This is a genomic window from Myxococcus eversor, from assembly GCF_010894455.1.
GTDB lineage: Bacteria > Myxococcota > Myxococcia > Myxococcales > Myxococcaceae > Myxococcus > Myxococcus eversor.
The window spans coordinates 171,353-269,901 of the sequence record NZ_JAAIXY010000018.1 but is presented as its reverse complement, the minus strand read 5'-3'; the positions used below and the strand labels follow the sequence as shown (position 1 = coordinate 269,901).

85 protein-coding genes (1 of these 85 cut by a window edge) are annotated in these 98,549 nt (G+C 68.7%); 40 read left to right on the top strand and 45 right to left on the bottom strand.

Going from position 1 to position 98,549, the window contains the following annotated elements:
• Positions 1–22 precede the first annotated feature (22 nt).
• The 4 genes from G4D83_RS32310 to G4D83_RS32295 form a co-directional block, all read right to left on the bottom strand.
• A complete protein-coding gene (locus tag G4D83_RS32310) occupies positions 23–175 on the bottom strand; it encodes a hypothetical protein (protein ID WP_163868702.1) in 153 nt (50 codons plus the stop codon).
• Between the two features lie 148 nt (positions 176–323).
• Positions 324–2,537, bottom strand: coding sequence for an SH3 domain-containing protein (locus G4D83_RS32305; protein WP_163868701.1), 2,214 nt, complete (start codon positions 2,535–2,537; stop codon positions 324–326).
• 229 nt (positions 2,538–2,766) lie between these two features.
• The gene (locus G4D83_RS32300; RefSeq protein ID WP_163868700.1) at positions 2,767–3,543 is read right to left on the bottom strand and encodes a PP2C family serine/threonine-protein phosphatase; all 777 of its coding nucleotides are present in this window, start codon (positions 3,541–3,543) and stop codon (positions 2,767–2,769) included.
• 9 nt (positions 3,544–3,552) lie between these two features.
• Positions 3,553–4,224, bottom strand: coding sequence for a vWA domain-containing protein (locus tag G4D83_RS32295; RefSeq protein ID WP_163868699.1), 672 nt, complete (start codon positions 4,222–4,224; stop codon positions 3,553–3,555).
• An 897-nt stretch (positions 4,225–5,121) separates the two neighbouring features.
• On the opposite strand from G4D83_RS32295, the gene G4D83_RS32290 reads away from it, so the two are divergent.
• Positions 5,122–5,424 carry a hypothetical protein gene (locus G4D83_RS32290; protein WP_205522764.1) on the top strand — a complete coding sequence of 101 codons (303 nt, stop codon included), beginning with the start codon at positions 5,122–5,124 and terminating at the stop codon, positions 5,422–5,424.
• A 127-nt stretch (positions 5,425–5,551) separates the two neighbouring features.
• On the opposite strand, the gene G4D83_RS32285 is transcribed toward G4D83_RS32290, so the two are convergent.
• The 6 genes from G4D83_RS32285 to G4D83_RS32260 all read right to left on the bottom strand — a co-directional run bounded on the left by G4D83_RS32285 (position 5,552) and on the right by G4D83_RS32260 (position 12,513).
• Positions 5,552–6,796: a beta-barrel domain-containing protein gene (locus G4D83_RS32285; protein ID WP_163868697.1), complete on the bottom strand. Its 1,245-nt coding sequence runs from the start codon at positions 6,794–6,796 to the stop codon at positions 5,552–5,554.
• Positions 6,783–9,887 (bottom strand): cysteine peptidase family C39 domain-containing protein, encoded by a 3,105-nt coding sequence (locus tag G4D83_RS32280; protein WP_163868696.1) that lies wholly within the window; start codon positions 9,885–9,887, stop codon positions 6,783–6,785. Before G4D83_RS32280 ends, G4D83_RS32285 begins: the two co-directional genes overlap by 14 nt.
• Before the next feature lie 130 nt (positions 9,888–10,017).
• Positions 10,018–11,079 (bottom strand): hypothetical protein, encoded by a 1,062-nt coding sequence (locus tag G4D83_RS32275; protein ID WP_163868695.1) that lies wholly within the window; start codon positions 11,077–11,079, stop codon positions 10,018–10,020.
• Positions 11,072–11,389, bottom strand: coding sequence for a PqqD family peptide modification chaperone (locus G4D83_RS32270; RefSeq protein ID WP_163868694.1), 318 nt, complete (start codon positions 11,387–11,389; stop codon positions 11,072–11,074). Before G4D83_RS32270 ends, G4D83_RS32275 begins: the two co-directional genes overlap by 8 nt.
• A 5-nt stretch (positions 11,390–11,394) precedes the next feature.
• On the bottom strand, positions 11,395–12,216 hold the full coding sequence (locus tag G4D83_RS32265) for a nucleotidyltransferase domain-containing protein (RefSeq protein WP_163868693.1): 822 nt from the start codon (positions 12,214–12,216) through the stop codon (positions 11,395–11,397).
• Between the two features lie 114 nt (positions 12,217–12,330).
• Positions 12,331–12,513 (bottom strand): hypothetical protein, encoded by a 183-nt coding sequence (locus tag G4D83_RS32260; protein ID WP_163868692.1) that lies wholly within the window; start codon positions 12,511–12,513, stop codon positions 12,331–12,333.
• A 165-nt stretch (positions 12,514–12,678) separates the two neighbouring features.
• Here G4D83_RS32260 and G4D83_RS32255 point away from each other — a divergent pair, with 165 nt between their 5' ends.
• Complete coding sequence (locus G4D83_RS32255) at positions 12,679–13,431, top strand: pyridoxine 5'-phosphate synthase (protein WP_163868691.1); 753 nt, start codon at positions 12,679–12,681, stop codon at positions 13,429–13,431.
• Positions 13,432–13,541: 110 nt separating this feature from the next.
• On the opposite strand, the gene G4D83_RS32250 is transcribed toward G4D83_RS32255, so the two are convergent.
• The 6 genes from G4D83_RS32250 to G4D83_RS32225 all read right to left on the bottom strand — a co-directional run bounded on the left by G4D83_RS32250 (position 13,542) and on the right by G4D83_RS32225 (position 19,527).
• Positions 13,542–14,594 (bottom strand): phosphotransferase, encoded by a 1,053-nt coding sequence (locus G4D83_RS32250; RefSeq protein ID WP_163868690.1) that lies wholly within the window; start codon positions 14,592–14,594, stop codon positions 13,542–13,544.
• The gene (locus tag G4D83_RS32245) at positions 14,591–15,466 is read right to left on the bottom strand and encodes an SDR family oxidoreductase (protein ID WP_163868689.1); all 876 of its coding nucleotides are present in this window, start codon (positions 15,464–15,466) and stop codon (positions 14,591–14,593) included. The genes G4D83_RS32250 and G4D83_RS32245 overlap by 4 nt, the downstream gene beginning before the upstream one ends.
• A gap of 28 nt (positions 15,467–15,494) precedes the next feature.
• Entirely contained in the window at positions 15,495–16,412 is a 918-nt protein-coding gene (locus tag G4D83_RS32240; RefSeq protein ID WP_163868688.1) for a carbohydrate kinase family protein, read from the bottom strand.
• A 74-nt stretch (positions 16,413–16,486) separates the two neighbouring features.
• Positions 16,487–17,131 carry a hypothetical protein gene (locus G4D83_RS32235; RefSeq protein WP_163868687.1) on the bottom strand — a complete coding sequence of 215 codons (645 nt, stop codon included), beginning with the start codon at positions 17,129–17,131 and terminating at the stop codon, positions 16,487–16,489.
• A 21-nt stretch (positions 17,132–17,152) separates the two neighbouring features.
• Positions 17,153–18,190 (bottom strand): zinc-dependent alcohol dehydrogenase, encoded by a 1,038-nt coding sequence (locus G4D83_RS32230; RefSeq protein ID WP_163868686.1) that lies wholly within the window; start codon positions 18,188–18,190, stop codon positions 17,153–17,155.
• A 23-nt stretch (positions 18,191–18,213) separates the two neighbouring features.
• Positions 18,214–19,527 (bottom strand): aspartate aminotransferase family protein, encoded by a 1,314-nt coding sequence (locus G4D83_RS32225; RefSeq protein ID WP_205522763.1) that lies wholly within the window; start codon positions 19,525–19,527, stop codon positions 18,214–18,216.
• A gap of 144 nt (positions 19,528–19,671) precedes the next feature.
• On the opposite strand from G4D83_RS32225, the gene G4D83_RS32220 reads away from it, so the two are divergent.
• On the top strand, positions 19,672–20,448 hold the full coding sequence (locus G4D83_RS32220; protein WP_163868685.1) for an HAD family hydrolase: 777 nt from the start codon (positions 19,672–19,674) through the stop codon (positions 20,446–20,448).
• A 115-nt stretch (positions 20,449–20,563) separates the two neighbouring features.
• Positions 20,564–21,658, top strand: a complete 1,095-nt coding sequence (fba, locus tag G4D83_RS32215) for a class II fructose-bisphosphate aldolase (protein ID WP_163868684.1) — start codon at positions 20,564–20,566, stop codon at positions 21,656–21,658.
• Positions 21,659–21,741: 83 nt separating this feature from the next.
• On the opposite strand, the gene G4D83_RS32210 is transcribed toward fba, so the two are convergent.
• Positions 21,742–22,224: a hypothetical protein gene (locus G4D83_RS32210; protein WP_163868683.1), complete on the bottom strand. Its 483-nt coding sequence runs from the start codon at positions 22,222–22,224 to the stop codon at positions 21,742–21,744.
• A gap of 291 nt (positions 22,225–22,515) precedes the next feature.
• Between G4D83_RS32210 and G4D83_RS32205 the strand changes: the two genes are divergently transcribed.
• Both G4D83_RS32205 and G4D83_RS32200 read left to right on the top strand, forming a co-directional pair.
• Positions 22,516–23,499, top strand: a complete 984-nt coding sequence (locus G4D83_RS32205) for an NYN domain-containing protein (protein WP_163868682.1) — start codon at positions 22,516–22,518, stop codon at positions 23,497–23,499.
• A gap of 442 nt (positions 23,500–23,941) precedes the next feature.
• Positions 23,942–26,887 carry a M36 family metallopeptidase gene (locus G4D83_RS32200; protein WP_240356821.1) on the top strand — a complete coding sequence of 982 codons (2,946 nt, stop codon included), beginning with the start codon at positions 23,942–23,944 and terminating at the stop codon, positions 26,885–26,887.
• Positions 26,888–27,022: 135 nt separating this feature from the next.
• Here the strand turns inward: G4D83_RS32200 and G4D83_RS32195 are convergent, their stop codons facing one another.
• Together G4D83_RS32195 and G4D83_RS32190 are read right to left on the bottom strand one after the other, a co-directional pair.
• On the bottom strand, positions 27,023–29,071 hold the full coding sequence (locus G4D83_RS32195) for a PilZ domain-containing protein (protein ID WP_163868681.1): 2,049 nt from the start codon (positions 29,069–29,071) through the stop codon (positions 27,023–27,025).
• 182 nt (positions 29,072–29,253) lie between these two features.
• Positions 29,254–30,819: a Kelch repeat-containing protein gene (locus G4D83_RS32190; RefSeq protein WP_163868680.1), complete on the bottom strand. Its 1,566-nt coding sequence runs from the start codon at positions 30,817–30,819 to the stop codon at positions 29,254–29,256.
• A gap of 311 nt (positions 30,820–31,130) precedes the next feature.
• Between G4D83_RS32190 and G4D83_RS32185 the strand changes: the two genes are divergently transcribed.
• Complete coding sequence (locus G4D83_RS32185; RefSeq protein WP_163868679.1) at positions 31,131–31,625, top strand: YkgJ family cysteine cluster protein; 495 nt, start codon at positions 31,131–31,133, stop codon at positions 31,623–31,625.
• An 86-nt stretch (positions 31,626–31,711) separates the two neighbouring features.
• On the top strand, positions 31,712–32,446 hold the full coding sequence (locus G4D83_RS32180) for a hypothetical protein (protein ID WP_163868678.1): 735 nt from the start codon (positions 31,712–31,714) through the stop codon (positions 32,444–32,446).
• A 6-nt stretch (positions 32,447–32,452) separates the two neighbouring features.
• On the opposite strand, the gene G4D83_RS32175 is transcribed toward G4D83_RS32180, so the two are convergent.
• Complete coding sequence (locus G4D83_RS32175; protein WP_163868677.1) at positions 32,453–34,351, bottom strand: ribonuclease R family protein; 1,899 nt, start codon at positions 34,349–34,351, stop codon at positions 32,453–32,455.
• Positions 34,352–34,662: 311 nt separating this feature from the next.
• On the opposite strand from G4D83_RS32175, the gene G4D83_RS32170 reads away from it, so the two are divergent.
• The 6 genes from G4D83_RS32170 (at position 34,663) to G4D83_RS32145 (ending at position 43,571) form a co-directional block, all read left to right on the top strand.
• Positions 34,663–35,061 carry a helix-turn-helix transcriptional regulator gene (locus G4D83_RS32170; RefSeq protein WP_163868676.1) on the top strand — a complete coding sequence of 133 codons (399 nt, stop codon included), beginning with the start codon at positions 34,663–34,665 and terminating at the stop codon, positions 35,059–35,061.
• Between the two features lie 105 nt (positions 35,062–35,166).
• A complete protein-coding gene (locus G4D83_RS32165) occupies positions 35,167–37,797 on the top strand; it encodes a serine/threonine-protein kinase (protein WP_163868675.1) in 2,631 nt (876 codons plus the stop codon).
• A 90-nt stretch (positions 37,798–37,887) separates the two neighbouring features.
• Positions 37,888–38,607, top strand: coding sequence for a head GIN domain-containing protein (locus G4D83_RS32160; protein ID WP_163868674.1), 720 nt, complete (start codon positions 37,888–37,890; stop codon positions 38,605–38,607).
• Positions 38,608–38,756: 149 nt separating this feature from the next.
• On the top strand, positions 38,757–40,211 hold the full coding sequence (locus G4D83_RS32155) for a tetratricopeptide repeat protein (protein ID WP_163868673.1): 1,455 nt from the start codon (positions 38,757–38,759) through the stop codon (positions 40,209–40,211).
• 556 nt (positions 40,212–40,767) lie between these two features.
• On the top strand, positions 40,768–41,919 hold the full coding sequence (locus G4D83_RS32150) for an SRPBCC family protein (RefSeq protein WP_163868672.1): 1,152 nt from the start codon (positions 40,768–40,770) through the stop codon (positions 41,917–41,919).
• Positions 41,916–43,571 (top strand): DUF4166 domain-containing protein, encoded by a 1,656-nt coding sequence (locus tag G4D83_RS32145; RefSeq protein ID WP_163868671.1) that lies wholly within the window; start codon positions 41,916–41,918, stop codon positions 43,569–43,571. Before G4D83_RS32150 ends, G4D83_RS32145 begins: the two co-directional genes overlap by 4 nt.
• Here the strand turns inward: G4D83_RS32145 and G4D83_RS32140 are convergent.
• Both G4D83_RS32140 and G4D83_RS32135 read right to left on the bottom strand, forming a co-directional pair.
• Entirely contained in the window at positions 43,556–44,014 is a 459-nt protein-coding gene (locus G4D83_RS32140; protein WP_163868670.1) for a VOC family protein, read from the bottom strand. The two genes, G4D83_RS32145 and G4D83_RS32140, sit on opposite strands and share 16 nt — an antisense overlap.
• Before the next feature lie 126 nt (positions 44,015–44,140).
• Positions 44,141–46,330 carry a tenascin-X gene (locus G4D83_RS32135; RefSeq protein ID WP_163868669.1) on the bottom strand — a complete coding sequence of 730 codons (2,190 nt, stop codon included), beginning with the start codon at positions 46,328–46,330 and terminating at the stop codon, positions 44,141–44,143.
• A 181-nt stretch (positions 46,331–46,511) separates the two neighbouring features.
• Here G4D83_RS32135 and G4D83_RS32130 point away from each other — a divergent pair, with 181 nt between their 5' ends.
• From G4D83_RS32130 to G4D83_RS32120, 3 genes are all read left to right on the top strand, one after another.
• On the top strand, positions 46,512–47,420 hold the full coding sequence (locus tag G4D83_RS32130; RefSeq protein WP_163868668.1) for a hypothetical protein: 909 nt from the start codon (positions 46,512–46,514) through the stop codon (positions 47,418–47,420).
• Between the two features lie 282 nt (positions 47,421–47,702).
• On the top strand, positions 47,703–47,996 hold the full coding sequence (locus G4D83_RS32125) for a hypothetical protein (RefSeq protein ID WP_163868667.1): 294 nt from the start codon (positions 47,703–47,705) through the stop codon (positions 47,994–47,996).
• A 22-nt stretch (positions 47,997–48,018) separates the two neighbouring features.
• Positions 48,019–48,315: a hypothetical protein gene (locus G4D83_RS32120; protein ID WP_163868666.1), complete on the top strand. Its 297-nt coding sequence runs from the start codon at positions 48,019–48,021 to the stop codon at positions 48,313–48,315.
• Positions 48,316–48,328: 13 nt separating this feature from the next.
• On the opposite strand, the gene G4D83_RS32115 is transcribed toward G4D83_RS32120, so the two are convergent.
• Both G4D83_RS32115 and G4D83_RS32110 read right to left on the bottom strand, forming a co-directional pair.
• Positions 48,329–49,216, bottom strand: coding sequence for a hypothetical protein (locus G4D83_RS32115; RefSeq protein ID WP_163868665.1), 888 nt, complete (start codon positions 49,214–49,216; stop codon positions 48,329–48,331).
• Positions 49,217–49,348: 132 nt separating this feature from the next.
• The gene (locus G4D83_RS32110) at positions 49,349–50,170 is read right to left on the bottom strand and encodes a hypothetical protein (RefSeq protein ID WP_163868664.1); all 822 of its coding nucleotides are present in this window, start codon (positions 50,168–50,170) and stop codon (positions 49,349–49,351) included.
• Positions 50,171–50,640: 470 nt separating this feature from the next.
• Between G4D83_RS32110 and G4D83_RS32105 the strand changes: the two genes are divergently transcribed.
• The 3 genes from G4D83_RS32105 to G4D83_RS32095 all read left to right on the top strand — a co-directional run bounded on the left by G4D83_RS32105 (position 50,641) and on the right by G4D83_RS32095 (position 55,483).
• Positions 50,641–52,263: a protein kinase domain-containing protein gene (locus G4D83_RS32105; protein WP_163868724.1), complete on the top strand. Its 1,623-nt coding sequence runs from the start codon at positions 50,641–50,643 to the stop codon at positions 52,261–52,263.
• Between the two features lie 78 nt (positions 52,264–52,341).
• Entirely contained in the window at positions 52,342–53,307 is a 966-nt protein-coding gene (gshB, locus tag G4D83_RS32100; protein WP_163868663.1) for a glutathione synthase, read from the top strand.
• Between the two features lie 292 nt (positions 53,308–53,599).
• Entirely contained in the window at positions 53,600–55,483 is a 1,884-nt protein-coding gene (locus G4D83_RS32095) for an extracellular catalytic domain type 1 short-chain-length polyhydroxyalkanoate depolymerase (protein WP_163868662.1), read from the top strand.
• 178 nt (positions 55,484–55,661) lie between these two features.
• Here the strand turns inward: G4D83_RS32095 and G4D83_RS32090 are convergent, their stop codons facing one another.
• Together G4D83_RS32090 and G4D83_RS32085 are read right to left on the bottom strand one after the other, a co-directional pair.
• A complete protein-coding gene (locus G4D83_RS32090) occupies positions 55,662–56,969 on the bottom strand; it encodes a hypothetical protein (RefSeq protein WP_163868661.1) in 1,308 nt (435 codons plus the stop codon).
• Entirely contained in the window at positions 56,966–57,430 is a 465-nt protein-coding gene (locus G4D83_RS32085) for a DUF4150 domain-containing protein (protein WP_163868660.1), read from the bottom strand. Before G4D83_RS32085 ends, G4D83_RS32090 begins: the two co-directional genes overlap by 4 nt.
• A gap of 143 nt (positions 57,431–57,573) precedes the next feature.
• Between G4D83_RS32085 and G4D83_RS32080 the strand changes: the two genes are divergently transcribed.
• The gene (locus tag G4D83_RS32080; protein ID WP_163868659.1) at positions 57,574–58,680 is read left to right on the top strand and encodes a hypothetical protein; all 1,107 of its coding nucleotides are present in this window, start codon (positions 57,574–57,576) and stop codon (positions 58,678–58,680) included.
• A 15-nt stretch (positions 58,681–58,695) separates the two neighbouring features.
• Here G4D83_RS32080 and G4D83_RS32075 read toward each other — a convergent pair whose 3' ends face one another.
• From G4D83_RS32075 to G4D83_RS32055, 5 genes are read right to left on the bottom strand one after another with little or no spacing between them, the layout of a single operon-like run.
• Positions 58,696–59,280, bottom strand: a complete 585-nt coding sequence (locus G4D83_RS32075) for an imm11 family protein (RefSeq protein WP_163868658.1) — start codon at positions 59,278–59,280, stop codon at positions 58,696–58,698.
• Positions 59,281–59,305: 25 nt separating this feature from the next.
• Entirely contained in the window at positions 59,306–59,653 is a 348-nt protein-coding gene (locus G4D83_RS32070; RefSeq protein ID WP_163868657.1) for a hypothetical protein, read from the bottom strand.
• Positions 59,654–59,660: 7 nt separating this feature from the next.
• Positions 59,661–60,245 carry an imm11 family protein gene (locus G4D83_RS32065; protein ID WP_163868656.1) on the bottom strand — a complete coding sequence of 195 codons (585 nt, stop codon included), beginning with the start codon at positions 60,243–60,245 and terminating at the stop codon, positions 59,661–59,663.
• 29 nt (positions 60,246–60,274) lie between these two features.
• Positions 60,275–60,859 (bottom strand): imm11 family protein, encoded by a 585-nt coding sequence (locus G4D83_RS32060; protein WP_163868655.1) that lies wholly within the window; start codon positions 60,857–60,859, stop codon positions 60,275–60,277.
• Positions 60,860–60,877: 18 nt separating this feature from the next.
• Complete coding sequence (locus G4D83_RS32055) at positions 60,878–61,750, bottom strand: MXAN_0050 family toxin nuclease (protein WP_205522762.1); 873 nt, start codon at positions 61,748–61,750, stop codon at positions 60,878–60,880.
• Between the two features lie 103 nt (positions 61,751–61,853).
• Between G4D83_RS32055 and G4D83_RS32050 the strand changes: the two genes are divergently transcribed.
• Entirely contained in the window at positions 61,854–62,648 is a 795-nt protein-coding gene (locus tag G4D83_RS32050) for a hypothetical protein (RefSeq protein ID WP_163868654.1), read from the top strand.
• A gap of 6 nt (positions 62,649–62,654) precedes the next feature.
• On the opposite strand, the gene G4D83_RS32045 is transcribed toward G4D83_RS32050, so the two are convergent.
• Positions 62,655–63,719: a DUF2169 family type VI secretion system accessory protein gene (locus G4D83_RS32045; protein WP_163868653.1), complete on the bottom strand. Its 1,065-nt coding sequence runs from the start codon at positions 63,717–63,719 to the stop codon at positions 62,655–62,657.
• 98 nt (positions 63,720–63,817) lie between these two features.
• Between G4D83_RS32045 and G4D83_RS32040 the strand changes: the two genes are divergently transcribed.
• Positions 63,818–64,618, top strand: a complete 801-nt coding sequence (locus tag G4D83_RS32040; protein WP_163868652.1) for a tRNA1(Val) (adenine(37)-N6)-methyltransferase — start codon at positions 63,818–63,820, stop codon at positions 64,616–64,618.
• A gap of 84 nt (positions 64,619–64,702) precedes the next feature.
• Here G4D83_RS32040 and G4D83_RS32035 read toward each other — a convergent pair whose 3' ends face one another.
• Positions 64,703–65,662, bottom strand: coding sequence for a hypothetical protein (locus tag G4D83_RS32035; protein WP_205522761.1), 960 nt, complete (start codon positions 65,660–65,662; stop codon positions 64,703–64,705).
• Positions 65,663–65,867: 205 nt separating this feature from the next.
• On the opposite strand from G4D83_RS32035, the gene G4D83_RS32030 reads away from it, so the two are divergent.
• The 6 genes from G4D83_RS32030 (at position 65,868) to G4D83_RS32005 (ending at position 73,287) form a co-directional block, all read left to right on the top strand.
• A complete protein-coding gene (locus G4D83_RS32030) occupies positions 65,868–66,374 on the top strand; it encodes a DoxX family protein (RefSeq protein WP_163868650.1) in 507 nt (168 codons plus the stop codon).
• A gap of 146 nt (positions 66,375–66,520) precedes the next feature.
• On the top strand, positions 66,521–68,308 hold the full coding sequence (locus G4D83_RS32025; protein ID WP_163868649.1) for a CapA family protein: 1,788 nt from the start codon (positions 66,521–66,523) through the stop codon (positions 68,306–68,308).
• A 269-nt stretch (positions 68,309–68,577) separates the two neighbouring features.
• Entirely contained in the window at positions 68,578–69,813 is a 1,236-nt protein-coding gene (locus G4D83_RS32020) for an MFS transporter (protein ID WP_163868648.1), read from the top strand.
• Between the two features lie 153 nt (positions 69,814–69,966).
• Positions 69,967–70,971 (top strand): alpha/beta fold hydrolase, encoded by a 1,005-nt coding sequence (locus G4D83_RS32015; RefSeq protein ID WP_163868647.1) that lies wholly within the window; start codon positions 69,967–69,969, stop codon positions 70,969–70,971.
• A gap of 147 nt (positions 70,972–71,118) precedes the next feature.
• On the top strand, positions 71,119–72,849 hold the full coding sequence (locus G4D83_RS32010; protein ID WP_163868646.1) for an alkaline phosphatase D family protein: 1,731 nt from the start codon (positions 71,119–71,121) through the stop codon (positions 72,847–72,849).
• A 117-nt stretch (positions 72,850–72,966) separates the two neighbouring features.
• Positions 72,967–73,287, top strand: a complete 321-nt coding sequence (locus G4D83_RS32005; protein ID WP_420826674.1) for a hypothetical protein — start codon at positions 72,967–72,969, stop codon at positions 73,285–73,287.
• A 202-nt stretch (positions 73,288–73,489) separates the two neighbouring features.
• Here the strand turns inward: G4D83_RS32005 and G4D83_RS32000 are convergent, their stop codons facing one another.
• Positions 73,490–75,007 (bottom strand): insulinase family protein, encoded by a 1,518-nt coding sequence (locus G4D83_RS32000; protein ID WP_163868645.1) that lies wholly within the window; start codon positions 75,005–75,007, stop codon positions 73,490–73,492.
• Positions 75,007–76,413, bottom strand: a complete 1,407-nt coding sequence (locus G4D83_RS31995) for a M16 family metallopeptidase (RefSeq protein WP_163868644.1) — start codon at positions 76,411–76,413, stop codon at positions 75,007–75,009. The genes G4D83_RS32000 and G4D83_RS31995 overlap by 1 nt, the downstream gene beginning before the upstream one ends.
• 195 nt (positions 76,414–76,608) lie before the next feature.
• On the opposite strand from G4D83_RS31995, the gene G4D83_RS31990 reads away from it, so the two are divergent.
• Both G4D83_RS31990 and G4D83_RS31985 read left to right on the top strand, forming a co-directional pair.
• The gene (locus G4D83_RS31990; RefSeq protein WP_163868643.1) at positions 76,609–77,397 is read left to right on the top strand and encodes a DUF4190 domain-containing protein; all 789 of its coding nucleotides are present in this window, start codon (positions 76,609–76,611) and stop codon (positions 77,395–77,397) included.
• 86 nt (positions 77,398–77,483) lie between these two features.
• Positions 77,484–77,969 (top strand): DUF2267 domain-containing protein, encoded by a 486-nt coding sequence (locus G4D83_RS31985; RefSeq protein WP_163868642.1) that lies wholly within the window; start codon positions 77,484–77,486, stop codon positions 77,967–77,969.
• Between the two features lie 12 nt (positions 77,970–77,981).
• On the opposite strand, the gene G4D83_RS31980 is transcribed toward G4D83_RS31985, so the two are convergent.
• From G4D83_RS31980 to G4D83_RS31955, 6 genes are all read right to left on the bottom strand, one after another.
• Complete coding sequence (locus G4D83_RS31980; RefSeq protein WP_163868641.1) at positions 77,982–79,895, bottom strand: HEAT repeat domain-containing protein; 1,914 nt, start codon at positions 79,893–79,895, stop codon at positions 77,982–77,984.
• A gap of 94 nt (positions 79,896–79,989) precedes the next feature.
• Positions 79,990–81,342, bottom strand: coding sequence for a chromosomal replication initiator protein DnaA (gene dnaA / locus G4D83_RS31975; protein ID WP_163868640.1), 1,353 nt, complete (start codon positions 81,340–81,342; stop codon positions 79,990–79,992).
• 258 nt (positions 81,343–81,600) lie between these two features.
• A complete protein-coding gene (locus G4D83_RS31970; RefSeq protein ID WP_163868639.1) occupies positions 81,601–81,894 on the bottom strand; it encodes a hypothetical protein in 294 nt (97 codons plus the stop codon).
• A gap of 3 nt (positions 81,895–81,897) precedes the next feature.
• Positions 81,898–82,302, bottom strand: coding sequence for a hypothetical protein (locus G4D83_RS31965; RefSeq protein ID WP_163868638.1), 405 nt, complete (start codon positions 82,300–82,302; stop codon positions 81,898–81,900).
• 15 nt (positions 82,303–82,317) lie between these two features.
• A complete protein-coding gene (locus G4D83_RS31960) occupies positions 82,318–85,614 on the bottom strand; it encodes a DUF3626 domain-containing protein (protein WP_163868637.1) in 3,297 nt (1,098 codons plus the stop codon).
• 36 nt (positions 85,615–85,650) lie between these two features.
• Positions 85,651–86,316 carry a hypothetical protein gene (locus G4D83_RS31955; RefSeq protein ID WP_163868636.1) on the bottom strand — a complete coding sequence of 222 codons (666 nt, stop codon included), beginning with the start codon at positions 86,314–86,316 and terminating at the stop codon, positions 85,651–85,653.
• Between the two features lie 315 nt (positions 86,317–86,631).
• Between G4D83_RS31955 and rpmH the strand changes: the two genes are divergently transcribed.
• From rpmH to G4D83_RS31915, 8 genes are all read left to right on the top strand, one after another.
• A complete protein-coding gene (gene rpmH, locus G4D83_RS31950; protein ID WP_141648952.1) occupies positions 86,632–86,784 on the top strand; it encodes a 50S ribosomal protein L34 in 153 nt (50 codons plus the stop codon).
• A gap of 12 nt (positions 86,785–86,796) precedes the next feature.
• Entirely contained in the window at positions 86,797–87,219 is a 423-nt protein-coding gene (rnpA, locus tag G4D83_RS31945; protein WP_163868635.1) for a ribonuclease P protein component, read from the top strand.
• Positions 87,216–87,434, top strand: a complete 219-nt coding sequence (gene yidD, locus G4D83_RS31940) for a membrane protein insertion efficiency factor YidD (protein WP_141648954.1) — start codon at positions 87,216–87,218, stop codon at positions 87,432–87,434. Before rnpA ends, yidD begins: the two co-directional genes overlap by 4 nt.
• 48 nt (positions 87,435–87,482) lie before the next feature.
• The gene (gene yidC, locus G4D83_RS31935; RefSeq protein WP_163868634.1) at positions 87,483–89,303 is read left to right on the top strand and encodes a membrane protein insertase YidC; all 1,821 of its coding nucleotides are present in this window, start codon (positions 87,483–87,485) and stop codon (positions 89,301–89,303) included.
• Positions 89,300–90,133 (top strand): hypothetical protein, encoded by an 834-nt coding sequence (locus G4D83_RS31930; RefSeq protein ID WP_420826673.1) that lies wholly within the window; start codon positions 89,300–89,302, stop codon positions 90,131–90,133. The genes yidC and G4D83_RS31930 overlap by 4 nt, the downstream gene beginning before the upstream one ends.
• Before the next feature lie 11 nt (positions 90,134–90,144).
• Positions 90,145–90,372 (top strand): hypothetical protein, encoded by a 228-nt coding sequence (locus G4D83_RS31925; RefSeq protein ID WP_141648817.1) that lies wholly within the window; start codon positions 90,145–90,147, stop codon positions 90,370–90,372.
• A gap of 41 nt (positions 90,373–90,413) precedes the next feature.
• On the top strand, positions 90,414–91,832 hold the full coding sequence (locus tag G4D83_RS31920) for a tRNA modification GTPase (RefSeq protein ID WP_163868633.1): 1,419 nt from the start codon (positions 90,414–90,416) through the stop codon (positions 91,830–91,832).
• Positions 91,833–91,910: 78 nt separating this feature from the next.
• A complete protein-coding gene (locus G4D83_RS31915) occupies positions 91,911–92,522 on the top strand; it encodes a Uma2 family endonuclease (protein ID WP_176437682.1) in 612 nt (203 codons plus the stop codon).
• A 15-nt stretch (positions 92,523–92,537) separates the two neighbouring features.
• Here G4D83_RS31915 and G4D83_RS31910 read toward each other — a convergent pair whose 3' ends face one another.
• From G4D83_RS31910 to G4D83_RS31895, 4 genes are all read right to left on the bottom strand, one after another.
• Positions 92,538–93,575 carry a GspE/PulE/PilB domain-containing protein gene (locus G4D83_RS31910; protein WP_163868632.1) on the bottom strand — a complete coding sequence of 346 codons (1,038 nt, stop codon included), beginning with the start codon at positions 93,573–93,575 and terminating at the stop codon, positions 92,538–92,540.
• A gap of 338 nt (positions 93,576–93,913) precedes the next feature.
• On the bottom strand, positions 93,914–95,704 hold the full coding sequence (gene sppA / locus G4D83_RS31905; RefSeq protein WP_163868631.1) for a signal peptide peptidase SppA: 1,791 nt from the start codon (positions 95,702–95,704) through the stop codon (positions 93,914–93,916).
• 208 nt (positions 95,705–95,912) lie between these two features.
• On the bottom strand, positions 95,913–96,566 hold the full coding sequence (locus G4D83_RS31900) for a metallophosphatase domain-containing protein (RefSeq protein ID WP_163868630.1): 654 nt from the start codon (positions 96,564–96,566) through the stop codon (positions 95,913–95,915).
• 122 nt (positions 96,567–96,688) lie between these two features.
• Complete coding sequence (locus G4D83_RS31895; protein WP_163868629.1) at positions 96,689–97,411, bottom strand: hypothetical protein; 723 nt, start codon at positions 97,409–97,411, stop codon at positions 96,689–96,691.
• A 280-nt stretch (positions 97,412–97,691) separates the two neighbouring features.
• On the opposite strand from G4D83_RS31895, the gene G4D83_RS31890 reads away from it, so the two are divergent.
• Positions 97,692–98,549: the 5' end (the start) of a M16 family metallopeptidase gene (locus tag G4D83_RS31890; protein ID WP_163868628.1), read on the top strand. It continues 1,977 nt past the right edge of the window; only the first 858 of its 2,835 coding nucleotides appear in the window; it begins with the start codon at positions 97,692–97,694; the stop codon falls past the right edge of the window.

The window sequence follows — 98,549 nt, the reverse complement described above, 5'->3', positions numbered from 1 at the left end:
TGCTCGACACCGACTCCGCCAATCAGTAGGCCGCTCCCATCTCCGAGCGCGCTCGCTCACGCTCGCGCTCGGTGATGCCCATCAACCAGGCGGATTGCTCGTCCATCAACCAGCTCGCCTCGCAACAGCTGGTGCCGTCAATGTCGGTGCAGGCCCGGAAAATACGGCGAGCCAAGCTTGGAAACAAAGGTCACGTCGCGCGCAACACCCGCCCAGGCGGGAACGATGCCCGCGCGCCTCACTCACCCGCCTTGATGCGTTCTGACCCGGCGTTGGCGCGCTCGTGAGACAGAGGCGGGGTTTGGATGGGCGCGAACATCAATTCAGAGGCAGGTGCCGATGGTTTCGCCTTCGGGTGGGAGGCTGCACTGGCTGCGTGCACAGTCCTCGTCCCTCACACAGTTCCCTCCTGTCGACACGAGTGGGGTCCAGCAGCGAGGACCTGTCCAGCCCTGTTGGCCTCCCGGAAAGGTGACTTTCCTCCAGCCGTTCTGGCGCGCTGACACAGAAAGCGGGGTGTTGGCGACAACCCTTCCCAAGTCAGAGGCGTTCACGGAAGGGGCCGACCTGATGGTGCAATCGCGCGGAATGAGCAGCCGGGGCAGCGGGGTGCTGGTGGCTGGCTCCGGAGTAGCATGTGCGGTCGCCGTCGCCGGCGGCTCTGGATACGATCCTGTTGCTTCGAGAGCCTCACGGTCTCCACCGCGAAGTAGAGCACAGAGCATGATGGCCGAAAGCGCTGTCCAGTAGCTTCGTCCTCCCCAAAAGGAGGCGACTGTTCCGGGGCGGTTACCCGGCGCGACTGCAGAAAGGTCCGCGTCTGCCTGAGCAGCAGCCGTGAGGCAAATCGTGAAGCGTCCATAGACCGACGTCACTTGGCTCGCAGTGGCATTCGTGCGTGCGCGTAGCTCCACCAGAACCTTCGCGATGGTGCTCTTCAGCTGGGCTTGGCGCTGCAGGTATTTTATGACGAGTGCGCGCCGCTCCTGCTCGCTGACTCCCTTCTTCGCGTCGAAGCGAAACTGGCCTTCAATCGAGCGTGCCCATTCATTCAGGGCGTCGGCTAACGCGGGCCCAAATCCGGGAACCACTCCTTGGATACGCCGAGTTAGCACATCAAGGGCCGTTTCCACGTGGTAGCTGCGGAGCATGGCCTTCCGGCCATCCCCAATGTTCTTGATGGTGTGGCTCCGGATAGCTGCGTTGCGGAGGAAGTCGCGCCGTTGAGACGCCTCTCGATCCTTCAGCAGCCGGCCGCTCTCCGCTTCGAACCCTGGCTGTAGCGCAAAGTAGTCGCGCCTCAGTGATTCAAGTTGTGCGTGCTGTCCCTGGATCAACTCAATGGCGGGCGTGAGCCCCTCCCACTCCACCTGGGCACTCGCCAGCGCCGCCTGCGCCATTGCCCGTGCTGATTGGCGCTCGCGAAGTGCCACGCCCACGACGGACCCACGACTCAGTCGCCACCACTGCGCGCCACTAAGCAGTAGGAGAAGCCCCGCCGGAAGCCCAATGAAGAGGCTCGGGGGTAGGGCTGCAACCGCTCCGACCAGGGCCGCCACGGCGGCTAGGGCCCCCGCCATGGCACAGAGTGAGCGCAAGAATTTGATTTGTTCCAGCGCCTTCGCTGCGTCAACGGCCAAGGGAGAGGCGACTGGCGCCTGTGGCGCGGCGGGTCTTGCCGGCAGATTGGGAACCTGAAGGCGGGACACCTCAGCCCAGAAAGGAGTGAGGTCTTCGGCACGGGCAATGAATGTGAGCTGGCCGACAACGTTGAAGCCAAGGAAGAAGGCCGGCCCCCCATCGGCGACCATCTGGCACCAAGCGCAATTGTGCAGATGGCTAGGGTACCGGTGACTCGCATCAGTGGGGCAAGTGCGTAGCTGCTTGAGGAGCCCCAGCAACTGCTGCCTCCACTCTCCGGCAGAGGGCCGCCCAGTCCTTTCCGCGTGAGGCGAAAAAGCCCTCTCGAACAAGTCGCTCATCGTAGGTGGGAGAAAACTGAGCGGCAGCGCAAAAGGAGGCGGAGCCATCTGCAGGGCAGTCGCATTGCGTCCGAAGGCGAAGCGGTGCTCGCCTATGGCGCGCTCAGGGGCCATCTCCCCGCCACCCAAATACCTACCGGAGAAAGGATGCCGGCCTAGGAAGAGGAGGTGGAAGAGCAGAACGGCAAGCCCGAACTGGTCATGCGACACGCCGCGGGTAACCTGTTTGAAGTTTTTCCCCAGCAACTCGGGAGGAGTGAAGAGCGGGGAGCCCACATCACACAGGAACACCCGGTTGCCGGCCACCAACTGGAAGGAGTCGCAATCGATAAGCCGGACGGTGGCGTCCTTAGGAGAGACAAGCAGATTGCCCTCGTTGACGTCACCGACGAGATGGCCACGTGCGTGGAGCGCTTCGAAGGCGGCTGCGCAGTTGGCTGCAGCTGCCAAAAGGAAGGCCCAGTCTGCCTTGGGGAAGGATTGGCGGCGGCTCTGCACTCCGTAGAGGACGTGGATCTCCTTGAAGCCCTCGATGCGAGGCATGATGAAGCCCATGGCCGGTCCACCGCTACGCTCGTGCAACGTAGCGACAGGCCAAGCGGCGAGCCTCGACAGCTCAGCCGACCGGTTGGAAGTCATCCACGCCAGCTTGGCAACTTTCTCGGAAGAGGGTGTGCGCAGGAATACCTTGGCAACAGAGCCGGGAAGGCCGGCCACTTCAAAAATGATTCCCTCTCCACCTCGGCGCAGTTCGGGCCCCAGTTGGACTACCTGGCCAGTACTGTCAACGAGACGTGGGGGAGGCATCACTGTATAATCGGGTGGCGAGGATCAGCGTCTTGTCGTCGTCGGTCCTCGCATTGACGCTTGGCGAATCAAGAAACTGCCTGAATGGAACGATGAGTTCCTCATGAGCAGATGTTTGACGTAGTAGCTCGAACATGGGGGCGAAGAAGGGGCGGTGGACCGTCTTGGCCCCGAAGTTGAGCGCGAGCATCTGTAGCCCGTCTGTCAGCAGGGAGACCTCGTCCACACGCCCACGGCGCTCGCACTGGAACGCGTCCTCGAAGGAGGCATCGGTCACGAAATGGGTCGTGTTCACGTACTCACCCGATTGTGGCCAGAACACTGCGCGGTACTCGTCGTCCTCCCGGATGACGATAACGCCATCGCCCACCTGGGCGAAGACAGCACTGTGCTCACCGACAACGGCCACCAGGAGCGTACAGGCGAGCTGACGGGGCACAATCTCACGCCGCTGGGCCTCCCGCAGAAGGGCCTCATGGACCTCGCGAAACCAGCCCAGCAGAGTGGCCTCATCCAGGTCAGCCATGCTGACACCTGCTTGGAGTTGCTCGCATGCGAGAGCCACAAAGCGCTCACAGGCCAGGGCTGACCCTAGTTGACTAAAGTCGGCGCTCCCGGCGCCGTCCGCACAAGCCAGTATGAGAACCTCCTCTGCCTGCGGCCAGGTCGAACGCGCTTCACTGCTGTCCTGACAGGGTGCACCCGTGTGCCGGTGTGATGTGCCCGCAACGGAGTCTTTGAGTACCTTCCACAAGTGCGCCTCTCAGACTGAGGCCCAACCGCCCGGCACCATCGGATTGGACAGCGCAACCTCATCGCTAGTGCGCGAACGGGACACGGCCTGCTGCGAGTTGGAGAGCCACTTGAATAGGTCACGAAAACGCAGCCCGTTGAGCCGGAGCGGCTCGCGGACGCTGATCTGCTTGAGGATGCCCATGTCGGCGCCCTCGACTCCCACGGCGAAGAAGGAGAATGCCTTGGAAGCCTCGCCCTGCTTTACCCTCTCCGATGCTGCCTGCCAGTCGTCAGACGGACGTCCGTCAGTGATGAGGAAAATCCACGGGCGGTAGAAGAGGACGCCGTTCTGCCGGTAGGTCTCTTTGCGTTTTTGGAGCATCTCCGTCGCACGCAGGATGGCTTGGCCCATCGGTGTCTCGCCGCCGGCCTCAAGTTGGGGCGACACGAAGCCTGGAGCCGTTGAGAATTCGGAGACGACCTGCACTTGGCCGCCGAACGTGACGACGGCCACATCCACCCGCTTGGAGGCAATGCCATCCGCAGAGAGCTCGTCGCGGTACTGCGCGAGACCAGCGTTAAGTTCGGCAATTGGCGCTCCCCCCATCGAGCCAGAGGTATCCAAGAGGAGGACGCAGGGGCAGCGTGGATCCGGGTTTTCTGCGAAGGTCACAGCATCGAAAGGCACCTGCTCACTCATGTCATCCCCTCTCTATTGGGTGAGCCTCTGCGCACAAGGCCCGCCTTTGCGGAACGTCTGAGTTCCCTTTGTACCAGGGTAAGATTCGTTTGCCACGGCTAGCACTACTTGAGCAGAGCCGAAACGGTCTGAGAAGAGGAGGAAGGGAGGTGATTTGACGTAGGTAAAAGAGGCAAAAGCCTGTTTGCTGCAACGGAAAGCATACCCCTGCGAGTTCTCCTCGGTGCTTTGGGATGCCTAGCGTCATCTGTGCGGGCGAGTCGCCGTCTATGAGGGTAAGCGACGAAGGTGCAGGAGGCAGACCGGCCACGGCCGCCTTGTGGCACGCACCGACTAACGCCTACGTCGGCATGTCTATTCGAGGTGAAATAAACCCCACAGGGTCGCTCGTCACCCCTCTCGCAGTTCCACTGCCATTGCCATGACTGTGATCGCTCGCGCATGCGGGGTAAGCTATCCGCAAAAACTGCTAGGAGAGTCGTGAAGCTGCTCACCTTTCTCTCCCCAACTCTCCTGCTGATTTTCGCCTGTGACAAGACTCCGGCGAATGTCACTCACTAAGTCCCTGGTTATATCTTCTCCGGGACCGAGGTCGGTCGTCAGACGTATGTGACGACGAAAGGTGGCGATCCTCTATCTGGGGTACGTCCCACCTATATTCAATTTCGCCGACGGACCTCGCCATCGTCACAGTCTCTCCTGGGCTGCGTTGCCTTAAGAGCCTATTTCGGTAGAGCCCCATTGCTGGTGGCAGCCTGTTCTACGAGCGAAAAATCTTAGAGCGCCCTCCTCATAATGGCTTTTAGACTTCCCCTGTAGGAGAGCCCGGCGGGGAGCAAGTGGGCGTCTCTGTTGCGGGCATCTTACTGGAGGAGTGCATTGGAATACACAGAGGAGATGAAGAGTGTGCTGACGAACTTGAAACTGGCGATGGACGAATCAGCGGAAACGAAGAGTGATGCCCCGTGGGCTGTGGCTGCGCGAAATGCTGGTCTGCGCATGCAGCCGGATACAGGGGATTCGGAGATCAACGACACCACCTTCAGCGGAAACTTCGGTACCCTGGTCGTGACGCTGAATCATCGGTGGCGCGACACAAGCAGAACATTCCAGCCAGGTCCGGACAGGATCACCCTGAGGCTTGAGGTGCGACAGGGCAATTCGCTCCTCGACAGCTACACGACCGGGTACGACAGCTAAGGGCCTGTCCAGTCCCACTCCTGGCAGCCTGCTCCTCCGGCGAGGAACTTTTAGCGCCCCACCGAAACTGGCTCTTACGCCATCGATGTCACCGGGTGGCGCATCCTCTCCGTGCAGCGGTAGCGGCTCAGTGCCCCAGGCTGTCCACTCCGCGCAGTGGGCGCATCAGCGCGGAGATGAGCCGCTCTCGGCGCACCACGAACTCGGCGGTGCCCGTCATTCCCGGACGCAGCCGCACGGGCACTCCCGCCGTGGAACGCGGCTCACCGGGGACCCTCACGTCGACACGGTATGGCGCGGCGCCCAGCGTGTCCTCCTGCCGCCGCGTCGTGTCCCCCGCGATTCGTGACAACTCCCCCAACAGAACGCCGAAGTCCTGGAAGGGATACGCGTCCAGTTTGATTCGGACCGGCTGCCCGTCTCGCAGGAACGCGATGCCCTCCGAGGCCACCGCCGCGCGCAGGACGAGCGCGTCCTCCGACGGCACCACCAGCGCGAGCACACTCCCCGCCTGCACCACGTCCCCCCGGTCGAACACCGTCAGCCCCTGCACCGTGCCCGCTCGCGGCGCCACCACCTCCAGCCTCGCCGCCTCCAATCGCGTCTCCTCCAGCTCTCCCGTGTAGCGCTCCAACTCCACCTTCGCCGCCGACAGGGCCGCTCCATCCGAGAGCGAGGCCACGCGCGAGTCTCCCTCCAGCCCCCGCTGCTCCAGCTCCAGTCGCCCCAGGCTCGCTTCCAGCTCACGCACCGAGGCCTGTGCCGCCACCACCTGCGAGCGCGCCACCTCCGCCTGCACGGACGCGTTCTCCGCCTCCACCGAGGCGACGAACTCCTTCTCCCGAAGATGCTCCGCGTTCCGCGCATCCCGTGATCGTGCTTCCGCCTCACGCTCCTTCGCGTGGATGAGCGCTCGCGCCGCTTCCAGGCGGGCCGCTGTCTCCAACGCCGTCGCCTTGCGCACGCGGACCTGCATTCCGTACGACTCCGTCCGCGACGCCACCAGCGCCTCCAACATCGTCACTCGCGAGCGCGCCTCCACCACCTGCTGCTCCAGCAACCTCACCCGCGAACGCACCTGCGCATCGTCCAGGCGCAGCAGGACCGCCCCCTGCTCCACCTGCTGTCCCTCATGCACCGCGATTTCCAGCACCACACCGGAGCGAGGCGCCTGCACTCTCGCGGTCTCTCCCTGCGGAGACACCACCGCCTGGGCACGCACCACCACATCCATCTCGACGAAGAACAGCGCGCCGAACCCCAGCAGCGCCAACCCCGCGCACACCGCGTACAGCCCACGCAGCACGCTTCGCGTCCGAGGAAAGTCGAGGACCGGCAACAACTCCCGATACGTGTCCTCAGTCACCGCCATGAGCACCCTCCACTCCATGGCGCTTCCAGTTCGGCGTCGCCTGCGCGAGCGCGCTGTACAACTTCCCCTGCGCGGACATGAGCGACTCGTGCGTCCCCATCTGGGAAATCCGTCCCTCGTTCATCACCACGATGCGGTCCGCGTGCTGCAACGTCTGGAGCCGATGACTGATGATGAGCGTGGTCCGCCCTCGGACGATGTCGCGCAGCCGGTCGTGAATCGCCTGCTCCGCCAACGGGTCCAGCGCCGCCGTCGCTTCATCGAAGATGAGGATGCGCGGGTCCGTCACCAGCGCTCGCGCGATGATGACCCGCTGGCGCTGTCCTCCCGACAACGTCAACCCGCGCTCCCCCACCAGCGTCTGGAAGCCATACGGCAGCTCCGTCACGAAGTCGTACGCCCCCGCGAGTCGCGCCGCCCGCACCACCGCCTCCTCCGTCACCGGACGCCCACAGGCGATGTTGTCGAACACCGTCCCGGAGAAGAGCTGCGTCTCCTGCGTCACCATCCCTATCTGCCCGCGCACCGACTCCGGCGTCACGTCCCGCAGGTTGTACCCATCAATCGACACCGTCCCCTCCCCCGGGTCATGCAACCGCAACAGCAGCCGCACCAACGTGCTCTTCCCACACCCCGACGGCCCCACCAGCGCCACCACCTCCCCGGGCGCGAACTCCAAATCCAGCCGCTCCAACGTGTTGGACTCGCGGCCCGTTCCATAGCGGAAGCTCACGCCCCGGAACCGGATGTGTCCCTTCACCCGCGGCAGCTCCAGCACCGCCGACGCCCGCTTGTCTCCCTCCCCCGCCACGTCCTGCACCGCCCCCACCCGCTCCAGATGCGCCTGCACGCGCTGGTAGTCCCGCCACTGGGTCGCCAGCCTCACCACCGGCCCGCTCATCTGCCGAGCGAACAGCGTCGCCGCGATGAGCGCTCCCACCGTCAGCTCCCCTCGCAACACCGCTCGCGAGCCCACCCACAACACCAACGCACTGCCCACCAGGTCCAACGTCTGCGACACACTCGCGCCAATCGCTCCGTGCATCGACGCCTTGAAGCCGTGCTGCAGCGACGGCGCCAGCAAGCGCTGCATCGTGCGCAGGAACGGCAGCTCCAGCGCGTGCGCCTTGAGCGACTCGAACCCCTTGAACGAGTCCATCAGGTGCGTCTGGTACAGGTCATGCTGTGACAGGTACGCCACCGTGTGGTTCCGCACCCAGCGACCCACCACCGCGGACACCAACAGGTGCAACGGCATCAGCGCCAGCGCGAGCACCGCCAGCGTGGACGAATACATCGTCAACACCGCCGCCGTGCTCAACACCAGCGCCACGTCGATGGTGATGGCAATGGCGTTGTCCACGATGAAGCCTCGAATCAGCCCCACCTCCATGAAGCGATTCAGGATGTCGCTCGTCGTGAAGCGCTGGAACAACCCCGACGCCCCGTCCAGCACCCGCCGGTAGAGCGTCTCCACCACGTCTCGCTCGATGCGCGTGGACACCTCCAGCACCAGGTAGCTCCGCGCGAAGGCCAGCACCCCCGACAGCAGCGCGGTGACCACCAACCCCACCAACAACACGTCCAACAACTGCGCATCCGCGCGCATCAACACCCGGTCGATGACCACCTGACTTCCCAACGGGAAGGCCAGCGCCAGCACCTGCAACAACAACGACAGCCCCACCAGCTCCGCGATGACCAGGCGATACGGACGCACCAACACGGAGAAGCGCGCGAGCGCGGACTGCTCCTTCTGCTTCGGAGGAAGCGCCGCCACCGCCGTCGACATCCGGTCCGACGGCTTGAGCAGCAGCAGCACCCCTCGCCAGGAGCGCAGGAACTCCTCGCGGGGAATGAAGCGCGTGGAGAATGACGGGTCACCCACCACGACACCCTTGCGAGTGACTCGCCACACCACGACGAAGTGGTGTCGGTCCTGGAGGTGCGCGATGGCCGGCAGGTCCACCGAGCGCAACAGCTCCCAGTCCGCCTGGATGCCCGTGGTGATGAACCCGAGCTGCTCCCCCGTGCGCGACAAGTCCAGCAGGCTGGTGCCATACCGGCTCACGCCCGCGAGCTTCATCAACGACGGGTAGTCCAGCTCGTGCCCGTAGTACCGCGCCACCATCCGCAGGCACGCGGCCCCACAGTCCATGTGCTCCTGCTGTCGGTAGAACGGCACCGGCTTCCACGGCGACGCGGAAGAAGGCCGCTCCGGCAGCTCCATCGAGCCCTCTTCTTCCGGAGGTGCCTCGGGAGGCGCACTCACATCCGTGAGGACCACATGCGGCCAGCGATTGAACTGCGCACTGCTCCTCGCCACGCGTCGCCCCAGGGCGCGACGCACGCCCGGGAAGCGCAGCAGCACCTCGGCCGTCGCGCCTCTCGGAGCGGACAGCAGGGTGCTGGTCTCCAGCGCCGTCGCCGCGGCGAAGACCGGCGCGTCCAGGAGCAGCGCATCCAACGCGAAGTCCTCACCCGGCCCCAGCGCCCGCTCGCCGTAGCGCACCGAGCCCTGTCTCAACACCCACCACTCCGCCGCTGTCGCACCCGCGGGCATCAGCACCGTGCCCTCAGGCACCGTGCCCTCCCGGAAGCACGCGGCGAGCCGCAGCACACCCTCCGGCTCCACATCGTCCGCGAACAAGTCGAGCAGCGCACGGCGCAACGCGGGGCACAGCAGCGCCGTCAGCCCACCCGTCTCATCCAGCGCCAGCGCCTCCCGGAAGTCCGCGCCGGATACCTCCAGCACGCGCACCCCTCCACCCGCCACGACGTCGAAGCCGTGCATCGCTCCGTCGTCACGCGCGTGCGCGCCATACAGCTCGCCCGCCGCCACATGCGTCACCCGGAGGAAGGCCCCGTGGTTCGCCCCCAGGCGCCCCATCACCAACATGCCTTCCAACACCAGGCGCACCGTGTCGCAGGGCTGACCCCGAGTCGCGACCAATTCCTGGGGCACGTACTCGCGCACGCGCCCCGTCCGCTCCAACTGTCGACGAACCTCCTCCGGCAGGACGCGCAGCACTCCAGACACGCGACGCGCGTCCAGCGGAGAGACCTCGACGGAGTCCGCGAGCACACTCATGAGGAAGCGCTCGACCCTCGTGCCCTTGAGGGCACGTTTCGCGAAGCGAGCACCGTCCTGTCCAGCGCTTCCACTCGAACCTCCTCCTGCGACGGACTCGATGACACCGCTGCTCGATGATTGAGCCGAATCAGTCCTCCACGGAGAAGACCGTGGGCCCCTGCTCCGGTCCGTAGAAGTCGAGCAGCTCGCGGTGGTACGCCATCGTCAGCCGGCAGAAGGTGATGAGCCGGCGACGGATGCGCGCCTGGTCCGCCGCGGTGAGCGGGCCCGCGTCCGCGAAGGGCTCGCGACCGAACTGGTCATGGTCGTCGCTGCAATCACCGATGTCATGGTCCCGGAAGGGCCCGAAGGCCTCCACCGGCAGCACCCCGTGCTCGGTGAAGCGCTCCCAGAACTTCCCCACCGTGGCCAGCGCCGTCGGGTCTCCCTCGCCCACTCCGATGCAGGCCGAGTACGACAGCGGGTCCGCCATCCCCAACCAGCGCAGGTGATTGATGAGCGCCTGCATCGAGATGAGCGGCGACGCCTGCTCCAGGTCCGCCTCCGTCAGCCCCGCCGCCACCAACCCGCGCTTCAGCCACGCGTGGTGCCAGTACTCGAAGGACAGGTGCTCGCTCAGGATGGTCTTCAGTCGCTCCGTCGGCTGCGATGCCACCGCCGCGCTCTGGTGCGACGAGGCCGCCGCCGCGAAGTGGTAGTTCTCCAGCAGGTAGCCCACCGCCAGTCGACGAGACACCGGCCCCGTCCAGAACCGACGCAGCATCGACGACGGCCCCCAGCGCTGCTGCGCGATTCCCGCCAGCGAGCGCAGGTGCTCGTAATACGTCAGCGCATCCACCTCCAACCCGCTCGTCTGCACCAACACCGCGCGGTGATACAGGTCCTGTGCCACCGACGACACCAGCGCCAGGTCCAGCCGCGTCTCCTTCGCGATGTCCGACAGCGTCCGCTTGCCGTCGAGCAGGTGAATCACCCGCCACGCCTGCTCGGCGCTCTCGCTGTCGATGGTCATCACCTCCCAGGGCTCGCCCTCCGCCGCGCCGAGCACCAGCTCGCGTCTCGCCAGTCCGTCCGGCCTCACCCAGTTCGCCAGCGCGAGCCGCGTCGCGGGCAACAGCGGCCCCGGCTCACGGGTGGAGGGATGCCAGGCACGTCCGATGATGGGAAGGTGGCCGTTGTTTTCACTCATGGGTTTCACCGCCTGCGGATGGGTTGCGTGTGGAAGTCGGGGCGACGAGCGAGACGAGCTCCTGCTCGGCGAAGGCCCTCAGCGTTTCGCGAGTGACGGACCGGGCCAGCTCCAACGCCCAGCCCCGCTCGCGGTGCAGCGCCTCCGCCACCTCGGCCACCGTCCTCACGCCGTCACAGGCGCGCCAGACGGCGTCGGTGCCTTCGTCCAAATCAAAGTAGTAGTTGTCGAGGATGAGGTGCACCTGCCCCTCGGCTCGACGGCGCCGCACTCGCAGGTGCGTGACGGGAATGAGCGCGTCCAGGTCCATGGCGCTCATTCCTGGATGATATCCGTGAGCTGGTTGCACACCCGGATGCACGTCTCCAGATAGGCCTTGAGCTCCTCGGGGTGCTGGGACAGCCGCGCGCCGTCCGGGAACTGGAGCTGCCAGAAGCGCTCCTCGAAATCGCGCGCCTCGTCGTCCCTGCCCTCCGCGAGCTTCCCCAGAATCCGCGTGCGCCACTTGCGACGGATGTTCGTGTTGCCCCGGAAGTGGCAGAAGGCATCGCAGGTGGAGTTGAGCAGCTCCCGTGCGCGCATCAGCGCGACGTCCGGCTGCTCCATCATCCCGTAGAGGTCCTCGAGCGCGTCGTCGACCTCGCGAATCTTCACCTCCATCAACCACCACGACAGGCGACGGAAGTCGAAGCGCGAGCGCAACTTGTCCAGCCGGTCGCCGTGAATCAGCGCCACCCCCGTGCGCACGCGGTGCAGGAAGACGATTTCGTCCTCCGTCATCCGCCGCTCCATCATCACGTTGTCCCGGCCCCCCTCCACCAGGTCCAACGCGGCGAGCTTCGCGGCGAGCGCCTCCACCGACGCCTCGCTCCAGTACTCGAAGTCCACGCGCCGCTTGCCGAGCATGTGCACGGAGAAGAGCGCGTCTCCGGCCTTGTGCAGGCTGGTGCCCGTCGGCTCGCCCCGACCGACGACGAACACGTCGATGTCGGAGAAGGCATTGCCCATCCCCTCCACCAGGGAGCCAGACAGGAACACGGCGGCCTCGACCGCGGGCGTCAAAGACTCGAGCGCCAGCAACTGGTCAAGGTCCACGCCCACCAGGTTCATCAGTTCGTCACGCGAGGGTTGGGTCATGAGGGCAAAGACACCAGAAGCGGATAGAGGAAGGAAGGCGCGAGCCGGGTTGAGCGGCCCGCGCCTCCCCTGCATGAACCTCAACGGCTCACGCGGTCAGCCTTCACTGACGAATCACAGCACCGGGAAGACGCGGCCCGGGCCCACGATGATGGGTCCCGTGACGATGGGACCGGGCAGGGTGGGCAGCGGCTGGGTGATGACCGGGCCGGTGGGCAGGGTGGAGATGGAACCACCGACGACGCACTTCATGGTGTCGGCGGACAGCTTGATGGCAACGCTACGAGGCTTGTTCATGGTGATGCTCCTTGATGGGTCTTCGTTCACTGCGTGCTGCGTGCTGCACCTGGCGCGGCCATGCGCGGGGCCGCTGAATTCGGAAGGAGACGCTCACGCCACGCGGCGCATGTCGCGACCCGGCGGCCATGCGAGGATGGGCGCCTGGAACCGGGAGGTCCGTCGATGCGTGCCGCTGTGCCGACACCCCTGCTGCGCGTGGGACTCAACAAGGTCGCCCTGCTGCGCTCGTCGCGCGGCGGCGCCGTGCCGGATTTGACGGAGGCGGCGCGCACGCTCATCGAAGGCGGCTGCCGCGCGCTGATGGTCCACCAGTGGTCCGACCACCGGCACGTGAAGCCCCACGACGTCACCGCGCTCGCCGCGTTGGACGCCGTGCGCGAGGGCCACGCCACGCTGCATGTCGGCGGAGACCTGCGCGAGGACCTCGGCGCGCTGCTGGAGCGCACCCCCGGCGTCGGCTGCTGGGTGGTGACGCCCTTCGAGGCCCACCACCTCACCACGCAGCGCGGCTGGCACCCCGGGGATGACCAGCTCAGGCTCTCTCACTGGGCACGAACGCTGAGCGGACGCACGCGCCTCTCCGTGTTCGTGGACCCGGAGCCGGAGGCCGTGGACCTGGTCGCCCGAGCTGGTGTCGCCGCCGTCGAGCTGAACTGCCGTGACTACGTGGAGGGCTTCGGTACACCCGCGCAGGAGGGTGCGCTGGAGGCACTCGTGCGCGCGGCGGACCGGGCCCGCGAGCACGGCCTGGACGTCAATGCCGCGCACGACCTGGACAAGCGTCATCTGCCTCCACTGATTCGCGCCGTGCGCCCCACGCTCGTGTCCGTGGGACATGCCTTCGTGGCCGCCGCCGTCATCGCGGGCCTGCGGGCGGTGCTGCCCGGCTTCCTCCACGCCGCTTCGGAGGACTGAGCAATTTCGCGCCTCGCGCGTCATGACATCGGCTCGGAGGGCTGAAGGGTTCCTCGCCCCGCGCCTCATGACGCCGCCTCGGAGGACCGCGCGCTTCCGCGTGGCGCGCGTCATGGCCGCACCTCCGCGCTCCGCGTGCCGTGACGCTCCAGCGCCTCCGCCAGCAGCCGCACGCCCGTGGCATGCAGCACCAATGCGATGTCCTCGGTGCGAGGATTCACCGGCGCCAGTTGGAACGGGGCATTGGCCAGGAGCAGCAGCGGCGTGACGAAGTCCCACCGCACGCGCCAGTCGGTGTCACCTCGGGCCAGCGCTCGCGCGGGCAGCTCCTCGCTCAGCCACGCATCCAGCGCGGCGAAGCGCTCCAACGCGGGCTTCGCCCACAAGGCCCACTCCCAGGACAGGCCATCGATGCCCTCGGTCACCCGCGCCGCGCCCGCGCGCACCAAATCGTAGAGACCCCTCGTACAGGTGCGCAGCTTGGCCAGGTCCTCCAGGTAGTCGCTGTCCGCATCCCCCGTGACAGTCGAGCCGCGCGGGTCCAACAGCAGGAAACGATTCGTCGCCGGCTCCAAGAGGACGTTGTCGAACTTGAAGTCGCCGTGGAACCGTCCCACCCGAGGCGGGTTCAGTCGCGCGAGCAACTCCGTGTCCCGCTCCAGCGCGCGCACCAGCTCGGCCGCGCTCCGATGAAGCCGGCCGTTGATTTCCAGGCTCCCCGCCGCGCACAGCCGGTCAAAGCGCGCCGACAGGCCCCGGCCCGCGCTGGCCCTTCTCCAGAACTTGTCCACATAGCTGGCGTGGAAGAAGCCCTCGGGCGCGGGACGGTGGTGGTCCGCGTAGAGCACGTCGAAGGCGAAGGCCACGATGCTCCGCGTGCCGCCCACCGCCTCGCCCACCGTCAGCGTGCCGTCCACCAGCACCCGCGACAGCTCCGGCCATGGACAGAAGTCCATGTCGTACTCGGCCCAGTCCGCGCCGGTGCGCACCTCCAGCACCCGGGGGAAGCGCTCCGCCGCGCGTGGAGGCAGCGCCTTCAGCCACGCGACTTCACGCAACAGCTTGTCGCGCCCGTGCGTGGCCCGCTTGGTGACGCGGCTGCCCGACACGCGCACATCGCGCATCACTCCGCGCCAGTCACCCTCGGCTCGCGCGATGCTCATACGCCCGCCCCCCTCTGGTAACGGAGGACATCCATTCCCTCCGAGAGGGAGAACGGCGCCTTCAGTCCCAGCGCCGACAGCCGCGTTGACTCCAGCCGGTTGTCCCGGGGACGCACCGCGAGCGACGACTCCTTGCGCGTGCGCACCAACGACACATCCAGGTTGAAGGCATGCGCCAGCCGCCGCGCCCACGAATACTTCGTGGTGGCCTCGCCGCCGCTGAAATGCAGCACGCCCCGCACGCCGCCCCCCGCGAGCCGCGCCAGCAGGCCCGCCACCTCGTCCACCAGCACCGGGTAGCGCACCTGCTCGCCATCCACATACACGGGCTGGCCCGTGGCCAGTTGCTCCAGCATGGACGTGACGAAGGTCGCCTTCTCGTCCGGCCCCGTGAGGCCGTAGAGCAACGGCACGCGCAGCACCAACGCGTCCTCCAGCGTCAGCGCCAGCAGCTCGCCCTCTCGCTTGGTGACGCCGTAGTGCTGGAGCGGCCGGGGCTCGTCCGTCTCCACGTACGTGCGCGCGGGGGCGCCATCGAAGACATGGTCCGTGGACACGTAGAGCAGCCGCGTGCGCGTGCGTCGGCACGCCTCCACCACGTTGCCCGTGCCTCCCACGTTGATGTTCGTCGCGGCGGACCGGTGACGCTCGCAGTCGTCCAGGTTGCAACGCGCCGCCGCGTGGATGCACACGTCGAAGCGGCCCTCCGTGAAGGCGGTGTCCACCGCGCGCGCATCGGTGATGTCCAGGCGCATCAGCCCCTGGCGCGGCGTCGCGCTCCAGGTGCCCTGGGCCTGGACTCCCTCCATCCGCAGCGCGCGCATCACCCTGCGCCCCAGAAATCCGCTGGCCCCCGTGACGATGACCTTCATGGCTCGGTCCCCCGTGTCCCCATCGCCGCTAGAGCAGCGAGAGAGACGCGCCCCCGCTCGCGCCCAGTCCCACGCCCAGCAGCGCCAGCCGGTCCACGCCCGCGCGCGGCCCCGGGACTCCGCACTTCACCGCCGCCACCTTCGTCGCGAAGCGCAGCGCCTCGCCGAAGCCCTGCCCCGCCTGCACCGCCGCGATGTAGCCCGCATGGAACGCGTCTCCCGCGCCCGTGGTGTCCACCACCTCGCAGCGCTCCGCCGCGACGCGGTGGTGCTCGCCTTGCGCCGTCCACCCCTCGCAGCCCTCCGCGCCCAGCGTGCCCACCACCACGCGCAGTCCCCCAGCCAGCAGCGTCCGCGCGGCGACAGACAGCTCGCGCTCCCCCGTCAGCTCGCGCAGCACCTTGCCCGGCGCCACCAGGCTGGTGAGGTACGGCAACAGCGGCCGCGCCTCCTCCGCTACCTCCGCGTCCGCCAGCACTGGCAGACCCAAGGCTCTCGCGCGCTTCGCCAGCGCCAGCGAGAAGGCGGGCTCGTGCCCGTCCAGGTACACCAGGCCGCACTGGTCCAACGGCGCGGCCTCGGCCGGAATGCCATCCATGCGCAGCCGCGCGTCCTTGTGCATCACGAGCGAGCGCGTGCCGCGCGTGGTGTCCACGACGATGGCCGCCGAGTGCTGCGGACAGTCCGCCACCGTGAGGCTTCCCTCCACCACCACGCCGGACTCCACCAGCGAGCCCCGCGCCAGCCGTCCGAAGTCCCCGCCACCAAAGACGCCGAAGTAGCGCGTGCTCACGCCCAGCGCGCCCAGCATCGCCGCCACGTTGGCGCCCTGCCCGCCGCCGAAGAAGCGCAGCCCATCCGCCTGCACCTTGCCGTCCGTCACCAGCGCCTCGCGCGTGGAGAAGACGATGTCCACCGTGTTGTTTCCGATGACGAGCACTTCCATGGCGCCCTCCCGTGCCTGAATGGCTTCACCCTTCCCGGTGCTCCGCCTGCCACCCACCGAGCCCGCCGAGCCCACTAGCGAGCCACCGCCGGCCGCACCTGCGCCGGGGCCTCCGCATGCAGTCGACGCAGCACGTCCGTGGCGATGCGCTCGGCCACCTGCTCCGGCCGCAGCTCGCTGGTGTCCACCACCGTCCAGCGCTCCTCCGAGGGCAGCAGCGACACGAGGAACTCGTCGTAGGCCTGGTGCCGCTCCGGGTTGTCGCGCAGGTACGTGTCCCGCACCGACTTGGAGGGACGCAGCAGCGCCCGCTCCCGCTTCGCCTTCGGCGTGGACGTCAGGTAGTAGTTGAACGCGAACGGCAGGTGCTCATCCCAGATGAGCTGACTGGGCAGTCCCGCGACGTCCGGATGGAAGAAGCGGTTGCGCCCCACCTGGCTGAGCCAATGTCTGTCCTGGACGAGGAAACCCGACGGCAACCCTCGATGACAGCGCGCCAGGTCCAACAGGATGTTCGCCGAGTAGAACCAGTCAATCTGGAGCAGGTCCGGCGTGCGCTTCGCCTCGGCCAGGAAGTGGTCGAGGATGGGCATGTCGAACACGTAGCAATGCCCCAGCCGCGCCGGCAGCCCCGCCGCCGTCAGGTGCGCGCCCAACAGCTTGCATACCGTCGTCTTGCCCGCGTAGTCCGTGCCTTCAATCAGCAGTCCATGAATCATCGTGAGTGCCTCGCTCGGACTTCAGGGTTGGAGGACGACCTTCAGCGCGGCCGCGGGAGCGCCCTGACGCCGGGCCCCCACGTCGCAGCCCACCAGCGCCAGTCCCTCGCGGAACGACGCCAACGGCAGCCGGTGCGAAACGAGTCGACGCGCGGGCACCACGCCCGAGCTGATGAGGTGCAGCGCGGTGGCGAAGCTGCTGTCCAGCGAGTCGATGGAGCCCTGCACGGACAGGCTGCGGTCCGCGATGGCCCCCACGTCCAGCGCCACCTCGTGACGCTTGAGGCCCACCAGCAACAACTGCCCGCCGCGCGACAGCTTCGTCAGCGCTTCACCGGCCAGTCGCCCCGTGGTGTCCACCACCACGTCCAGCGGCGCCGCATCCGAGGAGTAGCGCGCGCAGACCTCGTCCAGTGACTCGGCCACCGTCCAGCGCCGGTCCACGACTTCGCGACACAGCTCACGCCGCGCGGGAGAGCGCTCCACCAGCGTCCCCGTCAACCCCAGGCCCGCCAGCACCCACGCATACAACACACCCATGGGCCCACCGCCGAGCACCACCGTGCGCAGCGAAGGACGCAAGCGCAGTTGGTTCGCGCCCGTGACGGCGCAGCTCAGGGGCTCGGTGAGGCTGGCCTCCTCGAAGTTCACGTGCGCGGGCAGCGTGTAGAGGAAGCGCTCCGTCGTCTTGTGCAGCGGCGCCATGGTGCCGTCGGCGCTGACGCCCGTCTCCGTCTCGCCCTTGCGCAGACAGTGGTTCTGCCGCCCCGTGCGACACAGCCGGCACTGGCCACAGAAGAAGGTCGGGTCGATGACGACGCGGTCCCCCACCTGCACATGGCGCACGGCGGGGCCCACGGCCACGACTTCGCCCGAGGACTCGTGGCCCAGCACCACCCCGGGCTTCGCCGCGTACTCACCGCCGATGATGCCCAGGTCCGTGCCGCAGATGCCGGTGGCGCGCACGCGCACCATCACCTCGTCATGCACGGGCGCGGACGGCTCGGCGCGCTCGCGCAGCTCCAGCTCCCAGGCTGTCGTGTACACCACTGCCCTCATGTGCTCCCCCTCGAGTCCCCGACTCAGCCCACGTCCGCGAGCGCGCGAGACAACCGCGCGACGATTTCTTCCAGGTCGTCCTGCGTCGCGATGAGCGGAGGCCGCACCTTCACCACGTTGCCGAAGCTGTAGCGGGAGCCGCGCAGCACCAGTTGGTGCCGCTCCCCCGCGACACGGATGAGCGCCAGCGTCTTCTCCACGTCGGGCGAGCCATCCGCGCGCACAATCTCCAGGCCCCACATGTACCCGAGGCCCCGCACGTCACCGATGCACGGGAACTTCGTGGCGAGCTGGTTCAGCAGCTCTCCCAACACGATTCCGTTGCGTCGCACGGTGGCCAGCAGGTGGCCGGACGTCATCGCCTTCAACGTCGCGGACGCCGCGGTGAGCGCCAGTGGATTGCACCCCGAGGTGAAGGAGTGCTCGTGGCTCTCCATCACATCCAGCGCGCCTTCGAACAACACCGCCGCCACGGGGATGCCGATGCCGCCCAGGCCCTTGGCCAGCGTGACGATGTTCGGCTTGAAGCCGAGCGCCTCCGAGGCGAACAGGTGCCCGGTGCGCCCCATGCCCGTCTGCACCTCGTCCGCGATGAGGAGGATGCCCTTCTCCTCACACAGCTTGTTGAGCGCCTGGAAGTAGCCGGGGGGAGGCACGACGTTGCCGCCGTTGCCCAGCACGGGCTCCACCAGCATGCACGCCACCGAGCCGCTGCTCGCGTACTCGACGAAGTCGCTGATGCGCTCCACGCACAGCATCCCGCAGCCGGGGTACTTCGCCTTGTAGAAGCAGCGGTAGCAGTACGGCGCCGGCACCTTCACCGAGTGCGGTGACACCGACTCCGGGAAGCCCTTGCGACGAAACGCATTGCCCGAAATCGCCGTGGTGAACTGCGTCTGTCCATGGTGCGAGAGGAAGAGGCTGAGGATGTCTGTCTTCCCCGTGGCCTTCTGCGCCACCTGCACCGCGCACTCGTTGGCGGTGGAGCCGGTGATGTCTCGCATCCACCCGGCCGTCAGGTGCGCGGGCGCATGCGCGAGCAGCTCCGAGAGCACCCGCTTCGCCTGCCCCGCCATCAGCGAGGAGCTGGCGTGCGCCATGCGCCGCAGTTGCTCCATTACCGCGTCCGTCACCTCCGGGTGGTCATACCCGAGCGGGACGTTGAAGGTGCCGGAGGCCGCGTCGAGGAAGGCCGTGCCATCCTCGCGGATCAACCGGATGCCCCGCCCCCGCACGAACTCCTCGGACGAGCGAGTCCCCGCCGACGCGACTTCGGACGCACCCTCTCGTACATCCGGCCCTTCCCCAGAAAGGACCTTCAGGTTGAGATTGGACAAGCGTGTTCCCCCAACGGCGTGAAACGTCCCCCCTTGGACGCTTCAATTCCCCGTGCTGCTGGAGAGTGAACGGAGGCTCGAAAATTCCTTCGGTGAATCATCGGGGGTTGGCCGCGCGAGGCCATCCGGCCAGGATGTCCCGCCATGAAGATGGAGCACGTGGAGCAGACGCTGGAGCGCATCGCTCGCGAGGCGCAGGCCGCGCCGGGGGGCCTCCTGGCGTTCGACGGAGACGGCACCCTGTGGAGCGGTGACGTCGGTGACGACCTGTTCATGGCAGTGACGGGACGCGACGCCGTGCGCGACGAGGCCCGCCCCCGGATGGAGCAGGTGGCCGCGGCCCACGGCCTGGAACTCGAAGGTAGCAACAGCACGCTGGCCCGCAGGCTGTTCACCGCCTTCCAGGCCGGCCGCATCGCCGAGCGCGACATCTGCGAGATGGCGACGTGGCTGTTCGCCGGCTGGCCGGTGGAGGAGCTGCGCGCGTTCGCTCGCGGCGTGGTGGAGTCACACGGCGTGGCCGAGCGCGTCCACCCGGAGGTGCGCCTGGTGGTGGACTGGGCCCGCGAGCAGGACATCCCCTGCTACGTGGTGAGCGCCTCGCCGCTCGCCGTCGTGGAGGCCGCCGCGCGCGTGGTGGGCATCTCCTCCGAGCACGTCATCGCCAGCACCCCCCAGTCCGCGGGCGGCACGGTGCTGCCGGACGTGGTGGCCCCCATCCCCTACGGCCCCGGGAAGGTGACGTGTCTGAGAGCGCGCACCGAGCGGCCCCTGTATGCCGCCTTCGGGGACAACGTGTTCGATTTGGAGCTGCTCACCGAGTCCCGGGTGCCAGTCGCGGTGCGTCCCAAGCCCCGCCTGCTGGAGCGCGCGGACCGCCTGCCCCCGCTGGTCCAATTGCACCCGGTGCCCACCCGCTGACAGCGTCGGGTGGGGAACGCGTCCGGAGAGCTTTTGGCGGCGCCCTCGGGCGCGTCCGTGCTAACTCAGGCGCCTGTACTTCCCTTCTTCAAATCCGCCACGGAGAGACACAGTCATGCCGCTCATCGCCCTGCGTCCCCTGCTCGACTACGCCGCCGCCAACAACTTCGGGGTCGCCGCGCTCAACGTCAACAACATGGAGCAGATCCAGGCCATCATGGAGGCCGCTCGCGCCACCCAGAGCCCGGCCATCATCCAGGCGTCGCGCGGGGCGCGGAAGTACACCAATGACTTGTTCCTGCGGAACCTGATGCAGGCCGCGGTGGAGCTCTACCCGGAGATTCCGGTGGTCATGCACCAGGACCACGGCAACTCGCCGGAGACCTGCATCAGCGCCATCCGCATGGGCTTCACCAGCGTGATGATGGACGGCTCGCTGGAAGAGGACGGCAAGTCGCCCTCCACCTACGAGTACAACGTCGCCGTCACGCGCGAAGTCGTCAACGTGGCCCACCGCTTCGGCGTGTCGGTGGAGGGTGAGCTGGGCGTGCTGGGCTCGCTGGAGAGCGGCATGGGCGAGAAGGAGGACGGCCACGGCGCCGAGGGCAAGCTCACGCTGGAGCAGCTCCTCACGGACCCGGACCAGGCGGTGGACTTCGTCAACCGCACGGGCATCGACGCGCTCGCCGTCGCCATGGGCACCAGCCACGGCGCCTACAAGTTCTCCCGCAAGCCCAGCGGCGACGTGCTCGCCATGAGCCGCATCGAGGAGATCCACAAGAAGATTCCCAACTGCCACCTGGTGATGCACGGCTCCAGCTCCGTCCCCAAGGAGCTGTGCGACATCATCAACGCCAACGGCGGTCGCATCAAGGAGACCTACGGCGTGCCGGTGGAGGAGATTCAGCGCGGAATCCGCGCGGGCGTGCGCAAAATCAACGTCGACACCGACAACCGGCTCGCCATCACCGGCGCCATCCGCAAGGCCTTCATGGCCAAGCCGGAGGAGTTCGACCCGCGCTACTACCTGACGCCCGCGCGCGCGGCCATGCAGGCCATCTGCGAGGAGCGCATGAAGCAGTTCGGTCAGGCGGGCCACGCGAAGAAGGTGCCGCACGTCACGCTGGAGCAGATGGCGCGCGACTACACCGCCGGCAAGTTCGGTGAGAACGCGCGCCCCGACACCGTCGTCGGCGCCAAGAAGAAGTAGCTCATTCGCGGCTTGGAGGTTCGGGGGAGGACCGCCAAGGCGTGGCGGCGCTCCCCCGAGTCATTTCGTGAGGGGGCCCTGGCTCACTTCTCTCCGGCCAGCGCGGTCGCCACGTTCTGCGTCTCGTTCTCCACCTGGTAGTCGGCCATCACCCGCCGGCCCTCCTTGGGAGTCTGCTTGAGCCTGAGCGCCTCCAGGCTCAGGGGAACCACCGCGCCCCCGTCGGGCTGGACGTAGAGCACGCTGCCCTTCAGCGCCACCACGTCACCCTCAATCTGACGGGTGCGCTTGGGGTCGGGTTGCAGCTCCACATCGGGCCCCTGGACGATGCGGGTCATGCCCTGGGTGGGCGTGACATCGGCGCCAATCATGCCGCCCAGGTTCAGCGGGGGCACGTTGCCGGCGAGGTTGCCCGTCGTGTCCAATTGGGGCTCAAGGCTCGTCTGCTCCGTGGCGGTCCCAGTGGGGGGCTCCGCCAGGCCGACGGTGGGAACCAGCAGCGCGGCCAGCGCCGGGGCCACCCAGGCGATTCGCTTCCATCGGCTGGACATCATTCCTCGTGTCATGACTCGTACTCCGGCTGGGGGTCCTTGGACCCGTCTCCCGCGAAGGTAGGCCACGACGCGACGCTCACGCCTGGACCGTGCCCTGGCCACCTCCCGGAAGGACAGGCCACCGCCTCCCACCGAGTGTTCAGCCGACGAACGCCAACGCCCCAGGGCGTCGGGAACAGGCTAGGGTGCACCCGCAGGGCCCGGCGGGCGCCCTCCGAACGGAGGAAAAGCGCCGGGGCTCCATCCGCGCCGCGCATCGGCGCCCATCGCGCCGTACACCGGCGCCTATCGCAGAGGCCGCACGTGAACGGTCGCACCAACGAACACCGCATCGCCCTTTTCCTCGACTTCGAGAACCTCGTCACCAACACCGGCATCAGCGCCTCCAACTTCGACCTCCAGCCCTCGCTCGACCGGCTGCTGGAGAAGGGGAAGGTCGTCTTCCGCCGCGCCTACTGTGACTGGTCCCGCTTCAACGAGGCGAAGATGGGCCTCCACCGCTTCGGCGTGGAGCTCATCGACGTGCCCCCCTCCACGCGCGCGGGGAAGAACGGCGCGGACATGCGCCTGGTCATCGACTCGCTGGAGCTGTGCTACGCGCGGGAGAGCATCGACACCTTCGTCATCGCCTCCGGCGACAGCGACTTCTGTCCGCTCGCCTACAAGCTGCGTGAGAACGGCCGCACCGTCATCGGGCTGGCGGTGAAGGAGTCCACCTCTCCCCTCTTCGTCAACGCGTGCGACGAGTTCATCTACCTGCGCACCACGCGCCAGCGCTCGGAGAAGGGCGACAAGGACAAGGGGCGCCACGCCACCGAGGAAGTGGGGCACGGCAAGCGGGGCCGCCATGGCCGCGACGCGCCGGGCAAGGCCGGCAAGGCCGAGGCGAAGGAGGCCGCGCCCTCGGGTGGCAAGCGCGACTCCAAGACGGAGGTTCCGGAGATTGCCCGCGAGGTGGTGCAGAACCTGATTGCCCGCGCCACCGGCCCGGTCAATCCCTCGCTCATCAAGGAGACCATCGTCCGCAAGGAGCCGGACTTCGACGAGCGCGAGCACGGCTTCCCCACGTTCGCCAAGCTGCTCGCCGCGCTGGAGACGGAAGGCGTGCTGCGCCGCATCCAGCAGGGCCGTCAGTGGTACGTCGTCGGCCCTGACGCGGACCTCGCGGGCGGCAGCGAGGCCAAGAGCGAAGGCAAGGGCAAGAAGCAGGGCCGGGGCCGCAACACCGAGGAGTCTGAGGACGAGCTCGAGTCCTACCCGGACCCCGAAGAGGATGACGGGCTGTAGTCAGTCGTCGCGAGTCCGCTCCCGCTTTCGCCTCCCCTGAGTCAAACCTCGGGGAGGCGAGAGCCAGTGACGGGCGCTCGGAACGTATCGCGATAAAAAACACATGGGCTGACGGCGTCTGGGTATGGCCCGAGGTCCTCGCTCACCCTGTTTTGAAACACGGTGTCTCGTTCGCCCCGTGCTCACACCGGAGCCGTTGATTTCAGCCACGGAGGAGTTCTTCACGGACATGAAGAATTCCATGAGCTTACGGCGACGTTCCTGACGTTCGCTGTGACTCGCGCTGCTACACGCTTCCCGCCGTTGTGACGGCGGGCGCTACAGTTTTTCCAAGCCTTGCCTGAAAGGCTTCGAGGACTCAGTTGGCACGTCCACTGCTCTGTGCGGGGTAGCCGGTTCTTCATCCCCGCCGGCTTGTTTCATCCCCAGAGCAGGAGTCTACATGTCACAGGGTCATTTCCGCCGCCGCCTCACCCAGGCGCTGGTGCTGATGGGAGCCTTGAGCGCTCCCACCGCCCTCGCGGCCACGCAGGACACGAGCGTCGCGCGCAACCACGACGCCCGCATCTCCCTCAACCTCGGCCTGAAGAAGGGCGTGAGCGCGCTGCAGAAGGACAAGGAGGCGGCGCTGCGCCGCAGCGTGCCCGAGCTCCGCCTGGAGCACGACGCCTCCACGGGCCTGGTCCGCTCCATCGTCAACCCGGTGGGCGCGCTGTCCGGCCGCAGCAGCGGTGACGCCCTCGCCGTGGGCCTCTCCTTCGTCCAGGCGCAGCGGGAGCTGCTCGGCCTGGAGCTGACGGACCTGGCGAACCTGGAGGTCACCGACCGCGTCTATTCGCGGCAGAGCGGTGTCACCCACCTGTACCTGCGCCAGACGCACCAGGGGCTGCCGCTCTACAACGGCCAGCTCCAAATCAACGTGGACAGCGAAGGCCGCGTGCTCAGCGTGCACAGTGACTTCCTGCCCGCGCTGGCCCGCGCCGTCACCAGCACCCAGCCCCGCCTGGGCGCCGCCGCCGCCGTCTCCGGGGCCGCGCGCCACCTGGGCCTGAAGTCGCTCACCGCGCCCCGCGAGTTGGAGAAGGAGTCCGGTCCCCGCCAGCGCACCCGCGTGGAGCAGTCCGGCATCTCCACCGCGCCCATCGACGCGCAGCTCGCGCTGCTCCCCGTCAACCAGGGCGACGCCCGGCTGGTGTGGAACTTCCAGGTCCACACGCCGGACCAGGAGCACGTCTATGACATGACGGTGGACGCGACGACGGGCGAGGTATGGACGCGCTTCGACTGGGTCGCCTCGGATGCCTACTCCGTGTATCCGCGCCCCGTGGAGAGCCCCAACCACGGCCTGCGGGTGAGCGTGCTCAACCCCGCCAACCTGACGGCCTCTCCCTTCGGCTGGCATGACACGGACGGCGTCACCGGCCCCGAGTTCACCATCCACCGCGGCAACAACGTCCACGCCTACGATGACGCGGACGCCAACAACCTGCCGCCCACCACCCCGGAGCCGGACTGCGGCCCGTCCCTCCTCTGCAGCTTCCCGCTGAACCTGGCCAACGCGCCCGGCACGTACATCCCGGCCGCCGTCACCAACCTGTTCTACTGGAACAACATCATCCACGACATCCAGTACCAGTACGGCTTCGACGAGGCCGGCGGCAACTTCCAGGTCAACACCTACGGCAACGGCGGCGTGGGCAACGACGACGTGCGCGCCGAGGCGCAGGACGGCACCAGCACCAACAACGCCAACTTCCTCACGCCGCCGGACGGCCAGCGTCCGCGCATGCAGATGTACCGGTGGACCACCACGGTGCCCAACCGCGACGGTGATTTGGACAGCGGCATCATCGTCCACGAGGCCGGCCACGGCATCTCCAACCGCCTGGTCGGCGGCCCCGCCAACGTCTCCTGCCTCAACAACAACCAGGCGCCGGGCGAGGGCATCAGCGACTTCCTGTCGCTCATGTACACCGCGCGCGCCACGGACACCGGCCCCCAGGGTCGCGGCATGGGCACGTACGCGCTCGGCCAGCCGACGACGGGCCTGGGCATCCGCGGGCAGCGCTACAGCACCAGCCAGACGGTCAACACGTGGACGTACGCCAGCATCAACGGCATGGCCATTCCCCACGGCGTGGGCTCCGTGTTCGCCCAGGCGGGGTGGGAGGCGTACTGGGCGCTGGTGGACCGCTGGGGGTTCGACGCCAACCTCTACAACGCCGCGGGCAGCGCCGGTAACCAGCGCATGATGCTGTACCTGACCGAGGGCCTGAAGAACACGCCCTGCAGCCCCACCTTCACCCAGGTGCGCGACGGCATCATCGCCGCGGCGACGACGCTGCACAGCGGTGAGGACGTCTGCCGGCTGTGGACGGCGTTCGCCGCCTTCGGCCTGGGCACCGACGCGGTGTCCGGCACCTCCAACAGCACCAACCCCACCAACGGCTTCGCGGTTCCCACCGCCTGCCGCACGGACGTGTGGGGCAAGGACAAGCCGTGGGACACCGGCAACGAGCCGGACGCGGCCACCGCGGGCAACGGCATGTGGGAGAGCGAGGACATCTGGGTCCGCAACTCGCCCACCCCCGGTCCGCACGAGAACCCCGAGTTCGGCCAGCCGAACTACGTGCACGTGAAGGTTCGCAACCGCAGCACGGTGGACGCGCACAACGTGGTGGTGAAGCTGTACGGCACCAACGCGGCGACCAGCACCTCGTGGCCGGCCGGCTGGACGGAGATTGGCCAGACGACGCTGGTGTACCTGGCGGGCGGCGCGGATGACGAAATCGTCGTGCAGTGGAACCCGCCCTTCCAGGGCCACTACTGCCTGCTCGCGCGCCTGGTGACGCCGGCGGACCCGATGACGACGGTGGAGATTGGCAACCCGGACTACAACACCCGCCAGAACAACAACATCATCTGGCGCAACACCAACGTGGTGAACATGGTGCCGTTCGGCTTCTCCAACGCCACGTTCATCCTGCGCAACACGCTGCGCGAGGACCGCATGTTCAACGTGCGCTTCCGTGAGCTGACGACGGACGCGAAGCGCCCGTTCATCGCGCGCGGCACCATCGTCGTGGACCTGGGCCAGCAGCTGACGGCGCTGTGGCAGGCCGCTGGCGGCAAGTCGGAGGGCATCGAGCGCGTGGGCGAGACGCAGTTCCGCGTCGCCGACCCGACCCGCGCGATGTTCCAGATTCCCCTCAAGCCGCTGCAGGAGTTCAACATCGGCCTGGAGTTCAAGGACAACGAGTTCACCGGCAAGCAGACGGAGGCCTTCGAGCAGTTCGACTTCGCGGCCGTGCTGGAGGACCCGTCCGCCCAGGGGAAGACCCGCGATATCGGCGGCGTGACGTACTACCTGCGCGTGGCGAAGCAGTAAGCCCCTCGCCAGTCGCCTGAAATGAATGAGGCCGGGTGGAGCCACTGGGGCCACCCGGCCTTTTCATGTCCGCTGGCCGTGGTCACCGGGTTCGTCGGCCCGAGGCTTCCGAAGCCCGGAGGCTCGGAGCCCCGCTCAGGACGCCGCGCGGGGCGTGGTCGCCTCGCACAGGTGTTCGAGGAACTCCGGCAGCAGCGCGGAGGAGATGATCCACAGCTTGCCCTCGCCCAGGTCGGCCAGGGCGGCGCGCTCGACGTACTCCACGCAGGTGGACTCCACGTAGTGGACGAAGACGCGGCGACCGCGCGGGCGGTACCACTCCGCCGCGTGCGCCAGCAGCGCCAGCATGGCCCGCTGCGCTTCCGGGAGCGCGTCATCCACCAGCGGGAACAGACGCACGCCATCCAGCACGTTGAAGAGGTTGAGGCCCGGCTGCGCCGACTCCATCACCGCCAGCGCCACCGCGCGGCCGTCGACGCGGGCCACGCGCAGCTCGCGCTCGCGGCCCAGGCCCGCCTCGCCCCACTTCGTCCTCGCGCGCGACAGGTCGAAGCGCTCCTCCACCAAATCGAGCGCCTCGCGGTAGGCGACGGGGCGGGTGCGCTCCACTTCCTGGAAGAAGCGCGCGCGCTCGGCCTCGGTGGGCACCCCGACTTCGACTTCCACGGGCACCTCCCACTCGCGGTCGACCTCCGCCTCCATCAGCCGGAAGGGCGTGAGGGACGCCTGGCCGGTGTGCTCGTACCAGTTGGCGAAGTCGAACTTGGTGAAGCGCACCCAGCGCACGTTCGCCTCGCAGAAGGCGATGAACCACTTCACGTCCGGGTCCACCTGCGTGGGCTCGTAGCCGCGCAGGTAGATGTCACGCAGCGCCTCGCGCGCAGAGGAGCGCTGACCGGGCACCGCCTGACGCGCCAGTTGGTGCGCCATCCACGTGTTCTCGTACGGCTTCACCACGGACAGCGTGGCCTCCAGCGAGTCACCCGACGGGCGCACCACCCGGTAGCCCAGCCGCGTGCGGCCCTCCAGCCGCTCCTGCGTGGCGTCGAACCAGGGACGCTCCTCCGTGAAGTCCTCCTGCGACTTGCCCGGCAGACCGAAGTAGCCGGAGCCCTGGAAGAGCTTCCACGTCGCGTCGCCCCAGTCACCCTCCACGCGGGTGGACGGGTGCATCTGCGCCTCCACCAGCGCGCGCCACGCCCGGGCACCCTCCGCGTCGAGCGGTCGCACGGACATGCCGCACCGACGCCCCGCCGCCATGCTGGAGATGTTGCGCACCTCCGCGCGCAGCCGCACCGGCGCCAGGCCCTCCATGGCGACTTCGAGCACCGGCTGACGCAGGCCCGGGTACAGGAGGTCCTCGCCCGGCTCGGTCATGAAGGCCAGGCCCTCATAGGACAAGTCCAACACGGGCCGCTTCACGTGCACCTGCGGCCACATGGGGTGGTTGAAGGACAGCGTGCACGCGCTGCTCGGCGGCGCGCGACGCAGCCAGCGGTGGCGGTAGCGCACCAGCTCCGAGGGCACCGGCATCACCACCCAGCCGTCCTCCTCGCGCGCCTCCGTCACCTCCAGGTGCACCACGCTGCTGTAGCCGAAGGCCTCCACCACGAAGGGGCCGCGAGGCATGGGCCCGTCGAAGCGCCAGCCCATGCGGCCCTGGAGCGCGTCGAAGGAGACCGCCGTCACGGCGACCTTCTGGCCATCCGGCGTGCGCGCCATGCCGCGCGCCTGACGACCCGCGAGCGCTTCACAGATGCGCGCGACGCGGTCCTTGCGGTCGATGCGCTCCTTCCAGACGGGCCGCGTCTCCGGCGGCAGCAACAGGCCGTTGTCGCGCAGCGCCTCCAGCACCGTGACGATGCGACGGCCCGCGTCCAGCGGCGGCGACACGAAGCGGAGGCTGACCTCCGGCTTTCCGCCGCGCACCTCCATGACCTCCGCGTCCAGCGACGTCGCCCAGCGCTCGCCCTGGCCCAGCACCACCGAGGCGGCCTGTCCCGGACGCGGCATCGCGTTCGAGTCCAGGCTCAGCGTCAGGTGCTCCAGCGAGAGTTGGATGAGCCGGCCCGCCGTGTCGCTGTTGCCGTTGCCGAACGAAGCCACCGCGGTCAGCTCTGTCCCCACCCGGTAGCCGAGCACCGACTCCCGGCCGCGCGTCCCGTCCCGTGTGTCCGCCTGCATGCCAGCTCCGTTGTGTGAATGGAGACGATTGTACGACTTCGGGCGAAAGGAAGCAGTCCCCCGGTATGCGTACCACCAGGGTGAACCGGGGTTCATATAGCCTGGGCACTCTCAAGAGTCTGGAAACTTGTTCCCGAGTACAGGCGTGGCGGAACGACATCGGCGTGTTCCGCCCCTGGGATTCAAGGGCAACGCGGCTCTATGAACAATGACAGTCCGTCGGAACCGGCGTCGGGTCTGCTTCCACCCACGACATAAACCCGTCCGTCGACACCGCCCACCAGGGCATGTCCACGTCGAGGTGTCGACAGAGAGGCGGCGGGAGTGAAGCGCTCCGAGGCCGGGTCGAACCATGCGGCAGCCGCCCCTTCCCTGTCCTCGACGTACACCCAACCGTTGCCCGCTCGAACCGCGCGCGGCGCGCCACGCGGTGCGTCCATGGACGTCAGCTCCCGCACCCGCACCACCCCGGCATTCCGCTCCAGGAGGAATGCGCGTGAGGAGGGGACGATGCCGGCCTCTCGTCCGCCGAGAATCAGCGCCCGTCCCGACTTCAGCTCCACCACCGCGGGCGAGGTCAGCGAGGTGGGTAGGAGCGGCCCCGAGCCGAGCAATCCCGGGGGCGCCACGACGTCCGTGCGCTCGGAGGACGGGACACTCGCGCAGCCTCCCGCGAGCACGAAGGCGTCTCCCAGCACCGCGCCTCCCGAGGGACATCTCAAGGACAGCCGGCCCAGCAGCTCCCACGAGCCCGCGTCCTCACCGCGCAGCGTCATGCGGAGCGCCGTGTCCGTGGCGGGCCGGGTGACGCCCATGGAGATGAGTCCTCCGGCGATCACCCCGTCTGCTTGGAGCCGACCCGCGAGCGAGCCACGCAGGCCCAGCGGTGGAGTGAAGGGGATGCGGGTGGTGCCGCCGTCGGAGTCGAGCCACTCGGCGCTCGACTCGAACGTGTCTTCCTCGCGCACGCCGCCGAGCACCACCACCTGGCCATCATCCAGCACGAGCGCGGAGGCCTCGGCGCGGGGGACTGTGAGGTCGCTCTCCAGGAAGCGGCCGGTGGCGGGGAAGAAGATCTCCACGGTGGAGACGGGTTTGCCCGAGTCATCTCGGCCGCCCACCATCACCAGCGCTCCGGCATGGGGGCCGGTGGAGGGCGCGACGACCAGGGGGTCCGAGCGACGCGCGAAGCCCGGGCGCTCGGAGATGACGCCGGTGATTCCACCGGGGCAGGCGCAGACGCTGTTCGCGCAGACGAGTCCTCCGGGCTGACAACTGGCGCCGACACAGTCCGGGTCCGCGCAGTCGCCGAGCCCGTCACCGTCGTCATCCACGCCGTTGTCGCAGGACTCCACGACAGGGCCCGCGTCCGGCTGCTCGGGGATGGCGGGCAGGGTGAGGGACAGCCTGGCGCCGGAGCCCGCGGTGAGGGCGGCTTCTCCAGAGGCGGTGGACTGGATGATGCCGGCGCGCTCGGCGGTGGCGCGCACGGAGACGCGAGTGCCCTCGGGTGTGGCGGGGCCGGACTCGAAGTTGAAGGTGGCGGGGAGGCGGAGCTCCTCGCCCTCCAGCGTGGACGCGGCGAGCGGAGTGCCGTCGGGGAGGGAGGCGATGACGGACAGCCGGTCGAAGTCCACACCGGGCGTCAGCGGCCCGTTCACCACCACGTGGACGCCACCGGGCGTCTTCTCGCACGCGAGCAGCGTCGACAGCAGAGCGAGCGTCAGGACTCGAAACGCGGCACGCATGGGACGCAGTGTAGTTCAGCCCGGCGCACGAGCGAGGGCCCCCTCGCGAGAAGCGTGTCCCTCGGACTGGCACAGAGCCTCGTGCGAGTGCGCCTGACTCCCAAGTCCCCTCGCGGGGCCTCTCGCGAGTGGCCCTCGTCCTCTAGCTATGAGACCCCAAGAGGGTGTCATCCTCCCAGACGCTCGCACGGAGCCTCTCGACGTGGGGCGCCTCGCGGGCAAGGAGGCGTGCGTGCCTTCCCCGCCTCGCCGCGATGGAACACCGTCGCTGGGCGGGTTAGTGGAGGGATTCCTTCCCGTTCCGAGGCCCCATGCCCCTGTCCACCCTTTGCCTGCGCTGCGGCATGTGCTGCGACGGAACCCTCTTCACCCACGTCTCGCTCCAGCCCGAGGAAGCCCAGGCCCTGGAGAAGCGTGGCGTGCCCGTCGACCGGCGCGAGGACGGCGTGCCCGCACTCGCTCAGCACTGCTCCGCGTTGGATGGGCGCACGTGCACCGTCTACTCGGACCGCCCCGCGAGCTGCCGCCGCTACCACTGCCAGCTCTTCGCCGCGCTGTCGGAGAAGGAAGTCACCCTCGACGAGGCGCTCGGCATCGTGGACCAGGCCCACGCGTGGGTGGACGCCATCGCCAGCGAGCTGCCTCCCCCGACTCCGGGCGAGCCTCGCTCGGTGATGCAGCGCGCCCGCCGTGCCGCGAAGGCCCACCCCGAACAACCCCTGTCCTCCAAGGCCCAGGACGCGTACGCGAGCGCCGAGTACTACCTCGACAAACACTTCCGAGGACGCTTCGGACGACGCGGCTGACGTCCGTGGGAATCCAGGTGCCTCGCGGGTCCGCGTGGCTACGATGGGACCTCCGCCCGCTTCCGCGCCTCACGAGGTCTCCTTCCATGAAGACGCAGCTCCCCGCCCTCGCCTTGACGACCTTCGCGCTGCTGGGCGCTCCGCTGGCCCTGGCTGGTGACGAGCTCCCCACGCAGTCCGCCTCCGCCGACCTGAACGGCGACGGCAAGCCGGAGGCCATCGCGGTGAAGTGGAAGGAGGGCGACGAGGAGTTCATCCTCACCGCCGGCCCCGCCACGCTGCGAGGCAAGACGGACTCGGAGGTCCACGGCCTCTCCATCATCGACATCGACAGCACAGACAAGCGCAAGGAGGTCGCCGTGCACATGGGCATGACGGACAGCGACCGGCTCACCCTCGTCTATGCCTTCGATGGAAAGAGCCTGAAGGAGCTGGGCCGTGTCCACGCCCTCACCGAGGTGAAGGGCAACGGCATCATCCTCTCCGACACCTGGGAGACGTTCTGGAACCGGCGCGACAAGTTCGCGTTGGATTCCAAGGCCGGCAAGCTCGGCCCGGTGCCGCAGGAGCTGTTCTACGTGGGCCAGGAAGCCACCGTGCGCGAGAGCTTCCCAGTCACATACTCCCGCACCGACAAGAAGCCCGTCGCCACCCTCGCCGCCGCGTCGAAGATTCTCGTGCTCGCCGCCGCGCCCGTCCCCGTGCAGGGCGGACGCTTCACGTCCTACGTCTACCTCGTGAAGTCCTCCACCGGGCTGCTCGGCTGGGTGAGCCAGGACACGCTGCTGGCCAAGACAGAGGGCCTCACGGTCGCCGGGTAGTCGCGCCTATTCGACGAGGGCCAGCTCCACCCGGCCCAACTGCTCGTCCGTGGAGGCCACCTTCACCTTCACCGGCATGCCCACGGTGAAGGTCCGCTCCTTGCCCACGAGCGACAGCTCGCGCGCGTCCGGACGGAAGGGTCCTCCACCCGGCAGTCCCTCCGCCGGCAACATCCCCTCCACCAGCATGCCGTCCAACTGCGCCACCAGGCCGAAGGGCCGCACCCGGACGATGCGCGCGGAGAACTGCTTGCCCACGTGGCCCGCCAGCCACCGCGCCTCCAGCACGTGGTGCCGGTCCGCCTCGGCGCGAGTCGCCGCGCGGGCCCGCGCGTTGATGTGCACCGCCAGCGTCTCCACCGCCGGGTCCTCATCCAGGTAGTCGCGGCGGCCCTGCAGGTAGCCCTTCAACGTGCGGTGCACCGCCAGGTCCGCGTACCGACGGATGGGCGACGTGAAGTGCAGGTACAGCGGCGCCGCCAGTCCGAAGTGCGGCCCCGGCTTCACCGTGTAGCGCGACGGGCCCAACGAGCGCCGCAACACCGAGCGCAGCGCGGGCTCCGCCGCCGCGCCCACGATTTGCCGGTCGAACGCCGACAACGCCAGCGGCGTCAGCTCACGCCCGAAGCCCGCCGCGAAGCCCGAGTGCTCCGCGAAGGCATTCAGGTCCGCCACGCGCAGCGGGTCCGGCTGCTCGTGCACGCGGAACACGCCCGGCAGGCCGCGCACCAGCATCCACGTGGCGATGGCCTCGTTCGCCGCCACCATGAAGCGCTCAATCATCCCGTGCGCGGACGTGGGCTGCTCGCTCACCAGGCCGGAGACTTCGCCCGTCGCCGCGTCGAAGGTGAACCGCGCTTCATCTCGCGCGAACTCCATGCCGCCGCGAGCGCCACGCGCCACCGCCAGTCGCGCCGCCGCCAGCCGGAACCACGGCATGACGTCCCGCACCGGCTCCATGGGCGCGGACACCTCGCCCTTGTCCAGGAAGGCCGCGACTTCGTCGTAGTTCAGCCGCGCCCAGGAGCGGATGACGCTCTCGTACACGTCCGCCGCCGTCACCCGTCCCTGCGGGTCGATGCGCAGCTCCACCGTGAGGCAGCGGCGCTCCTTGCCCGGCACCAGGCTCAGCCAGTCCGAGGACAGCGCCTCCGGCAACATGGGCAGCACGCGCCCCGCCATGTACACACTGGTGGCTCGCTCACGCGCCTGCGCATCCAGCGCGGTGCCCTCCTTCACGAACTCGCTCACGTCGGCGATGGACACCAGGAGCCGCAGCGCTCCATCCGGCCCCGCGGGCAGCACGGAAATCGCGTCGTCGATGTCTCGCGTGGACGGCGCATCCACCGTCACCGTGGGCACCTCGCGCAAGTCACGCCGCGCGCCCACCTCGTGCGGCACCTCGCGGGCGACTCGCGCGTCCTCCAGCGCCTCGGGGGAGAAGTCCTTGTTCAGCGCATGCCGGGCGATGATGCGCTCCAGCGAGCGGTCCTCCCCGGGCTCCACCTTGTAGAGCAGCGTGAGCTTGCCCTCGTGGATGCTCGCCACCACGGCGTCACCTTGCTGGACGCGCGTGGTGCCGGCGTCCAGCGCCCAGTCCGCGTTGCCCACCTCGCGGTCGATGCGCAGGAAGAACGCTCCCTTGCGGGCGACGACTTCGCCGTAGACGCGGGTGCGCGGCCGCTCCACCAGCGTCAGCGCGCTGGCCGTCCAGCGCCCGTCCGCGGCCGCCGTCACGGTGCCGGTGACGATGTCGCCAGCCAGCAACGGGTTGAGGTCCGGGGGAGGGATGAAGGCGGACAGCACCTCTTGGGTGCCGGGCGCCTGCACGGTGAGGAAGCCGAAGCCCCGGGGGTGGACGTCGATACGGCCGGTGACAGCGCGGGGAGAAACAGAAGTGTCCATGGAACCTTGGGAGCGCGTCTTAGCCCAGGTCCACGGAGGGACGGGCGGGAGGGACGCGCGGATTGTGAAGTGAAAGGGGGCAGTCCCGGGGCCGACTCGAGTGAGTGGCCTGTGCTCGCCAGGGACCGCGTGAAGTCAGCGAACGCCCCGCTGGACGCAGCGCCCGCAGGGCTCCTGACGCCCCGGCCCGCATCCACGGCGTCACAGGTACACCTCCGTCACACATGCGTCACACGAGACGCTCTTCACGGAGGGTGCGTCCCGAGAGCAGCGCGGAGTAGGGTGCCCCTTTTTTTCCCGACGGGCACCGAATGAAGACCGAGCTTGGAGTCCACCTGGGCATGTCCGCGCGCACGGCCCGAAGGAGTCTGGGACTGACCCAGGCCGCCGTCGCCCAGCGACTCGGCGTGGCCCGCGAGGTGTACGCCCGCCTGGAGCGCGGCCACATGCTCCCGAGCATCCACACCCTGCGTGGCCTGTGCACCGTGCTCCACGTGCCACCCCACGCGCTGCTCGCCCTGGACGCCACCATCGAGACGCCTCCTGGTCGCAAGCGTCCGCCCCAGCCGACCCGCACCGAGCCCCCCGCCCTCGTCGACCTCCAGAAGAACCTGCGCGGCCTGTCCCGCTCCGACCTGCGCCTCCTCAACGCCCTCGCCGTCACCCTCCCCGCTTCCCCCGCACGGCGACGCTCTTCTCCCGAGGAGTGAGAATGTGAATTCACAGAAAAGTCAGAGATGTCGATATTCGTGGACTTTTCTTAGGGCCTGACTTTCGCGTCCGTCCAGGTGCGGGTGTAGATTGAGCACCTTCCGATGAGTGGGACGACGCTGCCGCTCGCGCCGGATGCCTCCAAGGGCCGGTCGCTGGGCAAGTATGAGGTTCTCAGCCGCCTATCCACGGGCGGGATGGCGGAGATCTTCCTAGCGTCCCAGCGGGGCCTCGCTGGATTCCGCAAGTTGGTGGTTCTCAAGCAGATTCTGCCGGACATCCGAGGCGAGGAAGAGTTCATCCGGATGTTCCTGGACGAGGCCAAGGTGACGGCCGCGTTCAACCACCCGCACATCGCCCAGGTGTTCGACCTGGACATCGCGGAGGGCGAGCTGTTCCTGGCCATGGAGTTCGTGCCGGGAGCCACGCTGGTGGAGGTGGCGCGCGCGTGTCGGCAGGCCAGCCACCCCATCCCCATGGGCTTCAGTTTGATGGCGGTGCGGGACACCGCCGTGGCGCTGCACTACGCGCACACCTTCACGGACCCGCTCGGCCACCCTTCGCCCGTCATCCACCGTGACGTGGCGGAGAAGAACATCATGGTGACGTACGAGGGCGTCACCAAGCTGTTGGACTTCGGCATCGCCAAGAGCCTGGCGCGCGCCAGCCGCACCGCGGTGGGCATGGTGAAGGGCACCAGCGGATACATGTCGCCCGAGCAGATCATGGGCGAGCCGCTGGACGCGCGCAGCGACTTGTTCAGCCTGGGCGTGGTGCTGCACGAGCTGCTCACCGGCATGCGGTTGTTCTACGCGAAGCAGGCCGAGGCGATGATGAACGCGGTGCTGAAGTGCGACGTCACGCCGCCTTCCCGCGCCAACAAGCAGATACCGCCGGAGCTGGACGCCATCGTCCTGCGCGCGCTGTCCAAGCGCCGCGAGGACCGCTACGCCTCCACGCTGGAGTTCGCCCGCGCCCTGGAGCGCGCGGTGGGCCCCCTCATCTGGCACCCCGAGCAGAGCAGCGAGGTGATGCGCCGCCTCTTCGCCGACCGCCGCGAGCAGACGCGCCAGTTGCTCATGGCCGGCCCCTCCGGTGACGTCACGGGCGAGACGAGCGTGGCGGCGATGCTCGCCATGGGTGGCTCGAACCCGGCCCCGGCCCCGGAGCTGCCCGAGCCGCTCACCATCAACACGACGTCCGGCCCTCCGGAGCCTCCGCCTCGCCGCGCCACGGGGACGCCGCCCGCCGCGAAGCAGCCCACCCCGCGTCGCGCCACCAGCATGCAGCCGGCGACGACGCCTCCCCCGCCTCCGCCTCCAGACTCGGAGCCGCGCAAGGCCGTGCTCCAGGCCCCGCCCCACAAGCGCCTGGCGGGGCGGGGTGCCGCCTCGGAGTCCGCGCGTCCTCCCCCGCCGCCTCCGTCGGAGTCCCCGCCGCCGCCTCTCCAGGATGCGCCGCACATGGCCCGCACCCAGCCGGGGCGGCCCGCGCTTCCACCCTCCGAGAACACCGTCCGCGCGCAGATGCCCTCCGCGCGCCCCGCGCCGGCGGCCGAGGAGCCCGCGCCCCGGAGCGAGGCCCGTCCCACTCGCAGCCGCACCACGGACACCCCGCGCCCCGTGACAGCCGCCCCGCAGCCGCCCCCTCGCAACGAGGAGACGGCCATGGTCCGCGTGCCCACGCTCTCCGCGGAGCCCGGAAGCCACGCGGGTGCCCCCTCCCGTCGCGGCGCACCGGCCCGACGCAGGCCGCAGCCTCAGCTCCCCGCCGCCTTCTCCGACAGCGACACCACCGCCAGGCCCTCTCGAGGAGGCTTCCCCGACGGCGACACCACCGCCAGGCCCTCCCGAGGAGGCTTCCCCGACGGCGACACCACCGCCAGGCCCTCCCGAGGAGGCTTCCCCGACGGCGAAGTCACCACCAAGCCTTCCCGGGGCTTCCAGGAGAACCGTCGTCCTCCCGAGCACCACGACGACGACGAGGACTCCCACGTCCACACCCTGCGGGGCGTCCCCGTCGTGCGCTCCAAGTCCCAGGGCTGGCTCAAGGTCCTCGCCGCGGTGCTCGTCCTCTTCGCGGTGGGCGCCGGAGCAGTCGGACTGGGACTCGATGGAGGCGTCGTGTCCGCCTGGGCCGCGCCCATGCTGGGGCTCGACAAGAAGGACCCGGAGGTGGCGCAGCCCACCCCGATTGCGCCCCCGAAGCAGCGCACCCCTCCTCCGTCGGAGCAGGCCAAGGCGCCTCCCGCCGACGACACGGGGACGGGCACCGGCACTCCCCCCGTCGTCGTGGAGAACAACGTCCCGCCCCAGGCTCCGGAGACGCCGGTGGTGGTCGACACGGTGGATGCCCTGCCGGAGCCGGAGCCGACCCCGTCCATCGACGAGGAGGAAAAGCCGGTGCGCAAGACGGCGCGCACCACCGTCAAGCGCTCCTCCAAGGAGTCGACCCGGACCAGCCGGCGCGTCACGCCCGATTCGAGCGAGGACAGCACAGCGGCCCCCACGGGAGAGCCGGGCTTCCTCACCCTCGTCACGGAGCCCTACGCCAAGGTGTATCTGGGGAGCCAGTCGCTGGGTGACACCCCGCTCTTCAAGGTGAGCCTGCCTTCGGGCAAGCACACGCTGAAGCTGGTGGACGGCGACGGCAAGGCACTCAAGCTGTCGGTCGACATCAAGCCCGGCGACATCACCGCCGTGCGAGTTCCGCTGGAGATGCTGTCCCGGCAGTAGTTTGTCCCGAGGGGCGGCAATCGCTCGGAGCGCCGTGCGTAGCCCGCCATGACGGGGCCTCTTCCAGGCCCCCTGCCTTGGGAGCGCGCCATGAAGACCGCCCGGATGTCCCTGCTCGTCCCCCTGCTGATGTTCGCGGGGGTGTCTTTCGCGGAGGACTCTCACGCGCAGAAGACCGAGACGCGCGAGGTCGATGACTTCGAGAGCCTGGCGGTGGGCCACGGCATCAAGGCCAAGGTGAAGGTCGGCCCCAAGTCCGTCCGCGTCGAGGGCCCCGCGGAGCTGCTCTCCCGCCTGCGACTCGTGGTGAAGGACGGACAGCTCACCACCGAGGTCGAACGCCAGGGCGTCTTCGGCAACAACTTCTCCGGCGGCAAGGTCCGCCTGTACGTCTCCAGCCCCCAGTTGGAGGGCGTGGAGGCCAGCGGCGGCAGTCACGTCGAGGCGGAGGTCGCCGCCTCGGACGAGTTCTCCGCCGAGGCCAGCGGCGGCGCGGCCCTCACCGTGCGCGGAATGGACACGGACAAGGTCGAGGTCGAGGCCAGCGGCGGCGCCGTGGTGAATCTGGAAGGCCGCGCCCGGGAGCTGAACGTGGAGGCCAGCGGCGGCGCCGTCGTCAAGGCCATGGAGCTCAAGGGCGTGAAGTCCCTCGACGTGGAGGCCAGCGGCGGAGTGCGCGTGGAGGCGGACCCCTCGGAGCGCCTGTCCGTGGACGCCACGGGCGGCACCACCGTCCAGTGCGTCTCCCGCCCGCCCCGCACCGAGGTGAAGGCGCGCGGCGGTACCCGCGTCGTCTACCTCAAGGACTGAGCCCGGCGTGACGTGTCCGGGACGTCCCGGACGGAGAGGGAGCCCCCCTGGGTAGGGAGTGACACTACCTTTGTCGGTTCGGGCGACCTTGCTCCGGTGAGCGGGGGCGATTGGAATGCGGCTCCCCCCACCGCCGGAGAAGCCACAACATGACGGTCCCGATTCCTCCTCCTCCCTCGCAGGGCGCATCGGGACGCAACAAGGCAGCGCTGTGGAGTGGCGTGGGGCTGGTGGTGGCCCTCGCCGCCGGCGGCACCCTCCTCTTCCGGGCGGGCCGCGCGACGAGCCATGACGGGCACGAAGCCGGGGAACACGCCCACCGCGACGAGCCCTCGAAAGCGCCGCGCGCCGCGAAGCCCGCCGCCCCCATGGAAGTGCTGCGCCACACGGACCGCGCCGCGCGCGCCGCCGCCACGGGGGATTTGAAGAAGGCCCGCGAGTCGCTCGGTGAGGCGCTGATGCTGGCCCCCCAGCACGCGCCCGCCCTGCTGGTGCACGCGTGTCTGGCGCTCGAGGAAGGCAACGACGCGGAAGTCACCACGGTGCTGGCGCAGCTCACGGCCGCGGCGCCGGGGAGCAGGGAGGTGAAGCTGTTGGAGACGCTGCGCGAGCTGCGACGCGCGCCGGGTGTCTCCTGGCAGCAGGGCTTCCGCCAGGCATGGGTGAAGCTGGGCCGCCCCGACTTCCGCAAGAGCGAGCTGTTGCCGGGCGCCACGCCCCTGCCTCCGGACCCCACGCTGGCGGACTGGGAGAAGGGCGCGTGGGAGAAGGCCACCTCGGACGACGTCAAGCTGCGGCTGGCGCTCTCCACGCGCAGGCTGGACGCGGACAAGGCCCTGTTCCTGCTGGCGCAGGTGCCCCGGCTGGAGAACCCGGACCTCTACCTGGCCGTGCGGGACGCGCTGCGGGGCGAGTCCCTGCCGGAGTCCGAGCACGAGCGGGCGCGCAAGACGTTCCGCGAGAAGCTGGAGGCGCTGGCCAAGGCGCACCCGAACGCGATGCAGCTCCAGTTGCTCCTGTTGCTGGGTGACACGGAGTCCGGCACCGAGCTGACCGCCGCGGAAATCGACGCGCTGGAGCGCGTGGCGGCGCTGCCCGCCTGGCGGGAGACGTCTTTTCGGGAGGGCTACGTGGCGACTCGCCAGCTCCTGAAGGAAGCAGGCGTGCCGGATGCCAGCGCGCTGTCGATGGCGGTGGCCCTGCGGGGTATCAACGAGCGTGGGACGTGGATTCTGCGCACCCGCAACGTGGCGACGCGAGGCTCGCTCTCCGAGGAGGGCCGCAAACGCCTGGGCCGCATCACCCGGGACATCGGCGCGAGCATGGTGAAGCAGACCACCGTGGTGGAGCGGATGACGGGCCTGCAGTTGGTGCGCGGCGGCAACACGGACATGGGGGACGAGGCGGGCCGGACGCTGACGCTGAATCAAATCCAGGCGCTGGAGCAGACCATCGGCCAGTTCCAGCAGACGGCGATGGAGCGCTGGCCGCTGAACTCGCTGACAGAAGAACTGATGGAAGAAAGCACCCAGGACGAGCTGGGTTACCTGCGGTCCTTCGCGGCGGCGGCGCCCACGGGCACGGCGGCCCGGGTGGGGCCGTAGTCAGCGGGCAGGTGACGAGGTGACTCGGGCCCCAGGGAACGCGCTTCCCCCCGGGGCCCGAGCGGGCCCCCCACGATGCAACGGAGCCGCCGCACGCCGGACCTCCAAGGTCGTCCGGGCAACCGCACTCCTTCCACTCAAGCGCCGGGACCAAGGGGGTGCATCCCGGACAGGCCTCGCGTGGGCAATGTGGAACACGTCTACGTCTTTCAACGCAACGATGGCCGAAGAATATCGGGTACGCGGTGCATGTCCACCCGCAGGGTAAGTGCCACCGGGTGTGCCGTGTCAGGCCGGGTTTCCGAGGGTCGCATTCACCGCCGGCCCTGGAAATCTTTCCGGAAAAATTCGAGCAGGAACGATTGACAGCGCGCCCGGGCTGGCTTTGGCCCGCGCCTGACGCACTCGTGGAGCACGAGCAGGCGTCAACGCGGGTTGTCAGGGCTGTCCACGGCGTTGACGGGGACTTGCGTCAAATCCGCTGAATCCCTGGCGCTTCAAAGGCTTGCATCGCTGGGAGGCGCTGGCCGTGGCGTTGCACTGAGGCCCGTGCATCATGCACGTCGCCTTCTACCTGTTGCTCGCCATCGGCCTCTTGGGGACCTTCGACGTCCTCTACTTCCACCTCTGGCGCGGCCGGCTCCAGGAGCGTCCCGAGTGTCAGCGCGAGGTGCTCTGGCACACCGCGCGTCACCTCATCTACGCGCTCCAATTCCTCTGGGTGTCGCACGTGCGCTTCCAGGGGTGGGCGCTCGGGTTGCTCGCGGTGCTGTACGCCGCGGACATCTTCGTCGCGCTCGGCGACGTCTGGGAGGAGCGCGACAGCCGGGCGTTCCAGGGCGGTGTCCCCCGGGGTGAGTACTTCATGCACGTGGTGCTGAGCGTGCTGGTGGGGCTGTACCTCATGGCCACCTTCCAGACGGTATGGGGAGACTGGCTCCTTCCCACGGGCCTGCGCGTGGACCCGCCCGATGTACCGGTGGCGCTGCGCACGCTGATGACGGTGATGGGGGTGACGGCGCTGGTCGTCTTCGTGAAGGACCTGGCGCGGTGGCTCGCCTTCCGTCGGCGGCCCGTGGCCGCTCCATCGCGACAACCTTTACTCCAAAGGATTGTCGTGGAGGTGCTCATCCCCGCGCCCGTCGAGATGGTGTGGGAGCGCACGCAAGAGCCAGAGCTGCACACGGCGTGGGACGTGCGCTTCACGTCCATCCGCTACCTGCCGGAGGCCGATGAGCGGGGGTTCCACCTGATGGACTACCGGACGCACCTGGGCTTCGGACTCGAAATCATCGGGTGGGGTCGCTACCTGGCGAACACGCCGCACGTGCGCTCGACGTTCGAGTTCGGCTCGGAGGACTGGCGGAGTCTCATCCTCCGCGGCCGTGGCGTGTGGCTCTACGAGCGCAGGCCCGAGGGGACGTTCTTCAAGACGGTGTTCGACTACCGCGCGCGGTACGGCGTGGTGGGGGAGGTGCTCGACGCGCTGCTGTTCCGTCCGGTGATGAGGCTGGGCACGGAGTGGGGCTTCGAGACGCTGCGGCAGTGGTGTGCGGGGGATGACCATGCTCCGGCACGAGGCCGCTCTCGCTGGCGCTTTGGATTGTTCGTCGTCGCGCGACTGCTTGGCAGGTCGCCGGCACCGGGCGCGGCGCGTTCGTCCCCCACGTCAAAACCCTGTGGAGAACTTGTGGAGGTGTCGTCATGAGCGACAGGGCCGTGGCGGTTCATCCCGGTCATCAGCGTCGGACTCGATTCGGCACGCACGTGGAGAGCACCGTGTCCCAGATGAACTCGACGACGGCGCTCCCACTCGGAGATGCACGACTGGAGGCCTTGCTCCGTTCGGAAGCTTCCCTGCTCGCGGATGCGCAACTGGAGGCCCTGCTTCATTCCGGAGAGCTCCACCCCGGGGACTCTCAATTGGAGGCCCTGCTCCAGGTGCACGCGCAGGCACGGCTCCATCCGGAGGAGCTCGATGAAGCGCGGACGGCCCTGCCCCATGCGTCGCTCGGAGCGCTGCGGAACTTCGCGCTCCGACACCGGGCCTGCCGACTCTCGCTGGGTCTGCTCTCGGACTTCTATCGCTCGCATCCGTGCCGCATGGCTCGGGTGCATGTGCTGGCGGCGAGCGCGGTGACACTCGGTCGCTTCTGGGGAGTGTCGGAACCCTTCGCGCGATTGGGCGCGGCCGTCATGCCCGTGGATGAGCGAGGCCTGCCCCGGACTCCAGAGTGGGCGTCCTATGCGCGCGCCTGCGAGGAGCACCTCCCGCTGGAGGTCCGTGACGAGCGCTGGATTGAAGCCCACATGCGGGACGTGGCCCGGGCTCGGGACGTGGGCCATGAGGCGGCCTTCCTCGAAGAAGCCCGCGCCCACGGACACGAGCCCCTGTGGCGTCTGCTGGTGCAGCACGTGGAGATGACGCTCGGCGCGCGCCTCTTCGACCAGCCCGCCCTCGCGGGGGCCGTCCCGGGTGAGACGGCGATTGCCCACGGACTGGCGCTGTCCCTGTCGCGCATGGTGAGCGCGAGCTGGAGCCTGCTGCGCCACTACGCCTTCTCCACCCTGCGCGCGCTGTGTCTGCCCCGCTGGCGTCATGCCCCGGGCCTCGTCGACGAACGGCGCACGGCGTGGTTGCTGCTCGCGAGCTTCTTCACCGCGTGGACGGCGGCCAGTGTCTACCGTCGCGGCGTGAAGGCCGTGCATCGAGGCCAGCGCGCGCGGCCCTCGGATGTCTGGCCCCTGCTCGCGGCGGTGCTGGGTCCGGACCTGGGCCGCGTGGACCCGCGCGTCATCCGCTTCTATGCCAACCCGGGCGCGTGGAGCGCGCGCGCCTCTGTCACCTTCTCCTCGTGCACGGCGCGGCTGTTCGCCTGGGTCGCCACCCGACTGTCCGGCCAGGGCCTCTCCGAGCACGGGGCACGTGCCTTCCCCGGACGCTTCCTCACCTTCCGCCGCGCGGATGGCTCCATGCACTTCGTCCGGGAGCTGTACTGCGACGGCGTGCTGCGACGATTCGACTCCGACTTCGTCCTGCGCGACGGCCGACTCCACGAGGTCTTCGTCGAGCACGGCCTGGACCTGGAGCTGGACGTGTCGGTCCTGGAGGACGGCGGCATCCGCTTGCGCGGCCAGACGCTGCGCTGGCGCGGCCTGGTGCTGCCGCCGTTCGGGCGCGGCGTGGAGTTCCGCATCCACCCCGCGTCGGACGCGACAGAGCGCGTGGACATCATCGGGACCTTCGGCGGCGGGGGGCCGGTGTCGCGACGGGCCCCCCTGGCCCGCATCCACTACGAGGCCTGGCGCCAGGGCGACGCCGTGCCTCCCGGGACGAGAGAACCTCAGTTGCCCGCGTAGGCGCGCTCCAGGGCGGCGATGTCGATTTTCTGCATCTTGAGCATCGCCTGCACCACCCGCCCGGCCTTCGCCGGGTCCTTGTCCCCCATCAACTGCATCAGCGTCCGGGGGATGATCTGCCAGGACACGCCGAAGCGGTCCTCCACCCAGCCGCACGGCTTGTGCTTTCCTCCACCGGCGGCGAGCTGCTCCCACAGCGCGTCCACCTCGGCCTGCGTCTCGCAGTCGACGAAGAGCGAAATCCCCTCGGAGAACTTGAAGTAGGGACCGCCGTTGAACGACAGGAAGGTCTCACCTTCCAGCTCGAAGGTGACGGACGTGGCCGCGCCGTCCGGGCCCCGGTTCACCGAGACCATCTTCGAGTTCTTGAACACCGACGTGTAGAGCTTCGCCGCCTCTTCCGCCTGGTTGTTGAACATCAGGAACGGGGTGATCTTCTTCATGGGGGCATCCTCGGTAGGGGGCGACACCAGGAGGGTGCCGACCTTTTGCCCTACGTCGAAGCCACTTCCGGTTCCTCGACATGCCCTTTTTATTTTCTTCGGATTTCGGGCCCGCCCCCTCTGACGTCAGTGGTCGGCCCCCTCGTGGTGGTCATGGCCCGGGCCGCCAAAAGTCCCCGGCCAGGGCTCCTTCGCGGGCAGCAGGCCCGGCATGGGGAAGCGCTGGAAGCGGGCCTGGCTGTAGGCAAAAGGTGGGTCACACTCGCCACAGGTGTTGGCCCCGTCCATCAGCACCAGGGCCCCGGGTGCCAGCTCCATCAACTGCGGAGTCGTCAGGGCCGAGTAGTCGAGCCGGCACTGGAAGGCCTCGGCGCCGTCCGACATGCCCACGCCCACCAGCAGTTGGTCGTTGTTGCCGTTGGTGGCCGTCGTGAGCACCAGCGTCCGGGGTGGCCGCCCCGGCGCATCCGGCCAGGACGCGAGCCGCAGCTCCTTCGTCGTGAGCTGCTGCCCCGAGCGCACCGAATACGTCCACACGGGGTTCAGCGAGGGCAGCTCGAAGCCCTTCAGCTGCGTGGCCATGGGCAGCGAGCCGCCGTCGTTCGGATTCACGGTGGTGCCCGGTGCGCTGGGCACCAGTCGCCCCCGAGTCGCCACCAGGCGGCCGAACTGCTGGGGAATGCTCGCCGCCACCGAGCCATCCGCCGTGAGCAGCGCCTGCGCCGCGCGCTCCTGGAACAGCAGCCCGTCCACCACCGCCAGCTCTCCGGCGCGGTGCGACTGTGACTTGCGCCAGCGCGGCACCCCGTCGGACGAGAAGGCCATCATCAGCGAGGGCGCGCCCGCCTGGAGTGGCGCCCCCACGTTCACCGTCTGCGAGAAGGAGACATACAAGTCCCCCAGCGCATCGGAGACGACACCGAAGGGGTGCGGGTGGTTGCACTCGGACAGCAGCGGGTCGCTCAGCTCCTGGGCGGACACCATCTGTCCGTATGCGTCCAGCACCACCAGGAAGTACATGCGACACAACGTCTCGCGGTTCAGCCCCGCGGGGTAGGCCTCGAACAGGGCCGCCAGCCGGTCCGGAGCCATCACCGCCAGCCGCGCGAGGAAGAGGCTGGTCGTGCGCTGCGCGATGTCTGGCCGTGCTCGCGACAAGTTGAAGGTCCACCGGGGCGCGCCCGTGTAGCGCTCCACCAGCGACACCGTGCCGTCCTCCGGCAGGTCCATGCACAGGAGCCGGTCATTCCACAGCATGCAGCGCCGGGCCGCGTCGCCGCTCAGCATGGGCACCGGGGCCGCGGCGTCGAGCAGCGCGGACGCGTAGAAGCCCGCCAGCGTCACGTCTCCTTCGGGCCCCACCAGCAGGTCATGCAGATTCACCCCCCGCACGGCCGCGTCGAGAATCCAGTCCGGCTCCAGCGACACCGCGGCGGGGCGCTCGCACACGGGCCCCCGGCAACGGCCCTCCGCCTGACACGGACTGGCCGCCGCGCAGACGAAGCCGTCCGGCAGGTTGCGCCGCGCGCACGCGCCTTCCACGCACACGTCGGCGGCGTCACAGCCGCGCTCCGTGCCACAGAAGGTGCCGTCCGGCGCATCGGCCAGGCCGCAACCGAGCTTCGAATCACACGTGCCCACCTGGCATGCCCCCGCTCCGGGACACGGCGGCGCGGGCACCGCGCGACACCCATCCAGCGCGTGGCACACGTCCGTGGTGCAGGCGTTGGCGTCGTCACACGGCCGCTCCAGGCCCCTGCACCGGCCCTGCTGACACGTGGCCATGGAGAGGCATGCATTGCCCGGGTCACACCCGGTGCCGTCCGGCAGCCGCGTCTCCACGCAGCGCTCGGACACGGGGTCGAACACCGCGCTGGCGCACACCACCGCCTGGCACTCCGGCGTCGGCCGGGCCTCGCCCGCGAGCACCAGCTCCGCGCGACCTCCGTCCGACGCGGTGCCGATGAGCCGGGCCTCGTACGTGCCCTGGGCCTGGGGGCTGAAGCGCAGCCGCACCGGCACCTCGCTCGCCCCCACGCGCGCGGGCAGCGCGTCCACCAGCGAGAAGGGCGCTTCCACCGAGGTCCAGGTGACGTCCAGCGGAGCACGCCCCGCGTTGAGCACCCGCACCTCCGCCTCGCGCACCCCGCCGGGATACGCGGGGGGGAAGTCCAGCCGGGACAGCGACAGCCGGAGCCGGCCCTCCGCGCCGACGAGGGGAGGGGGCTCGCGACATGCCGTCAGACAGGTACCGAGCACCGTCGCCCACAGGATGAATGCCCACCCCACCCCGCCTGCTCTCGTCGCGCGTGCCATGGGTGCCTCCCGTGTTCCTGCCCCCGCGTATAGTCCCGAGGCCCGGAGGATGCGAGGGGTCCGCCTGACGGCGCTGTCGGCCACCCGCCCTCCCACGGGCCCCGGGGAACGCGCCCGTTTCGGCTGCTGAACGCTCGCGCCTGTAGACTCCCTCGCGTCCGTCCTCCATCGGGAGTCCCCCATGTCCTCGCGTCCCACCCTCGTGCTCGTCCTGGCCCTGCTCGCGCCGTGGGCCCTTCCCGCCTTCGCGCAGGACGTGCCGCGCACGATGACCTTCCAGGGGCGCCTGGTGCGCGCGGACGGCACCCCGGAGAGCTCTCCGCAGGACCTCACCTTCACCCTCTACGCCTCACCCGTGGGCGGCGCCCCGCTGTGGCAGGAGAACCACCTGGCCGTGCCGGTGACGAATGGCTACTACGCGGTGGTGCTGGGCTCCTCGGTGGCGCTGGGGGATGACCTGGTGCGGCGCTCGGAGATGCACCTGGGCGTCGCGCTCGCCAGCCAGTCGGAGCTGACGCCGCGCTTCCGCATGGCCTCGGTGCCCTTCGCGTTGCGCTCCAGTGACAGCATCCGTCTGGAGGGCCGCGCCGCCAACACCTTCGCGCCCGTGAGCCACACCCACGCCAACGCCACCGCGACGACGGCGGGCTTCATGTCCGCCGCGGACAAGACGAAGCTGGACGCGCCCGCGCCCACGTATGGAGACGGCCTCATCGCCACCGGCACGCCCCTCGCCGTGCGCGTCAGCTTCCCGACGGCGGGCGGCACCAACGGCTCGGCCCGAGTCGCCGCGCGCTCCGACCACACGCACGCCAGGCCCGCGCTGTCATGCGGTTACAAGAGTGCCACCGGTAACGATTCGACGGACACCCGCGCCGCCATCGCCTGGTGCGCGACGGGCGAGACGCTGATGGGCGGCGGTTGCAGCGGACTCGAGGAAGCGCCCACTGGCGTCGCCTTCAACCCCACGGGCGTCACCTTGGAGAGCGGCGCCACGCAGACCCCGGGCGTGCCCGGCTACCGCTGCCGCAGCCACGCCGACAGCACCAGCGCTCCCACCGCCTACGCCATCTGCTGCCGCATTCCGTGAGCACCGGGACACCGCGTCGGATGCGTCACCCACGCTGACACTCGTGACTTCGTCCATCGCCAGGAGGTCGCAGCCTCACCGGAGAGCTGAACATCGAACGGAATGCTCGTCCCCTCGGGGAATGGAGGCGGGCGAGCCCACCAACGGCCCGCTTCCCCGCAGACACTTCAGCCAGCGGAACTCGAAACCCTGTGATTTTTTCAGATGGTCGTCTCTGACCCACTGCAACCGCGCGGAATAGTTGGATCACAGAAGGGTACGGTTCTAGCAGTCGGGGACGGCATGACCTCCGTCTCGGACACGGGCTCGCAATCCTCCCAGGCCTTCACCGTGCTCATCCCACGCGGGCTGCAAGGCAGCGTGGATGGCCTGCCTCAGGATGTGCGGCAGGCCCTGCTCTCGGAGCTGTTTCGCATGGCCTCGCTGGCACACCAGGAACGAAGCCTCCTGCTGCCCATGTCGGAGCCATATGCATTGAACCTGGACCTGGATGGCTGCCACGTCACCGTGGAGATGGACCCATCCCGCTCGCGGCTGACCCTGGCGGGGCTCACGCGCGCTCGAGCGCTGGGCTGAGCCCGGCGATACGTGAACGAAGATGTCTCGACGGGCCGGCTACGAAGAATCCTGGGACCTCACCTACCTGGTGGAGCAGTTGCGTGAGCTCATCAGCCGCGACCTGGAGCTGGATGACGCGCTCGCGGAGGAGCTCGAGGACACCCTGGCCCGGCTCGTCCTGCGCAACCAGCGCCTGCGCGGACTGCAGCGCATGGTGAACGCGGAGCGCGACGCGGAGGACCTGGAGGTGCTGCGCAACGCGCTGGAGCACACGGACCGCGAGCTGCTCGCCCACCTGCCCCGGCTCCTCGAGCGTCTGCGCGAAGTCCACTCCTGAGCCGCCCCGCTCCCTACGGCGTGGCCCCCGGATGCAGCGTGTGGGTGGGTCCGCTCGCCGGAGGCCCTCCCACGCCCAGGCCCACGGAACCGGGCCCGATGGGAAGTACCCCCGCCGCTGGCGCCAGGCTTCCAGACTCGGCGCGCACGGGGCCCTCGCACGCGCCCGAGCGGCAGCCCTCCAGGCCCTGACACGGCCTGCCCACGCCACACGCCACCGACTGACACGTGCCCGCGCGGCACACCTGGCCAGAGGCACATGGGCTCACGGCCGCGCACGCCTCCGTGGCGGACAGGCACGCACCGGCGCGGCACACCTCGCCCGGGCCACACTGCGCCACGGTGTTGCAGGACAGCGCCTGGCACGCGCCCTCGCGACACACCTGCTGCGCGGGGCAGCTCACCGCCGAGCAGCCCGCGTTCGACACACAGCGGCCGTCCGCGCCGCAGCGCTCGTCGGATGCGCAGGAGAAGTCCGCCGTGCACAACACGCCCCGGCACTGTCCGCCGGAGCGGCACACCGTGCCCTGGGGACAGGCGACGCCCAGGCAGCCATCCCTCACGCACTCCGAGCCGATGCAGCGCTCGGTGGGAAAACACGCCGTGTTCGCATCGCAGCCCACGCGACGGCACGTGCCTCCGCGGCACACCTCGCCGTCGGCGCATGCCGTCCCGAGGCACGAGGGCTCCACGCACGCGCCCAGCTCGCACACGCGTCCGGAGCCACAGGCCACGCCCTGGCACGTGGTGGCGAGACACCTGCCCTCCACGCACGCCTGAGCGTCCGGGCACACCACGCCCTGGCACAGGTCGGGCGGCACCAGCGCGGTGCTCTTGTCGCAGCCAGCCAGCGCCACGAGCGCCACCAGCAACAGCCCCTTGAGTGGCATCAGGGCCTTCATGGCAGCAGCCCCGTCAGCGGCATCCGAGCGCTCATGTAGACAGCCCTCAGCGGCATCCGGGTGCTCATGGCAGCAGCCCCGTCAGCGGCATCCGGGCGCTCATGTAGACAGCTCTCAGCGGCATCCGGATGCTCATGGCAGCCGCTCCGTGCGGTCCGCCGCCGGCAGCGCCAGCGACTCCGGCCGCGTCAGCACGACGCCCAGCACCACTCCCGCCGCCGCCGCCAGGCCCACCCCGCCCACGACATAGGGCCAGAGGGCGCGGCGAGGTGCCTCTTCCACCACCGTCTCCGCCGTGGGGAACGTCGCCGCGTCACGCGCCGAGGCCACCGCCGCCGGCAGGACCTCGGTGGCCTCCAGCCGCAGCGGCGCGCGCGGGCTGCCCTGCTCGAAGAGGACGAGGCCTCCGGCGTCCCGTGCCACCGCGTAGGCCTCCACGGCGCGCGCGGGAGGTGCCTTCACGGACACCGGCCCCGACGGCGAGCCCACCGCCGCGGAGAACCCCGCCGCGCCCGGCAGGCGCACCGCCACCATCACCTCCGTGGCCACCTTCCGGGGCTGCGCCAACACCGCCGACACCCGGCCATCCGGCAGCCGCGTCACGGTGAGTGTGGCCCGCTGGCCCTCCATGGCGGCCCGTGCCGCGCGGAACGGCACCTGGACCTTGGGCCCCAGCGAGTCCTTCACCTGCGCCGAGGGCTCCAGGAGGAGAAGAACCTCGAATGCCTCCTGGGCCTCCTGGCGCTGCCCCATGAAGGCGCGAGCCAGTGCCAGCCCCCGCCATGCCTGAAGGCGCTCCACGCGCGTCCCAGGGCCCTCCAGGGCCTCCAGGAAGGACGCGGCGGCGGCATCGAACTCCAGGGCATCGAACTGTTGCTCGGCGCGCCCCAACGGAGGTTCCGCGCCCCAGGCCTGGGTGGCGAACAGCCAGAACATGAAGGTCAACGCGCGCACGGCTCATCAGTCTACAACCGTGTTGCACCCGTCCACAGGCGTTGTCCCCAGCGGCCTGCTGCTTCTTCAAAAGCTTAATGTAGGTATTGATCAAATGGTGGAAGAAGTAGAGGGCTCGGATTTGGGGATAAGTCAGCAAGCTCGCGGGATGACTGACGAATTTGGCCGATGCTACATGTGGGTAAACTGACGGTTTCCCCCGGCCTTCCACAGGGGCTGATCCACGCCACCGTTTCTCCACAACCCCACCCCCACTATCCACAGGCCATCCACAGGTCTTCAGTGGACGAGGGGGCGACCGGGCGTGACGGTGGATACTCACCGCACGTCCGCGCCCTACAAGCCTGTTATCCTCTGTCGTGGTGCTGCTCCGGTGTCGGGGCGCTGTCGTGGAGGTTGCACCCATCGATTTTTATCGCGGCGAGCGCATCGGGAAGTACGAGGTCGTCACGCAGTTGTCCGTGGGTGGCATGGCCGAGCTGTTCCTCGGCTTCACCTCGGGTCCGGGTGGCTTCCGTAAATACGTGGTCGTCAAACGCATCCTGCCGGACGCTCGGGACAACGAGCAGTTCGAGCGGATGTTCTTGGACGAGGCGCGAATCACCGCGGCCTTCAACCACCCCAACATCGCGCAGGTGTTCGACCTGGGGCAGGAGGAGGACGGCCTCTACCTGGCGATGGAGTTCATCGCCGGGCAGAACCTGAACCAGATAACGAGCGCGTGCCTGCGCGCCAGGCAGCCGGTGCCGCTGGGCTTCACGCTGTCGGTGGCGCGCGACGTCTGCATGGCGCTGTACTACGCGCACACCTTCACCGCGCCCTCGGGCGAGCCCAGCCCCGTCATCCACCGCGACGTCGCCCAGAAGAACATCATGGTGACGTACGACGGCATGGTGAAGCTGCTCGACTTCGGCATCGCCAAGGCGAAGGGCAGCCTGGAGCGCACCCACGCGGGCACGGTGAAGGGCACCACCGGATACATGTCTCCAGAGCAGGTGCGCGGCGACAAGCTGGATGGCCGCAGCGACCTGTTCTCGGTGGGCGTGATGATGCACGAGATGCTCACCGGCGCGCGCCTGTTCGCGGGACACACCGAGCGCGATGAGATGATGAAGATTCTCGAGGCGCCCATCCCCTGGCCCTCGCACGTCACGCCGCACGTGTCCGAGCAGATCTCCAAGGTGGTGATGCAGTCCTTGGAGCGCAGCCGCGAGAAGCGCTTCGCCAACGGCCGGGACATGGCGCGGGCGATTGAAGCCGCGGCGGGCTCGCTGATTCAGGACGCGGACCACCGCGGCTCGCTGATGAAGGAGCTGTTCACGGAGCGGATGGCGGCCACGCGCGCGCTGCTGGAGAGCGCGGACGGCACCGCCAACAGCCTGATGCTGGAGGCCGCCAAGCGCGCCCTGCGGGGGGATGACGGGCCGTACCTGCCGGTGCGCGAGAACCAGGCCACGCCGAAGACGGGCAACTCGTCGGTGCCGGACGCCAAGGAGCTCAAGAAGGCCTCCCGCAAGGTGTCCACGGTGAAGTCCGCCACGGGTCAGCCTCCGGCGGATACGGACCTCACGTCGGGACAGCGCCGGAGCTCGAACGTCCTGTGGGGCCTGGTGCTGCTCGCCATCCTCGGGGGAGGCGCCTATGGCGCCGTGCGCTTGAGCAGCGCGCTGGACGAGACGATGACGCCCGTCGTGGAGCAGACGCCGACCCAGGAGCTGAAGCGGTTCGACCCGGGACTGCCCATCTACCAGGAGCCGGATGCGGGCACGCTGGCGGACGCGACGTCGACGAAGAAGCCGGAGAAGGGCAAGCCTCCGGCGGACGAAGACGCGGGCGCGAAGCCGGAGCAGGCTGTCGCCACGAAGCCCTCGCGGCAGACAGGCAAGCTGACCCTCATCGTGGGCAGCCAGCGCGCGCCCGTGTTCCTGGGGAAGCGGAAGCTGGGGACGACGCCCATTCTGGGCATGGTGGTGCCGGCGGGCACCCACACCTTGAGCATCATCGGCCCCCGGCAGAAGAAATACCCCCTCCAGGTTGAAATCAAAGCCGGCGAGACCACCGCCTTCCGACTGGATGGGTATCCCGAGGGTTGACCGCGTCGCGGTGGTGCTGGGGATGTGACGCGCGGTCCTGTTATCGTCGCGCCCCCTTCAACCCCCTGCGACGAGACTATGGCCGCGCTCACCATTGGCTTCCTGATGGACCCGCTCGAGACAGTGCGAGTGGACCATGACTCCACCTTCGCGCTGATGCTGGAGGCGCAGCAGCGCGGCCATCGGGTGCTCTACTTCGAGCAGGGGTGGCTGCGCTTCAACGGCCGCTGCGCGGAGGCGCGCATGCGCCACGTCACGGTGCGCCGGGAGCCGGGGCGGCACTTCGACGTGCTCGACGAGGAGGCGCGGCCGTTGTCGGAGCTGGACGTGCTCTTCCTGCGCAAGGACCCGCCCGTCGACGCGGAGTTCCTCCACGCCACGCAATTGGTGGAGCTGTGTCAGGGCCGCAAGCCCGTCTACATCAACGACCCGGCGGGCATCCGCGACGCGAACGAGAAGCTCTTCGCCCTGCGCTACCCGGACCTGATGCCGGACACCCGCATCACCCGCGAGCTGCCGGTGCTGCTGGACTTCATCGCCCGCAACGAGCAGGGCACCATCCTCAAGCCCATCGACGGCTTCGGCGGCAAGGGCATCCTCTTCCTGTCCAAGGGAGACCGGAACGCGCGCTCGGCCGTGGAGCTGCTCACCCAGGGAGGCCGCGAGGCCGTCGTCGCGCAGGCGTACATCCCGGAGAGCCGCCTGGGCGACAAGCGCATCCTCCTGGTGGATGGAGAGCCGGTGGGCGGCGTGCTGCGCGTGCCGTCCGGCGATGACCACCGGGGGAACATGGCCGCTGGTGGCACGCCCCACAAGGCGGTGCTCACGGCGCGCGACCTGGAAATCTGCGAGCGGCTCAAGCCCGAGCTGCGCAAGCGGGGCCTGTTGCTCGTGGGCATCGACGTGCTCGGCGACTACCTCACCGAGGTGAACGTAACGAGCCCCACGGGTCTGGTGGAGGCGAACCACCTGGATGGCGTGTGCGTGGAGGCCCGCGTGCTGGACGTGGCCGAGCGGCTCGCCGCCGAGCGTCCCTCGGCCTGACGGACGCAGGGCAGCGCCGAGTCACCTTCCGCCAAGGTCGGTTGTTTCGCGCCAAACGGAGGACGTTGGCTCGGCGTTTCGGGCAGTGCCGTGTCCGGTACCGGATTCCCGAGTGAAGCGTGAACTGAAGAATGGTTCATGTTTCATGGAAATTCGACGCGGTGCATAAAATGAATCCTGGTTCAGATTTCACCGTCGAGGCGACGCGGCGCGCCTTGAACCCGGGGAGTGCGGGGGAGTCACGTTGCGGCCCGTGGCCGTCCTTTCCCCCCATGGCGGCCCGGGAGGCACCATGTCCTCGCAGCGTCCTCGCTTCACTTCGACGTGTTCTCGATTCACCCTCGCCGCGTGGTTGTTCGCGGGAGTGTTGGGCTGTGGTGGGCTCGACGCGGAGCCCTCCGTGCGGTCCGAGCCGGAGCTGGCAGAGTCCGAGCAGGGGCTGACGCAGGTCACGGGCTTTGGCAGCAACCCGGGCAACCTGGCGATGTATCGCCACGTGCCGACGGGCGTACCGGCGAACGCGCCGCTGGTGGTGGTGCTCCACGGCTGCACGCAGAACGCGACGGGCATGGAGGCGAGTGGTTGGACGGCGGCGGCCAACGTCTACAAGTTCTACGTGGTGTATCCGCAGCAATCGAGTGGCAACAACGCCACCAGTTGCTTCAACTGGTTCGAGCCAGGTGACATCGCGCGCGGCTCGGGCGAGGCGCTGTCCATCAAGCAGATGGTGGACGCGATGAAGGCGGCGTACTCCATCGATGCGTCGCGGGTGTACGTCGTCGGCTTCTCGGCCGGTGGGTACATGGCTCCGGCGCTGCTCGCCACGTATCCGGATGTCTTCTCCGCGGGAGCCATCAACGCGGGCGGGCCGTACAAGTGCGCCACGTCGATGAACGCGGCGTTCTCGTGCATGAGCCCGGGCGCGGACAAGACGCCCGCGGCGTGGGGTGACCTGGCGCGCAGTGGCTACTCCGGCTACACGGGGCCGCGTCCGCCGGTGTCCATCTGGTACGGGACGAGCGACTTCACCGTCCGGCCGATGAACGGCACCGAGGCGATGGAGCAGTGGACCAACGTGCACGGCATCGACCAGACGCCTGACACGACGGAGACGGTGTCGGGCTTCCCGCACAAGGTCTACCGCGATGGCGCGGGCCGGGCCCTCGTCGAGACGTGGGAAATCACCGGCATGGGTCACGCGGTGGCGTTCGACGCGCAGTACAACTTCCCCGGGAGCACCACGGCGTGTGGCTCGGTGGGCGGGTTCGTGACGGACATGAACATCTGCGCCGTGTACCACCAGGCGAAGTTCTTCGGCATCGTCGGAGGCGGCGGTGGCGAGCCGAGCGGTGACACCACGCCGCCCGCGGTGAACGTGACGTCTCCTGCGAGCGGGACGACGGTGAGCGGCGCGGTGACGGTGGTGGTGAGCGCGTCGGACGCGGTGGGTGTCGCGCGGGTGGAGCTGCTGGTGGACGGCAGCCCGGTGGCGACAGATTCGGCGGCGCCTTACGAGTTCACCTGGAACAGCCAGGGCGTGGGCAACGGCGCGCACACGCTGGGGGCTCGGGCGTATGACGCCGCGGGCAACCAGGCGACGGACAACGATACGAGCGTCACGGTGAACAACACGGGGACGCCGACGTCCACGACGGCGACTTTCGCCAGCATCGCGGCGGAGGATGGATATCTGAAGGCGAACGCGGACGGCAGCGGCGTGGCGCTGGGGACGCTGACGAACCTGGCGCTGGGGCGCGGGACGGATGGGAAGTTCAACCGCTCCTTCCTCTCGTTCGACACGTCGAGCCTGCCGGATGGGGCGACGGTGACGCGGGCGTACCTCACGGTGAACTACTCGTCGGGCTCGGGAGACCCGTGGTCGACGCCGTCGGGGAACACGGTGGTCATCGACGTGAAGGCGGGCACGTTCAACGCGGCGTCCACGGAAGTGGCGGACTGGGCGGCGGCGGCCGGTGCCAGCGCGGTGGCGAGCATCGACAAGTTCGCGAGCGGGGCGAAGGCCTCGGGGGACTTCAGCGACGCGGGCCTGTCCTCCATCAACAAGACGGGCAGGACGCAGCTCCGGCTGCGCTTCAGCTTGGAGCAGACGGGGATGCAGTACCTGTTCGTGAAGGACTCGACGAACGCGGTGCTCACCGTCGGGTACACGCAGTAGCGTGAAGCGGAGGGGACGGTGGGTGTTGCCACTGTCCCCTCTTCCGCCGTGGCTCCCGGTGTTCCGCGTGAGTCAGTGATGCGCGTCTGTGTTCACGGTGGGTTCGGACACGTGTGGCGCGGCGGCCCGTCGAGCTGTGTCTTGCGCGAGTCCCCGATGGGCGCGTGGCGTGGAGGGCTCAACGGCTCTGCGGGCGGTTCCAACCGCGCGTGAGCTGTGCCACCACGGTCCGTGCCTGCTGTCGCTGTGACTGGCTCCACAGCCGGGGCTCGATGAACAGCGCGCCGCCGCTGCGCAGGGCGACCTCCCAGGCGAGCGCGGGTCTGCGTCGCATCGGCTCTGTCTCCAGCGCCGTGGCCAGTCCCTCGGCGGTGAGGCGCACGCCGCGCAGGTAGCGCTCCGTCTGCGTCAGGCTCGCGCGTCGCCCCGCCCACCAGTGCTCCACGGCGTGGGCATCCACGCGCCCGGGCAGCACTCGAGGCCCGGGCAGCATCTCGCGGAAGTCCTCCGGCGCGGGAGCTTCCTCTTCCTCCTCGGCGGAGTCCTCCTCGGAGAGCTCCTCCAGGATGAAGGGAGGCGCGAGCGGCAGGCCGGTGATGGCGGCGAAGGACGACGCGGCGAGCAGCCCGTGGTCTTCATCATGAAGCAGGGGAAGCAGTGCCTCCGCGGCGGCGAGCTTGCCGCTGAAGCCCAGCGCCCAGATGACCTCCTCGCGGACGTCTTCATCCGCGAGCCGACCCACCAGGTCCGCGAAGTCCTTCGAGTCACCCGCCACGGCCAGCGAGAGCAGCACCGTGCGCGGAGAGGGCTCCTGGGACAGGGCCCGCTCACGAGCGAGCATCCACGCGTCACGTGAGCCGAACATCATGCCCACCTCCAGCGCGGCGTCACGCAGGACGGCGCTGTCGTGGCCCAGCGCGCGCTTCACCTGGGTGTCGCCCAGGGCTGTCCGAGGCACGAACGGCAGGGCGCGGAGGACCTCGGCCTGAAGGGCGTCGTCCCCGTTCAACGTGTCGGGCAAGGCGAGCCGCTGGAGTCGTCTCGCTCGGATGATTCCCGCCTGGACCTCGGGTGGAAGTCCCGGCAGTCGCTTCAGGAAGGCCGCGTGGAGGTCATCACGCGCGAGCAGCTCCAGCGCGCGGAGAATGCCGGGGCCCGCCTCCTCGGGAGTGGCTTCGAGGCACTTGAAGACGGCCTCGTGCCCGCTCGTGTCCTCGGAAGCGAGCAGCACCCAGGTGGCCACGGCGATGCGAGCGGGCTCCTCGGAGGCGAGTGCGGGCATCAGGAAGCGTTGGGCCGCGGGAGGACCTCCCAGGACGAGCGCATCCAGATGGGCGAGCAGCCGTCCCTCGTCACCCTGCGAGACTTCCGGGAGGGTGAGCTCCGGACTCCAGAGGGCCTGTTCCCATTGAGTCCAGAGGAACTCGGCCTCTTCGAGGTGATGCTCCAGCAGCTCCCAGCGAACGGTGGGCCGGCGAATGGTCACAGCTCCTTTTCGCAGACCAGGCACCTGGCCTTCATCTCGTCCTGGCCGAGCGCGATGACGGGCCCCTGGAGCAGCGGCGCGGGCGGGGTGTTCTTGTCGTTGTGGAGCATGAGGTCGAAGGTCCGAGCCACGCTCTTGCCTTCGAACTTCACGTCGAAGGAGTAGTTGACGAACTCGGCCTTGCCCTTGGTCTTGCTGGAGGCGACGCCGCCGCCGGCGGTGCCCGCCTCGTCACCGCTGCTGGTGCTGAAGTTGGAGTCCTCGACGCAGACGGGCTTGCCGTCCACGGAGACCTTCTTCGTGCCCTTCGCGGTGTCGGAGGACATGGCGATGTTGGGGTACGGGATGGGGATGGGGCCGGCGGGGCTGGGCGTCTTGCACACGTCCGGGAAGGCGATGGTGTTCCCGCCGGTATCCTTGTGGACGACGGACAGCTTGTTGACACCGACGGTCGCGCTCATGGGGGTGACTCCTGACGAGGCCGGGCCTCGAGTGCCGTGAGACAAGTGTATCGCTCCCGGGGCGCTGGCACGAGCGGGGGTGGTGGTTCGGGGTGACGCCTCGTGGAAGACTCTGTTTTCAGGCGATGGAGGCCGAGGCGCGCATGGTGGGATGGGTCCAGGTGATGGGGATGTCGTCGTCGTTGGGGGGGCTCTGGCCCGCCTCGGCGGCGTTTCGAGCAGGGACGGCCTGGCCGTCGGCGGCGCCCGACTTCGAGGTCTTCCTGAAGGGCGACGAGGAGCCGAGCCCCGTCACGGTGCACGCGGCGGGAGATGCCACCCTGGGTTTCTCCGGCGTGGGGCGCCTGATTGCGCTCCTGGCGGAGGCGCTGGTGGACCTGGGCGCGCGGGAGGACCTGCGAGCGCTGGGGCCGCACGTGGGGCTCTACCTGGTGTTGCCGGACCCGGAGGCGCGGGGCTTCACGACCCAGAAGGACCCGTTCGAGGAGGACCCGGACGAGGTGTCGGAGCGCATCGCGTTGCTGGTGGACCGGCTGGTGAAGGGGACGTGGCAGGCGTTGGGCCTGCCGGCGTGGAGGGGACAGGTGAAGGCGTTCCACGCGGGGAACGTGGCCTTCGCGCAGGCGTTGGCGGTGGCGGGAGAGGACCTGCGAGGTTCTAAGGTGGAGCGCGCGCTGGTGTGCGCGGTGGACAGCTTCGTGTCGCCGGAGACGCTGACGTTGCTGCATCAGCGGGAGCGGCTCAAGACGCCGGGGATGGCCACGGGGTTGATGGCGGGAGAGGCCGCGGTGGCGCTGTTGCTGGTGCGTGAGGCGCCGGTGGAGCCGAGCCTGGCGGTGGTGCGGGTGGCACAGGGGCGTGATGTGGCGCCGCTGGATGGGGAGCAGCCGCCGGATGGACAGGAGCTGACGCGGCAGGTGCTCGCGGCGCTGGGACCGATGGGGGCGGAGGCGTCCGCGCCGTTGCTCGTGTCGGACCATGATGGCCAGTACGCGAGGGCGTTCGAGTGGGGGATGCTCCAGGTGCGCCTGAGGGACACGGATGCCCGCTTCGAGCGAGGCGCGGTGTGGATGCCGGCGAAGAGCTTCGGGCACACGGGAGTGGCGTCTGGGGCCGTGGCGACTGCGCTGACGTTTCGGGCACTGGAGCGGGGTTATGCGCCGGCGCCCGTGGTGCTGGTGCTCTCCTCGGCGGAGGCGGGAGAGCGGGCGGTCATCCACCTGACTGCGGGGCGCAAGCGGGGTGCGTAGGCGGGGCAGCGGGGCTCAGAGCTCCATGCCGTCCCAGCCTTCGGCCTCGTAGACCTTGAAGCCGGTGAGTCCTGCCTGCTCGAAGGCGGCGAGGACGTCTTCACGGATGAGGATGAGGCGGAGATACGAGGTGCAGCGGAACATCTTGGCCTGTGGACTGATGGAGCCGGATTTGAGCGCCAGCTTCTCAATGAGGCCAATCTGGTCCTTGACGATGAAGTTCATGTCGTAGACCGAGCGGTTCATGTCGATGGCATCTTCGGCGCCAAGCAGATTGAGGAAGGCATAGTCAGGACCGACGACGTTGCCCTCTTGGTCCTTGAGCACGACGGGGAGCCACTCGGCGTTGGTGACTCCCAATGACTCGATGAGCTTGCGTGCCCGCCCTGAAACCAGGAGGCCGTTCATCAGGTTGGGCTGGAAGTCATAGAGATTGCGGCTGTCGGGGTAGTTGTCCGAGAAGGAAACCTCTCCGCCCATCGGGAACGCCCTTGTGAGGCTGATGCCCTTGCCGAACTTCCAATCCGTCGGACTGCCACGAGGGTACTCGTCGACGAATCCTGCTTCCTCGGCCATGACCTTGAAGACGAAGTATTTCACAGCCAGTCCTGTGCTCGAACGTGCCTCATGCTTCCTCTTCGGACTCTTCCATCCAACGCAGGAAGCGCATGGCGCCCACCAGTGCGAGGACGGGTTCCCCCTCTTCATCACTGAAGCGGATGGCGTCGTGTTCGTCCGAAAGGCTGACCTGGATGCAGTACATGGCCATGTCCTTGCCGGGTAGGACCAGGTCCTTCATCCGCGCGTCGATGACGCGAGAATGCAGCTCCAGGACCTCGGTGTAGACCTCGTCCAGGGGAAGCAGGACCCCACGGACTCCCTCGCGCGCCGTGACGAAGCACGGCACCTGTTCCTCGAGGACCCGAGCGACGATGTCAGCGGGCTGTTCTTCGATGCAATTGGCTTCGAACATAACGAACTCAGAGATTAAGGCCGTTCCAGCCTTCAGCGTTGTAGACCTTGAAGCCAGTCAGTCCCGCCTCGATGAAGGCGGCATGGACGTCTTCACGGATGAGGGTGAGGCGGCGCTGCATGGTGCAGCGGAACATCTTGGCCTGGGGACTGATTGCGTCGTGCTTGAGCACCAGATTCTTGACGCGACCAATCTGATCTTTCGCCAGAGAATCCATCCTGTAGACCGAGCGCTCCATGTCGATAGCAGGCTCAGCGCCCTGTAGATTGAGGAAGGCGTAGTCGGGGCCAACGACATTGCCCTTGTGGTCCTTGACGACGACGGGCAGCCACTCGGCGTTGGTGAGTTCCAACGACTCGATGAGCTTGCGAGCCCTCCCTGAAACCAGGAGGTCGCTCATCAGATTGGGCTGGAAGTCGTAGAGGTTCCGGTGGTCAGGATAGTTATCAGAGAAGGACACCTCACCACCCATGGGAAACTCCTTGGCGAGGCTGATGCCCTCTGCGAACTTCCAGTCAGTAGGGCTCCCTTTGGGATACTCGTCGATGAACCCTGCTTCTACCGCCATGACCTTGAAGACGAAGTATTTCATAGGGGTGATGGACGTAGGGCTTGAGTGGCTCAGAGTTCGAAGCCGTCCCAACCCTCAGCGTCGTAGACCTTGAAGCCAGTCAATCCAGCTTGCTCGAAGGCAGCGTGGACATCCTCACGGATGAGGATGAGGCGGAGATATCCTTTGCAGCGGAACATCTTGGCCTGAGGGCTGATGGTTCCAGGCTTGAGGACAAGATTGTTGACACGATCCATCTGGTCCTTGGCAATGGCGTCCATCCTGTAATCGGAACGCTCCATGTCGATTGCATCTTCGGCGCCCTGCAAATTCAGGAAGGCATAGTCGGGACCCACGACGTTGCCCTTGTGGTCCTTGACCACGACGGGGAGCCACTCGGCATTGGTGATGTCCATGGACTCGATGAGCTTACGAGCCCGTCCTGAAACCAGGAGGTCGCTCATCATGTTGGGCTGGAAGTCATAGAGATTCCGGTCGTCGGGATAATTGTCTGAGAAAGAAACCTCGCCACCCATGGGAAACTCCTTGGCGAGGCTGATGCCTTTGTCGAACTTCCAGTCCGCGGGACTGCCACGAGGGTATTCCTCGATGTAGCCGGCTTCTGTTGCGCTGATTTTGAAGACAAAATATTTCATGGTGAATCGTTCCTTTCGTTAATAGAGCGAGCCCCACTCGTAGCGACTCTTGGCCTTCAAGTCCTTGGGGGCATAGCGTACGAGGGGGTGAATGTATTCTTTGCCTTGAGTGACGGCTGCCACTACGGCTCGGCTCAACTTCACGAGCATCTTCCAGTAGTCGTCCTCCAGGTTCTTCAACTTGGTGAAGATGTCCACCACAAGCAACTTGTGGTCGCTGTTGGCGTCAATCTTCTCCTGGATTTTCTTGGCGATGACCCTCATATCCCGCATCACCTGCTGCGTGTAATTGGGATGGTCGCCCGGGTGTTGCAGGAGCGCGTGGACCGGCACTGCCCACGCCTGGTCCGGCAGCATGATGATGTTGTGGCCGTGATTCAGATTGTACTCGGACTGGAGAATCAGCCGAAGCTGCTGGTACGTGAAGGCGGGCCCGCTCTTCAGCTCGTAGTAGAACGCAGAGCCCGGGAGGATGTGGTGGGCCTCCCATGCGTACGGGTACTTCTGGAGCGCGGGCTTCTTCTCCTTGTCCTTCGCCCCTGGATTGAAGTTCTCCGGTGGTCCTCCCGGGAACTCCGCCGTCTCGCGCACCATGTCCCGGATTTCATCCAGGTGCGGATGGTCGAACATGCGATACACGCCGCGCCCATCCAGCGACCCGATGTAGTTCGAGCCATTCTGCGCATAGTGGTTGTCCTTGCCGAGCACCCCGCGCGGCGGCGCGTTGCTGTCGACATGGTCGGCGTCGTCCGCGGACTCCTCCGCCGGCTCCGGCTTCTTCTTCTTGGCTTCCTTGGCCGCCGCGTACTTCCGGTCCCGGCTTCGCTCGAAGATGGCCAAGAGGCGCTGTGACAGCGCCGTGTTCATCTCGTTCGCACTGAGGTTGCTCATGCGCACACCCACCCTGGAGCGAGGCTGGCGCAAGGTCGCCACCCCGTGACGTCAATGCTGCCCGAAGGCTCGTTTCCAGGCTACGCTCACCCGCACTTCTCCCATGGCTCGCCTGATTTCCCTTCGCGCTGACGCGGCTGACTCACTGGGTGAAAAACTGAGCCGGTTCGACCCCGGTGCCGACCGCCCCAGTCTCCTCACCCGGCTCGACGGCATCACCCTCGACCTGCACGTCATCGCCGTAGCCACCCTGCTCGTCGATGGCAACCCCCAGGGGTTCTTCCTCAACCTCTGCCGGATGGCCGAGAACGCTCGCCGCCTCCACCTCCTCCTGGAGGCTCGCGGCCTCCCTCCTCCCCCCGCTCGGCGCAATCCGCCCCTGCTGGGAGCCCTCGCCGCGGGCCACTTCCCCCTGGCCGAGTCTGTCGCCGCCACCTCCGGCACCCAGTGGCAACAGGGCGCCGAGTACGAGGACGAGTTCCTTTGGGCCTCGACCCTCCAGCTCCTCGCGCGCGCCCCACCCGCCTCGCCCGTCGCCCTGGAGCGCGTGCTCGTTCCCCTGGAGAAGGTGGGCAAGGAGCCCTACTCCAGCCGCGTCGCCGTCGCTCGGGCCCTGGCCTCCTCGGACCGGACCGCCTTCGCCGAGGCCTTCTCCACCGCGTGTCTCGAATATGGCCTCGACATCGAGAAGCGCGCTCGTTCGCAGTCGACGCCCGTGACGGCCTTCGCGCCCCATCGGTTCATCTGGCTGGAAGGACTCGCCCTGTTGAGGCTGGCCGAGCGCGCCGGCATCGCTCCCGAGGACACCAGCTTCCGCTACTGCCCTCCCCTCGCCCGCGTGCCCATGACAGTGACGTACACGGGCGACTGGGCCCTCCAGACGACTCCGACGCCGTAACCCGCGTCACCCAGTCCCAACGGGTTGCCCGGGCACAAGCCCCTCCGCGCCATCACACGTCACCTGGATGGAGCGCAGCTCCGTCGGCTCGCGCTGCAAGGTGAACGTGCCTCGCCACACGAGGAACAGCTTCATCGCATCCGTGTCGATGACGACCGTGTCCAGCTTCAGCTCCAGGTCCGCGTCGTCCAGGTTTCGGGCTCGCGGGGCCAGCACCCGTGGCGGTGACAGCGCGGGCAGCTTGAAGCCCATCACCCCACCCGGCGCCACGTTCCCGAGCAACACGGACTCACCCCCTCGCAGGTACTCCGTGACGAGCTGGTCCTTGGGCGCCCCACTCAGGAAGCGCCGGTCGAAGTCCTTGGGCAACAGCGGGCTGCGCGACTTGCGCCACGCGTCGTCGTACGTCCCCGCATAGGACGCGCGCGGTTGCCAGTGCGGCTCGATGAAACCGAACCCCGTGGGTGTCGGGCACTGGCCCCACGTCTTCAACAAGTCGTTGGGCGACTCCAGATTGGGCAGCCGCAGACCTTCCTCGAATCGACTCCCCCTGGCTCGGAAGCCCGTGCCCAACGGGTTGCGAGGCTCGAACGTGTGCTTCGCGGCGTCCTGCGCGCTCTTGTCCCAGCCACCGAAGGACCGCTCGTAGCGCAGGGGGATTCGCTCGAAGGCGAGCGGCTGGGTGATGCCGATACCCCCCAGGCTCTTGAACCACGTCCTGTCCCCCACCACGCGCACCTGCTTGTGGATGGGACCGACATGCAGCTCCGCGAGCAACTCGCGCGTCCCCGCCTTGGGCGCGTGCGCGTGTCCCAGCAGCACCACGTCCGTGCCGACCTTGGTGAACGCTCCCTCGGGCTCCAGGCGCAGGCTGGACGTTTCTTCTCCGTCCCAGCGCTCGCCCGCCACCATCAAGGGCGCCTGCTCCTCCGCGAGCACCGGCGCGCCGCGAGGCTTCAAGTCGAACGTCGCCTTCACCACGGGCACGAAGAGGGGACGCAGCACCTCATCGGTGAGGAACAGGGGCTCGAAGATGAAGGGGGTGCGATTCTCGGTGGACGGGTGCCCCATGTTTCATCTCTATCAGTCCCCGTGAGCGCGTGACAGGACGGCAGGGCCACCCGAGTGGACGCGTGTGCGGCGCGGATGCAAGCTTGCTGGAATCCCTCGTGACACCCTTCCACCTACAGCCCGGCCCGGACGAGACGCTCGACTCCATCGGCACGGCGGGCGTGCGCGTGTTTCAGCGACGCAATGGCTACCGTTTCACGCTGGATGCCGTGCTGCTCGCGCACTTCGCGGCCACCGAATCCACCACGGGCCTGGCGAGCCCTGTCCTGGAGCTGGGCGCGGGCAGCGGTGTGGTGTCATTGCTCCTGGTGAAACAATTTGGCCTGGGGCCCGTGGATGCGCTCGAACTCCAGCCCGCTGTGTTTGCTCGGCTCACTCGCGCCGTGGCGCTCAATGACTGTGAGGCCCGGGTTCGGCCGGTGCTCGGAGACCTGTGTCGCATCCGAGAGTTCGTCACCGGGGGTGCCTATGGCCATGTCGTGTCGAACCCTCCGTTTCGAGTCGCCGACGCGGGAGTGCGCAGCCCGGATGACGAGCGCGCCATCTCCAAGTCGGAGGTGGCCTGTGATGCCCAGGCTGTCATCACGGCGGCGCGCTACGCGCTCGCTCCCGGAGGACTGGTGAGCCTGGTGTATCCCGCGGCGCGCGCGGCGGAGGTGTTGGGGTGGCTGGCCCAGGCGAAGCTGCATCCTCGCGTCCTGCGCTTCGTGCACTCGCGCGTGGATGCCCCCGCGACGCGGTTTCTCGTTCAGGCCGTGCGTGACAGGGACAGGGGCCTCACCGTGCGCCCGCCGCTCGTCGTCCATGGCGAGGGGCCTGGAGGCTACTCGCCGGAGGTCGCCGCGTTGATGGATCCACCCCTCGCTGAGCAGGCCCTGCCTCCGAGCGAGAGCGAATAAGCGGCTACGCACCCTAGGTTGCCGTGCTGATGGACCCGCCCCTCTCGGAGCAGTCACTGTCTTCAAGCGGGAACGACTGAGCGGCTATTCGGCACCCAGGGGCTTCGTGTTCGTCACCTGGAGGCCGCCACCTTCCGACGCGGTGATGAACACCTCGCTGCGCGGGGGCACGTCGAGTGTCACGCGCCGCTGCTGCTTGCCCAGGGTGAACGTCACCGCCAGCTCGCGCCGACCTGGCTTCACGTCCTGGATGAGTCCACCCGAGCCTCCTTCTTCACCCTTGCGTGCACCGTCCAGCGTCACGTCGCAGGACTTGAGACAACGGACATGCAGGCGCGACGCGTCCGCGAGTCCCGCCTGCTCACGCGCCTCCTCGACGTCCGCGAGTGCTCGCTGTCGCGTGAGGATGACCCGGCCCTTCGAGTCACCCTGATACGTGGCCTCCGTGCCCGCGGGCACGTCGACATAGCTGGCGAAGAGCTTCCGGTTGAGCAGATCCGCCGTGCCCTCCACGCGGCGCTTGCCGGGCTCCACGTCCCGGAACTCCCAGGTCCGTTCGTCTCGACGCGTTCCCCTTCGCTCGTCGAGCATCACCGTGCAGGACTCCAGGCAGCTCACGAGGGCCACGCTCTTCGCGGTGGACGGTGGCGGTGGGGGCGGGCTCGGGGTCTTCTCGGTGCCTCCAGGTGCGACTCGCGCGGTTCCCTCCACCCACTCGGGGGTGCCGGGTGACGTGGTGCTCTCCTTGCGCACGACGATGCGCTGGTTGCTCACGAGGTAGACGGTCGCCAGGGCCGTGTCGGGGATGTCCGCGAAGCCGCTCGCCAGGGGGCGACCGAGCACTCCCGTGGCCTCCACTCGACGGGCTCCCGGGGTGATGCCCTGGAACTCCCAGAGGGCCTCGTTGACTCGACGCCCTCGCTTCCCGTCGAAGACCACCGTGCACGTCTCCGTACAGCGCACGCTGACGGTGACTCCTTCTTGCGCGAAGGCCGGGGCGGACAGCGACAACGCCAGGGACAGGAACACGTCGCGGAGGGCCATGGGCGGACCAGTCTGGCGCCGGCCGTCCTCCGGGTCGAGCCGCCTGGCTCTCCACCCGCGAAGCATCGAGTGGAGCGGCTGTGAGCCCGCCTGTTCACCGAGGGAGGGTGATGTGGCCCCGCGTGCGACGCGCCCGGTCCGTTCCCAACGTACTCAGGTTTCCCGGACGGGCCCATGCATGGCCCCCCAGCAAGGAGAACAGGGCATGAACGTGGTGACGCTGACCGAGCAACCCGACATCCTCAAGGCGGCGGCCTTGCTGCCTCCGCGCCTGTCACTCGGCTCGACGATGGTGGTCCATGGGCTGGCCAAGCTGCGCAAGGAAGGCACCGAGCAGCACGCGGGCTTCTTCGAGCAGCTCGGTTTCAAACCCGGCCGCCCCTTCGTGCTGGCCACGGGCGTGACGGAGGTCCTCGCGGGCGTGAGCGCCATCCTGGGTTTCGCCACCCGGCCCGCCGCGCTGGCCGTGCTCGTCACCCAGGCCGTCGCCATCGCGAAGGTGCATGGCCCCAAGGGCTTCGACATCACCAAGGGCGGGTACGAGTTCAACGTCGCGTTGTGTGCCATCGCCCTCGGGTTGCTGCTGCGGGGACCGGGGCAGCTGTCGGTGCATGGCGCCTTGGAGGGACGGGTGAAGCGCAAGGAGCTGCGTCGGTGGAGGCTGCTGCCTCGTCAGCGCCGCCGCTCGCGGCTCTTGGACCTGCTCGGCTAGGGGGCCCGTAGGGGGAGTGGGGGTGCCTGGTGACGCACATGCCAGCGTCGGGGGCAGGTGTGTGTGTCGCCTGCCCGCCTGCCGATGGGGCGGGCACATGGGGGCTGTCCCTGGAGGGCCTGGAGCCTCGTAAGATGCGCGGGCCCATGCTTCCGTCCGCCTTCGTCCTGCTGGCGCTCGCCACCTCGCCGGGTACCTCCCCGGCGCGCGAGCCCGCTCCCGCCAACAAGTTCTCCACAGCGCCCGTCTCCGAGAGCGCCGAGCTGCTGTCCTCGGCCGGCTCCCAATCCGTGCGCTCCGCGCTGGGTACGGAGTCCTCGGTCGCGAGTGCCGCGAAGCGCGCGGGAGATGGATCCACGCTGGCGGTCCTGGGCGCGGCTCATCCGAGCGTGGCCTCCGCCGCGCTTCGCACGGGGACCCAGGCCGCGAGCACAGCGCTGGCCCGTGGCACTCCTGTCGCCACGGTGCAGCCCGCCGTGGCTACGTCATCGAGCACCCCGCCCACCGCGCAGCCCGCTCCCGCCCAGGGCACCGTCTCCGACCTGGGCAGCGCGGCGGCCCGAGCTGGCGCGGGCGCCCTCCGTGCCGCGGCCTTCGCCCTGGGCTCCGGTGCCTCCTTCGTGCCCTCCCCCGAGGAAGCCGAGGCTCGCTACGTCCGAGGCCTCGAAGCCCTCAAGTCGAAGGACACTGCCACCGCCATCATCGAGCTCTCCGCCTGCGTGAAGGCCCTGCCCACCCGCGTCGACTGCCGCTGGGAGCTGGGCTGGGCCTACTCCGTCGAGAGCCGCTGGGCGGACTCGCTCACCCACTGGACCGAGGTCCAGAAGCTCGACCCCGAGCACGCTGATTTGGAGACCGCGCTCGCCCAGGCCCGAGGTCAGGCCGCCCTCCAGGCGAAGCTCTCCCAGTCCCCGCAGGCCAGCAACCGTCCTCCTCCTCCCGCCGACGCCAAGGTGCGCATCCGCGCCGTGGGCGACATGATGCTCGGCACCACCCTCCCCGAAGACAACCTGCCACCCGATGGCGGCGGCAGCGTGATTGCGGGAGTGCTCCCCTTGATGCAGGACGCGGACGTCACCTTCGCGAACGTCGAGGGCCCGCTCTGCGACAACGGGAAGACGACGAAGTGCCGCTCGTCCGGCAACTGCTACGCGTTCCGCTCGCCCACCGCCTACGGCCAGTTCTTCAAGGACGCGGGCGTGGACCTGGCCTCCACCGCGAACAACCACTCCGGTGACTTCGGCGAGCTGTGCCGCCGCGAGACGGAGTCCACCCTCGACGCGCTCGGAATCGCCTGGAGCGGCCCCCCGGGCTCCGTGGCCACCGTGGACCGCAACGGCCTGCGCATCGGCATGGTGGCCTTCCACACGTCGCCCTCCTGCAACCACCTCAACAACACCGCCACGGCCACGGCACTGGTGCGCGCGGCGGTGGCCGAGCACGACATCGTCATCGTCTCCTTCCACGGCGGCGCCGAGGGCGGCAAGGCGCTCCACGTCCCCAACGGTCGGGAGATGTTCTTCGGCGAGGACCGAGGAGACTTGCGCGCCTTCACGCACGCCGTGGTGGACGCGGGCGCGCACGTCGTCATCGGCCACGGGCCCCACGTCGTGCGCGGGCTCGAGTTCTACAAGGGCCGCCTCATCGCGTACTCGCTCGGCAACTTCGCCACCTACGGCCGCTTCAACCTCAAGGGCCCGCAGGGGCTCGGCATGGTGCTGGAGGTGGAGTTGAACAACACGGGTGACTTCACCGCTGGCCGCGTCCTCGCCACGAAGCAGATGGACAAGGGCATCGCCGTCCCCGACGAGAAGGGCGCCGTCATCAAGCTCCTGCAGGACCTCACCGCCGAGGACTTCCCCGACTCCGGCGCCCGCATCTCCGAGGACGGCACCCTCCGCCGCGAAGGCAAGGGGCCCGTCTCCGCGCGCTGAACCTCGCGCCGGCCTTCACACGAGAACACCGCTGTCCCGACAGCCGCACACCCACGCCCACGCGATTCACCGCTGGGCTTTCGTGGAAAGCGCCGTATCAGGACATGCCTGAGCGACTGTGCCGCACGCCGCGCGTGTGAGCTGTGCGTCACGGGAACCCGCGCTGAAGACTGACTGCTGGCCGCACTGCTGATCTCGTGATTGCGGCACCAAGCATGACGCGGCTCGCGGAAGCGCGTTTCACTCGCGTGCGTTACAAGGACTTCGCCGTGCGCGCACTCCGACTGCCACAGCTCTCCTCGCTTCGCGCCTTCGAGCATCCCGGCTATCTCGCGGTCTGGCTGGGCGCACTCATCTCCAACATCGGCACCTGGATGGAGACGGTGGCGATGGGCGTGTACGTCACCCAGGAGACGGGTCGCGCGGAGTGGACCGGCGGCATCGTCGCCCTCGCCTTCCTGCCCTCCGTCGTGCTGTCGCCCCTGGGTGGCGCGCTCGCCGACCGCTTCGACCGTCGCGCCTATGTGGCGGTGGGCACCGCCGTGCAGCTCGCGCTGGCCGCCGTGCTCACGGTGCTCGCCTTCACTGGCCACCTCAGCGTGCCCATCGTCGCCGTCGTCACGCTGCTCAACGGCTGCGCGAACACGCTCACCTATCCGGCCTTCTCCGCGATGCTCGCGGAGCTGGTGCCACCCCGTGACTTGCACAGCGCCATGAGCCTCAACTCGGCGCAGTACAACCTGGGGCGCATCATGGGCCCGCTGCTCGCGGCGCTCGTGCTCCAGGCCGGCGGCCCGCCGTGGGCGCTGTTCGTCAACACGCTGTCCTTCGTCGGAGTGCTCGTGGCGCTGTCGCGCGTGAGCATGCCCGTGCGTGACACCCCTCGCACGGTGGAGAGCCTCTGGGCCGGCATCACCCGAGGCATCTCCGTGGCGCGCGCGGACGAGGACATCTCCCTGGTTCTATGGGGCACGCTGTTCGTCGCCGCGCTGGTGGCGCCGTTCATCGGCCTGGTGCCCGTCTTCGCCATCAACGTCTTCGGTCAGGGCGCCGCCGCCACGTCGCTGCTCGTCGCCTGTCAGGGCGCGGGCGCGGTGGTGGCCGCCGTGCTCGTGGGCACGCTCGCGGACTCGCTCGGTCATCGCAAGCTCCTGGGCTTCGCCGCCCTGTCCATCGGCGGCGTGTCCGCGCTCTACTGGATGTCGCCCACGCTGACGGTGGCCGCCGCCGGCATCTTCTTGCTCGGCGCCAACTACCTCACGCTGATGAGCGGCCTTCACGCCTTCGCCACCTCACGCGTCCCTCGCGAGCTCCAGGCGCGCGTGAGCAGCCTGTACAGCATGGTGCTCGGCGGCGCGTACGCGGCGGGGGTCTGGGCCCAGGGCGCGCTCGCGGACCGCGTGGGCCTGCGCTTCGTCACCATCAGCGCCAGCGTCCTGTTCCTCGCCCTGGTGCTCACGCTGCGACTGCTCAGCCCGCGCAGCTTCGAGCGCTCCCCGAGCTGACCTCCCGCCCCCGGGGTGCCCGCGCCCTCCACGACGAGGGTGTGCCCGAGGTCCACCTCCAGACATGAAGGTCGGTTCAGGTCTCAAAGGCCCTGCGCCCTGACTCCTCGCGCGCTACACACGGACTCCCCTTCCCCAAGAGGAGCCCACTTCATGTCCGTCCGTCCCTCCCTCCTGGCTTTGACTGCCCTGCTGCTGTCGACCCCGCCCGTGCTCGCCCAGACGAAGGCCGGCGCCGAGCCGCTCGGCACCGCGCTGGAGGGATTGCCCTCCGCCTTCCCCGTGCAACTGTTGCCCCTGACGGTGGAGGGCCAGGACGTGCGCATGGCCTACCTCGACGTGAAGCCCACCGCGCGCGCCAACGGCCGCACCGTGGTGCTGCTGCACGGCAAGAACTTCTTCGGCGCGTACTGGGAGGCCACCATCCGCGCCCTCACCGCCGCGGGCTACCGCGTCGTCGCGCCGGACCAGCTCGGCTTCGGCCGTTCATCCAAGCCGGACATCCATTACAGCTTCCACACGTTCGCCTCGCTGACGAAGCAGCTGCTCGACACGTTGGGCGTGAAGCAGGCCGTCATCCTGGGCCACTCCATGGGCGGCATGGTCGCCACGCGCTTCGCCCTCATGTACCCGGAGACCACCGAGCGGCTCATCCTGGAGAACCCCATCGGCCTGGAGGACTACCGCGAGAAGGTGCCCTGGCAGCCCACGGAGGCGTACTACCGCGAGCAGCTCGCCGTGACGGAGGCGTCCACGCGCAAGTACCACGAGACGTACTACGTGAAGTGGAAGCCCGAGTACGACGTCTGGGTCCAGGTGCTCTACCGCCAGACGCTCAGCGCCGAGTACCCGCGCCTGGCCCGCGTGGCCGCCGCGACGTCGCAAATGATTTACGAGCAGCCCGTGTCCCACGAGTTCCCGCTCGTGAAGCCGCGCACCCTCGTCGTCATCGGCCAGGAGGACCGCACCTTCATCGGCCGAGGCAAGGTGCCCGCCCCCGTCGCCGCGACGCTCGGCCAGTACCCGCAGCTGGGGAAGAAGACCGCCCAGGCGATTCCCCAGGCCACCCTGGTGGAGCTGCCCGCCGTGGGCCACATCCCCCACTTCGAGGCCCCCGAGAAGTTCCACGCCGCCGTGCTCGACTTCCTCGCGAAGTAGGCCCGCCTCGCCCACCCTCCGGGCCTGTGGGTAACTTGGGGACGCCAGACACACTCCCCGCATGGGCTCCAGGCTCCAGGCCCCTGGGTTCCGGATTAGAGTCCGTGAATCCGGGGCTTGCGGCCCTGGCGCAGACGGGGGGCGCGCATGAAGAAGCTGCTCGGGCCGATGCTGTACGCGAGGAACCAGCCGTCCGGGGACACGTGGTCCTTCTTCGTGAATCTGTACCTCGGTGACTCGGACCCCGCGCGGCCCCCGCCGTTGCGACTTCGCTTCCAGCGCCTGGACGGCACGGAGCTGACGGAGGCCGTCCAGGCTCCGCCCCGGTGCGTGGCGGACTTCTCCGCGCTCAGTGGCCAGGCCGCGGGGGTGTTGTGGCGGTGGGAGGTGACGCTCGCCCGCGAGGACTCGCCCACGCGGGTGACGTACCGCTTCGAGCCTGGTGAGGGCTGCCCCGCGCTGTCGCAGGTGGACTTCGCCGCGCCAGGCAACCCGGTGAAGCCGTGGAGCGGGGAGGACGTGAGGACGGTGGTGGTGCCCGCGAAGGGCGCCCTGCCTCGCGCGGCCTTCTTCTCCTGCAACGGCGCCAGCGACGCGAAGACGTGGGGCTCGGTGATGCGGATGAAGCGTCCCTTCGGCTGCTGGGCGGACATGTTGGCCCAGCACGAGGAGACGAAGGAGGGCGGCTTCGAGCTGCTGCTCGGCGGTGGAGACCAGGTGTACGCGGACTCGCTGTTGGACCATGAGCCGCTGGTGGAGTTCCGCAAGCGGGAGCTGGAGAAGAAGTTGGACAGGGACTTCGGGCCGCCGCCGGGCTTCCACGAGCAGATGCTGGCGCGCTACGTGGAGCTGTACTGCGAGCGGTGGAGCGGCTCGGTGGGAATCGCGCCCATGCTGGCGCGGGTGCCAGGCGTGTTCACCTGGGATGACCACGACATCTTCGACGGCTGGGGCTCGCACGAGGCCCTGCAGTCCTGCGAGTGGTTCGAGTCCATCTACAGCGCCGCCGCGCAGGCCTTCGAGGCCTTCCAGTTGGGCGGGCTGAAGACGGAGGAGAAGAAGCCCGCGAGGCGCAAGCCCTGTGACGCGCACTATCTGCAGACGCTGCGCTTCACGGGCACGGAGTGCGACGTGGACCTGGTGGCGTTGGACCTGCGCAGCGGGCGCACGTACCGGCGACAGGTCAACGGGAAGATGGCGCACCAGGTGATGAGTCCCGAGCAATGGGACTCACTGGATGCGTGGCGACAGGAGCACGCGAAGGACGCGGGGGCGAAGCCGAGGCACGTCATCGTGCTGTCCTCCATTCCACTGGTGCACCTGCGCTTCGGGCCGTCGGTGGAGACGGTGGGCGGCGACACGGAGATGCATGACGACATGCTGGACCAGTGGGAGTCCGTCGTGCATCGCGGCGAGCGCATCCGGTTGATGGTGGACCTGCTCCAACTGGCGAAGATGTCGTGTTGCGCGGTGACGGTGGTGTCCGGGGACGTGCACGTGGGAGCGCGAGGGCTCATCCGCTCGCGCAATCCCGAGCACATCCCCGCGGGCCTCGCGGAGGCGGCGATTGAGCAGGTGACGTCCTCGGGCATCGTCCACCCGCCGCCGAACATGCTCCAGTTCATGGGGATGCGGTTGCTGGCGGAGGAGTCGGTGGACGACCTGCCGTCATACATGCAGACGGAGATGCTCCCGGTGGGCAAGAGCCGCTACCTGCGCGAGCGAAACTGGTTGTCATTGAGGGTGGAGCCCGCGCGCTCGAAGGTCGCGCGTCCGAAGCTGTGGCTGCGCTGGGAGGCGGAGCACACGTCGCTGTCCATGCAGGTGGTGGTGGAGCCTCCGCCGCTGTCGTCGCCACTCGTCGCGACGCACTCCTGAGTCCCGAGGTGCCACCTCTCCCGGCGGCCATGCGGGCGGGCCCCGCTGTCGTCGCATGGAGCTTGGTGCGCGCTGTCGTCGCTCCGACATTGAGCCCTGTGTGGAGTCGGCGTGGGGATGCACTCCGCGCCCTTCGACGAGGAGCGCGACATGACCACGGGCAGCAAGAAGAACGACCCCTCGAAGGGTGGCCACCACAAGCCGACCTTCGCGAAGGACCGCGTGGAGCGGGGACTGGAAGCGGACGACACCCTGCCCCTCTACGCGGCGGACTCCATCCGCAGCACCCGGGAGCAGAAGTTCGCGCTCGACAGCGACGCCCCCGCCGGCGGCGACGTGCCCGACATCCGCAGCCCCATCGACGAAGCGGACGAACTGGAGCGCGAGCGCCAGGGACGCGAGCGGGCCCTGGAGCGACAGGTCGAGGAGGAGGACTGACGACCATGCGCGCGGCCCCGTCGATGAAGCGTGGGAGCGCGAACGCGAGGGAGATGCGCGGGCCCTGGAGCGACAAGCCCAGGAGGATGGCCGACACGTTCTCCCTCGCTGAAGCCTGGGGACGGGAGCGCCAGGGACGCGAATGAGTCCTGGATGAAGAGGCCCGACGCGTCCTGCTCGACGCGCCGGGCTCCTTCAGGAACTACGGATGCGCGCTGGCGCTGCCCGGCTGCGTGTCGGGCTCCACCGCCATCAGCTTGCCCAGGTTGAGCCCGGACACCTGCTCCTGGATGAGCAGCGGGTCACCCACGAGGATGATTTGCAGCGTGGCCGGGTCCAGGTACTTCTCGGCCACGCGCTGCACGTCGGCCGCGGTGGCGGTGCGCAGTCCTTCCACGGTGCGGTTGAACTCATCCAGCGGACGGCGCTTGCGGTACAGCTGCGACGCGCTGGAGCCCAGGCCCTCCACTGACTCGAAGGCGCCCGGGAAGGAGCGGATGAGGCCCTCGCGCGCGGCGGCCAGCTCCTTCTCGGTGATGGGCCGCGACTTCAGGCCGCTCACCTCTCCCATCGCCTCGGTGAGCGCGGGGCCCGTCGCGTCCGCGCGCACCGACGCATAGGCCGTGAGCGGTCCCACGCCCAGGCGCGGGTCCATGCTCGCGCCCGCGCCGTAGCTGTAGCCCTTGGCCTCGCGCAGGTTCATGTTGAGCCGGCTGCCGAAGAAGCCGCCGAACACGGTGGTGGCCAGGTCCAGCGAGTACTCATCCGGGTTTCCCGCGGCGATGCCGGGACGGCCCAGCATCATCACCGTCTGGTCCAGGCCGGGCTTGGGCACCACGTACACCGTCTGCCGCGCGGGAGTGGGCGGCGCGGGCGGCGCGGGCGGCAAGCTCGCCGGAGCCTTCCAGGCGCCGAAGTGCTGCTTCGCGAAGGCCACGGCCTCGTCCAGGGTGATGTCACCCGTGAGCACGAGCGCCGCGGCGGCCGGGCCCGCGTGCTTCTTGTAGAAGCCCTGGACGTCCTCCAGCGTGAGCGCCTGCACGGAGTCGGGCATGCCTTGCGAGGGGTGCCCGTACGGGTGCGTGTTCCCGAAGACGGAGGACAGGAAGACAATCTGCCCCAGCGCGGTGGGCTGCCCCAGGCGGCGCACCAGGTCCGCGAGCTGCTGCTTCTTGCGCCGCTCGAAGGCCTTGGGCGCGAAGGTGGGCCGGAGGGTGACGTCCGCCAGCAGCGCCAGCGCGGCGTCCACGTTGCGCGTCAGCACTCGCACGCCCACCTGCGCGCCGTCCGGAGTCACCTCCTGGAAGGGCGACACGCCCAGGTCCGCGAAGGCGTTGTCCAACGCCACCGTGTCGCGTGTTCCCGCGCCCTCCAGCAGCATGCGGTACGTCAGGTCCGCGAGGCCATTCTTGCCCACCGGGTCCTGCGCGCTGCCCGCCGCGAAGGTGAGGCCCGCGAAGACGAGCGGCAGCTCACGCCGGGTGCTCACCAGCACGGTGAGCCCGTTGTCGAGCGTGGCCTTCTGGAAGGTGGGCAGCACCAGCTCCGGCGGCTTGCCCGGCGGGGGCGGCGTCGCGCGGAAGGCCTCCGCGTCGGCGGGCGTCGCGGGCTTCGGGGCCTGGGGCGCGGAGGTGTCCTGGGGCTCGGGCGTCGCGGGCTTCTGCTGACTGGCGCAGCCGGCGAGCGAGACGGTGACGAGGGCGGTGATGAGGCGGCGCATCAGTGGCGCTCCTTCGGTTCGACGGGTGCCTGCTTCCGCGCGGGCGGCACGGCGTGGAGGATGACGCGAGCATCGGGGCGCAGCGTGTCGCGGGCGAACAGCTTCACGGACTCGGGCGTCACCGTCTCGTAGCGCGCCAGGTCCTGCGCCACGTAGCTGGGCTCGCCGACGAAGTGGTTGTAGTTCTGCAGCACGTCCGCCTTGCCACCGAAGCCGCCAATGGACTGGAGGCCCGCCAGCGTGCGCGTGTCATAGCGGGTGCGGGCGCGCTGAATCTCCTCCGAGGTGATGCCATTGCGGCGGATGTCTTCCAACACCGCGTCCACTTCCTTGAGCAGCGCGTCCGTGGACACGCCGGGCCGCGCCACCACGTCGAGCGTGAAGACGGACTGCGCGCCCTCACTCTGCTGGGTGACGTTGACGCTCTGGGCCAGTTGCTTGTCGAGCACCAGGCGGCGGTAGAGGCGGCTCGCCTTGCCGGTGCCGAGCGCGGTGGCGAGCACGTCCGCGGTGGCGTCCCCCTCCTGGAAGTACCCGGGCGTCAGCCACTGGATGGACAAGAGGGGCAGCGTGGCCACGCGCTCCTCCTGGCGGATGACGACGGGCTTGGAGAGCTTCACCGAGGCGACCTCGGGCCGGGTCGGCTTGGGGTGGCTGGGCAGCGAGCCGAAGTACTTCTCGATGAGGGCCTTCGTCTTCGCCACGTCGAAGTCACCGACGACGGCGAGCGTGGCGTTGGAGGGCGCGTACCACTGGAGGAAGAAGGACTTCACGTCCTCGGGCGTGGCGGCGTCCAGGTCCTTCATCGAGCCGATGACGGCGCCGTGGTACGGGTGCGGCAGGGGGAAGAGGGCGTGCCAGGCCGCCTCGCGGGCGAGGCCATAGGGGGCCGTCTCGGTGCCCTGGCGGCGCTCGTTCTTCACCACTTCGCGCTGGGTGGCGAGCTTCTCCGGGGTGAGCGCGTCGAGCAGGAAGCCCATGCGGTCGCTCTCCAACCAGAGGGCGGTCTCCAGGTGGTGGGTGGGCACCGTCTCGAAGTAGTTGGTGCGGTCGAAGCTGGTGGTGCCGTTGATGTCGGTGGCGCCCAGCTGCTCCAGCATGGGGATGTGCACGTCATCGGCCACGTTGCGCGAGCCCTGGAACATCATGTGCTCGAAGAGGTGGGCGAAGCCGGTGCGGCCGGGTTGCTCGTGGTAGGCGCCGACGTGGTACCAGACGTTGACGGAGACGACGGGCAGCTTGCGGTCGACGGAGAGGATGACCTCCAGTCCGTTGGGCAGCGTGTACTTCTCGTAGGGGATGGCGAGCGCTTCGCGGCCGGGCTCCAGCGGCTTCGCCTCTTGTGCTGAGAGGGCGAGTGCCGGGAGCCCGAAGACGACGAGGGCTGCGGCGACGAGGGCCTTCATTCGGGACAAGGTTCCTCCGGGGCTTCCGTGCCAGGGACTCACCTCTCGCGCTTAGCACGCGTCCCTCGCCGGGTGGGCAAGGAATGACAAGCGGAATGGGTGTCGGCTGGCAACTGTTCAGGGCCGCCTTGGTGGGGGCGAGGTGTCGGCTGACTCGTGTCCCCGCGCGAGACGCTCCATGAGACACTGGAGTGCATGGTTTCTTCGGTCGGCGTCACGCCTCGCTGCGCGGTCCACCCGGAGGTGGACGCGGGGGCGACGTGTCAGCGCTGCGGCGGCTTCGTCTGCGAGGCGTGCACCACGTGGGTGATGGGCGTGCTGTATTGCGCGGCCTGTTCGCTCCGCCCGGAGGTGAACTACCTGGAGACCTTCCGGCTGAAGCTCTGGGGGCGGCGCGATACGAATGCGTGGCTGGTGGGGGGCGGGACGCTGGTGTTGCTCGCGGGGGTGCTGACGGCGTTCGTCCAGGGTGAGTGGCAGCTGGCGTTGGTGTTGCTTGGCTCCGCGGGCGTGGGTGGGGCGTTCTACGTGGGACAGCGCTGGGCGAGGACGGCGCTGGTGTTCACGCCGGTGGTCGCGGGCCTTGTCGGCATGGCGTTGTTCGGCCCGGTGATGTTGGTGGGTGGGTTCCTGCTGTTCGTCACCGCGTTGCAAATCTTCCTCGACCCGAGGAGCCGGCTCTTCTTCCAGGTGGAGGTGTCGGAGAAGGAGCTGCGGCGGCTGTGGGATTTGCGCGTGAACAACCCGTTGGCGAGGCATGCGCTGTCGATGGGCTTCGCGTCGTTGTTCTTTCCCTTGTTCGGTCCGCCGGCGGTGGTGCTGGGGGCGCTCGCGTTGCGGAAGGTGGATGCGCGGGCGAGGCCTCCCATCGGCCGGGGGTGGCAGGCGCTGGCGGGCATGCTGCTGGGCGTGGGGGGCATGGCGCTGTGGGTGCTGGTACTGGGGCCGCTGATGAAGGGCATGTTGGAGCGACTTCCCGCCTGAGTGCCGGCTCGCCGCCCCGGCGCGCGCCGGGGGTGTGGTGCCTTCCATGGCCAAGGTGCCCACGGTGAGGGATGGGAGGCCACGACATGGCGAATGAAAACGAGGGACGGGAAGAAGCGGGCGAGCGCCCGAGCACGTCGACGGAGGACCTTCGCGCGAAGCGGCACGAGTCGCGGACGGCGCGGACGTACTCGTTCTTCTTGAAGGACCTGGAGGCGAGGGCGGGCGTCGACCGTCCGCTCGCGGAGCGGGCAGCGGAGTCGGTGCTGTGCACGCTGGAGCAGCGGTTGATGAGTGGCGAGGTGAAGGACCTGGAGGCGCAGCTTCCCGAGAAGGTCAGGGACCTGTTGCAACGCTGCCCGCGACACGAGGGCCTGCCTCCCCGCAAGTTCAAGATGCTGGAGCTCATCCAGATGGTCGCCGACGATTTGGACACGACGCCGAACGAAGCGGAGCGCCTCACGAGGGCCGTGTTCGCCACGGTGCGCGGGCACATCTCCGAGGGCGAGACGGATGAAGTGATTGGACAGCTCCCCGCGGACTTGCGCGCGCTGTGGATTCCGGAGGTGTGAACCAGACGCGTGTCATTCCGCGAGCAGTGATGAAGCCAGACGGCGCACGTCCTCGGAGTCATCGCGGGCGACGACGTCACGCAGCAACTCACCGGCCGCGTGCTCCACGGTGAGCAGCGTCCCCAGCATCCGCACCACCTCGGCGCGGACCTGGGGTTCTGTCTCCATGCGCAGTGACTGCGCCACCGCGCGCAGATGAGGCCCGGCCACGCGCCGCGAAATCATCACCGCCGCCTGAACGCGCACCCGCGCCTCCGGGTCCTCCAACAGCACCCGGTCCAACAACACATCCACGTCCGCACCGGCCATCGCCCCCAGTGCCTCCGTGGCCGCCACGCGTACTTCCGCCGAACGATGGGACAGCGCCGCGCGCGTGTACTCCAACCCCCGAGCCGAGCCCGCCCGAGCCAGCGCTCGCAAGCACGTCTCCGCATCCAGCCGCTTCGCCTCACATCGCCCCATCAACCCGTCGAGCACCCCGAGCGCACGCCCCGGCTCCGAGCGCTCCAATCCCTTCACCATCGAGCCCAACGCCAAAGCCACCGCGCGCTTCAGCTCACCCTCCTTCGTCGTCCTCACGGCTCGCGCCAGCGCCTGCGTCAGCTCCGCCGAGGGTCGTGCCACCTTCCCCACCGCCGTCGCCACCAACGCCCGAGTCGTCACCCGCAGCCGTGACTCTCCCAGCAACCGGCCCAACTCCTGCTGTGCCTCAAGAGTGCCAGCGCTCCCAAGTGCCTCCAGCACCTGCCCCACCACGTCGTCCTTCACCGCCCCCTGTCGCACGCGCCGCGCCGCCAGTCCCGCCTTCGAGGGCAGCAATCGAAACAGCGCCGCCAATCGCTCACGAGCCTGGCTCCGCTCCTGCTCTCGCGTCTCGGTCTCCAGCACACGGAGCAGCACATCCAACGTCGCATCCCCTACCAACCGCCGGTCCCACTCCACCGCCGCCGTCCCCACGCGCGGAGTCTCCAGCCCCGTGAGCGGCTCCGCCTGCAGCCGGCCACGAGCCTCCCGGAACATCCGCATCGACAACGCCGTATGCCTCGGAGTCTCCAACCGGGTCAGCGCCACTCGAGTCTCCGCGCGAGTCTGAGGCAGCCCCGTCGCGCGCCCCCCTTGCTCCACCACGTCCGAGCCCGTCACCTCCCGCACCAACCCATCCTCATCGAGCATGAAGTCCAGGTGCCCTCGCAACCGAGGCACCACCACGCCCGGCCTCGTCGGCGCCCGCAGCGGCAGCGCCGTCCGCAAATACCGCCGCTTCGTCTTCACATACGTGTTCGCGCTCCCCCCCGCGCGGTACTCCGACTCGTAGTCCCCCGTGGGGTCCGTCTCCTCCGTGCTCCAGCTCCGTCCGTCCTCCGCGACGAACTGGGTGACCGCCAGCAGCAGTCGCAAGAACCTCCGCGTCTCCGAATCCATCCCCTCCTCGAAGTGGATGGAGAGCACCCTCCCCCGCGCGTCCTGCGCCACATACACGGGGCGCTCCAGTTGCGATCGGAAGGCAATCAGCGCCTCCTCGCTCAGCGGCTCCACCCGAGTGGGCTCCACCCGCGCCGAGAAGAAGTGCTGCCTTCCCTCCTCACCCAGGTACGCCAGCTCCAGCACCCCACTCCAGCCGAGGTGTCTCCAGTTCCGCCCCGCCTCCGCGCCAGGAATGTGCTCGGCCGAGCGCACGTCCAAATCGAACGCATACCGATGCTCCAACCCCGGCGTCAGCACGCGCTGACGGCCGCGCTTCCCCGGTGGAACTGTCTTCGAGGCGACAGCGGGAAGGGGCTCGTCGGAGCGCGGTGCGGGGTGGCTCACCGAGATGACCTGGGTCGTCGCGGGAGGCTTCCAACCCCTGGTCGACTCGAAGCTCCACAGGGCCACCAGCGCCAGCAAGGCGAACAGGAGCACCAGGTTCTTCGAATGAGGGGACACGGCTCCTGGGAATACGGAGCAAGCCGCGCTTCCTGGTCGTCAACCGCTCGTGACGCGGTGCCCCGACCTCAAGGCACCCTCAATCACCGAACGCTCAGTGAGTGCCGAGCCGCAGCTCCAGCTCCGCCAGCTCCCGCTTCATGGTGGGGTCCGACTCGCGAAGTCCCTCCACCTTTCGCACGGCGGAGATGACGGTGGAGTGGTCCTTGCTGAAGCGCGACGCAATCTCAGGAAACGAGCTCTTGGTCAGCTTGCGGCTCAGGTACATCGCCACCTGCCGCGCATGCGCCAGCGCCTTGTGACGGCGGTCTTCCTTCAACGACTCCACCGTGACTTTGTAGAAGCGGGCCACCTCGCGCTGGATGGCTTCCACGTCCACCACGTGCTGCGCGGGGAGGATGTCGCGCAGCACCTCCGCGGCGAACTCCTCTGTCACCGGCTGGCGCGTCAGGCTGTGCACCGCCGACAGCTTCACCAGGGCGCCTTCCAACTCGCGCACGTTCTTCTGGATGTGCTTGGCGATGAAGTGCGCCACCGCGTCCGGCAGGTCCAGGTTCTCCGCCACGGCCTTCTTCTGGAGGATGGCCACCCGAGTCTCGTACGTGGGCTCGCGGATGTCCGTCATCAACCCCATGGTGAAGCGACTGCGCAGCCGCTCCTCCAGGCCCGGAATCTCCGCGGGCACCGTGTCGCTGGTGAGGATGATGGCCTTGCCCAGCTCGTAGAGCGTGTTGAAGGTGTAGAAGAACTCCTTCTGCGTCTCCTCGCGCTTGCCCAGGAACTGGATGTCGTCGATGAGCAGCACGTCGCACTCTTCCCGGAACTTCCGCCGGAAGTCCGTCATGCGGTGCTCGCGAACGCTCTCCACGTACTCGTTGGTGAACTGCTCGCTCGACAGGAACACCACGCGCTGCGTGGGGTCCTTCTCCCAGATGTGGTTGCCCACCGCCTGCAACAGGTGCGTCTTCCCCAGGCCCGTGCCGCCGTAGATGTAGAGCGGGTTGTAGTGGTGGCCCGGCTTGTCCGACACCGCCTGCGCCGCCGCCGCCGGCAACTGGTTGCTGTCCGCCACCACGAAGGTGTTGAACGTGAAGCGGCTGTTCAGCCTCGAAGGACGGCCGATGCTCACTTTCACCGTGGGTGTGGGCGGGAAGTGGCCTTCGGGGACAAGTCCCTCCACCACTTCGTAGGCGACGGACACCAGTCCGTCACCCAGCCGCGCCAGGTGTCCCTCGAGCAATCCGCGGTAGTGGTCATCCACCCAGTCGCGGAAGAAGCGATCCGGAACACCCAGGACGAGGGCCCCGTCACGGACCTCCAGCGCGCGCACCCGGTCCAACCACTGGAGCGCGTACTGGCGGCCTTCCTGACGGATGGCCTCCAGCATCTTGTTCCAGAGAATTCCAGCACTTGGAATGGAAGGTGCGGCGTGAGCGAGGGCGTTCAAGTGTGTCTCAACCGTGCAAAGCGGAGGGAATCGCGAGCGTCTGGCGGTGCTAACAGACGCTTCCGGGTGGATCAAGCTACCGACCCAAAGCGGCGCCGTTGAAGGATCTTTTCCGGGCCCGGATGATCGGCAACGGCCATGCCGCCCCGGCGCCATTGTGGAGATCCGTTCGACTCCCCCCAACCGCTGGGGTTCCCCCGCCCCGACTTGACTGTGAGTACGGAATGCAAAAGGGCGCGGTTTCGCGCCCGGGCACGCTCAGGGGCTCGCGGTGGAGCCGCTGGTGGGGACTTCGCCCAGCGCTTCGTGGCTCGCGGCGTCCAGTTCGGGGAAGCAGATGTGACACGGCCCCTGGGGCAGTCCACCGACGCGCGCGAAGCCTCGTGCGTCCGTGCGGCCCTTGCGCTGGGTGCCGTCCGCGAGGATGACGAGGAAGCGCTCGTTGGCGATGGGCGCGTCGTTCTCGCCCAGCAGCTCCAACTCCACCCAGCCCTCTTCCAGGGGGCACGCCTGCACCGCGCTGCCCGCGGCGTTGTTGTCTCCGAGGCCCATGTCCTAGGTCCCTCCGTTCCTGAAGCGCTGTCGTGTCTGGGCGTTGCGTGCTTCTCGCTGCTTCCCGCGCGTCGCCTCCAGGTGCAGGCGGCGCATCCGCTCATGTGGCTCGGTGACGTCCGCGTCCTCGAGCATCTCCCGGGCCCAGCGCGACTCCGGCCGTGACTCGAAGTCGAGCCCGTGCAGCGCAGTCACCTCCAGGTACTCCGTGAGGCCCTGCCGGGACGTGAGGCCGCGCGCCCTCGCCTGGCTCAAGCCCTCGCGCACGTGGGCCGCGAGCGCCGGGTCCTCCAGCGCGCGCAGCTCCTCGGAGAAGGTGCGCCGCAGGTGCTCGCGCAGCTCGGCCTCGAAGGACTCCTCCGATACGGCGCGGAACGCTCTCATCTGGTGCTCTCGAATGGTCAGCATGGACGAGGGCACCCGTTAGAGCGTGGACGGCGCTTCGGAGCTGGGAGGCTTCGAGTCGAGGGGCTTCGCGCCGGTCTTGGAGGGCTTGGGCTTCGGGGGCGCCTTGTGGTGCTGCGCGCTGGCGAGCTTTCCGGTGAGCGTCTGCGCTCCGAGGGGATTCTGCTGCTTCATCGCGTCCTCCCGGGTGGCGAAGACCTCGAAGCTGTCGTCGCTCACGTAGCGCACGGGGATGCCGCCGGGGCGCTCGTCGGTGGCCCACAGTTGAGCGAAGGCGAGCAGCTTCGCGTCGAAGGCCTCCCAGTCCCAGACCTTCTCCTTGCTCTTGTATGCCTCGCGGCTCGCCGGGTTCACGCTGATGCGAATCTCCTCCACGTCGTGGGCCCACTCGACGAGCCCGTGGATGTGGGCCTCGATGTAGGGGATGGCGGCCTTCTTCTGGGCGGCCTTGCGCAGGCCGTCGTTCTGTCCGCGTCCGGCGGCGTAGAGCTTCAGGTGGTCCTCCTGGAAGCGCAGGCCGCTGATCTGCTTCATCAGGGTGAACGGGTGGGTGGGCGTGCAGAGGTCGTCTGGGAACACGCCCACGCTGAAGGTGTCGTTGTGCGTGAGGGTGATGCGCCGCCAGAGGTGGGGCTTGAGGATGTAGGCCGCGTCGCCGTACTTGGGGCAGGCCCCGGACGTCGTCTTCGCCAGGTTGATGGCGGCGTACTTGGGCCTTCGCGCGCGGTCGAAGCCCTTCGTCTCGCAGGGCGTCTGGTACTGCACCTTGAAGCGCTCGGCGTTGTCGCGAGGCACCGAGTCCGTGCTCGCGCCCACGCGCTGCTTGCCCGTCTTGAAGAAAATCTCCCAGTACTGCGAGAGGTGCGCCGGCTCCTTCTTGCCGGTGTCCACCGCGTCGATGACCTTCACCAGGTCATCGCAGTTGAGGTTCGCCGTGAGCTGGAACTGCACCAAATCCCGTCCGAAGTTCTCCACGGTGTAGTCCGTGGAGCCCGTGGTGTTGAAGGTGGCCAGGGCCTCGGTGGCGAGGGCGTGGTCGCGAGACAGCCGCTCGATGGTGTTGATGCGCGCGCGCACCAGCACCAGGCGCTCCTCGGGCGTGAGGTTCAGGAACTGGGCATCCTTCGGGTCGAAGCAGGCGTGGAAGTAGTACTGGTAGAAGAAGGGGAAGGCGCGCGGCTTCTGGACGATGGCCTCGATGAGCACCGACTCGTGCGCCTCGAAGTAGCCGCCGAACTGCTTCGTCACGTCCCGGATGGACTTGAGCTTCTCTTCGAAGTGCATCCGCCCCGGGCCCCCGGGCTTGCCGTCCACTCCGTCTTCGGGCGGCACCGCTATCTTCTCGGTGATGTGGACGAACCACGCCGCGTCCGCGATGAGCTGCTCGCGGAACTCCTGCTTGCGTCCCTTCTCCAGCTTCACCTTGTCCAGCCGCTCGTCGTTCAAGAACAGCAGTCGCTCCGACAGGAACTTCTTGCCGTTGAGCACGCGGTGGATTTCGAGCGTGTCCGCGTCGTGCACAATCTGCTCGTTGAGGTCGCCCTGCCTCGGAGGTTTGGGCTCGTCCGTGCGCGTGGTGTTCTTCGCGTCGCCCTTCTTCGCGGAGCGGCTGTCCACCTTGCTCACGGTGATGACCTTCGGGACGGAGGGCTCCTTCTCCTCGGGCGGCTTCGGCTTCTCCTTGCGCTCGTCGTCGTTCTGCTCGTTCTTGACAATCATCCTCGCGACGTAGGCGGCGTACTCGTTTCCGTAGCCGGACTCGCGCAGGAAGTAGAAGCAGTTGCGCGCGCTCTCGTGCTCCCAGACGTCCTTGCCGGAGCTGGCGCGAGCGCAGTCATGCATGCCGATGCCGTAGGCGATGGCGGAGATGTCCACCTCGTCCGAGTCGGGCTCGGGCATCAGCGCGAGGGCCGCGTCGCGCTGTCCGTCCTCGTTGCCCGGCCTGGTGCGCAGGCTCTCCGGGCGCGTGTCGCCAGGAAGGAATCGCGGCTGGCCATGGCGCAGGTAGAAGTTCGCCATCGCCATGCCGAGTATCAGGCTGCGCGCGATGTGCTGGTGGTTGTGGTGGAAGTCGGGGACGTTCTTCTCGTAGTGCGCCAGCAGCGTGTTCAGGTCCTGGCGCTGGAACTGGAAGAAGGTGGGCTGGTAGCCCTCCGCGGGCACGCGCTTGAGGACATTCTGCGCGCGGTCCGTCATCACCGCGTCGGAGGTGTCCGGGTGCAGCTTGGGCTCCAGCGTGAAGCCGCCCTTGTCCACGTAGGTGGAGTACTTGGAGACGAACCCGCCGCCCTTGGGCTTGCGTGGTGACGGGACGCTGGAGGACTCACCGAGCACCTCCCAGAGCGTCCTCGCCTCGTCCACCAGGGTCATCAGGCTCTCGGCCCGCTCGCCATTGATGACCGTCAGCGCGCTCGGGCTGGTGTGGATGAAGCACTTGGTGAAGTCCCTGTCGTTGTTCGTCGCGAGCAGCAGGGCCGTCTTCACCTTGCTCTTCCGGCCCCGCTTCGTGCTCAGCGCGGACTTCTTGAGGATGACGTCTGAGTCGCTCTTCTTCTTGGGCTCGGGACGCTTGCGCTCCTTGCGGGCGGAGGGGTCGCCCACGAGCGGTGGAGGAGGCTGGGCCAGGGGCGCGGGCGGAAAGCGGGGCTCGAGCGCCAGCAACATCTGTCCCCGGAGCAGGTCGCAGCTCGCGCTGGTGATGGCGCGGAGCTGCTCGGCCGACAGCAGCAGGCCCGCGCGCATCAGGGCCCGAGCGAACTGGACGACGTAGAGTCCGCAGTTGTAGCCGTCCACCTGCCGCTCGACGTCCGCGGAGGTCGTGAAGTCCAGCTCGCGGGAGAGATAGCCCCGCGCGCGCAGCTTCCGGATGAGGGCCTGGGCCGCGCCCGCGTTGCTCTCTCCCAGCGAGTCGTAGTGCACGAAGGTGCGGCTCGCCGCGGAGAAGACGAGCAGGCTCCAGTGCGTCTCCTCGGTGTTGACGGGGAACAGCAGGAGGGGCGCGCCATTCGGCAGGGCGGTGTCCGGCAGGTCCAGGTGACTCGGGGCGCCCAGCTCCGCGCCCAGGGAGTTGTCGAAGGCCTCGTCGTCGCCGTCCTTGCCCGCCTTGACGACGGAGGGCGATATCCACAGCACCTGGTGGGCGTTCAGCGGCCCCAGTCCGTCGTCGTGCGCGGAGACGCCGAAGTCGATGAGGGTGTCCGTCATCCAGCCGGTGTCTTCGCGAAGCTGGAAGAGGTCGTAGAGGCTCAGGAGGTTCTGCGTCTCACGCAGAACGGTTGCGTCACTGTCGAGGTAGAGAATCCACTCGTGGGCCATGAGGGCTTTCGCGGGCGCGGTGTGGGACGGGGAGAATCAGGAGCCGTGGATGGCGAGGAGGCGGGTGCGCGTGGGCTCGTCGACGGTGGTGACACGCTCGTACTCGTCGTCGTCACACGCGAGCAGGTCCTCCGGCGTCATCTCCAGGCCGCAGTGCTCGCGCTTGAAGGCGATGACCGCCACGGCCAGCTCGTCCTCGTCCCCTTCAACGTCCAGGTAGCCCAGGTTGACGAGCCGCTGGCGCACGCCGCTGACCTCCGTCAGCGGATCCAACCGGCTCAGCTTCAGCGCGTAGCGCTCCTCCCCTTCCAGCTCGAGCGTGGCCTGCTGGCTGCCTGGCATCACCCAGAACGCGAGGTCCCCGTCGGGCCCCGTGGTGCCGGAGAGGGCCTCCCCGTCGACCTCCAGGAGGTAACGGGCGTCCTTGCGGGGCTCCGAGCCGTTCAGGAGGCGGAACTGGACCTGGACGGGCACGCCCTTGCGCCGGAACCGGTAGCGCTTGCCCGTCTGGGCGGCGTGGCGGACCTCCCGGAGCTCGGGAATCGCCAGGACGTCGCCGGCCAGCAGGACGTTCGGGTCCTGGCGCAGCGCCCGGAGGTCAGCGTTACCCGGGTCATTCCAGATGGCCTCGGGGAGCAGGCCGTAGTGCGCCGCGATGTCGTTCAAGCACTCATGTTCCTGGGCCACATGCACCTGGGGCATCGGCCGACTCTAACGCGACGCGAAAGTCCGTTTGAGGGCGTTGCATCAACGGGCGGAGATTCCGGCCGAGGGGTGATCGGCCCCAGGGGCTCGGACTTCGCCTGGACATCCATTTCCGGACCCATGTAGGCAGCCGAACGCTCCCTCGGTGGGCGAGGGACGACGGTTTCGTTCCCAGGATCGGGAAAATGGGGCGGCGGAAGGTGATCCTCCGTTGACTTACCCCGGAAATGGGGTTACGCCCCCGGCCCTTTCCCTAGTTCAGGTCGCGCCGGAGCAGTAGGAGGCGCCGCCCATCATCAAGGAGTTCGAGCCGTGTCCAAGCGCACGTACCAGCCGTCGAAGCTGCGCCGCAACCGCACCCACGGGTTCCGCAAGCGCAACGCCACCAAGTCCGGCCGGGATGTCCTCAAGCGCCGCCGTGCGAAGGGCCGCAAGCGGCTGGTCGTGTCGGCTGCGAAGAAGTAAGCGAGTCCGCGTGTGAGGGCCGAGGGTGCGACGCCGGGGCAGCAGGGCCCGGCAGACCAGCGCTTCCCCAAGGCCCTTCGCCTGCTCAGCAGGCGTGAGTTCCTCGAGGTCCAGGACGGCGGGCAGAAACTTCCCTCCGACTGTCTCCTCGCTCTCTACAAGCGCAATGGCCGGGCGTACTCCCGTGTTGGCCTCACCGTGTCGAGCAAGGTGGGAAACGCGGTGGTACGAGCGCGCCTGAGGCGGGTGCTGCGGGAGTTGTTCCGCAAGCGCCGCATGCAATGGCCTTCGGGCCTGGACGTGGTGTTGGTGGCGCGCTCGTCCGCGAAGGAAGCCTCCTTCGTGGCTCTGTCCCGCGCCTTCGACGGTGTCACCCGTAAGCTGCAGCGGCTCCCGCCGGCCGCCGAGCCGAAGCCGAAGGAGCCTCCCAGATGAGCCCGCTCGCCTTCGCCATCTCGCTGCCCATCCGGTTCTACCGGAAGTTCCTGGGGCCGCTCCTGCCGAAGGTGTGCCGCTTCCACCCCTCCTGCTCCACCTACGCCATGGAGGCGCTGGAAAAGCACGGAGGCCTCAAGGGCTCCTGGCTCACCCTGTGGCGCTTGATGCGCTGCCAGCCTTTCCACCCCGGTGGCATCGATCCGGTGCCGTGACGGGGCTTCCACCCCTTGCCGCACCCTCCCCCGAGGGGAGGGACCTCTATGAACGATCCGCTCTCGCCCCAGTCGAACGACTCCCAGAAGCGGCTGCTGGTCGCCCTGCTGCTCTCCTTCGCCGTCACCGCCGGATGGATGTTCCTCTTCCCGCCCCCGCCGGCCGCCCCCGGCGCCGACGACGCGGGAGTGACGACCACCGGCACGACGCAGGACGCGGGCACCACGGCCCAGGCCGCCGTCCTCCCCCCCTCCGGTGACGGCACGCCGCCCACCGGCACGCCTTCCGACGCCACCCCTCCCCCGCCCGCACGGCAGGTGGAGCTGATGCGCAAGGAGTCCGTCTACCGCTTCTCCTCGCAGGGCGCGGGCCTGACGGAGGCCCAGCTGCAGGGCGTGAAGATGCGGGAGCAGCACTCGCTCACGCTGGCCCAGGGCTTCCAGTTGCTGGTGGGCAAGGAGGTGCCTCCCGCGCCGCAGATGAACCTGGCGCAGCCGGTGCCCAACGAGCCGCTGCCCCTGTCCGTCACGATTGAAGGCCAAAGCCCCCTGGCCAGGAACGTGCCCTACGCGGTGGAGGAGAAGAAGGGTGGCGAGTCCGAGTCCATCACCTTCACCGGCCGCCAGGGTCCGTGGGAAGTCGTGAAGGTGCTGCAGTGGCCGCGCGAGGGCTTCGAGCTCACGTACACCATCCAGGTGAAGAACACCTCCGGACAGCCGCAGAACGGCGAACTTCAAGTTCACTACGGCCGCGCCATCGACCCGAACTTCGAGCACGCGCCGTCCTTCTTCGGCGGCGTGGGCAACCTGAGCCGCTCCGCGTGCTGGGTGGACGAGAAGCTCCACAACATGAACCCGGGCGACGACAAGCCCGAGGACACCAAGGGGCAGATCCACTACTTCGGCATCAACCAGCAGTACTTCCTGTCCGCGCTCTACCCGCTGGACGGGCCGCGCCCCGGCCACTGCATCCTCACCGCCACGCCCACCGCGCGGCAGGTGACGGCGGCCTTCCCGCTCAGCGTGGGCGCCGGTGAGACGGTGACGCTGCGGCTCGGCGGCTACCTGGGCCCCAAGGACCCGGACCTCATGGCCGTGGTGCCAGGGCCCGAGCTGCGTCAGGCCGCGGGGCTCGGCGAGACGGTGTTCCACCCGAAGCTGGAGGACACCGTCGACTTCGGCATCTGGGCGGTCATCTGCAAGATTCTGCTGGGCATCATGAAGTTCTTCCACGGCCTCACGGGCAACTGGGGCGTGGCCATCATCCTGCTCACCGTCGTGGTGAAGCTGGTGCTGCTGCCGCTCACCTACCGCTCCATGGTCAGCATGGAAGAGGTGAAGAAGCTCCAGCCGCGCATGGAGGAGATCCGCAAGAAGCACGCGGACAACCGCGAGCAGCAGAACCTCGAAATCATGAAGCTGTACCAGGAGGCGAAGGTCAATCCGCTCGGCGGCTGCCTCCCGCTGCTCATCCAGATGCCGGTCTGGATTGCGCTCTTCACGGCGCTGCGCAACAGCTTCGACCTGTACGGTGAGCCCTTCTTCGGTCCCATCTGGAGGGACCTGACCTACAAGGACCCCACGTACCTGCTGCCCCTGGCGCTGGGCATCTCGATGATCATCACCCAGAAGATGCAGCCGCAGATGATGGATGCGACCCAGGCGAAAATCATGACCTGGTTCGTGCCCGGCATCTTCACGCTGACGCTGCTCCAGTACCCGGCGGGCCTGTCGCTCTACATCTTCACCAACAACATCCTCTCCATCGGGCAGCAGTACGGGCTCCGGAAGTGGTTGGACCGGAAGAACAAGCCCCAGGCTGGCGGCGGAACGCCCGCGGTGGCGACAGCGGGAGGAAAACGCAAGTGAGCGAACATCAGGTTCCTCAGCAGGCCCCCGTGGCTGGTGCTCCGGGCCCGGGTGGCACTCCGGCCCCGGACTTCCGGCCGCGCGTGGAGACGCTCCTCGGCGACATCTTCGGGCTGATGGGCTTCCCGGCGCGCCTGGACATGCAGGACGCGGCGGATGGCAGCCTGTCCGTCGCGCTGCACTTCGAGGCGGGCCCTCCTCCCGGCGTGGAGCAGGGCCGCCGCAGTCAGGTGCTGGACTCGCTCCAGTTCCTGCTCAACAAGATGCTGCACCGTCCCGGCGTCGAGCGGCGCTGGGTGGTGCTGGGCTGCGGCGCGCACCCGGAGCCCCGGCAGCGTCGCGAGCCGCAGCAGCAGGCCCCCGCGCAGGCGTCCGCTCCCGTGGCTGGCGCGGCCACGGCGGCTCCCGCTCCGGCGGCGGCTCCTCGGGCGCAGGCCCAGGCGCAGCAGCCCCAGGCTCCCGCGCAGGCGAAGCAGGCTCGGGGAGGAGCGGCCCAGGCTCCGGCGGCTCGAGGCGCTGCGCCCAAGGGCGCGGCGGGCGGCGAGTCGGATGAGCGCTCGGTGGCCGTGGAAGAGGATGCGGCGTTGCGAGAGGCGGTCCGGCGGCTCGCGGAGAAGTCCGCCAGCCTGGGGCGCTTCTACGCGCTCGCCGCGATGAAACAGGACGACCGCGCGCGCGTCCTGAAGGCTGTAGAAGGGGTCGCGGGGTTGAAGGTGTCGGCCGAGGGCGAGGGTCGCAACCGCCGTGTGGTGTTCACTCCGGAGAAGCCGGCGCCGCTGCCCAAGCGGAGCTTGCTGCCGGATGATGACGAGGACGACGTCGACGAGTGAGAGGGCGGTGCATGGGCAAGGCGAAGGGTCTCAAGGACAAGCTGTACGGCGCGGCGGTGCTGAAGATGAGCTTCCGCCTGCGCGGGGATGAGGAGTCTCCCGCCTTCCGCTTCGTGTACCCCGGAGTCCTTCGGGACTTGGAAATCGAAGACGGGGCGGTGGAGAAGTACATCGAGGAGAATCGCGAGGCCGTCGAGAAGGCCGCCCGTGGTTCCACGCCCCCGATGGGGCCTCGTTAGAGTTCCCGTGAGCGGAGGGGAGCACCCGCTCCCCAGCCCACATGACGTCAGCCACCTCCACCATCGTCGCCCTGGCCACGGCTCCCACCGCTGGAGCCGTGGGAATCCTCCGGCTGTCCGGACCCGCCGCGCTGGAGGTGGGACGCCGCCTGGCGCCGGGTGTGCCGGTGGAGCCCACGCCTCGTCACGCGTACCTCGCGAGCTTCGTGGATGCGCAGGGCCGCGCGCTGGATGAGGGCCTGTTCCTCTACTTCCGAGCGCCCGCCTCCTTCACGGGCGAAGACGTGGTGGAGCTTCAGGCCCACGGGAGTCCGCGCCTGCTCCAGTTGTTGCTGGCGCGCGCGCTGGAGGACGGCCTCGCGCGTCCCGCCGCGCCCGGTGAGTTCACCCGGCGCGCCTTCCTGAATGGCCGCATCGACCTGACGCGCGCGGAGGCGGTGGCGGACCTGGTGGCGGCCGACTCGGAGTCCGCGGTGCGCGCGGCTGCCGCGGGGCTGTCCGGGGCGCTCACCGAGCGGGTTCGCGCGCTGGAGGAGCCGCTGCGCTCGTTGCACGCGGACCTGGAGGGAGTGCTCAACTTCCCCGACGAGGCCGAGGGTGCCGACGAGGACTCGGAGGCGCGAGTCCAGGCGCTGCGGGCCCAGGCGGAGGCGCTGCTCTCCGAGGCGGGACATGGCCGACTGGTGCGCCGGGGCGCGCGCGTGGCGCTGTTCGGCCCCGTCAACGCGGGCAAGTCCACGTTGTTCAACCGACTGGTCGGCGAGGCGCGCGCGCTGGTGGACGACGAGCCCGGGACGACGAGAGATTCCCTGGAGGCTCGCGTCGAGTGGAACGGCCTGGGCGTCATGCTGTTCGACACGGCGGGCCTGCGCGAGACGCCGGGCCGCGTGGAGGCGCTCGGCATCGCCCGGACGCGTGAGCTGCTGGCGGGCGTGGACCTGACGGTGCTGGTGCTGCCACCGGGGACGTCCGAGTCCGACGCGGAGCGCTGGCGGGCCGAAGCGGGTGTGACGGACGTGCTGGTCGTCGACGGCAAGTGCGACGTGTCCTCGGGGTCGGAGGTGCTCAGCAGCGCGCCGCGTCAGCGTGACAGCGAAGTCGAGGCCGCGTCCGATGGAGGGCACGAAGTCGAAGCACCCTCGTCCGTTTCTCCACCCCGCCCCCGCGTCAGCGGGCTCACGGGCGAAGGTGTTGACGCCCTGCGTGAGGCCCTCGTCTCACGGCTGTGGGGTGGCGGCACGCCCTCCGCGGTCGCCCTGGTGTCCGAGCGTCACGCCGATGCCCTGCGTCGCGCCGCCGAGGCACTGGCGCGCGCGGAGTCCGCGTCGCGCCTGTCCACCCTGGAAGTCGTCTCCGGCGAGGTCTCCCTCGCCCTGGAGGCCCTCGGCGAGCTGTCCGGAACCTCCGCTTCCGATGCGCTCATCGACGCAATCTTCCAGCGCTTCTGCATCGGTAAGTGACGCGTTCCGAGCAGTCCGGGGACGTGTCAGACCCCTTCCTAGAATGCCGCCCTCAACCGACGCACCTTCGGAGGCGCTGTGACGGAAGGCATCATCCACCTGGCGAACCACTCGATGCTCTCGGCCCTGCCCTCGGGCTGGGTGGGAGAAATCCTGGACGAGGAGTTCGTCGCTTCACCCAGGCTGACTCCCGCGCAGACCCGCGCCGCCTTCATGCTGGGAGTGGAGCTGGGCGAGCAACTCGACCGCCGCCGGGGTGGCAGTGGCCGCTGGTGCTTCCTGCGCGCCCCCGAGCTGCGGCTGGGCCACGACGTGCTCGTGCCGGACGTGGCTGGATGGCGTCGAGACCGCGTCTCCTCCCCCATCGACCCGGACGTGCCCTTCCTCACCCTGGCGCCTGACTGGGTGTGCGAGGTGCTCGCGCCCTCCACCGCCGCGCTGGACCGCACGCGCAAGCTGCCCCTCTACGCGCGCCACGGCGTCTCCCATGTCTGGCTGGTGGACCCGGCCGCGCGCACGCTGGAGACGTATCAGCGCGTCAAGAGAGGCTGGCTCCTCACCGGCTGCTACGAGTCCGACGCGCTGGTGCGCGCCGAACCCTTCTCCTCCGCCCCCGTGGAACTCGAGTCGCTGTGGCTCAACGAGTCCTCGCTGTGCGCGGAGGGCTCGCTCCTCGCCGCCGTGCCCTGAGCCCTTTCGCGCCCTTCAGCTGGCGCGGCGGAGAAACGTGGCATCGCCCGAGGGCGTCACCATCCTGCGCACGGCACGCAGCAGGAGGTCGGGGTCCACCGGGGCGGCGAGGAAGCCCCGGGCTCCCACCGCCTGGGCGCGAGGCAGGTCCACCTCGGGCATCTTCCCCGCCACCACCACCTGCGCGGGGACCTTGCGGCCCAAGGCCTCCAGCGACGGCAGCGGCGTCACCACCACCTGCGCCTCGCTCGAAGCCAGCAGCTCCTCGGTGCTCGCCACGCGAGAGCTGAGTCCCGCGGCCGCCAGCACCTTCACCAGCCCCGCCGCCGCATCCACGCCCCAGCCGTACACCAGCACCTGGGCCATCGGCTCCGGACGGGCCGCCGTCAGCGTGGGCAGCTTCGAGCGCAGGGGCGCGCGCGGCGCGGGCACCTTCACCACGGGCTGGGGACGCGCCGCCTCCTCCTCCAGCGAGGACAACAGCGGCAGCTCGGGAGGCGCCTCCATGTTCGTCAGCTCCACCATGCTGGCGCCGAGCACCATGGTCATCTGCTCGTCCGCCTCCGGCAGGGAGAAGCTCTCCATGCCGGGCCGCCGGACGGCGACGTCCGTCTCGCCCCGGTACATGCGGCCGATGGCGCGGCGGATGGACGCGTCCGTGGCCAGCTTCGCCACCACCCGCGCCCGCCCCGTCACGCTCTTCACCGCATCCAGCGACGCCAGGCTCCCCGGCGCGGCCATGGCCACCACCAGCGTGTCCCGAGGAGCGTGTCCTTCCAGCCGCAGGGGCACCACCCGGTGCGTCTCCGCCACCCGCTCCGGAATCAACCGCGCCAGCCCGGGCTCAGGCGGCTGGGACTCCAGGTCCACCGTCTGCATCCCCACCTGCTCCGCCAACGCCTCCAACACCTGAGCCGCCGAGCAGAAGCGTTGATCCACCACCACCTGCCCCAGTGGCACCCCCCACTTGCGCTGATACGCCAGCGCGGAGTGGAGCTGCAGCGCATCAATCACGCCACGCGCCAGCAAGATGTCCCCCAGTCGCTTCTTCATGACCCGGCTCCTCCGGCCCCCCACTGCGGCCACTACCCTTGGGAACGCACTCGTCCCGGAAAATTGAAACAGTTCTACGCCCTCACCGGCCGTCCCGGCTTCCTCGCCGGCGACAGACGGTTCCGCGTCCACGACATCTGCAAGGCAAGGGCCCAGGGTGCCCGCCACCGTGGCGTGTCGTCACGTCTCCTCCGGGAGACGGAGCGCGTCCAGCGGTGTGACGGCACGGAAAAGGGCCTGAAGGCGCGAGCAGCACCCTCAAGCCCTTGGATCCACGGCGTTCCCTCATCACGCCCCTGCGTCCGACGGGCACGCAGGGGCGCGGGAATGGAGATCCGCTACCAGCGCGTCTCGGGCACTGGTGCGTACAGCGAGCCGCGCTCGGGTGCGAAGACACCCATCTTCACACCGAGGCCGTGCACCCTGCGCGTGGCCTCCACCAGCGGGGCCCAGGGCGTGGCGACCGACGTCGTCGCGGAGGTGTCCTCGCTGTTGTCGCCCGTCTCGCCCAGCGCGGCGGAGAACACCTCGGCGGGGCTCTTCTTGCGCGGGTACTCCTCGACTCGCACCTGGGCGTCCGCGGGGAGCTTGGCCGCTTCCTTGGCCAGCTCGAGCGCCTTGGGGTAGCCGCCCAGCGCGTCCACCAGGCCGTTCGCCAGCGCGTCCTCGCCCGTCCACACGCGGCCCTTGGCAATCCCCTGCAGCTTCTCCAGCGGCATCTTCCGGCTGCTCGCCGCGCGCGTGGTGAAGTCCGCGTAGATGCGGTCCAGCTCCGCGTCCACCCGCGCCTGCTGCTCCGGCGTGTACTCCGCGTCGGAGCTGGAGAGCGTGGCGTTGCGTCCCATCGCCACGGTGTCGAAGCTGACGCCCAGCTTCTCCCAGAAGCCATGGGTGACGAACTTGCCCGTGTACACGCCGATGCTGCCCGTCAGCGTGCCGGGCTGGGCGACAATCTTGTCCGCGTCCATGGCGAAGTAGTACCCGCCGCTGGCGGCGTACGTGGCCATGGAGGCGATGACGGGCTTGCCCGCCTCGCGAGCGCGCTGCACCTCGCGGCGCACGGTGTCGCTGGCCACGTAGCTGCCGCCCGGGCTGTCCACGCGGAAGATGATGGCCTTCACCCGCGAGTCTTCCGTGGCCTTGCGCAGCGCCGCCGCGACGCTGTCGCCACCCATCGCCCCCCCGCCGAACGGGCTGCCCCCGCTCTTGCCTCGCGACACCTCGCCCACGCCATACACCAGGGCAATCGTCTCCCCCGTCGTGTGAGGCCGGCCCGCGCGCTCCAGGTACTTCTTCACGTACAGCAGCTCCGCGCCGTCGCCCGCCGCTTCCTTCTGCTCGGCGTAGACCTCGTCGCGGTAGCGCAGGCCGTTGAGCAGCTTGCCGTCCATGGCCTCCGGCGCGAGCAGCGGCGCCCGGTCGATGAGCGCGCGCACCGCCTCTTCCGTCAGCCCGCGCCCCTCGGCGATGCCCTTCACCATCTGCCCGAAGAGGCTGCCCGCGAAGCGCTCGGTGGCCTCCAGGTGCGCCGGGGTGTAGCCCTGCTCGGTGTAGCTGTTGACCGCGTTCTTGAACTCGTAGCGCTTGTCGAACTGCGGCTTCACGCCGAGCTTCGCGAGCGCATCCCGGGCGAACGGCGTCTCGAACGCGAGGCCGATGACGTTCACCGCGCCGGACGGCTGCATGTAGATTTCATCGAAGGCCGACGCGAAGTAGTACGCGCCGGTGGCGTTGCCCTCCTCGCCGAAGGAGTCGGTGAAGGCGATGGCCTTCTTGCCCTTGGCCCGGAACGCCTTCACCGCGTCGCGCAGCTCCTGCGTCGTCGCGGGGCTGCCGGGGCTGGTGCCCACGCGCACCACCAGCGACTTCACCCGCGAGTCCTCTCCGGCCTTCTCCAGCGCATCCACCACGTCGCGCACCGTGAGCGGGTCCTCGCCGAAGGCACCGGCCAGCGAGTCGTTCGACACATGCTCCGGCAGCGGCTGGGACAGGTCCATCTCCAGCACGAGGTTGGACGGCACGCTCGGGCGGCTCATGGAGGCCATCACGATGAGGGCGATGAGGCCGAACATGAAGAGGACGGACATCGCGCCAATGAAGGCGAGCGCGCCGATGAGAAATCGTTTCATCCGAAGAAGCTCCTGGTACCTGGGAGACGGGCCACGAATCCGGCACGCGGTCCTTACTACTTAACGGGCCAGGGTGCCGATGCTTGCATGTTCCCTCGGGCCTCCCCGCCGACCGAGCAACACTCCGGAGGCCGAGGACCGGACTTCCCGACTCCCTCGCCCGGGGACGGGCCGCCTTTCCCAGGACGGCGCGCACGCCTGACGCGAGTCAGGGCGCGAGGGATTCGGGCTCCCACTCCAGCACCACGGGAGGCCGCATCCCGAACGGGTGGAGGTGGCAGTTGGCCGCGTTGATGAAGCGGGTGGGCACGTCGGGGAGCGTGTGCTCGCCCGGAGACTCGTGGATGTGGCCGAAGACGTGGAGGCGCGGGCGGACCTGCCGCACGCGAGCGAGCAGGTCCGCGCAGCCCACGTGCGCGCCGAGGAACGTCCGGTCTCCGAGGCCCTTGGGTGGGCCGTGGGTGACGAGCACGTCCAGGCCCTCGGGGATGAGGTTCCAGTGGGTGAGGATGTCCGCGCCCCGGTCGCGGTTGAAGGCCATGCCTCCGAAGCGCGGCGTCACCGGCGAACCCCAGAGGCGCAGTCCACAGATGAGCGCCTCCTCGTCGTCGAGGTAGTGCACGCCCGCTTCGTGCGCGAGCGTCCTTGTCAGCACGGGCTCCTTCTCGCAGATGAAGTCGTGGTTGCCCGCGATGAACACCTTCTCGCGAGCCGGGCGACTGGCGAACCAGGAGAGGAAGGACTCCAACTCCAGCTGCTTTCCCCGGCGAGAGAAGTCGCCCGCGTGGATGAGCACGTCGCACGCGGGGACCTCCAGCTCCTCGTGCCGATTGTGGGTGTCGGAGATGAGCACCACCCTCATTACGAATCCCTTCTCTTCGGACGTGGAATCCCGAGACAGGGAACGGACGCTACACCGGCATGGGACTGACCCGCCGCGAGGGGAGGCGCGAGGTCCTCCCTCCGCGACACTTCACGCGGGAGTCAGTTCTTGAGCAGCTTGTTCAAGATGCTCTCGTGGGCTTGCAGCCGCCGCTCGGTGTCTTCCCGGTCGACGGTGAGCCGGGCGACCTTCCCATTGACGTGGAACAGCCCCCGACGCAGCTCCGAGGTCGAGGCACCCACGTGTTCGCTCAACTTCGCGAGGGACTCGACGGCTTGCTCGAAGCCCGCGCGGACCACCTGGAGGTCACGGGAGAACACGTCGACCTTCTCCTCGACGACCAGGAACCGATGGTCCGAAGCCTGGAACTTCGCCTCGAAGGCCACGGTCTTGTCCTCCAGCGTGTGGACCCTGTTGTCCAGGGACTCCACCTTCTGGCCAAAGGTGTGGACCCTGTTGTCCAGGGACTCCACCTTCTGGCCGAAGGTGTGGACCTTCGCGTCCAAGGTCTCCACCTTCTGGTTGAGCGCGGCCACGTCCTGCTCGAGCGCACTCACATCATGTTTCAGCTCACCGACGTCCTGCCTGAATACCGTGACGTCCTGCCTGAACACCGTGACGTCCTGCCGTAGCTCCGTGACCTCCCGTCGCAGCTCCCCGACTGCGACCGTGGCCTCTTGGTGCGCCTTCCGTCCGTCCCGGATGGCCTCCTTGAGCTCGAAGTGACTCCGGTCGAGCGCATCCAGACGCACTCGCGTGCGCTCCAGGACCCTCGAGAGGTCGTTGATCGCCGCGTCCACTCCCCCACCGTCGTATCTCGCCATCCCGCCTGCCTCCCTCCGAGCGGCCCCATGCCGCTTCCAAGGTTGAAGACACCCTACCAAACCAATCTGACACGGTGGCAATCAGACAAACAACCTGTGAGGTCGTCCCGAAAATCCAGACGAACCCGCGCGGCATGGGCCCGGGGGGCGGGTCCGGGCGCTCCCTCCCCTGTCTCACGGTGGACGCCTGTCTGGAGGAAGTGCTGGCTTCCGGGATGGACGATGACGCGGACCGGGTTAGAAGCGCCGTGCACTTTCTGAAGACCCCCGCGAGGACCGCATGAAGCGTCGTACCCCGCTTTCCCTGTTGGCCCCCCTGATGCTGGTGGCCACCACTCCAGTCTGGGCCCAGGCCCCTGTCCCCTCCCCTTCCGCCACCCAGGCCCCCGCCGCGAAGTCCGCTCCCGCGAAGGCCAAGGGCTCGGCGCTCGCTCCGGTGACGAGCGTGGAGGGCATCACCGAGTACCGCCTCGCCAATGGCATGCGCGTGCTCCTCTTCCCCGACCCCACCAAGCCCAACGTCACCGTGAACGTCACGTACTTCGTGGGCAGCAAGCACGAGGGCTACGGCGAGACGGGCATGGCCCACCTGCTCGAGCACCTGCTGTTCAAGGGCACGCCCACCACCAAGAACGTGCCCCAGGCGCTCACCGAGCGCGGCGCGCGTCCCAACGGCACCACGTGGCTGGACCGCACCAACTACTTCGAGACGCTGCCCGCCACCGACGAGAACCTGCGCTGGGCGCTGTCCTTCGAAGCCGACCGCATGGTCAACAGCTTCATCGCCAAGAAGGACCTCGACAGCGAGATGACGGTCGTCCGCAACGAGTTCGAGTCCGGCGAGAACGACCCGGGCAGCATCCTCCAGGAGCGCGTCCTCAGCGCCGCGTACATCTGGCACAGCTACGGCAAGTCGACCATCGGCGCGCGCTCCGATTTGGAGAACGTGCCCATCGACCGGCTCCAGGCCTTCTACCGGAAGTACTACCGCCCCGATAACGCCATGCTGGTGGTGGCCGGCCGCTTCGACGAGGCGAAGGCCCTGGGCTTCATCCAGTCCTCCTTCGGCAAGCTGAAGAAGCCCGCGGAGCCCCTGCCCGCCACGTACACCGCCGAGCCCACCCAGGATGGTGAGCGC

Excerpts from the sequence above, each read along its gene's own strand:
- G4D83_RS32305 (WP_163868701.1), bottom strand. The coding sequence starts at position 2,537 with ATGGGCTTCATCATGCCTCGCATCGAGGGCTTCAAGGAGATCCACGTC.
- G4D83_RS32295 (WP_163868699.1), bottom strand. The coding sequence starts at position 4,224 with ATGAGTGAGCAGGTGCCTTTCGATGCTGTGACCTTCGCAGAAAACCCG.
- G4D83_RS32290 (WP_205522764.1), top strand. The coding sequence starts at position 5,122 with ATGAAGAGTGTGCTGACGAACTTGAAACTGGCGATGGACGAATCAGCG.
- G4D83_RS32285 (WP_163868697.1), bottom strand. The coding sequence starts at position 6,796 with ATGGCGGTGACTGAGGACACGTATCGGGAGTTGTTGCCGGTCCTCGAC.
- G4D83_RS32280 (WP_163868696.1), bottom strand. The coding sequence starts at position 9,887 with ATGAGTGTGCTCGCGGACTCCGTCGAGGTCTCTCCGCTGGACGCGCGT.
- G4D83_RS32275 (WP_163868695.1), bottom strand. The coding sequence starts at position 11,079 with ATGAGTGAAAACAACGGCCACCTTCCCATCATCGGACGTGCCTGGCAT.
- G4D83_RS32270 (WP_163868694.1), bottom strand. The coding sequence starts at position 11,389 with ATGGACCTGGACGCGCTCATTCCCGTCACGCACCTGCGAGTGCGGCGC.
- G4D83_RS32265 (WP_163868693.1), bottom strand. The coding sequence starts at position 12,216 with ATGACCCAACCCTCGCGTGACGAACTGATGAACCTGGTGGGCGTGGAC.
- G4D83_RS32260 (WP_163868692.1), bottom strand. The coding sequence starts at position 12,513 with ATGAACAAGCCTCGTAGCGTTGCCATCAAGCTGTCCGCCGACACCATG.
- G4D83_RS32255 (WP_163868691.1), top strand. The coding sequence starts at position 12,679 with ATGCGTGCCGCTGTGCCGACACCCCTGCTGCGCGTGGGACTCAACAAG.
- G4D83_RS32250 (WP_163868690.1), bottom strand. The coding sequence starts at position 14,594 with ATGAGCATCGCGCGAGCCGAGGGTGACTGGCGCGGAGTGATGCGCGAT.
- G4D83_RS32245 (WP_163868689.1), bottom strand. The coding sequence starts at position 15,466 with ATGAAGGTCATCGTCACGGGGGCCAGCGGATTTCTGGGGCGCAGGGTG.
- G4D83_RS32240 (WP_163868688.1), bottom strand. The coding sequence starts at position 16,412 with ATGGAAGTGCTCGTCATCGGAAACAACACGGTGGACATCGTCTTCTCC.
- G4D83_RS32235 (WP_163868687.1), bottom strand. The coding sequence starts at position 17,131 with ATGATTCATGGACTGCTGATTGAAGGCACGGACTACGCGGGCAAGACG.
- G4D83_RS32230 (WP_163868686.1), bottom strand. The coding sequence starts at position 18,190 with ATGAGGGCAGTGGTGTACACGACAGCCTGGGAGCTGGAGCTGCGCGAG.
- G4D83_RS32220 (WP_163868685.1), top strand. The coding sequence starts at position 19,672 with ATGAAGATGGAGCACGTGGAGCAGACGCTGGAGCGCATCGCTCGCGAG.
- fba (WP_163868684.1), top strand. The coding sequence starts at position 20,564 with ATGCCGCTCATCGCCCTGCGTCCCCTGCTCGACTACGCCGCCGCCAAC.
- G4D83_RS32210 (WP_163868683.1), bottom strand. The coding sequence starts at position 22,224 with ATGACACGAGGAATGATGTCCAGCCGATGGAAGCGAATCGCCTGGGTG.
- G4D83_RS32200 (WP_240356821.1), top strand. The coding sequence starts at position 23,942 with ATGTCACAGGGTCATTTCCGCCGCCGCCTCACCCAGGCGCTGGTGCTG.
- G4D83_RS32195 (WP_163868681.1), bottom strand. The coding sequence starts at position 29,071 with ATGCAGGCGGACACACGGGACGGGACGCGCGGCCGGGAGTCGGTGCTC.
- G4D83_RS32190 (WP_163868680.1), bottom strand. The coding sequence starts at position 30,819 with ATGCGTGCCGCGTTTCGAGTCCTGACGCTCGCTCTGCTGTCGACGCTG.
- G4D83_RS32185 (WP_163868679.1), top strand. The coding sequence starts at position 31,131 with ATGCCCCTGTCCACCCTTTGCCTGCGCTGCGGCATGTGCTGCGACGGA.
- G4D83_RS32180 (WP_163868678.1), top strand. The coding sequence starts at position 31,712 with ATGAAGACGCAGCTCCCCGCCCTCGCCTTGACGACCTTCGCGCTGCTG.
- G4D83_RS32175 (WP_163868677.1), bottom strand. The coding sequence starts at position 34,351 with ATGGACACTTCTGTTTCTCCCCGCGCTGTCACCGGCCGTATCGACGTC.
- G4D83_RS32170 (WP_163868676.1), top strand. The coding sequence starts at position 34,663 with ATGAAGACCGAGCTTGGAGTCCACCTGGGCATGTCCGCGCGCACGGCC.
- G4D83_RS32165 (WP_163868675.1), top strand. The coding sequence starts at position 35,167 with ATGAGTGGGACGACGCTGCCGCTCGCGCCGGATGCCTCCAAGGGCCGG.
- G4D83_RS32160 (WP_163868674.1), top strand. The coding sequence starts at position 37,888 with ATGAAGACCGCCCGGATGTCCCTGCTCGTCCCCCTGCTGATGTTCGCG.
- G4D83_RS32155 (WP_163868673.1), top strand. The coding sequence starts at position 38,757 with ATGACGGTCCCGATTCCTCCTCCTCCCTCGCAGGGCGCATCGGGACGC.
- G4D83_RS32150 (WP_163868672.1), top strand. The coding sequence starts at position 40,768 with ATGCACGTCGCCTTCTACCTGTTGCTCGCCATCGGCCTCTTGGGGACC.
- G4D83_RS32145 (WP_163868671.1), top strand. The coding sequence starts at position 41,916 with ATGAGCGACAGGGCCGTGGCGGTTCATCCCGGTCATCAGCGTCGGACT.
- G4D83_RS32140 (WP_163868670.1), bottom strand. The coding sequence starts at position 44,014 with ATGAAGAAGATCACCCCGTTCCTGATGTTCAACAACCAGGCGGAAGAG.
- G4D83_RS32135 (WP_163868669.1), bottom strand. The coding sequence starts at position 46,330 with ATGGCACGCGCGACGAGAGCAGGCGGGGTGGGGTGGGCATTCATCCTG.
- G4D83_RS32130 (WP_163868668.1), top strand. The coding sequence starts at position 46,512 with ATGTCCTCGCGTCCCACCCTCGTGCTCGTCCTGGCCCTGCTCGCGCCG.
- G4D83_RS32125 (WP_163868667.1), top strand. The coding sequence starts at position 47,703 with ATGACCTCCGTCTCGGACACGGGCTCGCAATCCTCCCAGGCCTTCACC.
- G4D83_RS32120 (WP_163868666.1), top strand. The coding sequence starts at position 48,019 with ATGTCTCGACGGGCCGGCTACGAAGAATCCTGGGACCTCACCTACCTG.
- G4D83_RS32115 (WP_163868665.1), bottom strand. The coding sequence starts at position 49,216 with ATGAAGGCCCTGATGCCACTCAAGGGGCTGTTGCTGGTGGCGCTCGTG.
- G4D83_RS32105 (WP_163868724.1), top strand. The coding sequence starts at position 50,641 with ATGGCCGAGCTGTTCCTCGGCTTCACCTCGGGTCCGGGTGGCTTCCGT.
- gshB (WP_163868663.1), top strand. The coding sequence starts at position 52,342 with ATGGCCGCGCTCACCATTGGCTTCCTGATGGACCCGCTCGAGACAGTG.
- G4D83_RS32095 (WP_163868662.1), top strand. The coding sequence starts at position 53,600 with ATGTCCTCGCAGCGTCCTCGCTTCACTTCGACGTGTTCTCGATTCACC.
- G4D83_RS32085 (WP_163868660.1), bottom strand. The coding sequence starts at position 57,430 with ATGAGCGCGACCGTCGGTGTCAACAAGCTGTCCGTCGTCCACAAGGAT.
- G4D83_RS32080 (WP_163868659.1), top strand. The coding sequence starts at position 57,574 with ATGGTGGGATGGGTCCAGGTGATGGGGATGTCGTCGTCGTTGGGGGGG.
- G4D83_RS32070 (WP_163868657.1), bottom strand. The coding sequence starts at position 59,653 with ATGTTCGAAGCCAATTGCATCGAAGAACAGCCCGCTGACATCGTCGCT.
- G4D83_RS32065 (WP_163868656.1), bottom strand. The coding sequence starts at position 60,245 with ATGAAATACTTCGTCTTCAAGGTCATGGCGGTAGAAGCAGGGTTCATC.
- G4D83_RS32060 (WP_163868655.1), bottom strand. The coding sequence starts at position 60,859 with ATGAAATATTTTGTCTTCAAAATCAGCGCAACAGAAGCCGGCTACATC.
- G4D83_RS32055 (WP_205522762.1), bottom strand. The coding sequence starts at position 61,750 with ATGAGCAACCTCAGTGCGAACGAGATGAACACGGCGCTGTCACAGCGC.
- G4D83_RS32050 (WP_163868654.1), top strand. The coding sequence starts at position 61,854 with ATGGCTCGCCTGATTTCCCTTCGCGCTGACGCGGCTGACTCACTGGGT.
- G4D83_RS32045 (WP_163868653.1), bottom strand. The coding sequence starts at position 63,719 with ATGGGGCACCCGTCCACCGAGAATCGCACCCCCTTCATCTTCGAGCCC.
- G4D83_RS32035 (WP_205522761.1), bottom strand. The coding sequence starts at position 65,662 with ATGGCCCTCCGCGACGTGTTCCTGTCCCTGGCGTTGTCGCTGTCCGCC.
- G4D83_RS32030 (WP_163868650.1), top strand. The coding sequence starts at position 65,868 with ATGAACGTGGTGACGCTGACCGAGCAACCCGACATCCTCAAGGCGGCG.
- G4D83_RS32025 (WP_163868649.1), top strand. The coding sequence starts at position 66,521 with ATGCTTCCGTCCGCCTTCGTCCTGCTGGCGCTCGCCACCTCGCCGGGT.
- G4D83_RS32015 (WP_163868647.1), top strand. The coding sequence starts at position 69,967 with ATGTCCGTCCGTCCCTCCCTCCTGGCTTTGACTGCCCTGCTGCTGTCG.
- G4D83_RS32010 (WP_163868646.1), top strand. The coding sequence starts at position 71,119 with ATGAAGAAGCTGCTCGGGCCGATGCTGTACGCGAGGAACCAGCCGTCC.
- G4D83_RS32005 (WP_420826674.1), top strand. The coding sequence starts at position 72,967 with ATGCACTCCGCGCCCTTCGACGAGGAGCGCGACATGACCACGGGCAGC.
- G4D83_RS32000 (WP_163868645.1), bottom strand. The coding sequence starts at position 75,007 with ATGCGCCGCCTCATCACCGCCCTCGTCACCGTCTCGCTCGCCGGCTGC.
- G4D83_RS31995 (WP_163868644.1), bottom strand. The coding sequence starts at position 76,413 with ATGAAGGCCCTCGTCGCCGCAGCCCTCGTCGTCTTCGGGCTCCCGGCA.
- G4D83_RS31990 (WP_163868643.1), top strand. The coding sequence starts at position 76,609 with ATGGTTTCTTCGGTCGGCGTCACGCCTCGCTGCGCGGTCCACCCGGAG.
- G4D83_RS31985 (WP_163868642.1), top strand. The coding sequence starts at position 77,484 with ATGGCGAATGAAAACGAGGGACGGGAAGAAGCGGGCGAGCGCCCGAGC.
- G4D83_RS31970 (WP_163868639.1), bottom strand. The coding sequence starts at position 81,894 with ATGGGCCTCGGAGACAACAACGCCGCGGGCAGCGCGGTGCAGGCGTGC.
- G4D83_RS31965 (WP_163868638.1), bottom strand. The coding sequence starts at position 82,302 with ATGCTGACCATTCGAGAGCACCAGATGAGAGCGTTCCGCGCCGTATCG.
- G4D83_RS31960 (WP_163868637.1), bottom strand. The coding sequence starts at position 85,614 with ATGGCCCACGAGTGGATTCTCTACCTCGACAGTGACGCAACCGTTCTG.
- G4D83_RS31955 (WP_163868636.1), bottom strand. The coding sequence starts at position 86,316 with ATGCCCCAGGTGCATGTGGCCCAGGAACATGAGTGCTTGAACGACATC.
- yidD (WP_141648954.1), top strand. The coding sequence starts at position 87,216 with ATGAGCCCGCTCGCCTTCGCCATCTCGCTGCCCATCCGGTTCTACCGG.
- yidC (WP_163868634.1), top strand. The coding sequence starts at position 87,483 with ATGAACGATCCGCTCTCGCCCCAGTCGAACGACTCCCAGAAGCGGCTG.
- G4D83_RS31925 (WP_141648817.1), top strand. The coding sequence starts at position 90,145 with ATGGGCAAGGCGAAGGGTCTCAAGGACAAGCTGTACGGCGCGGCGGTG.
- G4D83_RS31920 (WP_163868633.1), top strand. The coding sequence starts at position 90,414 with ATGACGTCAGCCACCTCCACCATCGTCGCCCTGGCCACGGCTCCCACC.
- G4D83_RS31910 (WP_163868632.1), bottom strand. The coding sequence starts at position 93,575 with ATGAAGAAGCGACTGGGGGACATCTTGCTGGCGCGTGGCGTGATTGAT.
- sppA (WP_163868631.1), bottom strand. The coding sequence starts at position 95,704 with ATGAAACGATTTCTCATCGGCGCGCTCGCCTTCATTGGCGCGATGTCC.
- G4D83_RS31900 (WP_163868630.1), bottom strand. The coding sequence starts at position 96,566 with ATGAGGGTGGTGCTCATCTCCGACACCCACAATCGGCACGAGGAGCTG.
- G4D83_RS31895 (WP_163868629.1), bottom strand. The coding sequence starts at position 97,411 with ATGGCGAGATACGACGGTGGGGGAGTGGACGCGGCGATCAACGACCTC.